We start from the raw sequence: 115,343 nt of genomic DNA, 5'->3' as shown, positions 1-115,343 counted from the left end.
TCTTATGTTTAATCTGCAAAATAAAGTGGTCGTTATTATTGGTGGAGGTAAAATCGCATATCGAAAAGCGTCTGGATTAAAAGATACAGGCGCTTTCATCACCGTTGTCAGCCCAGAAATTTGCAAGGCAATGAAAGAACTTCCTTATATTACTTGGAAGCAAAAAACTTTTAGTAATGATGATATTAAAGATGCTCATCTTATTTATGCAGCTACAAATCAACATGCAATAAATATGACGGTCAAACAGGCCGCCCATGATTTCCAGTGGGTTAACGTCGTAAGTGATGGTACAAAATCATCGTTTCACACACCTGGTGTCATCCGACATGATGAATATGTTGTCACTATTTCAACTTCAGGTAAAGATCCATCGTTTACGAAGCGTTTGAAGCAGGAACTAACATCTATATTTCCTAAATTTATAAAAAAACTTTCTCGTACTCACAAATAATAATCTATTTCTTAGCTAAAATAGTAATTACCTTTGGACAAACGTTTTTTAGAAACGTTTGTCCTTTTTGTTTTGGTTCCTTTTTTGAAATTCCACAGGTAATCTGCGCAGAAAATGAATGGTGTTGGCAACTTGTAAACAAGTAAATTTTATGACAAGTACAACATTACGAGCAACTCGTTCAATTCAGTTTTTATATTGGGTATTCATTCAACCAAATTAGCGCTTGTTCATAATCATCAAAAAATCTCACAGATTCTTTCGTATTGGATTGTTGCAAATAATTTAGTATCTCTCCTTCTTCTAGAAGAAATGCAATTGCTTTACTATGATTCAAAATGGTTTCATTGAAGAACTTATCTTTCCATACTTTTTGAACAGAAAAATGATTTGGCGTGTATCCTTTTCTATCTACCAATAATTTGTATTTCCGTCCCTCGGAAATAAATTGCTGACAAACCTGCTCAAAGCTATTAAACCATTCATACACATCGTCTGTTTTAATCTGGCCAATTAGATGGGTAACAATCAAATCTCCTGAAACATTTGTGCTAATATTCTGTTTACTCAACTTAGAATCATCCCCCTTAGTTACAATTATGCGGAAAAACCGCATAAAATCAATAAAGATAAAATTCTTACTTGACACTCCCACCCCATCGCTATCAACCTAAGCTCATGTAACGTCAATTATAAGCGAGATTGTGTCTTTTTTCGCAACTCTATATGTAGATGATTTAAAGATTTGCATACAAAATAACCCCTACCCCTAATGAGGTTCCTTTTTTGAATTAAGCCGCTTGATTATCAGACATGGTACCTTTGGAAACGACACCCAATATATGAAAGACTGTTTTCTTCTCATATCGATGGGATTTCCGTCCATCATTTACCGCCTTAAATCTATTCGTTTTGCACGTATATTCAAAACAAAATATATGACAAATAAATAACGACAGTTACTGTAATAATGCTAAAAAGTGTTGAAAATAAAACGATTTGTGCATGTAATTCAGGCTCTATTTGATACTCCATAGCAATGGTTGATGTATTTCTTGAAGTAGGAAAAGAACTTGCAATAAATAATGATTGTGCAACAATACCATCAATGTTTAGTAGGTAGATCATGGCAAGTGCTAATAATGGTCCCATCAGTAATCTTCCAATTAAAGCCCATGTTATGACTCGATGGAAAAAATTAAGCTTAATGTTGGATAATTGCGCTCCTAGCAATATGAGTGCTATTGCAACAAAACTATTCGCAAGCTGATTAAGAGGTAGAAAGATAGAATTAGGTATTTTAATTGTAAAAGATTGAAAGAGAATCCCTAATATGAGTGCATGAAATACAGGCAGTCTTAGAAATGATTGAATAATACTTCCTATTGTTTTTGTTGCTGATAGTAAGTTATATATCCCATATGAATAAGTTAAAAGATTCTGGAAAATTACAATAAAAATCTGAATGGAAACTCCCACTGGATTATGACTGAAAATCAATTGACTTACTGGTAATCCATAATTACCGGAATTCATTAACGAAATACTATTTTTTAAAGCTGCACTTTCTCCTTTTTCTAACTTTAATGTTTTTGAAATGAAATGACTTACTATCATCACACTCAGACTGTAAAGCATTAAATAGTATATTATCTGGAGCAACAAACCTGTTTCTATACGAATATTATATATATTCAAAAATACAGCCGCTGGCATCAAGCAATAAGTAATAAGTGTAGATAGCTGCTTTAAGTTAAATTGAAACTTTCTTTGTAAGATTGCACCAATTAGCATCAATATTAATATTGGTATTATCACGTCTAATATAATAAAAACAAACATTGAAAACCTCATTCTAAATATATTTTAGTTGGATTAAACGCTTTACTACATATGGATCACATTTAATTCAAATGTAGACCCTGACGCTACCCAAAATACCATTTAAAAGCATTCGTATACAGGATGTTATCGGTAGCTTGTTCATCAAATAGCTGTTGAATCAATTTGATATCTCCATACTTAAAAGGTCTTTTTGCTCTTGTAGATGGTAAATCTGTTCCAAACATAAGTGCATATGGGTTAACTTCATAAATCGACTTTAAGGCATTCTCAACATCTAATTCGACACGACCAAATCAATAGCTTTCACAATTTCCCTCCCCTCTCTTTTCTTTAACATAACAAATATGACTCATAAAGAAAATTATGGATTATTTATAGAAATTTATAATTTTATCTTATCGACCTAAACTGTATTATTTATTTTAAGTGTACTATTTTACAATATTCATTAGCCTTACTAAAGAATCTGTTCCTAAAAAATATGAAGTTTTTCTTGTTATAAATACAGTCATATGTTGTTAAAACTTTGTAATGTTAATATATATTATATTTTTATATAGATTAATAGATAACCTTTAGAAAGGAGCGACTATTTATTGATTCGTTAGTGATCAATAGTCATCGTTTCATTCAAAAGTTATTATTTTCGTTCTCAATATATTCCGAATGTTTTATGAGGATTTTTCGTTTGTTCATTTCAGCCTATAACAATCGTACTGTTGATTTTACTTTGGAAACTTTCAATAGACAAAAAACAGAGTTCTCGATTGTGGAATTAGATTTAAGTTCATACATTTATCTCTTAATATCTTTATCTGTAGGCAAAACAATTGCAGCTATTATATAAAGTAACACTGTAAATCCGCTAGAAAAAAAGGCTGATAATGCAGTTACTATGCGAAGGATACTTACATCAATTCCATACTTATCACTTAAGCCACCTAGTACACCTGAAACTTGTTTATCTTGAGTAGACTTATATAATTTTTTCATCTAAACACCCCGATCCGATTAAATATTTGTATGCTAAAAATTAGCTCAATCTTTGGAATAGATTTAACATCCCTTTAACTAACTTGCCCTTTAATTGAATACTATCTGATATCTTTATTTTAACATAAAATTCCATAAAACTTCTGTTTTTCATTTTTAAACCACATTATTTTAGAATACAAGTGTTTGTTAAGCTAGCAATAAAAAACATATCGAAGCCTATTACTAAAAGAACCATCCCAAAATACTTTGGGACGGTTCTTTTTCCTGATTAATGATTTTTTAACATCACTAACAGTTTCTCTTGGCTATACATCCATACTGTAATGATTAAACAAGCAAGTGCGACTTCTGATAATGCCATAAATCCAATCGCATAATGACCTGTTAATTGGAATAGTAATGTTAAAATTAATGGCGGGAAGAACCCTCCTAGTCCACCTAAAGCTGAAACGAGTCCATTTACAATACCAGCTTGTTCTGAGAAGTACATAGGAACGAGTTTGAAGATTGTACCATTACCAATCCCTGCACAAAATGCGACTAGTAGGCAACCAAATGTATACACGTTCATACTTGGCATAAATGATAAAATAATACCTGAAAGTGTTAAACCGATAAATACGAAGATTAATATTTTAAATGGATTAAATTTATCACCAAGCCAACCACCAATCGGACGCATAATTGTTGCTAATACGATGAACCCGGCTGTCCGCATACCTGCATCAACTTTCTCTAATCCGAAGTGAGATACTAAAAAGTTTGGTAAGTATACGGTAAATGCGACAAATGATCCGAAAGTTAAAAAGTAAAAGATACATAGAAACCCAAGTTTTTCATTTTTATATACACCTTTTATTTGTTCCATTAATGGTGTATTCACCTTTTTCTCTTTACGATCACCTAATAAAAAGTTCATAAGTGCAAACGCTGCAAGTAAAACTAAATAACATTGTACTGTCGTTCTCCAGCCAACTGAAGTTGCAATAACAGGTGCTAAAAATGAAGTAATTGCTGTTCCAGCGTTACCCACTCCATAAATACCATTTACAAAACCATGGCTCTCTTTTGGAAAGTACTTTGGTAAAGAAGTTACTCCTACAGAGAATACAGCACCACCTATTCCTACAAATAATCCACCAATAATTAAATCCATCATAGAATTGGCAACACTAATATAAAAGACAGGAAATAATAATAGAATAAAACTAATAAAGAATAATTTTCTTGCTCCGAAACGATTTGTCCAATAACCAATTGGAATGCGAAGAACAGAACCTAAAATAACCGGTACTGCTGTTACCATAGAAATTTGTCCCGCAGTTAATGGGATATCCACTTTAATATAGGGCATTAATGATGATAAAATAACCCATACCATAAAACCGATAACTAGATTGGAAGTTTGTAAACTTAATTGAAAATTAGGACTTTTCATCTTGTTCCCTCCTATGTATGCATAGTTATATTCATTCCCTCCAGCCTAATCACGTCCTTACATGATTAGGCTGAAAAGAATCAACCACCACTTACTGGCGGAATCATCGCTACGACATCACCAGTTTGAATGATGTCATTCTCATTTGCATATTCTTCATTTATCGCGACCATAATCTCGTTTGAAATTGCTACATCATATTCCTTAACCAGAACTTCCTTCAGCTTCGCGACTGTAATGTTTTCACAATCTATGTGTAATGCTGGCTTACTTACTTCTTCTTGCAAATGTGCAAATAATAGTACTTCAATCATATTCTCATCTCCTTTCCAGGCTCGCCATTACCATATGCTGTTTTCTCTAACTGATCGCCTATCCACGACTCACCATCTTCCCAAAACTCTTTTTTCCAAATCGGAACAATTTTTTTTATACGCTCCATAATATATTCATTTGCTTCATAGGCCGCTTTCCGATGTGGTGTAGCAACAGCGACGACAACAGCAAAATCAGAAATTTGTAATGTACCAATGCGATGTGTAATTGCCACATATGTTCCAGGCCATTTCTCTCCTACTTCGGTACCAATTCTCTCAAGCTGTTTCTCCGCCATTGTCTTATAAGCTACATACTCTAAATAAAGCGTACGACGGCCTTTCGTAAATTCTCTAACAGTGCCAATAAAAGTAGTAACCGCACCACACTCACGACGAATTACTTTGCTTGTAACTTCTTCAATTGAAATAGGTGTATCAATTACTTCATAATACGTATGTGTCATTTTGCACCTCTTATCTTTGTATAAGTTAGCAATCTATTTTCTATTATTTATATGATCGAAGCGGTTCATCCCACGGCCATTCACTTCCCGCGTTTGATTCTAATAACAGTACCGAAACAGTTATTCCTGCTTCAAACCCTCTCGTTCCTCCTGGCAGGACGATAAATGCATTTGCTTCTGTAAGTGAAGAAATTGCGCTAGATTTATCTAAACCGACTGGTGTAACTTGCAATTGGCCATCTACAATTTTCACTCTTCCTCTTACAAAACGAGTAAACGGATTTGCTTTCGGAAAGTCTTTTTGTAAAATTGCTTCTGCACGATATACGTGCGGATTTTTCCTATGCAAGTATGTTCCAATGACTGGTCGAACATATAATTCACATCCGACATAACAAGCTGAAGGATTACCAGATAGACCAAATAATAGTTTCCCTCCTAACTCAGCTACAGTTGTCACACTTCCTGGTCGCATCGCTATTTTGTTGAAAAGTACATTCGCTCGTAATCTCTCATAAATAGCGGGTAAATAGTCATAGTCTCCTACTGAAACACCACCAGTTGTAATTAAAATATCGACTTCTTTTATCGCTTTTTTCACAGTGTTATAACACGTCTCAAAATCGTCAGCGAATTGTCCATAATACTGTACAACTCCGCCCGCTCGTTCAATTTGAGCAGCTATCATATAGGAATTACTATTTCGAATCTTCCCTGGCTTTAATTGTTCATGTACTTCAAGCAGTTCGCTTCCTGTCGTTACAATTCCAATAACCGGCTGTTTTACAACATGTACTGCACTATAACCAAACGTAGCAAGAAGTGCTGCCACTCCAGGATTAATAACAGTCCCTTTTTTCACAAGGATGGTCTTTTGTTTTACATCTTCTCCTTTAAAAGAAATGTTATCACCGGCGGCGAAGGAGCGTTTTAATTTCATATACGTCTTTTCTTTTTCTTCAAATCCTTCCGTTAGCTCTAACATAACAACCGCATTACACCCTTTCGGAATTGCGGCTCCTGTCATAATACGGACAGCTTGAAATGCTTTCACTTCTTCTGTAAAAACAAAACCTGCTCCAATTTCACCAATCACTTCAAACAGAATGGGATTACTGCTACTTGCTTCTTTTGTATCTTCTGCTCGAATCGCAAATCCGTCGTACGGAGAGCGATCAAAATGCGGAACATCATGATCTGCAACAACATCTTCTCCGAGGATTCTTCCGTAACTTTCTATAAGAGAAACCGCTTCTATTTCACCTTGATGAGCGTATTTCATTACTCGTGCAACTGCTTCTGCCACTGAAACTGGTATACGTGTTTGTAACATTCCTTTTTCACCTCGTTTTAATAAGGGGACTCTTTCTCTATATTCATCCTATATATTTTGCATATAATCGTTTTGCTATTTTCACATCATTTGTTCCATGAATAAATACCCTACCGTCTGCAAATAAAACGAAACGATATTCATCAATTAGAAACGTTAATAAATACGGCGTTTTTTGGACATGTACACTTTTTTGTAATCGTTTTTGAATTTCGTTTAAATTTAGAACTCCCTTTATTCCTGGACGGATTTGAACTGTATTTCTTCCGCATAACACTTCAGTTTTCATCTGCGCTTCAAATGCTAGACTTGGATACGTTCGTGATTTCCCACAAGATAGACATGTACTCTTCTTCTGCCTATTTACTTTTAATGAGAGATATTGATTGTTCCAAATATCAAATGATAACATCGTTCCTCTTAGCGACTCATAATCATCCACCAATATTTTCATTGCTTCTGTCACTTGGTGAGCAACAACCATCTGTACCGCCGGCTGAATGATCCCTGCTGTATCACATGTTGCACCGCCCATAGGATGATCCATTAGACAGCGAAAACATGGTGTTTTCCCAGGAAGAATTGTATACGTTACACCGTAACTTCCAATGCATCCACCGTATATCCAAGGTATATTTTCTTTTTGTGAGATGTCATTTATTAGTAGGCGCGTATCAAAATTGTCAGTCGCATCTAATATGAGATCCACTTCTTTTGTTAACTCTTCTATTTCTTTCATTGTGACATCCGTTACAATTGGTTCAATTTCCACTTCAGAATTAATCTTTCTTAAATGTTCTGCCGCTGCAATTGCTTTCGGTTTACAATGCTTTGCATCTTCTTCTGTATATAACTGTTGCCGCTGTAAATTACTCCATTCGACGTAGTCACGATCGGCAATTGTCAATTTCCCAATTCCCATCCTAACGAGCGCTTCCGCATTTGCAGCCCCTAATGCTCCCGCACCAATTAGGAGCACATGCTTTTCTCTTATTTTCCTTTGTCCCATTTCACCAATTCCAGAAAACAACACTTGCCTTGAATATCGCTCTTGCATAGAGAATCCTCCTTTCATTATCCACCAATGTAAGACATTTCAACTTTTGGACGTTTATTTGTACTTTCAGCAGTTCTTTCATCTGAATATCGATCTGTTCTAAACTCCCATGTATGTTGGAGAATATTTAGTAGTGAGGCATCCGAAATATTTTCTCGAAGAAGCGTTCGCAAATCCGTTCCTTTTTCTCCAAATAAGCACGTATAAAACTTGCCGTCTGCCGAAATACGAGCTCTCGTACAAGAAGAACAAAATGACTCAGAAACAGAAGTAATAAAGCCAACTTCTGCATTGCTCCCTACATATCGATACACTTTAGCTACTTCTCCAAAGTAACGGGGCTGGGCGGGCTCAATCGGATATACACGATTAATTTTCTCTATTAATTGTTCCTTCGTAATGACTTGTTCAAAGTTCCAGCCGTTCGTACTGCCCACATCCATAAACTCAATGAAACGTAACTGAATTTCTTGTTCTTTAAAATACTGAGCCATAGGAAGAATTTGACTATCATTCATTCCTTTTTTTACGACCATATTTACCTTTACTTCTAATCCAGCTGCCTTCGCTGCTTCAATTCCTTTCAGTACAGGTTTTGTACTTACATTTCTTCCGTTAATTTTTTGGAAGACGTGATCCTCTATCGCATCTAAACTAATATTTACACGCTTTAATCCCGCGTCTTTTAGCGCCTTAGCTTGTTTTGCTAAATGAATACCGTTTGTTGTGAGTCCAATATCCGTTAAGCCTTCTAGCTTTGCAAGCCTTGCAATTAACTTTGGTAAATCTTTACGCAATAAAGGTTCACCGCCAGTAAGTCTAATTTTATTGACTCCCATACTTATAAATAATCGTGCTAATCTTTCTATTTCATCGAATGTTAATAAAAACTCTTCCTGTAAAAAAGCATAATCAGATCCGAACACTTCGGCTGGCATACAGTATGTACACCTAAAATTACAACGATCAATAACTGAAATACGTAAATCTTGAAGTGGCCGCTTTAAAGAATCTTTCATTTTCTCGTGCATCTATATCCCTTCTTTTCTGCTGCAATCCTTAGTAAGTTTTCAATTTTTCATTTGCCTTTATTATAAAAAAGAAGCTACATATTCAATGTGACTTTTCTCACATCACTTTCCCCATTCAAAAATTCTTCACAAATCCGTTCGAATTTTGTTCACATCTTCAGTGTCTACTCCTTACGGTCATTGAAATTTCACTATATTTTTAAAATAGCTCTTGCATTTCCAGCATACTTACACTCAAAATAGGAAATGGATTGCTTATAAGAAGAAAGGTGATTGCTGTGACAAACAGTATGAAATTATCTCAAGATTTAAAGGAATTACTTGCATCTGTTGAATATAAAATGCAGATAAAAAAAGGTAGTTTTATTTTTCAAGAAGGTATGGAGGCAACCGAACTCTATATTATCCACTCAGGAAAAGTACAAATTAGTAAACTTAGTGCTGACGGACAAGAATTAACACTTCGAATTTGTTCAGCATATGACATTATTGGAGAATTAACATTGTTCACGGACGATGCGAAGTATTTATTAAATTCAAAATGTCTTGAAGATGTTGAAGTAGGCGTTATAAAGCGTGAAGCGTTAGAAAGAGAATTACTCCAAAAGCCCGCACTTGTATTTGAATTTATGAAATGGATTAGTGAACATTTAAGAAGAATGCAAACGAAGTTCCGAGATTTAGTATTACACGGCAAAAAAGGTGCCCTTTATTCTACTCTCATTCGAATGACAAATAGTTACGGTGTATTAAAAGAAAATGGTATTCTCATCGATTTACCGTTAACGAATCAAGAACTTGCTAATTTCTGTGCAACTTCACGCGAAAGTGTAAATCGAATGTTAAATGAATTAAAAAAGCAAGGTACAATTTCTATTCATAAAGGAAAGATTACAATTCACGATTTACAATTTTTAAAACGTGAAATTGCTTGTGAAGATTGCTCTGCTTCTGTTTGTAGTATTGATTAGCGTCTTATTTAGATACTTATACCTATAAAGAAAGCCGAGGTCTCCAATTAGATCTTGGCTTTCTTTATAAGTTACTAAACATATAAAACAACATTATTTTTTCAATTCATTTGGAATACGTCTTCTGTAAATTACATAACTACGGCTTATATATTTAATTGGGGCACTAAATACATGTACTAGTCTTGTAAATGGCCATACTGCGAAAAGCCCCATTCCTGCAAGAATATGAATTTTAAACCATACAGGTACTTCCATCATATATTCAACTTTCGGTTGGAAAATGAAGAGGCTTCGGAACCACGGACCGATCGTTGTACGATAATCAAACCCTTTTGAGTCGATGTTTAAAAACGTTGAGGAAAGCCCTGCTAGCATTACGATAAGTAATAAAATAAGCGCAATATAATCTCCCTTTGTACTCGTTGCAATGATACGTTTTACTGTTACACGGCGGTACGTTAATATAATTAAACCGATGATAGAAGCAACACCTGCTGGAAGCCCGAAACTAATTGCTACTACATGGTACATATGCTCTGAAATACCTATTGAGCGGTATACAGCCTCTGGAATTAAAATCCCCATAACATGACCGCCAATTACGAACATGATCCCAAAGTGGAATAATAGACTTCCGATTCGGAGCATTTTCTTTTCTAATAGTTCACTAGATTTTGATGTCCATCCAAATTGATCATAGTTGTATCTAAAAATATGTCCACCGATAAAGATTGCAAAAATGATATAGGGAAACAATACCCATAGAAATTGATCCATCATTTTGAAAACTCTCCTTTCTAATTTGTCTGTACACCCCATGTATCAATAGCGAGTAGAACAGCCGCAAGGATTGGTTCATACATACTATCTGCTTCTTTTAACTGAACGTGTAATGCTTGTATGTTTTCCTTGTATTTACTCATAATTTCTTCACTGTCTTGCTCATTTGCATTGGCAAAAAACTCGAGTAATAACGGTAAATAATCAGGTAGTTCTTTATCTGTTACTTCAAAACCAGATTTTTTATAATGCTGTTTTAACTCTAATAACTCAATACCTCTTTCTCTTTGTTCGCCGGTGTTCATATAAGTAAGATACATATTTGTCTTTTTACCAAAATCGAATGTATATACGTAAACATCAATTAATTGATCGTTCGTTTTATCTAGCGCTTGTTTTATAAATGCTGTAAGTGATGCTTTAACGTCTTCCTGTTCAATCGCTTCAATCTCTTCTTGCAATTCAGTTAAAGCTTCTCTCCACCCGAGTTCCGGATAGGAAAGAAGGAATGAAGAACATGAAAAAGCAGTTTGTAAACTTTGTTTCATATTTTTCTGCCCCCTTTATTTAAGAAATTGTCATACAAGAACCTGGACCACCTGCGAATGATAAACCACAGCTTCCTTGTTCACTATATAAATCTGCAACTTGTTCACGGTGAGACGTTGGGATGACAAAGCGATCTTTATATTTTGCGATGGCAAGAAGACGATACATATCTTCTACATCCTGTTTCGTTAAGCCAAGTTCTTTTAATACAGCTTCATTTGGTTCTTTATTAATTTGCAATGCTCTCATATGTGTTCGCATAACAGCCATTTTTTTCAATGTAAGTCGAATATGTGATTCATCTCCTGCAGTGAGTAAATTCGCTAAATATTGAATTGGAATACGCATATTATCAATAGCAGGGAAAATCTCTTCTGCTTGCCAGTTACTTCCTTTCCCCTCCACCATGTTCATAATTGGGCTAAGCGGCGGTATATACCAAACCATTGGCATTGTACGATACTCTGGATGAAGAGGTAGGGCAATTTTCCAATCGATAATCATTTTATAGATTGGCGACTGTTGTGCCGCTTTAATCCATTCTTCAGGAATCCCTTGTTTTTTCGCTTCAGCTGCTACTTCAGGATCATTTGGATCTAGGAAAACAGTAAGCTGAGATTCATATAAATCTTTTTCATCTTCAACAGAAGCTGCTTCTTTTACTTTATCAGCATCATATAGCATTACCCCAATATATCTGATACGTCCTACACATGTTTCCGAACAAATTGTTGGCATACCAGCTTCAATACGCGGGAAACACATTGTACATTTCTCAGCTTTATTCGTTTGCCAGTTAAAGTACACTTTTTTATATGGACAAGATGATACGCAGAATCTCCATGCCCGACATGCGTTTTGATCCACAAGAACAATCCCATCTTCTTCACGTTTATACATCGCACCAGATGGACAAGATGATACGCAAGATGGATTCATACAATGTTCGCATATGCGTGGTAAATACATCATAAAGACATTCTCAAAATCTGTTTTAATTTCTTCTTCCATTTTCTTTACGTTCGGATCTTGCAATCCTGTTATATGTCCACCAGCTAAATCATCTTCCCAGTTTGGACCCCATTCAATTTTGTCAATAAATTCACCTGTAATTGCTGATTTCGGACGAGCAACTGGTTGATGCTTACGCTGCGGACTATTTGTTAACGTTTCATAATCATAGTTCCAAGGTTCAAAGTAATCATCGATTGTTGGTTGATCTGGATTGTGGAAAATATTCATAAGGCGTTTCATTTTCGAACCGGATTTCAGCTGAATTTCACCATTTTTCAATTCCCAGCCGCCTTTATATTTCTCTTGATCTTCCCATTGCTTAGGATAACCAATACCGGGTTTCGTTTCTACGTTATTGAAGTACATATATTCAGCACCTGGACGATTTGTCCAGGTGTTTTTGCATGTTACGCTACAAGTATGGCAGCCGATGCATTTATCTAGGTTCATTACCATTCCGACTTGTGCTTTAATCTTCAAGCCAATCTACCTCCTTCAGTTTACGGATTACAACATTTAAGTCACGCTGATTCCCAGTCGGACCATAGTAGTTAAATCCATAGCTTAATTGGCCATATCCACCAATCATATGTGTTGGTTTAACATGAATACGGGTTGGACTATTATGTGTTCCCCCGCGGGTGCTTGTTAATTTCGTACCAGGCACGTTAATGTGGCGATCTTGTGCATGGTGCATAAATGCCATCCCTCTCGGTATACGGTGCGTTACGACAGCACGTGCTACAACAACACCGTTACGGTTAAAGCACTCGATCCAATCATTATCTGCAACACCAGCTTCTGCAGCGTCCTCTTTATTCATCCAAACAGTTGGACCACCTCTAAACAGAGTTAACATCGGTAATGAATCGAAGTACATACTATGAATTGACCACTTATTATGCGGTGTTAAATAGTTTAGTGTAATCTCTTTCCCTTCTACTTCAGGCCGTGATTTACGAAACGGTTTATGTTGCAGAATTGGTTTAAATGTTGCCATCGTTTCACCAAATTCTTTCATCATGTCATGATCTAAATAGAAAGATTGTCGACCAGTTATCGTTCTCCAAGGAATGAGACGTTCCACATTTGTAGTAAATGGTGAATAACGTCGTCCACCTTTTTCTGAACCTGTAAATGCCGGAGAAGTAATTACTGTTTTCGGCTGCGCTGTAATTCGTTCAAATGTGAAGCATTCTTCTTCACGTTCTTCTGCTAAATCACGTAGTTTTAAATCCGTTTGTTTTTCAAGTGCTTCCCATGCTTTTACAGCCATGTGACCGTTTGTTGTAGAAGAAAGTGTTAATACCGCTTCAGCAGCATTAATTGCTTCTTTTATGTCAGGGCAACCTTTCGCAATAGAATCCGTTCGAACGACCCCTAATCGACTCTTTAATTGCTCATATTCTTTTTCCGCAGACCAAGAAATCCCTTTCGTACCAATCGGTTGTTTTCCGGCATTTGGTCCTAGCGCAGTCATTTTGTCATAAATCGTTTTATAATCCCTTTCGACAACATGAATTTGTGGCATCGTTTTACCTGGGATCGGTTCACACTCGCCTTTACTCCAGTCCTTAATTTTGCCAAGTGGTTGCGCTAATTCTTGTGGTGTATCGTGAAGAAGTGGTGTTGCAACAACTTCTTTCATTGGTTCAAGATCGATTTTCTTCGCTAAATCAGACACAGCTTTAGAAAGAGAAGTGAAAGTGTCCCAGTCAGAGCGTGCTTCCCACGGTGAACCGATTGCTGGATTAAATGGATGTACAAATGGATGCATATCTGTACTACTTAAATCATGCTTTTCATACCAAGTTGAAGCAGGTAAGACGATATCAGAATAAAGCGCTGTTCCAGCCATACGGAAATCTAAATTAATGAGTAAATCTAACTTCCCTTCTGGTGCTTCTTCATGCCACTTAATTTCTTCGGGTCGTAACGAATCACTATCGTCATTCATTAATCCGTTTGTCGTACCTAATAAATGTTTTAAGAAATATTCGTGTCCTTTACCAGAACTTGAAATTAAGTTCGCACGCCATACGAATAAGTTGCGCGGGAAGTTATTTTTATTATCAGGATCTTCAATCGCAAATTTCAGTTCTTTATCTTTTAATTTTTGTGCAACGTATTTTCCGATTTCTTCTTGCGTTGTTGCACCAGCAGCAACAGCTTCTTTATATAATTCAATCCCATTTTTCTCGAATGTCGGATACGAAGGCAACCAGCCAAGTCGTGCCGCTAATACGTTGTAATCACCGTGATGTTGATAACGAGAGTTGCCTTCCACTGGTGATGCTAAATGTCCCACTGGTGTATCTTCATAGCGCCATTGATCTGTTACGAAATAGAAGAAAGATGTACCGTTTTGTAATTTTGGTGGCCCTTGCCAATCTTTTGCCATCGCGATTGTTTGCCATCCTTCCGCTGGTCGTAATTTTTCTTGACCAACGTAATGCGCCCAACCACCGCCGTTTACACCTTGTGCCCCAACAAGAAGAACAAGATTTAAAACGGCGCGATAAATCGTATCAGAGTTAAACCAATGGTTAATACCTGCTCCGACAATAATCATTGAGCGACCATTCGTATCAACAGCATTTTGTGCGAACTCACGAGCGATTTGAATAATAAGCTCACGTTTTACTCCTGTCATTTTCTCTTGCCATGCAGGTGTAAACGGTACGTCATCATTGAAGTCTTTCGGCTCTTGTCCGCCAAGTCCTCGGTTCACACCGTAATTTGCTAACGTTAAGTCGTATACAGTTGTAACGAACACTTCGCCTTCTTCTGTCATAACCTTTTTCACTGGAATTGTACGTTCTAATACTTTGTTTCCATCATCAGAGAAGTACGGAATTTGTACAGTTTGAACACTATCCTCCATTCCAAGTAAAGAAAGACGTGGATCGATCTTTTCACCTGTTTCTTCATCTTCTAAACGTAAGTTCCATTTCTTTTCATTATCCCAACGTGACCCCATTGTGCCGTGAGGTGTTGCAAAATCGTTCGTATTCTCGTTCCAAAGTACAGGTTTCCATTCTCCTAACTTCGTTTCGCGTCCAATATCAGAAGCATTTAAGAAACGATCAGCAACGAATTGATCCCCTTTTTGTTTCAATGTGACGAAGAAAGGAAAATCAGTATATTGTTTCGCATACTTTGTGAAGTATTCCACTTGATTATCTACGTAAAATTCTTGTAAGATTACGTGCCCCATTGCCATCGCAAGCGCACCATCTGTACCTTGTTTCACACTAATCCAATCATCCGCAAACTTTGTAGATTCAGCGAAGTCAGGACTGACAGAAACGACTTTCGTTCCTTTATATCGAACCTCTGCTAAAAAGTGAGCATCTGGTGTTCTCGTCATCGGTACATTTGAACCCCATGTCATAATGTATCCAGAGTTATACCAATCACTACTCTCTGGTACATCTGTTTGATCACCCCAAATTTGCGGAGAAGCTGGTGGCAAATCTGCATACCAATCATAGAAGCTAAGCATTGGTCCGCCCATAAGTTGCATAAAGCGGCTACCTGCAGCATGACTTAACATCGACATAGCTGGAATTGGTGAAAAACCAACATTTCGGTCTGGACCGTATTTCATTACTGTATATAATAATGAAGCTGAAACGAGTTGTAACACTTCATCCCAATTCGCACGAATGAATCCCCCTTTACCACGTGCCTGCTTATACTTTCGTGCTTTTTCAGGGTTTTCCACAATGCTTTTCCAAGCATCTAGTGGTGATTCGTTATTTTGTAGTTCTTCTTGCCACATACTCCAAAGAACACCACGTACATACGGATATTTCACACGAAGTGGACTATAAATGTACCAGGAAAAACTCGCTCCACGCGGACATCCTCGTGGTTCAAAGTCAGGCATATCTGGACCTGTTGTTGGATAGTTAAGCTCCTGCCCTTCCCAAGTTACAATTCCATCTTTCACATAAATGTTCCAACTACATGAACCAGTACAGTTCACGCCATGTGTAGAACGAATTACTTTATCATGTTGCCAACGCTTTCTGTACACATTCTCCCATTCGCGATCTTCATATGTTTCTTGTGTGTGATTATCGTTATAACGATCTATTGGCGAAAAATATTTTAAACGTCTCATTAGTGCTGAAGGTTTCTTCTTCATACTGTTCACTCCTTTAATACGTCTCTCTTACATACCCTTACTATAAGAGAGGTTGTAAAATACAGATGTGACATTTCGCACAGTTCAAGAGATTGTCAAAAATTCCGAAAAAAATATAAAAAAGTGAAAATCTAATCATTGTGGAGGGTTCATATCCTTCACTGACTGTTAAATTACTTCCTTGCTTCTAGCAAAGGTTAAGATGAAGTACAGATATGCAAAAAATTTCTTATATAATAGAGGAAGTAATTTGGGAGTAGTTAAATTTGATATGCCTAAATCGTTAGATGAATTAACAAATGAAAATATAATACTTTAAATCCACCATACTAAGGGTAACTATCCTGAAAATAGTTGAACAAAAAACGCCAGGAAATCTATATGAATTGTCAGCAACTTGGATTGAATGAAGAGAAGAATACACCAGAATGGCAGGATTTTAAGATAATAATAAAAGGAGGATATTATGATATTAGAACCGCTTTATGCAGAAAACATTATAGTAGCCGTCATATATAAAAATGAGTTTAGATGGTATGTAACAGATAAAGAACTATGGTTTTTAGATTATAATAAATTAGATAATGCATATAAAAATTTAGGTGTAAGCATTGAAGACAATGAGGAACCAGGAGAAAGAAATGGAATACAAGTATTAAATAATGAAAATGCAAAAGTATTTTTACTAAGGATTAATAAATATAACGTAACTAAAGAGGAATTAACTCATTTATTACTTGAAAATATTAAAATGAAAAATGCAGGAGAAGATCTATTAGATTATAGTCCAGTCTTATTAATTAACTTTGATAATAAAATACTATATTCAATGTTTCCAGAACCGGCCTCATATGAAAACTATGTACCAAAAGATTGGAGTGGTACATATGAAGATTTCACTGAATTCATACCTACATCAGAGAAATATTGGATAGATAAGTTTAATAATAATCTACTTTTACTATAATTTAAGTAAGACAAGAGTAATGATAGTATAAGAATTTATTACCTTAATAGAGCTTATGAGATTAATAGAGAAGTAAATAGAGTTACTAAGGCCAGAAATAAAGGAGTGTAATACTTTAAATAGCTGGCCTCTTAATGTGAAATCAACTTTATTTTTTATTCATATACATTTTAATCACAAGGCGTATTAATATATGTTCCAAACTTTACGCGTAGGGTTTCCTACGCTATTTATTTTGCTCATTGAGGTCAATCTTTCCTGTCCTTCCCCTCTTCTACTTTTACCGACGATACTATTCTATATCAAAACGTATTTCACATAAAACGAGAAATCATTATTTACCATATTGCCCTTAGTTACGGAAACAATTATACTAGATGTAATCAGAATAAATAATCTGAATATTCTTAGAATTAAAGATGAAATCTTTAATTCCCGCAATTAGATGGATACATACTATTTCCCACTAAATAGATTAGCAAACGATAATAACATTAGGAGGATTACGATGCACCAGCTTGATTCATTACATCCCATTATAGAAAAAATAATTAACAATATTGAAAAGTTAATGGTCGGAAAACGAAAAGAAACGATCTTAGCTTTGACAGCGCTCTTAGCTGAAGGTCATGTAATATTAGAAGATGTGCCTGGCGTTGGGAAAACAATGTTAGTACGTGCTCTTTCTAAATCAATTGATGCTGATTACAAGCGCATTCAATTTACACCTGATTTACTGCCGTCAGATGTAACTGGAGTTTCTATTTATAATCCGAAAGAGCTCCAATTTGAGTTCAAGCCTGGACCAATCATGGGGAATTTTATACTTGCTGATGAAATTAATCGTACATCTCCAAAAACACAATCTGCCTTACTTGAAAGTATGGAAGAAGGCAATATTACAATAGATGGCATGACAAGACCGTTACCAAAACCGTTCTTTGTAATGGCTACACAAAATCCGGTCGAATATGAGGGAACATATCCTTTACCAGAAGCACAGCTCGACCGTTTCTTATTGAAACTAAAAATGGGATATCCTACACCAGAAGAAGAGTTTGAAATTTTAAACAGGATGGAAAAAACAAATCCCCTCTCCCATTTACAAGCTATTACAACAATAGAAGAATTACTTTATTTACAACAGAGCGTACGGGAAATAAGCATGGACAAAGCAATCAAGCATTACATTGTAAAGCTTGTTAGTCAGACCCGTTCTTATAGTTCTATACAGCTTGGTGCAAGTCCGCGTGGCTCAATTGCTTTAATGAAAGCTTCACAAGCTTATGCATTTATCCATGGTAGAAACTATGTTATTCCAGACGATGTTAAATTTTTAGCTCCTTACGTGTTAGCTCACAGACTCATTCTAAAGATGGAAGCAAAATTTGAAGGAATTACAGGAGAACAAGTTATCGCAAAAATAGTTGCGCGAACTACCGTACCTACTCAAAGGAAGATGAACCTTTGATGAAACGGATATTACGAGCACTCTATCATTTTACTAGGTTATCACTCATTCCGTTATGCCTAGTCTTAACATTTGTATACGCTATGCTTCAAGGAGGATTTGTAAGTTGGTTTTTGTTTTACAGTATGATTCCTATTGGCCTTTATTCACTACTGCTTCCCTTCTATGCTTTACGGAACGCTGAGGTAAAACGGACAACAAATCAAGAAGAATATGTAGCAGGAGAACCATTTTTAAGTACGATTACAATAAATAGAAGTTTTCCTTTTCCCTTACTTTATTTAATTATAGAAGATGTGCTGCCATCACAATTTACAAATTGTAAACAAACGAAGATGAATAAAGTAATACTTTTTCCAGGGTTGAAACGAAATATTTCGTTTCAATATGCAATTGACACAATACCTAGAGGAGAGCACGCTTTTTCAAGCGTACGTGTCAAAACTGGTGATTTATTCGGTATGATGGAGAAAGAAATAACTTTTTCAGTTCCAGATACATTTTTAGTCTATCCTCAGTATGTAGATATAACATATCGACAAATGGAAAATCATTTCGAACAAGGAGCACCTTCAGCAAATATAAATTTAGTAAAAGACTCTACCATTTCTGTCGGTGTGAGAGACTATAAACCTGGTGACCGCTTTTCATGGATTGATTGGAAAGCAACTGCACGAACAAACAACATTATGACGAAAGAGTTTGAACAACAGTGCAACCATAATATTATGATATTCATGGACAGAACTGAGTCCCCTCTATTCGAATCAGTCGTCACATTTACTGCCTCTATTGTCAGGTCTGTCTTGAAGCAAAATTCACCGGCGTCATTCGTATCTGTCGGAAAAGAACGAACTTTTTTCCCTTTAGACAATGGAGATAGTCAGTTGCATCAAATCTTTTGTCATTTAGCGAAAGTACAAGCAGATAGTGTATTCCCGCTCTCTCAGAGTGTAGAAATGGAATTAAGAAAAATTTATGAGCCCGTCACAATTATACTCGTGACAAGCGATCTCTCTCCCGATATTCAAAAGGCAGCTGACTATGCTGCTATTAAAAATAGAAAATTAATGGTGTTTGTCGTAAAAGAAAAAGCAAATCAACTCTCACATCGAGAACTCAGTATTCTAGAAACTCTACAAAAACGAAAAATATTTGTAAAAACGGTTTATGAAAACCGCTTTACAAACGTATTTTTTGAGGTGAGCAAATGATAACATTACAAACAAAAATACAATGGGATATGAACAGATTTTTCATGCATGCATGCGCATTTCTACTTTTACTAGAATGGCTAAGGCCCCTCATAGGTATTACAAACGTAGGTAGATTAGATGTTTTCGTAATATTTATAGGGATTTGCTTCACTCTCTCTTTTTTTCAAACAAAGTGGCAAATTCCAATAAAGATCATCACGGTTTTATTCATCATTCATTTCCTATATTATAAAAATACTTTTATAAATCCATCTTGGCTAACGAAATTTTTCACTGATATTTCTCGAAATTCCTCCTTGTTATTTCAGGGGAATTTGCTAGATATTTCTCCAGTTTTTCCAACACTTTTATTTTTTTTATCCTTTTGGTTTTTGAGTGCTTTCATCTCTTTTTGGATGATTCATAAAAAACGTGGGTTGTTATTTCTTATATTGACTATTATTTATATCACCATTTTTCATAACTTACATTTATACAATGCAAACTACGCTATTATTCGTACTTTTGTCATCGGCTTTTTTATGCTTAGTCTTCTTCGCATAGAACGAATAAAAGAGATGGAACACCTACAAAATTTTGCTAGAGAAATCTCAAAATTACTTAGACCTCTTACAATATTTATTGTATTGTCAGCAACCATCGCATACTTTGCTCCAAAATTTGGCCCTCAATGGCCAAACCCAATGAATTTTTTAAAATTCAATACATCCGAAGCTAGTAAAAAGCAAGAAGTTTCTAAAATTGGGTATGGTTTAGATGACTCGCGATTAGGCGGTCCTTTTAAGGCAGATCCGACAATTGTTTTCACAGCACAAACGCAAAACAAACAATATTGGAGAGTCGAAACGAAAGATTTTTATACAGGAAAAGGCTGGGAAGTTTCTGAAAATCAAAAAAAGATTTCTTTTAAAAATAAAAACGACGTCGTGAGCTGGTACGAACAACATACAAAAACGGAGGCAACTGAGGCAACAATCACCATGCAAAAAAGTTATCCTCATCTTACCTATCCAGCAGGATTAGTATCTGTCGAGGCTTCTTCTAATGTATCCTACAGTGTTGACCCCTTTTCAGAAAAAATCTATACGATGGATGGAGACTCTTCTACTACTTTAAATTCATATAAAGTAACATATGAGATCCCGGAGTTTTCCATAGAAAACTTGAAAGCTGTAAACACGAATGAAGGTCATGAAACAAGTCCTTATTTTATGACAAAGTACACGCAACTTCCCGAATCATTACCGCAGCGAGTAAGAGACTTAGCTATTAATCTAACAAATGATAAAGACAACCGATATGATAAAGTACTGGCTATTGAAAACTACTTCACCGACCATTCTTTCGTATATGAAACAATGAATGTCTCGTTCCCTACCAAAAACCAAGATTATGTTGATCAATTCCTTTTCGATACAAAAAGCGGCTACTGTAATAATTTTTCGACATCTATGATTGTGTTACTTCGTTCTGCTGGGATTCCTGCTCGTTGGGTAAAAGGTTATACAGAAGGAACTTTAGATAATACACTTGTGGGTGCAGAAGGTGAGGATGTTTATAAAATCGCGAACGATAACGCACACTCTTGGGTCGAAGTATATTTCCCAGGATACGGATGGATTCCATTCGAACCAACAAAAGGATTTACTAATCCCTATACTTTTACAAATAATACTCCTGCTCCTACTTTACAAAATAGCGAAGAAACTAATTCTCAAAACACGCAAATGCACCAAAGAAACAATGAAGCAAAGCTCAAAAGTTTAATAGAAGATACAGAGGAATCTTCTACTAAAAAGATTCCAAATTCGAAAAATGGATTTTCTTGGTGGTACGTATTCATCTCTACGATACCGATTAGTATTATAGGATACATTCTCTTCACCACTAGAATGAAGTGGATTACATTTTTTATTATTCTTTTCTATAAATATCGAAAAGACGATGCTGTTTATACAAAAGCTTACGATGCACTTTTAAAACAATTTGCGAGAATTGGTATACGACGAGGAGAAAGTCAAACATTCCGAGAATATGCTCTCCACATTGATACACTTTACAACTCGGCTCATATGCAACAACTTACTTTCAGTTATGAGAACGCTATGTATCAAAAGGGACAGTCCGCAGCGGAATGGAAGAAATCCGTACACTTATGGGAAATTCTTATGAAAAAAGCAGCCTCTCCGCCTAAATCAAATGACTTCCATTCAGCGATTTAATCTCGATAATGTGAGTTGAAAGAAAACGCCTCAAAGAACTACATTGTTCTTTGAGGCGTTTTTTAATAAAGTGAAACTTCTAGTTATTCTCCAAGTACCTTCTCAATCTCAACCTCTAAATCCACCGGCTTCGTCTGCGGTGCAAAACGCCCTACTACTTTCCCATCTTTTCCGATTAGAAACTTAGTAAAGTTCCATTTCACTGCTTTCATACCGAGTAAACCTGGTGCTTGTTCTGTCATGTATGCATACAGAGGATGAGCCTTATCACCTTTCACATCAACCTTTGCAAACATCGGGAAATTTACACCGTAGTTTAACTCACAAAAACTAGTAATATCTGCTTCTGTACCTGGTTCTTGTCCTCCGAATTGGTTACAAGGGAAACCGAGTATTTCTAGTCCTTGGTCTTTATATTTATCATATACTTCTTGTAATCCTTTATATTGCGGTGTAAAACCACATTTGCTAGCTACATTTACAATAAGAAGTGCTTTTCCTTCGTAATCTTTTAACGATTTATCTTCTCCTGTTATCGTTTTAGCTGAAAAATCATAAACTGTCATTGTCCTTGCCCCTCTCTTCACTATCATTCTATGTTTATACTATACTACATTCATGAATATACAGCTCTTATTACGTACTTACACCCCAATATGATAACGCTTTATTTCTGTTCAAAAATTCGACACAGACTACTAGACTTTTATGATGGAAAGTTTTACAATTGAATTGTGAACAAAATGTGACAGTTTGTATTCCATTATAAAAGAAAAGGATGGTGTTCATTATGAAAACTGCACAACATGAAACGATTTCAAATCGCGAGTTTTATTTCGTACTATATATGATGTTATTGTATGTTACTGGCTGGGTAATCGATGTAAATCGTTTATTTTTAAGCTCCTACTTTAATTTAGCAGGAGAGATTATGCTTCCAATCGTTGGTGGCATAGTTGGACTGTTCGTTATGTCTATAAATAGAGAACAAACGAAATAACAACACTTTAAAAAGGCAGAAGACGAGCTTTCGTTTTCTGCCTTTTTCTATTTTAGCGTATAATAGAAACATACAGTAACAAAGGAGTGGTAACGATGAAAAAAGTAGAGCAATTATCTTCACACCTATATCTTATTGATGATTTTGATTTACAACATAATGAACGAACTGGTACGTACGTTTTATTAGGTGACGATATTACTTTAATTGAAACTTGTGCAGCCCCTTCTCTTCCGTATATTTTAGATGGCTTACAACAATTACATATTGATTTATACGATGTAAAAAACATTATCGTTACACATGTTCATTTAGATCACGCCGGGGCTGCTGGTTTAATGATGGAAAAGTGTCCAAACGCTACTTTATATGTGCATTCTCGCGGTGCTCGTCATATGATTGACCCAACAAAACTCATTTTAGGCGCAAAAGCTGTATACAAAGAAGATTTCGATAAACTATTTGATCCAATTCTTCCTATAGAAAAAGAACGTGTTCGTATTGTACAACATGGTGATACGTTAAAAATTGCCGAAGGCCGTACACTTACATTTTACGATACACCGGGACATGCTAAGCACCATATTAGCATTCACGATTCATTAACAAACGGCATTTTTACTGGCGATACAATCGGAATTTATTATAGAGAACTCGCAGACCTTGGTGTAGAACTATATTTACCATCAACGTCCCCTTCACAATTCCAACCAGATGCGATGATTGCTTCTAAAAATCATATTCAAAGTATGAATGTAGATACTATTTATTTCGGTCATTACGGTGCATCATCCAATGTTACAGAAGTATATAACCAGCTTGAACATTGGTTACCTATTTTCGTTCATACTGGTAAAGAGGTCTTTGAAAAATATAATGATTTCGATGAAGCGACTAAAGCTTTACAAACTGTATTAATGGATAAGATCTCTGCTCACCTTACAAAGTTAAACGTTCCATCAGATCATTCCGTTTATAACATTTTACATCTAGATATAGAAATTAGTGCGATGGGCATTATAGATTATTTCACGAAGCAAGAAAAAGCAAACTCCACTATTAACTAACAGTATAAGAAGAGATATACAACAGTAGTTATTGTATATCTCTTCTTTTTTTGAATATATTTTGAGTAAAGGATGGTGGAATGCAATGCAAAAAGTAATGCTATACCTCTGCTTCACATTGTTTATTGTCTTATTATTATTTGTTGGAGTGAAGATTCAATTTTATTTAGATACAGATGCGCAGGTGAACTTTAACGTTTATCCAAGATTATTCTACTTTACACTCTTCCCTCTTATAGTCGGCATTTTATTACGATTCCTTCAATCTATTAATCGCGAAACGAGTAAACAAAACTGGCACTTTCAACCGGATAAATTTATCGCTATTACTGTACCTATGCTTTTCATTTCCTTTTCACCAGCTCTACTCTTTTCGCCAGTTGGCCAATACCTACCTTATTTAGCTAATATTATTCTTATAAATACAACTTTTGTTACTATAATAAGTTTAATAGCTGGCTATTCTCTTTTAGATTGTTTTATACAAAAAGATATTGCAAATATGAAAAAGTATAATTGAACACTCTTTTTTGTTTCAATAAAAAAAGCTCACAGCTAAAGCTATGAGCTTTTCTAATTATTGCACCTTTTCGTTTACATATTCCATAAACTGCTCTGCTTTAATAAATCTTTCTTTGTACGCTTCAGGTACTTCTTCTATTGTTATCCCCCCACTCGATTTCGTTTTTACTAAAACGGTTTGATATGACATTAATGCTTCCATATATTGTTCATACTCTTCAGGAGTTAATACCTCTTTACTAGACTTATGGCCATTTAATTTATCAAAATACGGATGAAGCTCCATTACCACCTTTTTCAATTCCTCTTTTTTAGCCGGTAATAATTGATCATAATCAATATTACCGTTCGAATCTCCGTACGTAAGTTTTGCATTTGTTAATTTTTTTAGTTCTTTTGTAAACTCTTCATATTCCTTCGTACCCATTTCATCTTTCGCCTCTGATAATTTTGCACTAAAACGCATATACGCCTCTAATGTCATCGTTCCGGCATGTTTTTTTAAATTCTCGAAAGATCCGTATATACCATCCGCCATAATAGATTGATACGCAAAACCAGTCGTCGGGATTAAAAGAGCTGCTGCAAGTACTCCTGCGATAAGGCGTTTCTTCCTCTTACTCCGCCCGTGCTTCATTTTTATTTGTACGATTACTTTTTCTTTTAAATCCGGCGGGGCAACAATACCCTTTGCTTCTTCTTGTATAGATTCCCTAACTCTACAATCTAAACTCATTTCACATTCCCTACCTCTCCTAAAAAGATTTCTTCTACTTGCTCTTTTTGACGTAGTTTCTTTAATGCCGAATGAATTCTAGATTTCACAGTACCAATTGGAATATGTAATATTTGTGCTACTTCTTCTTGTGAATAATCATGTAAGTATCTTAAGATAATAACTTGTTTCAATTTATACGGTAATTTATGAATGAGTTCAATTAGTTTTTGGTTTGATATTTTACTTACAACATCGTTAGAAAAATCAATTTGCACTGACTTTCTTTGCTCATCTGCTTTTTTTATAATTCGTAGTCGCATCCACCTCTTTCTTCTATAAGAATGAATTTGTTTAATCGCAATCCCAATTAGCCAAGGGCGAAATGGCTTCTCGCTATCATATTTACGAAGCGATTCATATAGCTGTATGTATACTTCTTGAACGACATCATCTACATCCGTTTTATCTTCAATTAAAAAATGTGCTGTTTTATATACTTCTTGAATCGTTACATCATACAATTCGCTATATGCTTCTTTATTGCCTGATAAAGTTAATTGAATTAAATGTACGTAATCTATTTCACTCTTCATATACCAGCCCTCCTTTGTCTTACACAATATATTGGCAAGTAATTTATATTTCGTTCGATTTTTTAAAAAAGTTTTTTTATATAAATTAATATAATGATTCAATTAGTTCATAAGCTTCACTTATAACCTTGCATAACTATTATATAATTTTCCAATTTCTAATAAAGACTTAAAATGATTCATATAGTCAAATTTAGGAGGATATATAATGAAAGCTATCGTTGTAACGTCATTCGGTGGTCCTGAAGTGATGAAATATATAGATGTGGATGTGCCAGTTATTTCAGACAATCAAGTTTTGATTCGTGTTGTTGCTACTAGTGTAAATTTCGCTGATATTAAATCACGTTATGGCAAAAAAGGAAATAAAGCACTACCTTTTATTCCAGGAATAGATGCTGCAGGTATTGTAGAACGTGTCGGTTCTCATGTGAAAAATATTCACCCTGGACAGCGTGTCATTGCTTTTCCTCAAAATGGATCATACGCAGAATACGTTGTTGCAAATGAAAACCTTACTTTCGTTTTACCCCATGAAGTCGACTTTCAAACTGCAGCTGCTTGTCCGATCGTATCTTTTACAAGCTATAATTTACTCGCAAATGTTGCAAGACTACAAGAAGATGAAACGGTTCTAATCCATGCAGCTGCTGGTGGAATTGGTACTACAGCGATTCAACTTGCAAAACTATTAGGGGCTGGAACAGTTATCGGTACTGTCGGAAGTGAAGCAAAAAAAGAAATTGCTTTAGATGTTGGGGCTGAATATGTTATTTGTCATCAAGATGAAGATTTTGTAGAAAAAGTCAATGAGCTGACAAACGGTGAAGGGGTTGATGTAATTTTAGATTCTATTTCTGGAACGGTTTCGGAAAAAAGTTTAAAATGCCTTGCTTATTACGGTCGCCTCGTTCATTTCGGAAATGCAAGCGGTGAAATTGGTTACTTTCAAACGAAAGATTTACACGCAAGTTGCCGCTCTATACTCGGTTTTAGCTTTGGTACTACACGAAAAAAACGTCCTGAACTACTCCAAGAAACTGCAAATGAAGTTTTCCGTTATTTACGTGATGGCCGTCTGAAAATGAAAGCTGTGAAATCTTTTCCACTTCAAGATGCAGGGAAAGCACATGAATGGGTCGAAAGTAGAAAAAGTACAGGGAAAGTAATACTAACTGTTCAGTCCCCTTCCTGAAATGAATACTTGAAACCGAGGTGTCATTCATGGGATCACGAATTATGCATGCTATTATCGCTAACAGGATTGCCGAGAAATTATCTATTCAAGATAAAACTTCTTTTATACTTGGAGGTGTGGCCCCTGATGCTGTGCATTCAAAGATAGAAAAAGTCACCTCACATTTTTACGCCGGCTCAACGAAAGACTATACGAGACGAATTGATTATGGATCATTTATTCATAAATATAAAGATTATATGGATTCCCCTTTTCTCCTAGGCTATTGCACCCACCTCATTGCCGATGATAATTGGCTAAGCGGCTTTTTTCTACCTTGGTTAAAAAATAGAATAGAAAACGACGAAACTATCGCACCCCTGTACTATAACGATTTTAAATTGTTAAATGCAAAGTTACTTCATCATTACGATAAAGAACAACAGCTCTTCTCTCTTCTCAATCAAGAGGATCACATTGTGGATATTGAAGAGGTTTCTAAAGAAAACGTTTTAGCTTTTCGAAAGTATCTTTTTGAAGATATGCTATATCCCGAGCAACATTTGCATGAAGACTTACAAGTATTTACGTTTAACCAAATCGTTGGTTATATTGAAACCGCTATTGAAAAAGGGACATTTTTTATTAAACAACTCTCTAATGAAAAATCCACTTCAAACATGTAATCCCCCTCAATATATTTGAGGGGGATTTTCACATAGCAATATTATTATTTGTTCTTTTCCATAACCGCAAAATAATTCCCTTCACTATCAGCAAAGTTAAATACTTTACCAGAAGGCATAGTGACCATTTCGCCAACAGTAACATTTTTATTTGTTAAATCTGTATATAATTGATCAAGATTTTCTGAGAAGAACATTAGGGACGGTGTACCAAGATTTAATTCTGGGCTCATCTTAGAAATAACTTCTTTATTATGTAATATAATGCTCGTTTCTGCACCGCTTTTCGGAGCGATTTCAATCCATCTCATTCCTTGCTTATTATCTTCCTCTGCAACTACATGAAACCCTACCTTTTCCGTCCAAAAATGTACTGCCTCATCTTGATTATTTACATATAACATAATTTGTCCGACTTTATGAATCATTGTTTTTCCCCCTAATGGTTTTTATATTCTATGTAGGTTTCTACAGATGTTATTATTATTCCTTTTTCATTCAATTACAAACATAAAAGACGCAACTACAAGTAGCTACGCCTTCTCCATTATTTATCTAGGCTTTTTCTTCCCAGTAAATGCTGGTTTCTTTTTCTTTGGTGCTTTCGGTTTCGTTTCTACAAATGATCCGTTGAACATTTCTTGCTTCGTAAATACGATGCCTAGTTTTTTTGCAAATTGAAGTAATTTACGCTCTTCTTGTTGTGTTACAAGAGAAACGACAGTTCCTTCTTTACCCATACGTCCTGTACGTCCTGAGCGGTGAATATATTGGTCTACTGTGTCTGGTAACTCCAAGTGGATTACATGTGTTAAATCATCGATATCAATACCGCGTGCTGCAATATCAGTAGCAAGTAAAATTTCTAATTTCCCGCCGCGGAAAGCACGCATCGTTGCTTCACGCTCTTGCTTACTTGCCTCTGCATGAAGAGCTGCTGCTTTCATTTTACGGAATTGCAATTTCTGTGTAATTTCATCTAAACGGAATGGGTCATTTAAGAAAGCAACTGCTTTTACATCGCCCATATGCATAATTCTTCTTACGTAATCATTTTTTTCGCGTCGCTCACAAATGATATACGTATGCTCAACTAAGCTTTTTGACTCTGCACGTGTTATACGTACTAATTGTGGTTCAACTGCTAAATCACGTGCAGCATCTTCTGCCGCTTTTGTAATTGTCGCCGAGAAGAATACTAATTGACGATCTCGCATTGTAGATTTAATTACATCTTGTACTGCGCCCATCATCTTTTGTTTTACAATTTGATCAAACTCATCAAATACAATCGTTTTCACTTCATGCATCTTTAGCTTTTTCATTCGAATTAATTCTAAAATACGTCCTGGTGAACCGACAATTACTCTCGGATGTTTCTTTAATTTTTCAACTTGGCGCTTAATATCTGCACCACCAATTAAAGATGCCCCTGAAATTTCAGTCCCTGCTGTAAACTTTTGAACCTCTTCGTGAATTTGCATTACAAGCTCACGTGTCGGCGCTAAAACAACAACTTGTGGTTGTTTTACTTCAGGATTAATTTTATGTAAAAGGGGTAATAAGTACGCTAATGTTTTTCCTGTTCCAGTTGGAGATTCAGCTATAACGTCTTGTCCTTCTAAAATAGTTGGAATCGCTTGTTTTTGAATTTCAGTTAATTCTTTAAAACCAGCCTTCTCCCAAGCTTGTTGTAAAAATGGTTGCATATCTTTTATCATTTGTTTTTCTCCTTTATCTCTATTTTTGAAGAAAATGTTGTATTGTTCGCACCGTTTCTATCATGTGTGAAATAACAGCTATTAAATCATCAACATGGTCTTCTGTAATCGCTTTTTGAAATAGAACCTCTACCTTATTATGATATGAAATCGCTTGCTTATTATATTCGTATGAAATTTTCTGCGTAATCATTCTTTCTTTTCCCCATATAGAATGCATGAAAGTTTCAATTTCTTCACACACTACCTCTGGCTTTTCTATCGGGAATGAAAATGCTAACTTCATTTCACAACCTGGTGTAAATTGTGGTACTTCCAATATTTCACCAGACAAGTTCTTTGCATCTACAGATAGTGAAAATGTTGCTTTTACTACCGGTTCGAACGGTTCTGTTAATTGAAATGAAATATGGTATATACGACTTAATGAGGCAAGGTCCATCATATCTTTTCGATCTGTTACAAGAATATCTCCATGTAAATCAAAATCATAAACAGCACCTTCTACGATTACTTTTAAATTATCAAAAGCAGTTGGATCAAACATAATTTCCTCCAAAAAACAGGCGCCTTTCGATGGAAAGGCGCCACTTGATGTATATATAGTGTACAGATAAACGAGATGAATTACAACCTTTTAGAATAAACCTACTGCTTTTCCATCTTCATTTACATCCATTTGTAGTGCTGCTGGCTGTTTTGGAAGGCCTGGCATTGTTAACATTGTTCCTGTTAGCGCAACGATAAACCCTGCACCAATAGATGGTTTTAGCTCACGAATTGTAACGATGAAGTCAGATGGACGACCTAATTTTGTTGCATCGTCAGAAAGAGAGTATTGTGTTTTCGCCATACAAATTGGTAGGTTACTCCAACCTTCTCCTTCATATTGAGCTAATTGCTTACGTGCTTTCGGAGCAAATTCAATATCTTTTGCACCATACACCTTTTGAGCAATTGTACGAATTTTTTCTTCTAATGGTAATTCTAATTCATAAAGTGGTGCGTAGTTGTTCTCACCTTTTTCGATTTCTTTTAATACTTTTTCAGCAAGGTCAACTCCGCCTTGGCCACCCTTCTCCCAAACTTCCGTTAAGGATACTGCATAGCCACGCTCATTGCACCACTCTTGTAAGTATGCAACTTCTGCATCTGTATCTGTAATAAATTTATTAATTGCAATTACGAAAGGTACACCGAAGCTTTGAATTGTTTCAACATGCTTCTGTAAGTTTTCCATACCTTTTGCTAATGCATCTACATTTTCTTCTTTTAATTGATCTTTTGCTACGCCACCATGCATTTTAAGCGCACGAATAGTCGCAACAATAACAACTGCTTCTGGTTTAATGCCAGCTGCACGAGCTTTAATATCTAAAAACTTCTCTGCACCTAAATCAGCACCGAATCCAGCTTCTGTAATAACATAATCACCTAATTTTGCTGCCATTGTTGTAGCGATAACACTGTTACAACCGTGAGCGATATTCGCAAATGGTCCGCCGTGAATGATAGCTGGTGTATTTTCTAACGTTTGTACTAAGTTTGGTTTTAATGCGTCTTTTAATAATAATGTTAACGCACCTTCTACACCTAAATCTTTAACCGTTACAGGTTGATTTGCAAAGTTATAAGCAACTACAATGCGAGATAGACGCGCTTTTAAATCTTGAATATCTGTTGCAAGGCAGAATACGGCCATAATTTCAGATGCTACTGTAATATCGAAACCGTCTTCACGTGGTACACCTTGAACTGGTCCACCAAGACCAATTACTACGTTACGTAGGGCACGATCATTTAAGTCAACACAGCGTTTCCAAACGATTTTACGCGTATCAATTCCAAGTGTGTTTCCTTGTTGGATATGATTATCAATAAACGCCGCTAACGCGTTATTGGCAGTTGTGATCGCATGAATATCTCCAGTAAAGTGAAGGTTAATGTCTTCCATAGGTACAACCTGTGAAAAACCACCACCTGCTGCCCCGCCTTTTAGCCCCATCGTTGGTCCAAGAGATGGTTCGCGAAGTGCAATTACTGTTTTCTTACCAATTTTATTAAAAGCTTGACCTAAACCAACTGTTACTGTTGATTTACCTTCTCCAGCTGGAGTTGGGTTAATCGCTGTTACTAAAACAACTTTACCGTCTTTCTCATCCTGTAAGCGCTTAAAAATGTCAAGAGATAACTTACCTTTATAATGCCCGTATGGCTCTAATTCATCTTCTAAAATATTTAATTCAGCTGCAATTTCTTGAATTTTCTTCATACTCGCTTCTTGCGCGATTTCAATATCGGATTTAACTGTTGTAGTAGTTGTCATATACCCTAGTCCCCCTTTAATTGGTTCTGATGATATTGTATCAGTTTTTTGTATTTTCTGCACTTATTTACCTCCTAAAAATTCTTTCATTTCTTTATGCGTTTTTTAACATAAATACCCATAAGAATGTTAACGATTGTTGTAACTCGATAGGTAGTTGACCTAGCATCTTCTCATTTACTCCGCGCTTATATACACCGATCCCATCTACAACTTCAAAACCTTGTTCTTTCGCTAACCGTTCAAACTCCCAAGGCATCATCGTATTACAAACAACGTCTTTGCCATATAAACGAGGATAACTGTTCTCTCGAGGCTTTGCTGTCGGTCCTAAAATTGCAATACATGCATACCCATCTCTTTTTAAAACGCGCTTTATCTCATTTAATGCTCGTAATGGCTCCTCGGTCCATTCTAAAGAATTAATTGCCATGATTGATTCAAATTGCTCATTTTCAAATGGTAAGGAAGAAAGATCCCCTTTTATAAAAGATAAATTCGGTCCTTCTCCGCGCTCCTTCCCTTTTTGAATCATCACTTCTGATAAGTCTACTCCAACTGCTTTGTAGCCCGCGCGACTTAATTTATATGTACCGTATCCATCCCCACAACCAACATCGAGCACTTGAGCTTCTTTCTTCACATACTGTTCAAAAAATGGAATAATTGTACTCCTACTCCCGCTGTCCCACATCTCCTGACTATTTTGAGTCCAAAATTCTGCACTACTATCCCATTTTTTCTCTGCTGATTCATGCCAATTAAATTTCGTCATACATTCCCCTGCCTTCACGTTTTATCACTCATTTCATTCTACATCATTTTCCAAAATTCCTGTTTATCTTCACTAGGAGATGTACAAGCTAATGATGGAATCTTTATTCTCCAATTTTTGCTTTACTTGGGTTTAACTCATACTCATGTTCTTCTCTTTATGAAAGATACTATAGGTACACCCAATTGAAAGAGAGGGATGTACATGCGAAGAAAGAGAAATCATCATTTTAAAAGTGGTGAAAAAAACGAAGAGTATGCAGCTGAAATATCACCAGCTGGCATTCCAATTAGACATAAGCGTAAAGAAATTGCAAATGAAATAGAAGGTACAAATACCGGTGCAATGGTAGGCTATGTCGCTTTATTTCTTTCGCTTTTCTCAATTGCATTTTATCCGGTTACACTTGGCTCTCTTGCGATTTTAGTCGGCTTATTAGCTGTCAATTTCGGAGCAAGAACACTTGGATATACAGCAATTGGTTTTGGTAGTTTTTCTGTTTTATTTACTTTACTCTATCCGCTTGCTTTGTCAGCGTTTTAAAAAAAACACACCAAGTTATACTTGGTGTGTTCATTCGTGATACAACATAATATGACCGCATCCACAGCAATGTTTCGCTGTAATTTCTTGAAACACTGGGTAATTTTCTTCATCCCGATGCTCAATAAACACCTTTTCAAATCGATACATATTTGGTGCATATGCCCAATCTTGTTTCGTGCGTGCATACAAAGTTGAGGAAAAAAACTCCTCACCACCGCAAACGATACATGTACTCTTCATCACTACCCCTCCTATGCTTGTCTTACTTCATCTATATGAACATAAGCATAAGAAAAAGACCTTCTATTACTAGAAAGTCTTCTCTGAAACAAAAAGAAATGTACCAAACATTCCTACTCCGCTATATTCTTTCGTAACACCAGCTTCTGTTTTAAATGTTTGCTTTACAGTCATAAAGAATACACCATTTCGTGCATCTATACTTTCAAATTGTAGTTTTTCTTTTTTACCATCTACATTTTGTGTGCATTCAAAACTACTCTCATTACATTTCAATGCATACTTATCCTCTACATACACTTTAAAATCTGATTCTTTCGGACAAGTAATAAGTAAAATCGCCACGAGAATAATACTTATAATACCCACAATTGTATAATATTTCTTCATTTGTACTCCTTTCAAATGACAAGAAAACTTGACTACATACGCCAAGTTTTCTTAGTCCACAACCCATTGCCATTCTTGTTCTTTCTTATCAAAAATGAGCCAACCTGTCTCTGTTGCTTCTTCTTTCAATTCATCAATATTATCTAGTACCTCATCCGTACTTTCATACGAACCAACTACATATACCGGAATTTCAAGACCTCTTCTTGACTCAATTTTCCCTGCTAGATCAATATAAAGACCATCTTCCATTAATGGAAGAAGCCCCATGATCACTTCTTTCGAAATGGCTGGGAAAATTTTTGATTTTTGGAACAAAGAAAAACGTTTCTTACCGAAAGCACCGAGTTTATAAGGAATGACTTTACTTAACATTCCTACAAAGTCAGCAATTCTACGATAATACACTTTGTTGTACCATCCGTCATCATGTGAAAAATAAACAAATCTATTTTTCAATAGCGGAAAGAATGTTCTTGCAAGTGGTTCTTTTTTGTGAGCCAAATATAAAAGCTCTGCAATTTCTTTTGGCTCTAATTCATCTAAATCGCTTGCATCATCAAAATCTACCCAACAAAATTCATCAAATTCATCAATCTCTGCTTGAATTAGCTTATGTATATTTTCTTCCTCAACATATTCAAATAAAGTATGATAATGAAAATCTGTCCATTCAAAGTTATGCTTCAAAAGCAACACTTGATGAAGCGGTGAAGGGATGTTACTTGCAAACTCTTTAAACGTAATTCCTGATGTAATAAAACAATGACCCCGACGATTACCATTAATATATATCATATTCTTTACTTGGTCAGATCCTCCAGACAAAGCACCTAGCCACCTTCGTTTTATATGTTTCAATTCTATAGCATATTTTAACATGAAAAATTTTAGAAACATAGAAAAAAATTCAAAAACTATTTACAATTTCATGTGTTTTATTACATAGTGATTACAAGAAAAAACACCTGCTCGTGAGCAGGTGTTTTTAAAGGATTTCATCTGGGTTTTGAGGATGATGATTTCCCTCTTTCTTTTCATCTTTTTGGAACATCGATTGAATTTTATCAATTGTTTGTGGAGCTAACTCAATCATTTTTTCTGCTAAATGTGTCGCATTTTGTAGATGCAGAATATTTACTCCATCTTTATTCACTACAAGAAATGCTACTGGTGTAATAGAAACACCACCCGCGCTACCGCCACCAAATGCAGGGTTACCGTTTGCTCTTTGTCCATCATTCGTTTGGAAATCAGAACCTCCTGCTCCAAAACCGAACGCTACTTTAGAAACCGTTAACACTACACCACCGTCAGCCGTTTGAACAGGCTCTCCAACAATCGTATTTACATCGACCATTTCCTTCAAATTTTCCATTGCCGCTTTCATTAATCCTTGAATTGGATGATCCACCGTTCATAACCTCCTTTGTCATATCTTTCCTAGTTTTTCCGAAAGTTTGTGAACTAAACATAAAATTTTATATTGATTTCAAAAAACTTAAGTTGTAATATTTAGAAAAATAAAAAAAGAGGTAGATTCGTTATGATGCGAAAATTAACAAAGAAAGATCATAAACAAGTATTCGCTTTCCTAAAAGAAGAAGCAGCCCTTAACTTGTTTATTATTGGGGATTTAGAAGCTTTCGGTTATGAAACAGACTTCCAAGAATTATGGGGAGTATTTGAAGAGAACGGAACATTAAAATCGATTTTACTTCGCTTTCACGATACATTTATACCGTATAGTAAAGAAGAGTTTGTGGTTACTGACTATGAGGCACTTCTTTCCACATATAAGCCGCTTAAACTCTCTGGTAAGTCAACTATTGTAGAACGATTTGAAACTGCTTCAAATATACAACTAGGTACTAAAAATGAAATGTATTTTTGCGAATGCCTAGATGACAACAACTTACCTAGCACGCCTATCCAAGAAACAATTAAACTTGCCACACTAGATGACTTAGAGCGAATTATGCAATTACGAGGTAACATTGTTGAATTCCCGACTACTAATGAATCAGAAAAAATTTTAAGGCAAGCTATTGAAACAAATACAGGACGTACATATTATATTGAAAAAGACGGTGCAATCATCGCATCCGCCTCTACTTCCGCTGAAAATTCATTATCCGCAATGGTTAAACAGGCGAGTTGAAGCTACCGAGGCAGGACAAGCCTCACAAGGTGTTGCTGAATGGTTATCTATGACAGAAACAATATTCTCACAAGAAACCACTTTCTAGGTTACTCACAAGTAGCCTATGGAGGTGGTCTTTTTTGTGTGTACTCAAGGGGGAAAGTAAATGGCACTGCTTAGATTTATGATTAAGGATTACCTAGAAGATAAAGAACTCAGTGGGCTAGCTCCTAGGACAATACAGAGCTATGGAGATACACTCAATGAGTTTTCTCACTGGCTCACTACCGAGAAGGAAATCATTAACATCGAGGATATTACTCCACAGGTTATAAAGAGCTACCTCCTCTACTGTTCCAAGGAGAGAGGAAACGCTGTAGTTACTCGTAATGGTAAGCTCCAGCACTTGAAGACATTCTTTAGGTACCTAGAGGATGAGGACGTTATAGATATCCGTAGCAACCCCACTAACAAGATTAAGCCTGCTAAGACGGACAAGACAATCAAGGTGTACTCCGACGAACAGATAAAGCAGATGCTTAGATACTACAGGAGGATGCGCTCTCGGGAAAACACGTTGTATAGCTACCGAGGTCATACCGTGATAGTCGTCCTCGCGGGTACAGGCATAAGACTAGGCGAGCTGGTATCCATGAGGTGGGATTCCGTGGATCTACTCAATAAGACTATCACTATCTTTGGGAAGAATCGCAAGAGTCTGTCTACTCCGTTAACGGATAAGGTGGCTCGGGAGTTGTACGAGTGGAGATTATTCTGTGAGAAGTACTACATTAAGTTGCCTGCTCATGTGTTTAATGACCACAAAGGTAACCCACTCACAGTGAACGCTGTCAAGTTAATGTTCACCAGGCTTTCAGTTCGTATGGGATTCAAAACTACAGCTCACATGTTTAGACATACCTATGCGAGTAACTGCTTGAGAGCTGGAATGGACATATACACCTTGAGTAAGCTGATGCATCACTCCCAGATAAGAACTACTGAGGTTTACCTACATGCTTTCGGTAACTCGTTAGCTGAATCCAACGATAAGTATAACCCTCTCAATAGGTTCGACCTATAAGTAAACACAAAAGAGCCCTGCTCTAGTTTGGCGGCCAGACAGGACTCTTTCACAAAATAACTATGGAGCTATTTGCTTATATTGTACTACCCTAAGATACACTCTGCAAGTAGCTCCTATTAAGGAGAATATACAATATGAAGGAACTACGAAAATATCAATCTTTTAATTCAATTAATGAGATGGACAATTCTATTAGTGAATACCTGTCAGTGTACAAACTTAAAGAGTCAGAATACACAGTACTATGGAAGCTTGCTTGTTACTCATGCAAATTCATAGGAGTCAGCTACCTTAAAGTAGACTCTTTAGCTGACCTCACAGGATACTCTAAACGCACTATACAGCGTGCTCTTAAGGGTTTATCTGAGCTAGGAATCATTACTCGCATCAACCAATTTAAGCCTATTAAAGGTGGCTATAGCGCTTCAATAACAGTAATCAATCCCTATGAGAGTCACCTCGCTAAGTCACCTTGCGAGGAAGCTGTAGTGCCTACTCCTGAGTGCACTGAGAAGTCTCCATCTCATACAGATACAATTACTTACAAAACTAAAATCTCTAAAGATAATACATACGTAGACGAGTTAGACATAGATCACTTAGTAGCTGCTGGTGTTCCTACTGAGTTCGCTAGCTTGGCTATCTCCTACTTTGATGCAACTAAGGTGTACAAACTGTGGGGTCGTGTTCAATTGGCTGCTCGAAAGTATGCACCTGATTTAGTTGATACTGCAGAGGTGGCCATCTCAGGTTTACTAGCTAGTGTGCTTGCTAGCAAGGCTAAACGTGTACGTGATTTCAATGGTTACTTCTATGGAGTTCTGGCTCAGAAATTATCTACTGCTCAGCGATCTCTTAAGTGCAAACTTTTCAACTTTCTTCAGTAGCATTACTGTAGATAATAATCCCTCCTATCTGGTTGTTGTCCTATAGCTCTTTAACACAGGAGGTATCTCTATTTAGCTATGCCCGATTGGTTACTAGGGTGGCATTGCATCTGGTTCTTGTACGATTATCCAATTTAGGATAGTCCTGAGTAGGTTGTACCTGCAGAGCAGGCAACTGATTAGGTATATGCTCGATTGAATGCCATATGATGTAAAATAACATCTCCATTTTCGAATCACTCCATAAAAAAAGCTCCAGATTCTCCTGTGCGGAGTTTTATTAGTACCCTTATTACGTTTGCACCTAAACAAGTTATACCATTTGTAATGAGCTTGTACGAACTCTAAAGAGTTTTACACTTATTCGAGCTTTCTTTGGTAACCAAAAAGAGGTAGCTAACATAATTGGCTGCAAGGATAAACTGTGAGGCAAAGAAAGGGATTTAAAAAAAGTTTTAAAAAAGCATTGACGGTTCTAGAACTTTTAATTAATATGTAATTAAGCCACTCAGGGAATGGGGTGAACATGGCAATTGGAAAGTAAGCAACAAAAGTTTTACGGTAAAGTCAAAGACTTTTACGAGCTGGAGTCCATCGAGGATGCTAAGAGGTTTTATACAGCTTTTAATCAACTCAACAAGATCAACACTGTAGATAAAGCTAATAAGATCGATAAAATGTTAACTCGTATGTATGCTGGTAAGAAGTTAACTGACTAACCTAAAACTACACAAAACAAAATAGCCCTACTCGGTAGTTATACTTTGGCGAGTATACCGAACAAGGCTACGCAATTCAGTCGAACCTATAAGGCTCTTTCCTCCTTATAGTATCACGAGCAGGAATAGCTGTAAAGGTTCGACTCACAGGAGGCGAATAAGTTGAAACTCAAAGACTGGGTTAAGCCAACCTTGGTAGCTGGCGGCAGCATAAGCTTTCTTTACGCAGCTGGTTACATCGTTTCACTCATGATTGTACACCTGTAAGTATTACCTATCTCGTATAAACAAATAAAAACTAAAGGGAGAGATTTTTTATGACAACAAATACTATTCAACCAACTAATTTAGATATCGCTATGGAGGAAATCGATACTTTAGTATCCAACTTCCAAGACTCACTGTCTCGTATCACTAATAAAGTTTGCAAAGTAGATACATTCCAACTAGGCCTTACGTATGTAGTTATCTTACGAGCTGGCAAAATCTCTAAAACTCTTAGTTTTAATTTAAACGAAATAACTGAGGAGGAATGTCAATGAAAAAGCGAATAGTTGTTTTCCTGTCCAGTATTATCCTGCTGAGCGCCTGCAACAGTTCTACGATCTCCGAAGAAGAATACAACTCCCTAGAGGAAGGGATGACACTCTCAGAGGTTGCAGACCTTGTAGGAGGAAAAGGAGAACGTACCAGCTCTAACGGCTACATAGACGTAACCTACGATGGCGACGGAGAGGAAACTGGGGAAATCGACTTTGCAGTAATGATATTCGAGAAGGGTAAACTAATGGGTTGGGATCGAGAAGATAATAACTAAGGGGAAGAAACGAAATTCTCTAGGACACTCCCCCTCGAGCTGACTCTCATTGAGTCGGCTCTTTTGTTTTCTTCCTCAGAGTTACCATTACGGTAATTGAAATTATAGTTTGCGCTCATGTGAATACCCTATGCGAGATTGGTCTACCGGGGCAATACCCTGATGTTACAAATATGCGTTTTCTGCGCAAGAACACACCCCGCAGAAACCCCTCCCCTATGGACATAAAAAAATGAGACAACCTAAAGCGGCTATCTCATTGATATTCCTATTTTGAACAGTATCGGAAACAATAATATTAAACTCTGTAAACCAAACCATATAGATCCAGCTAACACTAGGTACATTAGAGCTATAAACAAGTATAATCTCCACCTATGAGATCGACTCTCTAGATCTAATCTTCTTAGCGCTGACTTCCTCTGCGGTGCACTCATTAGCTTCTGCCTTCCTTTCTGTTTATTATTATGACTATCTAGATGACCTATAAGGCAGCCACCTCATGGATACATATATATCCTCGGACTTCATATAAGGAACTCAACAGCCCTATGCATGCTAGCTTCTCGCTCCTTCGAATATCTGTAAGTGTTTATTAGCTTCATAGTACTTCTTTGTTACTCTCTTAGTCTTAACCTCTTCGAGTTCGCCACCTACAGAGGTGATTGCCTCCTCAGTGTACTTCTTGATTAGCCGCTTGAACCTCATTTGCGCTACGATAGGTTTCCCCTCCATAGGTAAACACTGTTGCGTAGTAAATTCTTGTCCGTTATCTAGGTAGGTTACATTTACTTGGTAGTAGTTCATATTAGTTTCTCCCTCTCTTCTGCATGTTTAACTCTCTTTTACCTTCCTCTGTGAGAGCATGTCTTTTGTATTCGAACTCACTAACTTCTCTGGAAGTCACGCTGATTAGTTCTCCTTTAGTAATTGCCATTGCTTTTTCGTAAGCCCTTCTAGTTGTTTCTGTGTATACTACCATCGCTTTTTGTACATCATCCTCAACGTCAAACCAATAGTTAACCTCGAATAGCTCACTGTTTTGTTCGTAACATGATACTACTACAAAGTAATTTCTCACCTGTCATCTCTCCCCTTTATTTATGCCATTAGGCAACCTAGAGGTAGAACAAGCTACCTCATTAGTTATCCTGTGGGGTGTACCTTAAAGCTTTCTGATTGACTGCTGAAGGCCCCCATAGTCGAATCTTGATCCAGTCTGTGCAGAATCAACTACCTCGCGAGATACTTGGTTGATACTAGCTTTCAAGTCCTCTCCATTGATATCTACCTCGCCTTTGTGAATATGCTCTACTACTATTTTGCTACGTCCTCCAGTGAATGCCTCCAAGCCTGTGCCTGCTAGGGCAACATCCGCCTGATTAGCTACTCCTCCGAAGGCTCTACCCATAGATCTCTCCATAGCTCCTACCTGAGTTAGTGCTGCGTTGTACCAAGTAGGGAAGAATGCTTCACCTGACTTGTCTAAGTCTGACAGAGGGCCTTTCTTCGCAGGGGAGAATGGTAAGTATGCTCGGATGTTTGACATACCTCTAGAGACAGCATTCACTGCGTCTCCGAATCCTGATGCGATACCACTAACAAACTCGCTTAGTAACCCTTTACCAGATGTATAGAATGTGCGGAAGAATCCTGTGAACTTATCAACCATTCCATTTACACCTTCTATTACTTTGTACTTAGCTTCTATGAAGCCATTTTTAACTCCACTACCAAACTCCTTAAGCATATCTCCAGCAGCTTTACCCCAGTCGCTAACTTTATCTTTAGCAGCCTGTACCATCTCATCAAACTTACGTTTAGTATCATTTACTATCTCTTTGAGCTTGTTTTCTGCATCAGTCTTCATTTGATTGTATTTGTCTATAACAGCTTGCTTCATTTCTTGAGCTTTGTTAGAAGCTTTTTGTTTTAGGTCTTCCCACTTCTGAGCGTTGTCTGTTAGGATTTCAGTAAGCTTAGCTATAGCAGCTGCCTTTAATTCCTCATACTTAGCGGTTACCTTGTCTTTCATTTCTTGAGCCTTTGTTTTGGCATCCGTTACAGTGTCGTTCCATTTTTGCTTCGTATCAGCCCACCATTTTTTAGCCCCGTCAACCATCTCGTCGTAGGCTTTGATAATCTTAGCTTTTCCGTCGTCCCACTGTTTTTTCATCACATCCCACATCTGCTTGCAGAACTTAACAACCTCATCCCAGTTTTTATAGAGCAGGACACCTGCAGCGATTAACCCTACAATGAGAGCAACTATCCAAGTTATTGGGTTAGCCCACAGAGCAGCATTGAATAGTAACATTGCAGTTCTACATAAAGTTAAAACTGCTTGAGAGTTCTTAAGGAACGTAATTAAGTTTTTCAGTGAACCTACTACACTACTGATTATCCCTACGAGAGCGGAAATCCCCATGAACGCTTTAAAGCCTACCCACACCGCTGCTATTATAGGTATTAACCAATTAGCATTATCTGCTACGAACTTAATAGCTGCTGATACTAGACCTAAAACGGTATCTAAAGCACCCGACTCTCTCGCCCACTGTAAGAAGTCTGCTGTTAATTGTAAGACTTGCAACGATACAGGATATAACGCTTGGACAATATCCCATAGAGTTAACACTAATTGTCCGATTAGATTCATAATGATAGGTGTACTTTCTTGTACTTGCTTAACGAAGTTCTGAAAAGCTGGATTACTCTGTAGACCAGCAGCCCACTTGGCGAACTTATCAGTCAAACTAACCATTCCATCCCCTAGCTGCATCCCTAGTGGAGTGAAGGCTATCATGATATCCCCTAATCCTTTAAGGATGTTACCTGCTGATATCATTACCTTTTCAAACATAGGTACTGCAAATGTGTTCATATGCTCGAAGAACTTATCAGCTTTACCTTGAGTAATTCCTTCATTCATTTTGCCGATCATATTAGAGAAGGACTGTCCGACTCCTTGGAAGGCAGGGAACAATTTAGCCATAGTCAAACGGAGGAAATCTGTGGAGTTAGCCACGAGGCTTAACGTAGTAGGAGCCATCTTGTTTTCCATATCTCGCCAAGCATCACTAAGTTGGTTGATAGCTACTACAGCTTTCTTTTCCTCCTCAGTTAAGTCTTCCATGATAGCCTGCACGAGGGCCATCTGCTTAGCGTATCCTTTAGTGTCCCCAGCGATCAAAGCTGCATTAGCCTTGAGCTGGGCTTCTTCCAGTTGTTTGGCGGTCTCCACAGTCTTTCCTATCGTAGTAAACGCTAGAGCACCAAACCCAGCGGCAGCTACCCCAGCAGTACCAAACAGGGAAGCAACTGCACCGAGTCCTCCTAATAGAGCAGGAGTCATTGCAGAAGCACCTATCGTGATACCGCCAATAATAGCTTGCATCTTTCTAGCCTCTGCTGAGGTGTTCCTGAAAGTATTACTAGCTCTGTCTTGAGCTTGTATCATAATATCTATGACTGAAGCCATTTAATTCACATCCTTTTAGTTATGAGAACACACCAAATAACCCACCTGCAAAGTAGGCTAGAGAGTTGTCGTCCTCACTAGTTATTAATTATCAAACAACTGATTGTAGATATTTACGTTAGATGGATTACCAGCGTTCTCCTTAGACTTACGGAACTTACGAGACAACCCTAAATCGTCTAACAGTTTGACAGCCCTATTCTCAAAGTCAACCATACTAACTTTCTCGTTAACCGCATACTTCATAGATGTACCATTCTTTCTCCAGCTCTTAATGAAGTTAATGAGAGCTAGGTCTAACTTGGTAATGTCTAGTGGGTCTAAGTCATAATTCTCCTGGTACCACTCTAGGTTGTCGCTATACCAGTTCTTTTCGTCCTCGGTTAAGTTGGCTAGGAAATCCTTTTGGTACAATCCATGAATAGGTGCTCGTCCTTTTTCTAGGTTTTCTTTCATCTTCTTTTTTCCCTCCTCAGTTTTAGCTCCTGTAGATTTCCCTCCATGCCAGTTACAGCGGAGGTTGATCTCATTAGATGGCTTAGTAGTACATACCTTGTTCTTCATGATCGCTCCACAGATACTCGTTTCCTTCTGTAGCTTCTCCTTGATAGCTGTCATTTCCTCAGATTCTCTGTTGAGGTCACCACTCATGAGCCTGTCTCTTATCTCATTGGTATACTCCCTCAATCCTTCTGGAAGAGGTTTAAGTTGTGAAGGTAATCTACCCATACTACTACCCCCTCTGTCCTAACCCTAGGCTAGCCATGTAGTTATCATAGTAGGCTTGGTCTTCCTTGCTCATCTCGATAGGACGTTCTTTCTTGCCGATACTAATTAGGTACTCATCGTATTCCTTTTGGAACTTCGCTTCCTCATTAGCCTTCTTCTGTTCAGCAAATGCTCGCTTGTCTTCCTCAAGTTGTTTATTCATTCGATCAATCTTCTCGTTAAACTCTTTGAATCGTCTCTCTAGTTTCATTTGTGCTACTCGTTGATTCGGGTTCATGTTTGTTTCCTCCTCGTCTGTTTGTTTATATTAGAAAGCCACCTTCTGAGCTATGGCTGTTCGTCTGTTGTGTAGCTTTCTAGTGGAGCCGATCTACCAAGTTAGCAACCTCCACCTATGTAGTCTGGTTTCAGCGATTACTAACTCAGCATCCAACTCTAGGGTAATGCTATATGATATCCTGCCTCACTTAGATACGAGATAGGTTAATCAATGTTTGGTGATGTAACTCAATACCATTATTTTTGAATACATTCTTGATAGCTTCTTCAATCTCTCGAGCGATAGCCTCAGATTGTTCGCTTGCTTGTTTGTGGTCTTCATTGTTCATTTGTACTATTGTCTTAAAGTCTTCATTTTGGTCTTCCTCCCTAGAACTAACAGGCTGAAGGCTTTGTGTATCTACGAAGCCATATTCTGTAGCTAAGTCTTTAGACTCTACCGGTACTGATTTAAACTTAAAGACATCTTCCTCTATTCCTAATGCTTTGTTGATGCGAGCTGGAGCGATCACTGATAGGTGAGCCTTTACGTTTCGCTTACGAGCTAAGTCCCCACGAGAACGGAACACTTCTCTTGTAGCTTCTCGCTTCTCCTCAGCTACCTCCACTAACTTCTCTTGTGTAGACTCAATCTCCTTAGATAACTCTTCTAACTTACCTTGAGCTTTCTTTTGTTGAGCTAGAGCTTGTTTGTCGTTCTCATCAATTACTAAGCTAGCCTCCACTACAGTTAATGCCTGTTGGATTTTAGACTGATTAGATTGCGCTTTAGATAATTGACTTTGTAGATCCGACTCTTGAGCTAATACTTTGTCTAACTCCTTTTGTGCTGTCTCCTGTTGTTTAACTTTACCGCCTGCAATAATTCCTTTTAGTCTGTTCATCATTTGTCATCTTCTCCTTTTGGTTTGGGTTTAGTTTGTATTGAGTCGGCTAAGGGGTAGCCTGTGAAGCAATAAGGTTAGGGGGTTATTCAGTAATACCAATTAATCTAGCTATCTCTTGTGTACCTTTCTGGCTAACTAACATCTGTAACTTACCTTTCTCTAGAGGCTTGTAACCGATGTAGCCTTCATCCTTCAAGTATGAATAGTTAGCTGTATGAACCCACGAGCCTTTCTTCGTGTAGTAGATTACCTTGAGCCGTCTCAGCAGGTTGTTCAATTGTTGAGCGCTTCTGAGACCAAGCTGTTTAGCTGTACTCTCTATAGTTGTAAAGCCTTGAATGTCTAGCACCTTTTCATGGTAAGCTATGGCAGGCGCTTGCTCATCTAGTTTAGCTTGTAGTTTCTCTGTAGCCTCCACCTGTTCGACCAACTGCAATAACGCTTCTTTGTAGCTGGTCGGTAGAGCTGGCTGCTGTACGACCTTTTCCATTTCGTGAAAGCGATCAATGTAGGCTACTGTGAAGAGAATACCCTTCTCACCTGTCATCTTGTTAGCTACCAATTCACACCCCTTACGAGTAAGAAGATACTTCCTTCTCGGTTCACCTTTGAGATCTAAGTAAGTTGCTTTCTGAAAATAATCTAACGTCCCCAAATTTGGGTTGGTTAAAAATATATCCATGTAATTATCAATATCTCTTAATAGGTGATCGTGTCTTTTCCCTGTCATACTCGCGACCTCTAAGCTATCAATAAAGTTTACCTCTTGGTTATTTACCTGTAAGTTATTTGTCATTCTCTCCATCTCTCCCTTTTAGTTGTTTACTAGCTCACCTTTTTCACATTATTACCATGTTGATAAAGACAGCCTACCTCTCTCATAAACTGAGAAGTTCTCTCCAGCATCTCCTCAATGTTATACATCGTTACGCGAATCTCACCAATATCATCCTTGATAGTAACCTCTCCAGTAACTTCCTCGATCCCGTTAGCCCACTCAAAAGTATCTACGAAGCGGATGCTTTTCTTAGGCTTGTTGGTCACTCTCATATCATTGCCAATGTAATACGAGTTAACATGCACCCCTCGTTTGATATGAAGGTAACCCTTCGAGACCAATTCTTCTACGTGGCGCTTTACAGTTCTCAGGTTGTACCCTGTTAGGTTTGCCATATCAGTATAAGTAATCTCTCCTCCTACAGTAGCAATCATCTTGATGGCATCAAACGTCACTTGTACGTTCTCCTTGACAGTTACATCCTCGAACAGTTCTTCCAGCTTCTTAGCTTCGATTCTAGATAGCTTTTCATTCACTGTAGGCTCTCCTGTCTCAGCTAAGTATTCATTGTATTGCTCGTCTGTACTTAACCCTGTATAGCCGCTCTCTGTACGCCAAACTAAGTAGTCGCTCCATTGCTTGTCCATTAGATCACCTCCATATGTTTTTGTTTGAGTAGAGTGTACTCTCTCTCGCTTACTTCTTTATAGTCGATACTAATTAGGTAAGTAATACCTGAGTCATATACTTGTCTGTAAGTATCCTTTATGAGCCGGATATGCTCATCTTGTTTATCGACTCCGCAAGCTGCAATGTGATGGCCTATGAGGATGCTATCAGTATTCTTGAAGCGCCATCTCACAGTGTAATGCAAGTACGTTTTCTTCATTAGCTCTTAACCTCCATTAGTTGTTTCATTGATTCAAAGTGTTTCTCCATTCTAGCCTGTCTCACTTGGATGTTATGTTCAGCTTCCGTCCTCATTAGTTTTAACTCTAGCTCACTTTGTCTCTTAAGTATTTTCATCTCAAATGTCTCTCTCATTATCACCATCTCCCTTGATTTAGTTGTGTAGCTGGCTCCTTGGTACCTTAACCCTTCATGACTTTGATTAACTTAGCTGGCTCATCAATATTTAGCGCTGTAGCTATTTTGCTGATCGTCTCTAGCGTTCCTGACCCTGTAGCCTTTACCCGAGATAGCGTGGCTCTTGTGACTCCTGACTCCTCGGCTAACAATGTGAGCGTCTTATTTCGTTGCTTACATAGTTCATCTAAATCAATGTAGAACATGACTGTCATATCGGCGTCCTCCTCATTAGTTTTAATCTATATTGTCAAAGTTTAATGTATAAGCATATTGGCAGTTCATCCAAAAAGGAGCCAGCTCAGTGGTTAGACCAAGCTGGGATATCAATCATCTGGAGAGATGAAAATGACCTAAATGGATGTTTCCCCGTATCATTCTACAGAAGTCCTACATAGGAGGTGTAAGGGTACTTCCTCGCTAGCTACCTCTAAAGGGGAAAGAGATAACCACCAAGCAAATACACTTGTTTAATTGCTTCATATACATAGTAGGCGGCTCCGGACATTATCGTGTTCTACTAATGTAGTAGGCGACTGGTAGTCCTGTCTCATTTGTCCCTTCATATATTTAGTACAGTTAGCGCAACCTCTCTTTGCCGTCCCATATATGTCCTACCGTATACATCCTCTCGAGACAGCTCTCTCATTAATTGCTTCATATACATAGTAGTGTCTACTTGCTAGTATCTCATCTCAAAATGTTAACTTATCCTATTGAATTACGTTTCAAAATAAGACACAAGATATATCTGTAAAGAACGAACAAAAGAGCTACCTCCTCAGGTAACTCAACTTCCTTTTTCCACTGCTTCGTGATAGGTTTTCTAGATACCATTAGTAATTCGTAAATACCGTATTCCGTAAGAAACCATTGTTTATGCTTACTCCCATCCACTCTATATATTGTATATAGTGCCTTTTCATCTTCATCTACTACGTTTAACATCTGACTTGCTTTCTTAACATCAAGCCAGTTAGCAACATCCTTCGCTAGGAATAATGGATTCTCTAAAGTCGAAAAACAACCTTAAAGCCTTGCCCTAAAACTTCCTGCTCATAGTCGATCTCATAAGTCTTAACCTCGGTAGCTGTATGTTCCTCGACATTCAACAACTGAGTTCGGACTTCCTTGGCTACTTCCGAGTCACGAAGTAACATTCCTACTCGGAGGATTGCTCTCTTGGGGAAAAGCGCATTCGCTTTGTACCCTATCTTGTTTCCATCTAGTAAAAAGTACCCTCTCATATTCTGTATTTTAGTAGGATTCTTTAAACGTCCTACTAACTCTTTTCCGGTTACATTCTCATATCCGTCTATTTCTAACTCTTGTCTGTGGTCAGATAGTAAACTGGATAATGTTTTATATGTTACCCCGTAGAAGTCTGCAACCTGCTGAGTAGTAGCCATTTCCAACTCAGGTAACAGCAACAAGCTTTTCACTTTCTCCAGAACTTCCACTCGTTCTACTAAGTTGTCACGCTCCACCTTATTATCAATTACCTCGATAGTTACTATCTTTATATAACAACACTTCCCTTATCCACTCCTCAGAAACCTTTCCGAAAGTTGTGCCTTTTCTGTCACTCTGGTGCTATTTCCGCTTGCTCTAAACAGCTTCATCCCTTGGTATAACTAGGTTTACCTAGGAGTCAGACTAATTCAACTAGCTCTATGCACACATACTCTAGAGACTAACCTAGAGAGAAGTACCTAGAGAGGTAAAGCTATATAGAGAAAACTAATCAGAATACCTGTTAGTAAAGATTTAAATATTTAAAAGGACTACTAGAGGTAGATACTCTAGAGAATAATCTATAAAGGCTTGTCTATCTCTGTAACGAGAAGGTAAATCTTTATAGACCTTACTCTAGAGAATTACCTAATTAGTTCCCAGCTCATATAGTTCTTGTTTTAATTTCTTAAATAATTAAAGGACTATAGAGAAGGATCTAATTAGAATACTCTAAGGTATTACTAACTAGGCTATCTCATATAGTCCTTTGTTTTTAATTCTTTAAATAACTAAATACTTATAGAGATGGGAACGGATTAGAATTACTAATAGGTATTCTAATTAGGTTAACCTATAGAGTTCTTTTATTTCTTTCTCTAGAAGTTACTCCGACTAGTTAACTATCAGATATATCCCAAAAGCTAAACTCATTAGTTTATTAGCAATATCGCTCTCATGAGATGGCAAACTAATAGAGAGCACTGTACGAGTAATTTGTTGGAATTAAGGGAGATCGTTGAGCTTCACTGTTAGAGCTGGTACTTGTAAGGAACTTGTAGAGTACGTCTAACGAGTGATATTGATAGGACAACTATGGGAACGAATAGAATGAACCAAGGGGGATGTTATATGGTTAAACACTTTGGATTAGGAGCCTTATTTATAAGTATCGGCTTATTAGCTGCCTGCTCACAGGAAGAAGAAGTTACCACGAAGGCACCATTTGAGGACTATAAGCCATCTCAGGGGTACATAAATGAGGGAGAGTTTGAAGCTCTTGAAGATGATATGACTCACGAGGAAGTAGCTCAGTTGGTTGGCGGTGTAGGTGAACTCTACAAAAAGGAGGGCTATATAGAAACCATAATCTACAAAGGTGAAGGCAATATAGATTTTGCTATACTGAGATTCGAAGATGGCAAGTTGGACATGTGGAACAAACACGATAAAGAATAATTACTTTATAGATAGTTAGATATAAGGAGTTAGACTGAGGAGGTCTACTCCTTTATTACATTCTTACAGGTACCTCTCTTACCTACTCATGAGATACCCTATACAAGTGTAACCTTAAGTGCAATAACTATATCCCTTGTCTGACCTGTTCTGGATTAGAAAATGGCTTCATTAGTAGTAAATTCAACGATAATCCACACAGAACTAATCCATTTACATATAATTGAACTGCGCTCTCCTCAGTATTAAATAGTTGAGCACGAACCTTTTTAGCAACTTCAGAATCACGTAGTAACATCCCTACTCGGAGGATTGCTCTCTTAGGAAATAAGTAGTTATTATAGCTAGAGTATGTATATTCCTTTCCATTTATCGATGTTACCGTATATGATCCTCTTCTTTTCTTTTCTTGAAAGAAGGAGCTTATTTTGTTTCCCGTCATAAGCATGTACCCATCTGAAACAAATTCATCCTGGTGAGATTTAAGTAGAGTATTTATCATTTCCTTTGATACATTGTAAAAATCTGCGACCTGCTGAAGAGTAGCCATTTCTAACTCAGGTGGCAACAATAATTCTTTTATTTCGCTAAGTAACTCCACCCTGTGAACTAAACTATCGCGCTTATCTTTCGGGCTGATTACCTCATTAGTTAATTTTACGTCACTCATGAATATTCCCCCTTTGTTTATTTTAATTATATGTCACCCTCATCAACATCATACTAACAGCCATCCCATAGAGAACACATCCATTTAGGTACAACTGCATAGCATCCTCTCCCCTATCCTTCTCTCTAGTAAACCACCACTCTCTCATGATGCTAAACTGTAACTTGGTAGAGTTCGTCCTCTCAAAGAACTGTTGCAGCCCTCTATCTGTCAACACTCGTAACTTGTACCCAGCAGGCATTTGTATGTATCCCTGCTCAGTGTCGTCTACTTTGACCAACAGATCAGTCATACTCCTGTAGCCTATCGTACTCATGAGAACATCCTTAGCTACATACCAATCCTCGTGAGTACGGATACTGCCTAGCGGTGACTCTATGGTCGTGAACATACTATCCCCTCCTCTATGGTTATCATTATAGGTGAGGACTAGGGAGGTAGCCAATAGTAATTCTATATATTGCATATAAGTAATACTGTGGTAAGACTAGAGAGGTGGCGGTCTCTGTAGGTGAAGATGGAAAGGTCTTAAACAATGTTTATACCCTTGGAGACGGACTGACGAGGTTACCTCGATGTCCCGACTCCAAATTTTATTTTTTTCCAATAGGTGCATAATGCACTAAGTAGAAAACTGGTGAGGTGGATGTCTCTGTAGGGAAATACTAGAGGAGCCGATTTTCCTATATGATTTCTCCTACGTTTGGCCACTACCGTACATACGCACCCCCCTATGCTTCCGGAAAGTACGGGTACCCTTGGTAGGTGGTGGCTGATGAGGACGGTGGCTACTGAGCTTGCTGACTCATAGTACTGCTCCTTAGTCTACACTGTGGAGGCGCATACCCTTAGACACACCAAGATAGCTCACACTAAGGAGGCAAGGCACTAGTAGCACACAAAACATAAGGCGCCCTCTTAGCCACACTATATAGCAACGTATACTGTCTCGCGTGTAGCCTAGTAGGCAAGGCCATACAAGTATACACTCTGTAGGCATACACTGATGAGGTAGCAACACTGTAGCTGTAAACTGTGGAGGCAGTGTTATACTGTACCTATGAGTGATGGGACTCTCCTCTCTTGCTGTCTCATAGTGCTCTCACTTTCAGAAGTGCCTTACTTTCAGAGTGTGTACTTTCGGAGGGTGTGTCCAGTGAGGCGGTGTACTTTCGTGACAGTGGACTGTATAGGATAGTGCCTTACTTTCATTGGTTGATTCAAGAACAATAGGAGTTGGCATCTATTGAGGTTCGTCCTCTGTAGCTACACTGGAGAGATGATAACATTACTTATATAGCTACCGTCTCATACAGGTCAATCTGGAGTGTTTAACAAGTATGTCTGTATGAGTACCACTGTAAGTTGTACTGGTGAAGTAAGCTAGGTGGATCTACCTTAAGAGTTCGGCTACCGTTACTATATGTTCAGCAAGGCTAAGAGCTCAGTCTAGTTAGCTACCTCCATTAGCCCTCGTACTTTCATTCATTAATCAAAGGTCTATATGAGGACGAGGACTACACAGTATACACTCTATGCCTGCCTCGCTAGACCTAACACACAGGCCATACACACAAGTGTACTCCATAGGTATACGCACAGCTAATAGTGGTACACACAGCAGCAGGGTTACACAAGGTGCACTCTGCAGGTAGGACGCATATCCACCTCAACAGTACACACTGCACAGCGTACCGTTCAAGGCGTCTAGAGCTCATACAGAGGCGCACCTATATAAAGCAGTTAGCATCACCTCTCTGTAGGTATGCACAGAAGCAGGTTCATGAGTTCACTCTGTAGAGTTCAGCTACCTCACTTTCATATAGTTGTAACCAAAATAGTTACTACCCATAAGATTGATTATGTAAACTACAGGTACAGCTCCGTAGATATACTCTAGGGTATCTGCCTCCTTGGTATATCTACACTGATTGTGCTTTCATTAGTCCATTGAATAAATTACTGTATGAGGTAGCGGTCTCCACAGGTATTCACCTAGTGTATATCTACTCAGTCGTATTCACTGCGAGGTAGCGCTAACTAGCATAGCTATAGGATTGATATCTCCGTCGGTTATGCACTTCCCTATAGGTTCACCTCTGTAGTCGTACTCTGTGGATAGTGGTGAGGAGGTATACTCTGGAGGGGTACTAGTAGACTGACTCAAGGGTGATCACTTTCAGGTTCATATGACCTTATAGTTCCTAACTTGGATATCCCAACAGGTACCGCATCGAGGTGGGGGTTTTACCTCTAGAGTTAAACTAAGATGCCCTCCATCAGCTTTCTTCTCCCTCATCCTCTTCTTCGCAATGGGGTGCTATAAGTAATACGTTCCACCTCACAAGTTTCCATACATTAGAATTACAAACAAAGTTGCTTCTCTTTAAGAAAATCCTCAACTATTATAAATATCTGTCTCATTAACTCCAGTAGGTCTCTCGCAATATTCAGTATCTCCTTAGATGGTACGTATTTAACTATTACCGTCTCAGTGCCACCTGGGCTTTTTACTTTTTCGTTTCGCATCTCATAAGGTGGCTGGTTATGTATTATGTCATTTCTCACTTTAGAAGCTTTTTGAAACTCCAAAGAATCCCTAATTTTGTCTAATTTATTATATAATTCTCTATCTAGTTTCTTAATCTGAAACATCGCATTATTAAAGCTTTTATTAATATTTTTTGTTTTACCTTTTACTTTCTTCTCAGTTTTTAAGCCTAAGCAAGCAAACAACAAATGAGCTAGCAAATCTAAAGCTGTAAAAGCTTTTGAAAACAAGATATCAACATAGTTCTCAAAGTGAATCTTATTCGTCCATTCTTCTTCTGGCATTTTTTTTAAATACGGATATTCTCCATCTGAGATACCTCGTTTTGAATAATATAAGAGATATGAGTAACTCAAATCCAACTGAAAGATTCTATTATTCAATGAACGGGATAAATCCTGAGCAGCAATATGATGATCAATCATATCAAATCCAGCAAGTTCCTCCCTAGTCCAACAAAATAAGTCTCCCTTAATTCTATAACTATAAAGTGGGCTTTCTTTTAAAAGAGGTGCCATCTCTTCTTTTGTTGGGAATTCAAACAAATCAATTTTAATAGTCATTCTTCTCCTCCTTATCTAGTCATATTGTATAGCAATATCATCAGTCTGTTAATAAGATTTCACAAGAACAATCTATGAGCTTCTTCTTCCTCATCATTACCTATAATCAAATTATTACGTCCAACGGTCTGGCTTAAGGCTTTACCTCCCCAGCTTATCAACAGAGTGTCAATTACTTACCAAGTCACTAACTCTATAGAAAAAACACTGCTTAGATCCAAACAGTGTTTAGGTGATACCTATTTATTTTCTTCCCCCTGAGCTGGAGCCTTTGGTGAAATACCATTAATCTTTAAGGCTAGCTCAACAAGTGCATCTTCTCTCTTGTCTTCATTCTGAATCTTAGATAATAAGAAGTTACTAAAGTAGAAATGATGCGTGTTTACAAATCGATTATGAAATTCTGTTAATGCTTTTACTGTCTCAGAATGCATCTTCAAATAAATTACAGCAATAAAGTTAGAAAGTATAGCTCCTATTGCACCTACTGAGGCTACAATTATCTTATTTTCTAGCTCGTTGGAACTGTTAGCAATTAGAAAATATAAAGTAACTCCAATTATTACAAATCCCACTCCTATGCATGCTATACCAACAACAAATATCCAAGAGCTTTGTTTTAAGTTTTCATCATAGTATCTCTTCAATTCAAGATGATGATGCTTAAAAAGTTTCTCTGATCTCTCTTCTAATGATGAATGAGAAATACTTAATAAATCTAACTCATTCTCTATATCTTGAAGTTCTACTATTTGTTCACTCATAGTTCTAGTTAAAGGAATTGCTATTAGTACAATTCCGTAAGAAATAAGAATTATGTACAGCATAGGAGTTGGTATATCAAACTGCTCTTTAGTATAGTCAGGAGAAATATACGCCAAAAAAAATAGTATCACAAAGCAAGCAATACCTAAAATTGTAGAAAGATTATAAGTACTTTTTTTCCGAGCCATTCTGCGATTTAGCTCGTTTTTTCTTTCTTGAAGTAATAATTTACGATTTAACGGTTTATCACTTATTTTAAACCCCTTCTCTCCTCTTAATATCTTTCTATTATATTATAACATAAAAGCCATACCAACTAGCACTATACTGGAGTGCCTTATCTCAAGAGTGTGACTGTGAGTCAATCTTCTCAGAATAAAGCAAAAGAGATCGACTATATAGTTATCCTCCTCAGATTAACTACATAATCCATCTCTCTAGTTACCAGTTCATACACGAATGAGCTAAGTAAAGCCATTAGTTCAGCTTTCTTGCCTACCTCACAAGTGTCCCCTGAATAATTTACCTCTGATAGTTATTGACTCACAAGTCTGTAACCTCTATAATTTTCCTAAATGAATAACTAAAAGAGTGGTCACTCATAGATAAAACCTCATCAGGCTTAACATCCGCCTCTACTTCCGCTGAAAATTCATTATCCGCAATGGTAGTTGGTGTATGTACACACCCGAATTACCGCGGAAATGGATATGCTTCACTCATATTGCAAAAAATGTTTCAAGACTTTACGAAAGAAGGCCGAACACTTTGTTTATTTTATAACAATCCAGCTGCTGGACGAATTTATAAACGACTAGGATTTAAAGACATTGGGATGTGGACGATGTATCGATAATAAGCAATACTTTATAAGAGGAAATAGTTGTAACTTAGCAATAAAACAGATTATACAAAAACTTCGCACCGTTATGATGAAGATGGAGAAACTACTTGCGGAGCAATACTCTAACTAAAACATGTTATGTATTCAAGCTAAATTTAGACAGATTAATGGCCCCAATTGTTGCATTTACTCTAGCAATTGGGGCTACATATTTATACTCAAATTCTTTCCACTACAAATCGAAACATTTATCACACTTATGTCGCTATTATCTTTACGTGCAAATGCCCTTCTTAATATTACTGCTTCTTATTATACTGTGCTTTAAAATCAATATATTCCTGTCTCGCATCCTGATTATTGCCTTGGTGACTATCAAAAGATGTATGTATTTGTGATATGTGTTCTACTAACTTACCTTCATCATTTCGCTTCTTATAATTTATTACAATACTTACCTCCAATATCTGCTTTGAACCATCTTTAGAATCTATATGCAGTACAATCGATCCACCATCATATTCATCATATTGTATTTTCAACTTATCATTAACAATACTCTGAAACTCTGATTCATTTAGTTTATATCCAACTGTACTAGGTTGATCAAACTTTTTTATATCATCTCCGGACTTCATCCTTAGTTTCCCTATTCCTTTTAAACGATCTACAATTAAGTTCACGTATGAAACATCCAGATTTAAATCCGGACTTTTTACCTGTCCATTTTCATAACTAATATTGGTACGATAAACACCTTCTTTTTTATTATCTTTGCTGTCTACTGCTGAAGTAACTGCTTGTGTTGTACTTCCATATAAACTTTTATCTTTCGTATTATATATACCTTCCAAAGTTTGATAGATTGTTTTTCTATGCTCTCCATCTTCTTTTTGTTCATATGTACTATATATGCCTCTTTGTTCCACACAAGCATACCCATCATCACTCGCAGACATAACCTTTTTCATGTCACCTTCATCCAATGCCTTAACAAATGGCTCATACTCTATCTTTTCTTCAAAAAAACTACATGCTTGTAATAGGCTGATTGCTATTATGATACTAATCATTTTAGAAACCCTTTTTTTGTTCATTTCATCATCACACTACCCACTCTATATTTTCAATTAGATAACCTACTAATCACTTTTATCACCTTACATAATTAAATTTTCTTTTAGAAGTTAAAATACTCTCCTGTAAATTATTACTTTTCTATCATCAAAACTTACAATACACACTTTCTTTATGCCTTACGTTTCGATTTACTTTTTTTATTTTTCTTTTTCTTTTGATATCTTGGAGTCTCTCTTTTATGTTGCTCCCATGAAATGTTAAATGACGGAAATTTAAACCTGCAATATGCTAATAGCTGAAATTCAGCTGCACCTATGGCTATCGTATACATTAAAAAGGTCCCTACTACATACATGAATAGATCATCAAACCCATAATTATTATGAAAATATATCAAAATAAGAATAATTACTGCGTATAGTGTAGCCCACTTCATCATCTTTCCTTTTGTTTCACTAAAGAAAGAAGCAGACCTTTCATCCATACTAAACGCACCTTCACTCGCTTGTTTAAACGTATCAATTGTTGTCAGAATATGAAAAATTACTGCTCCTAAAAATAATAATCCTGCATACAGTAATGTAATCTGATCAATTGAATTATTAGCCATTTTAGTACCAATCAAAACTACGAGTAATATTATTGCCATTTGAAATGCATTTAATAATACAACAATTGTTTGTAGCTTTTGAAATTTAAATTGAGCTTTTGGAAATAAATATAGAATGAAAAAAATTACTTGCAGAGCATATAACAACACTTCCAGCTTAACAATTCCTATATTAAGGAGAACCATACAGTAATCCCAATCACCTGATACAATAATAGAAAAAACGGCTATTGAACTATAAAGTATTCCTCCAAACATAAATCCTGTAGCACCCTCAGGACTTAAACGATCATTACATGTCATCCTAAACTTATCTAAATCTTCCTCTTCTATATTCCACATCTTGGCTCTTCACCTTCTATTCGTTTCAATTATTTTTCGAACACTAAAATTCTATTAATATATTATTTATTTTTCGTTTTGAATTTCTTATTTTGTTTTCGAATTCTTCCACACTTTATCTCATTCTCTTCCCACGTCATATTAAATGACTTGAATTTGAATCTACAGTACGCCAATAGTTGAAATTCTGCCGCTCCTATTGCTACTGCATACATTAAAATGCTCCCAACCACATACATTAGTAAAGCATCAAACCCATAGTCGTTACAAAAATAAATTAAAATCAGAAGGAGTGGTACGTATATCATTACTCCCTTCAGTACATTCATCTTTGTATTACTAAAAAATGATTTAGATCTCTCATCCATACTAAAAGCACCTTTACTCGCTTGTTTAAACGTATCAATTGTTGTCACAATATGAAAAATTACTGCTCCTAGAAATAATAAACTTGCAAGCGTCAATGTAAAAACATCAATCGAATTATTAGCTATTTCAGAAACAATTAAAGCTGTGAGCCCAATCGTTCCTAATTGAAATGCGTATAATAACACAACAATTGTTTGTAATTTTTGAAATTTATAACGAGCTTTTGGAAACGAATATAGTATTAAAAAAATGATTTGCGCACTGTATAAAAACAGCTCAAACTTTACAATTCCCATTCCAACGAGAACCTTACAATACTCCCAACCACCTGATAAAACGATAGAAAATATAATTATTGAACTAAAGAGTATGCCCCCCATCATAAATCCTGTAGCTCCCTCAGGACTTAACCGTACTCTACATGTCATTCGAAACTCATCCAAATCTTCTTCTTTTATATTCCACATTCAGTTTTTCACCTTCTATACGTTTCAATTATTTTTCGAACACTAAAATTCTATTAATATATTATTTATTTTTCGTTTTGGATTTCTTATTTTGTTTTCGAATTCTTCCACACTTTCTCTCATTCTCTTCCCATGACATATTAAATGACTTGAATTTAAATCTGCAATACACTAAGAGCTGGAATTCTGCCGCTCCAATGGCTACTGCATACATAACAACATTACACATAACATAACCAAACATTGTGTTTAATGAGTAATTATTATTTATATAAATTAAAACAAGAAGAATTAACACATAAATTACAGCACCTTGTATAACATGTCCCTTTGTTTTACTAAAAAACGAATCTGATTTGTCCCCACTACTAAATGCACCTTCGCTTGCTTGTTTAAATGTATCAACTGTTGTCACAATATGAACAATAATTCCACCTAATACTAATAGACCTACATAAACACGTGTATTGAGATCAATTGAATTCTCAATCATTCCAGAAAGAACAAATAACGTGCATCCGATAGTTCCAAGTTGAAATGCATATAATAATATAACGAGCGTTTGTAATTTTTGAAATTTATAACGAGGTTTAGGGAATAAATATAGAATCAAAAACATTACTTGCAAACCATATAACACTAATTCAATCCTAACAATTACCTTATCAAACAAGGTAGTATAATAATCTATTCCTCCTATAAAAATAATAACCATAAATAATGAAGTATAAAATATCGTTCCGAGTATAAATCCCGTCGCACCTTCAGGACTTAAACGCCCTTGACATGTCATTCGAAACTTGCCTAAATCTTCTTTTTTTATATTCCACACCTTGACATTTCACCTTCTATACAGTTTAAATAAATTCCATTCACTTCAATTCTATTTCACTCTTATTTACTTTTCGATTTGGATTTTGTATTTCGCTTTCGAATTCTCCCACGCATTCTCTCATTCTCTTCCCATGACATATTAAATGACTTGAATTTAAATCTACAGTACACCAATAGTTGAAATTCTGCCGCTCCAATGGCTACTGTATACAGTAAAACAATACCTACCGCATAAAGAACTAAAACATCAATTCCATAACCATTATGAAAATATATCAAAATAAACAGGATTAGCGCATATATTGTAGCCCACTTCATCACATCTCCTTTTCTTTTACTAAAAAATGAGATGGATCTTTCATCCTTACTAAACGCACCTTCACTCGCTTGTTTAAATGTATCAATTGTTGTCACAATATGAACGATAACTGCTCCTATAAATAATAACCCTACACAAATTAAAGTCATTCGATCAATTGAATAATCAGATATTCCAGGAAGAACTAACGCTGTAAATGTTATTGTACCTAATTGAAATGCATATAATAATACAACGAGCGTTTGTAACTTTTGAAATTTATAACGTGCTTTTGGAAATGAATATAGAATTAAAAAGATGAATTGTAAGCTATATAAAACAATTTCAGTTTTAACAATTGTTTTATCAAAATAAGTATGATAATAATCCAATCCCCCCATAAAAATAAAAAACATAAATACTGAAGTATAAACTATCCCTCCAATAAAGAAAACCATAGCACCCTCAGGACTTAAACGATCATTACATGTCATCCTAAACTTATATAAATCTTCTTCTTTTATATCCCACATCCTGGCTCTTCACCTTCTATACAGTTTAAATAATTTTCATTCACTTCAATTCTATTTCCCTCTTATTTACTTTTCGATTTGGATTTTGTATTTCGCTTTCGAATTCTCCCACGCATTCTCTCATTCTCTTCCCATGACATATTAAATGACTTGAATTTAAATCTACAGTACGCCAATAATTGGAATTCTGCCGCTCCGATTGCAACCGCATACATTAAAACAGTTCCTACTCCATACATAACAAAAAAATCAATTGAATAATCATTTTGAAAATACATCAGAAGAAGTAGTATTAATATATATATTATAGCCCTCTTTATCACAGCTCCTTTTGTCTTACTAAAAAACGAGGTGGATCTTTCATCACTACTAAATGCACCTTCACTTGCTTGTTTAAATGTATCTAGCGTTGCTGCAATATGGATAATAACTGCTCCTACAACTAGTAGCCCGGTATACATCCTACCAATTGCATTATCAGCCATTTCAGAAACAATCGAAACTACAAATAATATCGTTCCAAGTTGAAACGCATATAGTAATACGATTAGCGTTTGTAACTTTTGAAATTTAAAACATGCTTTCGGAAATAGATATATAATTAAAAATATAATTTGAATACTAAATAACAAAATTTCAGTTTTAACAATTGTTCTATCAAAAAAATTGTTGTAGTAATTCAAATCACCTACAAAAATAATAAACATAAATATTGAAATATAAAATATTGTTCCAAGCATAAAACCCGTAGCACCTTCAGGACTTAAACGTCCTTGACATGTTATTCGAAATTTATCTAAATCTTCTTCTTTTATATTCCACACCCTGACATTTCCCCTTCTATACAGTTTAAATAATTTTCGTGCACTAAAATTCTATTACATTCTTAATATTTTTAAGTACATAGATCTTTGTACAACTAAATTCAGATAATCTTTTAGGTATATCATTACCATATTAATTACCATAATCATCTAACCAGAATGCCTTTTGATGGTTCAAGTAGTATTCTTTTTCCTCAAAAGTTCCAAATATTCTTCTTTCAATTAAGTATAACCGTCTTCTTGTCACCTTCATCCAATGCCTTTATTAGACTCTCATACTCTATTTTGATTTACCAAAACTATACGCGCTCAGTAAAACATAACTGTTATCACAATAACTATTTTTTACTACCCCTTTACTCATATCTTCACAACATTTATCGTTCTCAAAATTCAATCAAAATATATTATTTTTAATTTATATACTCTTTTTCATAATTTACATATTCTTTTTTGGCACTTTGATTATTATCTTCTCTGGTATGATAATATGTTGAAATTTCTTGATTGCGTTTTATAAGCTTATCTTCTTTTCTTTCTTCATAATTTACCGATATTGTTATTTGTATTATTCTCATTTGATTTTCTTTTGTATTATTAGGCGTATTAAATTCAATCATCAATATTGCAGAATCAAATTTATCATATTTTAAATTTAACTTGTCATTTATTATGCTTTTAAACTGTAATTCAGTTAAATCATAGCTTATTATGCTCGGTTCACTAGATCTTTTTTTATCTTCACTCGGTTTCAATTTACTAAGTTCATTTAATCCTCTAAACATTAATTTTACATATGAAACATCTATGCCTTGATTCTGGGCTATTGAACGGGATTTTTCATTTTTTAAATTTGTACTATAGACCGTTTCTTTTTTGTAATTTTGATTACTACCAACGTTTTTATCATTTTTTATATCAGTAACAATCTTTTGAGTTGTTTTCCCATATAAGTCGTTTTCTTTCACATTATATATTCCATGGGTTGTTTGATATATTATCCTGCTATGTTCACCATCTTCTTTTTCTTCATAAGTACTGTCGCTAGTCTCTTCTTTCACATATGCATATCCATCATCACTCGCAGACATAACCGTTTTCATATCACCTTCATCCAATGCCTTTACTAATCTCTCATACTCTATTTTTGTTTCCCCGAAACTGCACGCGCTTAGTAAAAACGTTACTGTCATTACAATAACTATTTTTTTAACTAACCTTTTACTCATGCCATAACTACACCTTTCCCCTTATTTTATACATTACTTATTATTCAAATATTGTTTTTCATACTCCTCATATCGGGTTTTAGAAGCTTTATCGTTATCTTCTTTAGTATTTAAATAGATTGCTATTTTTTGATCATGCCTTATTAATCGGCCTTCTTTATTCTTTTTTTCATATCCCATTGTGATGCTTATTGTAGTGAATTCCATTGGATTTTCTTTTGAATCTTTCGCCGAACTAAATTCCATTAATAATATTGCTTCATCAAATTTATCGTAGTCCACCTTTAACTTATTATTAATTATTTTTTGAAATTCCGATTCAGTTAAGTAATATGTTACCTTGGGTGGTTCATTAAATCTTTTTTTATCTTTTTTTGGCCTTAAACTATCTATTCCCTTCAATCTATCAAATATGAAATAAACATTCGAAACATCCAAATTTTGATCTGGACTTTTTAATTGATTATCTTCATATTTAATACTAGTTCTATATACAATCTCTTCTTTTTTTTGCTCACTATTTAATGAACTAGCAATTTCTTGCCAAGTTGTTCCATAGAACTTTTTTTCTTTAATATTGTATACTCCTCCTGTTGTTTGATATATATGTTACCTTGGGTGGTTCATTAAATCTTTTTTTATCTTTTTTTGGCCTTAAACTATCTATTCCCTTCAATCTATCAAATATGAAATAAACATTCGAAACATCCAAATTTTGATCTGGACTTTTTAATTGATTATCTTCATATTTAATACTAGTTCTATATACAATCTCTTCTTTTTTTTGCTCACTATTTAATGAACTAGCAATTTCTTGCCAAGTTGTTCCATAGAACTTTTTTTCTTTAATATTGTATACTCCTCCTGTTGTTTGATATACGACGCTAATGCGATTATCATTTTCCGCCCAAAACGTGCTATCCCTAACCTCTTCTTTCACATAAGCATACCCATCATCACTCGCAGACATAACCGTCATCATATCCCCTTCATCCAATGCCTTTACTAATCTCTCATACTCTATATTCGTCTCTCCAAAACCACATCCACTTAATAAACTTGCTATTATTGACAGAACTATCATCATCATCTTAGATTTCTTCTTTAACTTCATACTGACACCCCATTGATTTCCCTAAGCATTTTTTTAAGTTCATTATGTTCCTTTTTGGAAAGTAATACATTTCCCCTTTACTTACTGCTATTTATTTACTCATACAGATTATATTGAAGATGCTTTAATTTTTAATAGCATTGATTTATATACAATCCTTAATTGCTTATATACTCTGTTCGAATTTTCAGAAACCAAAACTTATTTTATTTCTTTCGCTTTCTTTTCCTCTCTCTCTTTATAACGCTTTAAGAATTCCTGACGTTCCCTTTCATGTTCCTCCCATGAAATATAAAATGATGGAAATTTAAATCTGCAATAGGCTAATAATTGGAACTCTGCTGCACCTATGGCTACTGCGTACATTACAAGGGTTCCTGCCATATACCCCACTAAAACCCCTGTTTCATAATTATTATGAAAATAAATTAAAATAAGAAGGGTTAGTACATATATCGTAACACCAATCATTGCATTGCCTTTTGTTTTACTAAAAAATGAAGTTGCTCTTTCATCCATACTAAATGCTCCACTCTCTGCTTGTTTAAAGGTATCAATCGTTGTCACCAGATGAACAAAAACTGCTCCTAGAAACAATAAACCCACATACAATAATGTAATTTGATCAATTGAATAATTCGAAATTGCTGGAAGTATAAATAATCTGAATCCTATAGTTCCTAGCTGAAATGCAAATAATAATATCACAAATGCTTGCAACTTTTGATATTTGAAACGAGCTTTTGGAATTAGATATAGAATGAAAAAGATTACTTGCAAACCATATAACACTAATTCAATACTAACAATTATTTTGTCAAAGAGAGTTGGATAGTAACCCCAGCCAATCTTAATTAATGCTACCAAAATAAAAAGCATGAATAATGAACTATAAACTATTCCTCCAAACATAAACACCATAGAATCTTCTGGGCTTAAGCGATTTCTACATGTAATTTTAAATTCATCTAAATCTTTTTCTTTTATATTCCACATATAATTACACCATCTTTTCTAAAATCATGTAATAACTCTATTTTTGTAGACAAACTGGGAGTAAATAAATGTTTTTGGTATTTCATATTAAACTAGCCTTTTTTACTTTGTTTAACAAACACAAAATACATCAACATACAACTTAACCTCAGTTTGTACAACTATCTTTTCAAAAGGAGTTAGAGAAATCTTGTCACCGTTCAACAAAAAATCTAAAAACATAATAAGCATGGGTATAGAAGTATATGCAAAAACTCCCCCATAAAAGATTCTTATATAATCCGGACTTAATCGATTTTTATTTGCAATTTCGAAAAAACCTAAATCTTCTTCCTTTATTTTAAGCATTCATCTTTCCTCATTTCGACACAAAACTTATTTTATTTCTTTAGTTTTCTTTTTTTCCTTCTCTTCATAAAGCTTTAGTCTTTTCTGACGTTCCTTTTCGTGCTCCTCCCACGAAATATAAAATGACGGAAACTTAAATCTACAATAGGCTAATAATTGGAACTCAGCTGCGCCTATGGCTATCGCGTACATGATGAACGTAAATATAAAGTAACCAAACATTATGCTCAATGAGTAATTATTTTGTACATAAATTAAAACAAGAAGAATTAGTACATAAATTGCCACACCAAACATTACATTTTTCTTTGCCTTATTAAAAAATGAAGTAGATCTTTCTCCCATACTAAATGCACCTTTACTTGCTTGTTTAAAAGTATCAACTGTTGTTACACCATGAACAAGTATTGCTCCTAATACTAGTAAACCTACATAAATAAGCGTAATAAAATTAATAGAATAATTACTCATCCCTGGAAGAACAAATGCCGTAAGACCTATAGTACCTAACTGAAACGCATATAATAATATCACCAATGTCTGGAGCTTTTGAAATTTAAAACGTACCTTAGGGATCAGATATATAATAAAAAAGATTACTTGTAGGCTATATAACAACAATTCCATCCTGACTATTACTGTGTCAAAAAGAGTCGGATAGTAATCCCAGCCAAATCTAATTAATGCTCCAAAAATAAAGAGCATCAATAACGAACTATAAAGCATTCCACCAAACATAAACAACATAGCTCCTTCAGGGCTTAAACGATTTCTACATGTAATTCTAAATTCATCTAAATCTTCTTCTTTTATGTTCCACATTTGTTAACTCCACCTTTCCCCGAACTATAGTATATTACCAAAATAAAGATGCAATTTTCTTAGTCACTAATTTCACACCTTTTTATTTTCATCGCCACTCTTAACCATCTCTTTTGTTGTACTGCGCCTTATATTTTAAATATTCCTGCCTCGCATCTTGGTTATTATCCTGTTTTCTATTAAAATACGTTATTATTTGGAACATATTTTCTACTAATCTTCCATCCTCATTCTTTTCTTTAAAGTCTAGATCTATCCTCATTTGCAAAATTTGTTTTGGATTTTTTGGGGCATCCAGGTGCAATACGATTGTTGCTCCATCAAATTCATCGTATTGTATCTTTAATTTATTATTAATAATATCTTTAAATTCAGATTCAGTTAGTCGATATCCCACTGAATTAGGCTGATCAAACTTTTTTATATCATCCTCGGGCTTCATCTTTAGTTTCCCTATCCCATTTAAACAATCTACAATTAAGTTCACGTATGAAACATCTAGATTTGAATCCGGACTTTTCACCTGTCCATTTTCATACTTAACATGAGTACTATAAATAGTTTCTTTTTTATAATTTTCATTTGTCCTTTTTCCCTTGTCTTTTTCTATATCAGTCGCAACTGTTTGTATCGCCTCTCCGTATAAACTTTTATCTTTTGTATTATATACACCTTCCGTAGTTTGACGAATTGTTTTACTGTGCTCCCCATCTTCTTTTTGCTCAAACGTACTATAAATACCTCTTTGGGTCACATAAGCATAACCATCGTCACTCGCAGACATAACTGTCTTCATATCCCCTTCATCCAACGCCTTTACTAATCTCTCATACTCTATCTTTGTCTCTCCAAAACCACATCCACCTAATAAACTTGATACTATTGACAGAACTATCATCATCTTAGCTTTCTTCTTTAACTTCATACTGACACCCCGTTGATTTCTCTAGGCATTTTTAAGTTCATTATGTTCCTTTTTGGAAAGTAATACATTTCACCTTTACTTACTGCTATTTATTTACTCATACAGATTATATTGAAGATACTTTAATTTTTAATAGCATTGATTTATATACAATCCTTAATTGCATATATATTATATTTGAATTTTCAGAAACCAAAACTTATTTTATTTCTTTCGCTTTCTTTTCCTCCCTCTCTTTATAACGCTTTAAGAATTCCTGACGTTCCCTTTCATGTTCCTCCCATGAAATATAAAATGACGGAAATTTAAATCTGCAATAGACTAATAATTGGAACTCTGCTGCACCTATGGCTACCGCGTACATTATTAAAGTTCCTCCCGCATACAATCCTAAAATATTTAGTGTATAATCATTATGCACATAAATTAAAATGAGAAGAATTAACACATAAATTACAGCACACTTTATTACAGTCCTCTTTGTTTTACTAAAAAATGAAGAGGATTCTTCTTCCTTATTAAATGCCCCTTTACTTGCCTGTCTAAAAGTATCAATAGTCGCTAAAATATGTAAAATGACTGCACCTAAAAATAATAACCCAACATACATTAATGTAATTTGATCAATTGAATAATTTGACATTCCTGGAATTATCAACATTGTAAATGTTATAGTGCCTAGCTGAAATGCATATAATAGTACCACAAGTGTTTGTAGTTTCTGTAATTTAAATGGCATCTTAGGAAACAGATAAATAATTAAAAAAATGACTTGAAGACTATAAAACACTAACTCAAGACTAACAATTATTTTATCAAAGAGAGTCGGGTAATAACTCCAACCAAACCTTATTAACCCTCCAATAAGAAAAAACATTATTAATGAAATAAAAAACATCGTTCCAAACATAAACCCTGTCGCCCAATCGGGACTTAAGCGATTCTTGCAAGTACTTTTAAATTCATTTAAATCTTCTTCTTTTATATTCCACATATAATTACACCATCTTTTCTAAAATCATGTAATAACTCTATTTTTGTAGACAAACTGAAAGTAAATAAATGTTTTTAGTATTTCATATTAAACTAGCCTTTTTTACTTTTTCTAATAAACATAAAATATAACAATAACATCGATATTAACCCTATCCCACCGCCCAACACTCCTCCATATTCTTCTAGATATATGCAAAGAAATATACTACCAATAAAAAATATTATTCCAAAGATAACAATCCACTTCCCTAGAAACTCTGCTACTTTATATAGAATTAAAAAGATAAACATAATCCCAACGATAATAGGTGCTATTACACTTTCAAATAAACCTTTTTCTATTTTTACAGTTTTGGGATCTTTATTCAAGATATTACATCCCTCCCTTTACTAGTTAACTTATGAATAATGCATTTATTCTATATAAGTTTACGAGTATCATTTACAACTTTCATTTCAGTTTTTATTTCTCTTTTGTTCTTTCTCTCTTATTCTTTTTCTATTTGCTATAAATTCTTGGCGTTCCTTTTCATGTTGTTCCCACGTAATATTAAATGATGGAAATTTAAAGCGACAATACACCAATAGGACGAATTCTGCTGATACTACAGCGAATATATATAATATTATTGTTTGTACAACATAAATTGCCATTTGGCTAAATGTATAATTAAGATTTAGAAAAATTAATATAAGTAGAACAATTACACTAATTGTCATTCCAATCGATAAATATAATTTTGCGTTAGTAAAAAATGAGACAGCTGGTCCTTCCGATTTATATCCTCCATGTTTTGCCTTTTTAAAAACATCAATTGTAGTTACAATGTGAGTACAAAGCGCCCCTAACATTATTAAACCAATATAAACTAACGTTTTATTATTACTTGGAAAATCAAACATTCCTTCAACCATCATAACGATAAATGGTAATGTTGCTAATTGAAAAGAATAAAATAAAGTCACGATGGCTTGGAGTTTCTGTAATTTAAAAGCAACCTTTAAAGACATGAAAATTATTAAAAAAATCAACTCCAAAATGTATAACTTTACCTCAGATCGTACCAAAAATGTTTCAAATGGTGTTAAAGAAACCTTATCACTGTTCAGCAAAATACCTAAAAACATGATGAGCATTGGTATAGAAGTATATACAAAAACTCCCCCATAAAAGATTCTTATATAATCCGGACTTAATCGATTTTTATTTACAATTTTGAAAAACCCTAAATCTTCTTCCTTTAGCATTCATCTTTCCTCATTTCGACGCAAAACTTATTTTTTTTCTTTGGTTTGCTTCTTTTCCTTCTCTTCATACATCTTTAGTCTTTTCTGACGTTCTCTTTCATGTTCCTCCCACGAAATATAAAATGACGGAAACTTAAATCTACAATAGACTAATAATTGGAACTCTGCTGCACCTATGGCCACCGCGTACAGTATAAGGGGCAATACAGAATACCAACCTATTTGCTCCATCGTATAATCATTATTAATATAAATTAAGATTAGGAGAGTTAATACATATAATATAGAAGCAATCATAAAAAAATCTTTTGTCTTACTAAAAAATGAAACTGAATTTTCCGACTTACTAAATACGGCTTCGCTAGCTTGCTTAAAGGTATTAATTGTTGTAAAAATATGAATAATAAAGGCTCCTAACAATAATAAGACTACATAAGTCAATGTAACACGATCATTTGAATAACTGAAAATACTCGAAACAACTACTGTTACAAATCCTATAGTCGCAAGTTGAAGTGCATATAGCAATATAACTATAGCTTGTAACTTTTGAAATTTAAAACGGGCTTTGGGAAATAAATATACAATAAGAAAAATGATTTGTAAGCTATACAAAAATAACTCTATTTTAATAATTGTTTCCTCTAGTAAACTAGGATATACTGACCAACCAAATTTCACCAAACCATAAATTAAACCTAACATTATTAATGAGGTGTATATGATTGAACCTAACATAAAACCTACAGCAGCCTCAGGACTTAAACGATTTCTACATGTTATTTTAAATTCATCTAAATCTTTTTCTTTTATATTCCACATCCAATTGTCCCACCTTTAACTACCTTTACTTAAATCATGTAGATTAAAAATAAAAACCTTCTCATTTTAACGAAAAGAGAAGGTTTTCTTGCTATTATACATTCATGCCATATTTAAAGCTTTCCCTCTTCAAATAACGTATTATAGTTAATCTTTGAAATTTTATTTCCGCTATTAATTTAGGCATTTTTACTTTTCTTAAAAAACACCAAATATGCAAATAATGACGAGATTAAGAGGAATACACCTGCCCCTATACCCTCATATATTTTAAAATAAACAGCAGCAATTATCACAAATATTGACATTATTATTATTAGAATCATTGTATATTTCATTATAAATTCTAACGCTTTATATATAGATACTATTGTCCTTTCAAAACAACTTTTCTCTGTTTTCAAAACATTCTGATCCTTATTCAAAGTAACACCTTCCTCTCTTTACAAATTGACTTTTGAATAAACTTTCCCCTTCAAAATAGCAACAAAGTGAACTATAGAACGTAACTACTACCAATACAGAATGAGCCCGTTGAAAATCACATGTCGAAATATTAAGTTAATTACATATAGATTTGAGAACGAAAAACCTCCTCATTCTAACAAGAAGAGAAGGTTTTATTTATGTCATTTCCCCAAACCCTATTCAAAACTATCTCTTTTATGATATTTCATGATGTTTCCATATTTTAAAAGTCACAAGCTTAAAATATTATTCTTCATTAAATACAGCAATCTTCACTTCAACATACTGTAAAGACTCATCACCGCTAAACACATGATAAATTGGCGAGGCTAAATTCAGATTATTATCCTCCATATACAGAAGCATTTCACCATATACTTGCTCTGTTAATTTTTCATAATCTCCCGTATATCGTTTCATGAGCATCTCATCAACATAATAATAGCTCCTAAATTGAAGTGTTTCTGATGCTGGAATTTTATCTTCATTCACTGGCATGAATAATTCAACGAACATATTTTCATCAGATGGTATATTTTTCAAAGCATAAAACATCGGACCTTTTACTGTTAAATTCGCTGTTGCAATTTCTGACATAAAATGTTCAATTGCTTCTTCCATATCTTCGTAATGAAAATAGTACTCTTTCGAAACAACATTTGTATATGCAATACTTTGTCCTTCAATTATCATTTTATTGTTTCACCTACTTCTATAATAGGAGCATAAATATCTAGCCACATGTCACCGTATACATCTAAACATACGTGATAAAAACCGTTATCTAATTTAATATGATGCTGTTCTGCAAACTCATGTATTAAATTATAAGCCTCCTCAATATCACCATCTTCATCAGTAAATCGAACACTTAATGCCTCTTCAATAATTAATCCATCAACGTATTCATATGCAGAATTCTCTCCTAATTTAACACGCTCATTTACTGGAACAGAATACGTATATTCACCGTACTCTGGTTCATTTTCCAATGGCTGATATTTAAAAAGAACAGGACCTACTGCATATATTCCATTATGAACAACTTGATTTCTCAGTGCGATAGCAGGTAATAACCAATCTTCTTTTTTTACAATTTGAGTAATACTAATTAAATTTAAAAGTGATAATGCTTTATATTGAATTTTCATAATAACTACTCCTTTTACTATACTTTCTCTTGGCTATATTTTTTATGTTTCTTCAAATGTCACTTACGCTCTCCTTCATATTCCTTCCACATTATAGTAAATGACGAACATTTAAATCTACTATACTCATTTCCTTTACGCCTTACGTTTTGATTTACCTTTTTTATTTTTCTTTTGATATCTTGGAGACTCTCGTTTATGTTGCTCCCATGATATGTTAAATGACGAAAATTTAAATCTACAATAAGCTAATAATTGAAATTCCGCTGCACCAATAGCCACTGCATACATTAAAATATTCCCTACTACCCCCCCCATTATAAAATCGTCTAAAGCAAAATCATTACGAAAATAACTCAAAATAAGTAGAATTAGTACGTATATTGTGGCCACCTTCATCATAGTTCCTTTTGTATTACTAAAAAATGAAGTGGATCTCTCATCCGTACTAAATGCACCTTTACTCGCTTGTTTAAATGTATCGATTGTTGCCATAATATGGACAATAACTGCTCCTATAAATAATAACCCTGCATATATTAATGCAATCTGGTCAATTGAAGAATTAGCTATTTCAAAAACAATAAAAACAGTGAACCCTATAGTCCCTAATTGAAATGCATATAATAATACGACAAATGTTTGTAACTTTTGAAATTTAAATTGAGCTTTTGGAAATAAATATAGAATAAAAAAGATTATTTGCAGAGCATATAACAACACTTCTAGCTTAACAATTTCAATATCATTGAAAAGAGCTATGCAGTAATCCCAACCAGCTGATAAAACAATAGAAAAAATAGCTATTGAACTATACAGTATTCCTCCAAACATAAACACCATTGCACCCTCAGGACTTAAACGATCTTTACATGTCATTCTAAACTTATCTAAATCTTCTTCTTTTATATTCCCCATCATCTATAAGCACCTTTCGTGTAGTCTAATTACCAAAATACAGATTTTAGTTTTTCTCCTATTTTTAATTTTTCATTAATCTTTTCAGTTACATTTTTCACTCCTTTTTTAACATAATCTATCGCATTGTCTTCCCCATTCCATTTTTTATTTAATAGCCATGTACCAACTACCGCCGTACCAGCTCCTACCACAGTACCAAGCGGCGGAAGGAAAAACGATCCTGCTACAGCTCCAGCTGCCATCGCTCCAGCATTCGCTCCAATATCTACAGCTGAATCTGTTGCTATATCCACTACATCTTTTAACTGCCAACCACCTTTTCTATCATCTACACCTTGCTTAGCGTCTACAATATTACCTCCAACTGACACAACCGCTCCAAAAATACCTGCTCCTTTCAATATTCCTCCTGCTTTACCTAGGCCTTTAAAAGCTTCTTTCCATTTCATAGGATTAATATCCTTTAAGCCGTCTGCCCAAGCAGCTTTAAATGAACTCAGTCCTTTTTTCCCAATCGCGGTAGGCCATCCTTTGTTCACCCGATCCATCTGAAAATCTGCGTAATTTTGAAACTCTGGTAATTTATAAATATTTCTGCGTGCCTTTTTTATTTGTTCCTTTGTTGTTTTCAAACCTTCGAATTTAAATTCTAATTTATCCTTTAAATATTTGAATAAAACGTCATCTTTATTATCCATTTTAAGTATTCTTTCTGCTAAAACCATATCTTCTTTCTTAGAAGTCGATAATGTATATACCCCTTTACCTTTTCGGCCTTTAGGATCAAAAAGAACTTCCAAACCCAATTTCTTTTTAACATAATGCATGCGTATGTAAGCATTTAAAGTAGCCTTAGCTCCCTTATTCCCAATATCAAACTTAGTCATGGCATCTGCCAATCCCTTAATGATATTTCCAATTGATGTGTCAGCTAATAACTTCCCTATTGAGGCGCTAGACAAATTCCCATTATTCACTTTTATTTGTTTCATTCCCTCATCTATTTTACGCATTAATTCATCAAACTCTTGCAGGTCACTTTGCTTACTGTTATAAGTCTCTAATTTTTCTAATGTATCACTGATTTCTTTTTGGCTTTTGACAGCGCCTTCAGTGATGCTTGATGATGATGGATATTGAATTGCGACGATGTCACTAATCGTACCTACTGTTTTTTTCGCCTCTTCATTAGAGTGGCTAAATCCCTCACTATATCCATTAACTTTTTTCTTTACATCATCCAAATAACTTCCATGAATTTTTGCATCTGCATCACTTTCAACCTCACTGTTAAACTCCTCTATTGCTTTTTGAAATTGACTTTTTAACACTTCGGCTGTAGCTGTAAATCCAGTGATAATAGTTCCATGAACTGTCGATAAATATTCCTTAATATCCGCAGCAGCTTTCCCTTGAAAAGAGTTAATTTGTGTAAAGTCCTCTATTTTTTGCTGCAATGTTTCCAAATATTGATTTAATTCTTCAGCATTTGAATTAAATCGCTCTTGCAGTTCTTTTACTTCTTGTAACTCTATGATTTTGCTCATATTTTCTCCCCCCTCTCCCTTTACATAGCACGGTGCGCTGAACTGTCTTTCAAATCTTTTCCAAGCTTTTCATCTTGCTGAACTATTTCTTGTCCTGTTTGCTGAATTCTACTAATATCTTTTTGTAGTATTTGTTCATATTGCTGCACTTTTTTCGATAACTTTTCAATCGCTTCACAATATTTTTTCAGTTTACTTAAATTCGTACGACTCAACTGCATACCATTAAATTTAGTCTTACCTAAATCACTAGCGCCACTTTTCAATTCACTTACTTTCGCATCAAATACCCCTTTATTTAATTTAATTTCCCCCATTTATCATTTCCCCGCTTTCTGTACTTCTACTTGAATACTAGCGTCAACCATTGAAACACTTCTACTTAGAGAAAGAATACTAGACTCACATGTAGCGATTTCTCTTTCAAGCCGCCGTATGGCTTGATCGATGTCTTCTTGCACTCTCCCTAGTTCTCCAATAAACCTCCCTAAATTAGAAATGACTTGTTGTTCATACGTTTCTTTAAAAGCAGTTGCTCTTTGCCCTTTCCAACTACTCTCGTTTATTTCTAAAGACTTAAACTGCTCTTGATTTTGTTTAATTGCTTCAAGATTATTTACAAATTTCCCCTTAGCAGTTATTAGCCTTCGTAGTTTCATTTGTAATTCAGCCAATTGCCCTTGTTGATGACTTATACTACTTAATAAACCAGATTTTTGACTATTTAATTCCTCTATCCCCATGCAAATCCCCCCTTAAATAGTTGGCACTTTAATTCTAGTAGCAAAACGATTTTCAACAAAATACCCTTCAAATGGATTTAATTTTGTACTACTTAAATCTTTATTAGATACATCGAAGACCATTTGGCCTGATGATTTTCTAAGTAAAATAACATGAGATTGTGTTTTTATTGTTTTTGAAACTAAGTCGTATCGACTGTCAATTGAATCAACATCACAGCCAATTACGAAGTGGATGCCCATAAATGCACCATTTGTTATTAATTCCGCTAAACTATATATATCGCTATCTTCTAAATTACTTAAAATATCATTTACATCTGCAATTACAATTACAATCGGCTTAAATTTCTTAATAAATTCAGCTGGATTCACTGCTTCACTTGATGCTTCCTGTTCCTCTTTAAACGCCGCTTCTCTCGATTTATAAGCATTTGTAACTTGTTTAATCGTTTTCTCAATTCCTGTTTTTTCAGCTACATATAAAGCAGCACTCTCTCTATAGTTTGAGAAATTGCGTGTTCTTGTATCAATTAAACCTAGGTCAAAGTGTCCACTACCAGCTAATTGTTGAAGGAATTGATGAACTACATTTTCAACTTCATCTTTCTTGATTCCCCCTACAACAATATTAGCCGCTTCCGCTAAATCTAATTCGAGAGGCGTAACGCTTTCTGTTTCTACACCAAATGTTAGTTTGCCTGCTTCAATAATTTTTCTTGTTTCTGGCCATGCAATGAATTCTTTGTATTCCAGAACTTCAGGTACCATAGGAATTGCTTTCGGTCTTTCTCCATCCCAGAAGGAATCCATCTCTTTTCCTTCAGCTTGTATATTTTCAATTCGAGTAAGGACATCTTCTCCATTTGTCGGTAAAGCTGTTTGGAAGATTGTTGGTTCGTCAATTTTAACTAAACCACGGCCTGCTAATTCTTCAATTTTTAACTCTGTTCTTCCTACAATAGCTCTAGATTCTGCCTCATCTATCATATATAGAGCAATTTGTAGTTTAATATTTGTATTTACTTGTACTCTCAATGCATTTTGACGTGTAGCCGTAAGCATTAAATGAATTCCTACTGCTGCCCCTTCACGTACAATTTGTGCAACAATGCGTTCAAAGTCTTCGACAAATCCAGCTTCTCTAACAGCATCATAGTTATCTAACGTAATTAATACTGTTGGTAATACTTCCTTACTAGCTCTCTCATACATTTCAAGACTCGCAACTCCATATTTACTTAGCAATTGCTTTCTATCTTTTAATAAGTCTTCTATGCGACGAAGAAACTTCTCGCATTTTTCAACTTGGTCTAATGTAATGATGTCCGCCACATGTGGTAATGATTTTAATGGCATTAAGCCATTTGTTCCGAAGTCTAATAAATACACATGCAAATGCTCCGGACTATGCTGACGAGCTACATCCATAATGACTGATTGTAAGAATGTTGATTTTCCGTAGCCTGGGCTTGAGAAGACCGCTACGTGTCCGTCTTTACTAATATCTAGTGTTAATGGTGTTTGTGATTGTAATTCAGGCTGATCTAGTAGACCAACTGTTGCTTTTAATGGTTTCTTTTCTTTCGTCCATGCTTCTTTGAACTGAATAGCGTGTAAGTCTTGTAAATATACGCTTTCTGGAAGTGGCGGTAACCACGGTCTAGCTAACGCTTCAATTTCATTTATTTCTGCGTAATCGTGAATGTAGTCAATAACAGCATCCAGTTCAGATGGTACGCTTATTACTTCTTTACTGCTACCAAGTCCACTTAAGTCTTCACTTAATATTTCATATTGTCCTAGATCATTTATTGCATAGATTGTTGCGTCTAAATGTTCTTTATCCTCTTTGTTTTCTACATAGTCTGCTCCGCTCCAAGCTGATTGGAATAGTTCATAAATTTCATTATTCCCAACTTGTAAGTACGCACGTCCTGGTAATGTAATTTCAGCAGCATCTGGTGTTTTTAAAATTTCATTACTATCTGACGTATTTTGAACTTTTAATGCTAGTTTGAATTTCGAGTTACTCCAAATTTGATCATCTACAACACCACTCGGTTTTTGCGTAGCTAATATTAAATGGATTCCGAGTGAACGACCGATACGCGCTGTTGAAACTAACTCTTTCATAAATTCTGGTTGTTCTGACTTCAGTTCCGCGAATTCATCACTAATTAAAAATAGATGTGGCATCGGTTCACTTACTAAGCCTTCTTTATACAATTTTTGATACTGATTAATATGGTTTACATCATTTTCCCCAAATAAGCGTTGTCTTTTTTGCAATTCAGCTTTAATTGATGCGAGCGCTCTCATACTTTGTGCTCCATCTAAGTTCGTAATTGTTCCTAATAAATGCGGTAAGTTTTTGAATAAATTCGCCATACCGCCGCCTTTATAGTCAATTAGTAGAAAGGCTACTTCGTAAGGATGGAAATTGACCGCTAGAGATAATATATACGATTGTATAATTTCCGACTTACCTGAACCTGTTGTACCTGCTATTAACCCGTGTGGTCCGTGTGCTTTTTCGTGTAAGTTTAAGTTTACGATATCTTCTTTACCACGTAATCCAAGTGGTACAGCTAAAGATTTATGCGCTGCATTTTTCTCCCAACGACTTGTGATATCCAGTTCTTTTACTTTCTCAACACCATACATTTCTAAAAATGTTACACTTTCTGGGATACTATTTTTTAAGTTTTGCAAATGATTTAACGGTGCTAATGCTCGTGAAACATCTTCTAAATTGAACCCTTTCGGTACGTGATTTAGTTTAAATTGACGGTTAACAAGCTCTCCTTGTTCTAAGATGATGTTCCCTTGTTTTGCATCTCTTATATCAATTACCGTTTTCACGTGCTCCGGTAAACTTTGCATAACATCTTGTACAAATACAAGTGATACACCTAATTGACTCGGATCATCATTAAAGAATTCCATAACAACATGGTCTAGTATTAGTTTTTCATCTGTAATGAGAACGACATAGTGCGGTGCAAAGTACATTTTTTCATTCGTTGAACTTTTTTCATCTAGTTTTAATTTTCGTTCTTTCAATATTTGATACAAACTATTTAACACTTGATCACGGCTACGATCATGGTACACAAATCCACGTACATTTATATCGCGAACACTTCCATGAGGTAACCAGCGCATCCAATCCCATTTTTCTTTTTCTTCTTCAGGAAAAATAGTAATAAACTGCAAGTCATAATAACTATGGAATAATGCGGTTTGTACAACTAATAATTGTAATTGTTCTAACACTAAAGAGCGTTGTCCAATATAGCCAACCGGTCCATTTATCAAATCTGTTACAACAGGTACATCTTCCAATGATAGATAACGCTGTCTTAGTTCACGTGCTATATCAATTAATTCATCTTTCGTTTGACTAAATTCTTCTTCATTAAATTGGATTTCAAAACTTGTATTAGCTTGTCCTGTCCCAACGCTAAATGTTAAGAAATCATGATGTAGCATTGTTTTTTCATATATACGTGGATTTACTTGCACAGCCATATTACGTATCACTTCAACATTTGGATTATGATATTGTAATGCATGACGTTGCTTTTCACTTTCTGCATGTAAATCTTTCGTTTTTTGTTTTATATACTCTCTATAACTTTTATCACGTTCCACAATGTCAATTTTATATTGCTTTAAATTTTTTATATAAGATGTGACAGAAACAATAATCGTTACTAACGTCATCGCAATCGATGCAATAATAAACATTCCATATTTCATAAAGATAGCAAGTAATACTGTTACGACAATCATGACAAGAGATGGTGCAATGATTCTTGCCAAATGCTCAGTCGGTTTTGACGGCATACTTGAAGGTTTTGCAATTGTCATTTTCTCTTCTGGTTCACGGTAAATAATACGTGGTGAACGATGATAGTCTGGATAACCACTTTGATAATTTGTTTCTGATTCTACTAAAATAGGTAATGTAGATTTAACGTTCTCTTCTGAAGACAATACTTGAATATCTTCACTGCCTATCTCTACTAAAACACCATCAAAATATAATACGTCTCCTGCTTCTAACATAACGCTACCTTTTAACTTCGTATAATTATGAAATACATCCCCGTCATATACGTTCACTTTAAAAGAATCGTACAACGTTTCACGAGATAACATTAAATCCACGTTCGTTCCGGTAATAGAAATATCATCATAACTGTTTTGACTCAATGTAAGAGAATGTTTCGTTCCGATATCAAACACTTTATTTGTACCAATAATAGATATAAAGATTTTCAAGCTCACATCTTTAGTTTTTCCAATCTCAAATTCCTTATTGAACTCTATTAATTGATTTTGTACCATCCAAGCATTTACTTCATTATTCCACTTTAACTCTACTTCTTGTTCTAAACTTGGATTCGTAATATCATTTGTCCACTCTTTTCCAATCGACACTATTGATTGCTCATTTGGATGTAATGTGCACTTATATATTTTGTCTCCATAAGTCAATACTAATAGTTGCTCCATCCGTGTTCACTGCTCCTTTTCAACTGTCTCATCAAGTGCTTCTTTACTCTTTTTTCTCTGTGTTCGACGAGTCTTTATCGTTTGATGCATCGCCATATTTCTTTTTATACTCATTTAATTGTTGCTCATATGTTTTTAACTTTTGATCACGCTCTTCACCTGATAAATCCGGATTATTTTTCAGTGATTCAATTTGTTTAACAAGGCCGTACATAATAAGCTGAGGATCATCAAGAGTTTTAGCTAAATCTAATGATTTATCAAAATCACCTTTTCCGTTATACATCCAATACAACAAATACTTTTCATCACTTTTCAAACTAATATTTTTCATAATTGATTTCTTTTGATCTTCGCCTAGTTTTTCAGCTGTAATGTATGCAAATGCTAACTCATATTTAGATGCAATCGGTAATGATTCAAATTCCTCTTCATTTAATTGCGTAATTACTTTGTCATAATCAGTTGCTATGAAACTCACATTTGCTTCTAATAATTTATTTTGATAAGGAAATTTTATAAAAGTGAAATATATTAAAGGAGCAGCTAAAATAACTGTCGCCGCTATGAAGGAAAAAGCTAAGTATTTAAATGATTTATAGCTCTTTTTAGGTACTAACTGCATATTTTTTTCTGTTTTTGTTTGTTCCTTCTCAAAGCTGTCATCAAGAAACTGCAGTAATGCATCTAAGCTTTCCATTTGAGCAACTGTCTGTTCAAATGTTGTTTCTTTTGCATCTTTTAGTAACCCAGCATATAAATCATCAAAATTGTGCTTTTCGGAGAATAAAGCAATAATTAGACACTTGTATTGCGTTAAAAATTGCTCTTCTAACAACGGGGTTGGTGGAACAATATCTCGAATTCCTCTATGTATAATACTTGGCATTAAATTCGCATTAAAAACTATATTGTCTGGATGTAAAAAGAACGTAATTCGTTTATTTAAATATTTACGAAATTGCGCAACATTTCGAAGCAGTCTCAATTTCTCATTTCTTCCAAAACGGCCAAGGTCGTCCCACTTATATAATTTTTTGTCGACTTGAAATAGAAACGTAAACATATCATCCATTTCTTCTATCGTTAATGGTACAAAGTCAGATGATGCGCCCGTAATTATATCGAATTGACGGAAGTCTTTTATACGTGTTTGAGATTTTGTCATCTCCAATTTCCAATTTTCTTTTTCTATTTGAAATTGATAGTTCATTGCATCAATTTGAATTGTTTTTTCCGTCATGTTTATCCTCTTCTCCTTTTCTTTATAACCAGTAATAACTTATTTTCAAAAAACTACAAGTAAGAAATATTCTTTATAAAACTTGTAAAATATCTCCGTCTGTTATTTGGTGATCAATTAAACGATCATTATCTGTTAAAATAATTGACTTATTTTTCACTTTCATTACAAAATGTGAACCTTCATGACTATCAATCTTTAACGTATCTAATAAGTTTTTCAATAAATATTTAATAGATTGATGATTCGGAATACGCAAATCATATGTATTTCCATTCCATTTACTAAAATCTACCGTTACATTAATATGCGTTTGTATTGCCATTACTTTACCTCCAACTTTTCCGAAGAACCGTATAAATACCGATGCAAATAAGTAAAACACTGCCGCCTAACAATATGATTATTGTTGTACTGATTGGCTTTTCATTCATTGTTTGATTACTTGCTACTTCATCAGCGCTTTTTCTTACAACGTATTCACTGCTAAACAAACTGTTTTTCGTATCTTTAACACGATTATTTTCTTTTTGTTTTATAAAAAGAGAATCTCTTAAGGATTCCATCTCTTTTTGTTCTTTCTTTTTCTTTTTTTGAATTTCTTCTTCTATATCTTTATTAAATAACTCAATTGATGCTTTATCTAATTCTGTTTCCTTATGTTCCTTTTTATTTTTTTCTTGGTCTTTATCTTCAAAGCGGTCTACTTTAAACTGAATCTTTCCATCATCACCAAGATAACTGTCCGCCGCGCTCCTAATCGGTAGCGCGACAAACAGTAAAAGGAAACAAATAAATGATAACTTAACCACTATGCTCCATTGTTTGATCATTTACTTCTTTTTCCTCCCATTTCTTGTGCCATACAAATAGATTACTAACTAATCCTATAATGGCAATTACAAACAATACGATAAAAATAACTTTTCCTGTATCTTTACCGCTAATAAAATCATTTAGAAAACTTTCTATATATTGAAGCGGTGAAAATTGACGCAATTTACCTACAGAAGACATTTGGTCTACTTTACTTCCAACTGCTTCAGTTAAAAATAGATACATACTTAAAAATACTAATAAGATAAACATTCCTACCATTTTTATTTGTCGTAGTAAGTATGTTGAAACTAATACGAACGCCATCATAATGATTGTAATAAACGCAATCCATAGTAAACTTTGATCCTGACCGAATTTTAAAAGACGGCCTGAGATGACTCCTATACTGATTCCTTCCACAATCGATATTCCAAATGCTACTACTGTAGTTGGTACATTCATATCAATTAAAGAGAATCTCTCTTCAAAATGATCTGATTGTGTTCGTTTCTTTTCTTGATTCGCAATTGCATATGCCGTAAATAACGCAACAATGAAACAAGTTAATACGATTAAGTATGGTGTAAAAGCATTACCAGCTACAATTACCCCATCATTTTGTTTCTGAACTGGACTAGATAAAAACTCATATAGCATCTCATTTTGACGATCTCCAATACGACTATTCGCCAAAATCTTCGTAAAGTTTTTCGAGAATGCTTTATCATCTTCCATTTTCTTCGTAAAATCATTTAATAAAGAATCTGCTTTCGAAACAATTGTCGTTCCGCTGTCTTGAATTTCTTTTGCTTGTCCATTAATTTGGTCAAATGTTTTATACACATCATCTGATGTCGCTAAACTATGCTTTGAACTCTCTACTAATGACTGAGTTTGCATCGTTAAAGATTTAATACCAGAGTCTAACGATAATACAGCTGTTTGTTCACCTGCATTATTAGTCGTTAATACTTGTTGCTCTTCCACTAACTTTAAGCTACTCTCACGCCATTTCGCTAAACCTTTTACATACTCTCCTAAATTTTGATTCATACTAGTTGCTTGCTGCATCGTTTCATTTAACTTCTCTGCTAATAGCATTGAATTTTGATCTGCACTAGTAATGAGTTGTTGGTAAGAGTCCATTTTTTGTTTTAAACCTGTCATATCTTGCTTTATTTCACTCGTAATACTAGCTGAAACAAGATTTGAAATTAAGTCAATTAAGCTTTGTTTATTTAATACGTAATACAAAGATTGTTCAGTTGCAATTGCATCTAAACTTCCCTCTTCTAGCTTAGGACCTACATCTTTCGTTCTTAAATCAATCCCATAATACATTTCGTAAAGGCTCATTAAACCTTGATAACTTTCAACTGTATCTACTGCTTCTTTTATTAATACATTAGATATATTTTTTGTTAATACTTCTGTTTTTTGATGTACAACTTGATTCGTTGTACTTTCAATAACTTTACCGTTATCTGTTCCCGTTTCGCCTCCTGGATTTCCTCCGGTTCCGTTATCTGTCCCCGTTCCGCCTCCTGGGTTTCCTCCAGTTCCGTTGTCTGTTCCCGTTCCGCCTCCTGGGTTTCCTCCAGTTCCGTTGTCTGTTCCCGTTCCGCCTCCTGGGTTTCCTCCAGTTCCGTTGTCTGTTCCCGTTCCGCCTCCTGGGTTTCCTCCAGTTCCGTTGTCTGTTCCCGTTCCGCCTCCTGGGTTTCCTCCAGTTCCGTTGTCTGTTCCCGTTCCGCCTCCTGGGTTTCCTCCAGTTCCGTTATCTGTTCCCGTTCCGCCTCCTGGGTTTCCTCCAGTTCCGTTATCTGTTCCCGTTCCGCCTCCTGGGTTTCCTCCAGTTCCGTTATCTTTCCCTGTTCCGCCTCCTGGGTTTCCTCCAGTTCCGTTATCTGTTCCCGTTCCGCCTCCTGGGTTTCCTCCAGTTCCGTTATCTGTTCCCGTTCCGCCTCCTGGATTTCCTCCAGTTCCGTTATCTTTCCCTGTTCCGCCTCCTTGGCTTCCTTCATTATTGCCTGTTGTGTTTTCCATTTTTTTGATAATATGCGTTTTAGCATTGTGTACTAACGGCATTATGCCATACTGTGATTTATGAACCACATTTTCCACCTTGCTATTTTCCGTTTGTGTTCCTTTATCCTCTTTATTAGGTTCTTCTTTTTCAGAACTAGTTTCTTTTTTATGAGTCCCGCTCAATTCCCACTGCCACGTTACAGGAGAGAAAACATCTATATTGATGTTTGGATCTTTTAACTTTACATGCAAGCTAATCTTTATATCCCCTTCATTACGAGGAGCTATTGTAATTTCTCCTGCTTCGCTTTGAAGAAAGTCACTTGTACGATCCACACCATCAATATGTAACGCTTCTGTACTTCCATCTAGTTTAAATTCTTCTGGAATATTTATCTTCAAAGTTTGTGAAGATTCCATTTTAATTACTTTCGCAGTATCACTAAATGTAATTCCCTCTGTATAAAGTTTATCCTTTACTTCTTTAATAGCGCTTCCTAAAGATATTTTATTTACAGGATCATAATAAAAATTATTTTCTTTATTATATTTTTTTGTAAGTTGAATTACATTTTGCAGTTGTAATTTCGTTGTATCTGGCAAATCACTTTGACCGATTTCTTCCATGTTTAAACTAGGTAATTTCGCAATTAAATTTTCGATTTGTTTCTTTATTCGAACATCTGGTTGCTTCATTAATGTATTTATAAAGATTTCTTGCTTTCCATCATTCGACATAGATTGCTTTAACTTTTTAATTACCGTCTCTTGAATATCACTTTCTAACTTTCCTGCAAGTTCTGTATCATATTCTGACACTTGTTTTTTTACATCTGTTAAATACTTTTGAATTGTTGAAGCATCAGCTAAAATATTAGGATCTTTCTCTGAAAGCGTAAACTGATTTGCGATAATTTTATTCGCAGATTCTAATGCACTTAACTGTTTTAAAACATCGCCTGAATTCATATCACTCATATACTGATTAAATTGATTTGTAAAATTATTCGCTAACAGATTATTATCCGTTTGTATTTTTTGAAAGTTATTAAATCCTTCTAAATACGTATTATTAGATTTATTCCCTTCATCTAAAGCTTGTCCAAACCCTTTTAAAACATCTTGGAATCCTTTAAAACTATTAACAGAAATACCAGTGTAATCTTGTACCGTTTTAAATTGGTTTGTGTAATTTGCCAACGGGCTATGTACATCTTTTTTATACATAGTCGTTTGATTGGTTCCTTTTTCAATTATTTTACCTATATTATCTTGTGCACCTTGCAACTTACCGATAACACTTGCAAAATAAACATCGATGATTTGCTTATTAAAATCTTCTAAAATAGCAGAAGCTGTATTTTCTGCCTCAGCTTTCAAATCTTTATTCCCAGTTGCATTTACTTTGTAATTTAAAGTTAATTTCTCCGGAAGTTCTGAATCAATTGCAACAGCCTTTCTAGAAAAATCGTTAGGTATTACAATCATCATATTGTAATTATTATTTTTCAAACCACTTTCTGCTACACCACGACTTACTACGTACCATTCTTGTTTCGTATTTTTATTTACATTTTTAACAAATTGATCTCCAAACGCTATTTTATTACCTTCAAATACAGTACCTTGATCTTCATTTACCAATGCAACTGTCATTTTTTGCGTAGTATTCTCATTTGCTTTCTTAACATTTTGATTTAACGCTAAATAGGAGACCCCTGTTGATAACACAAGAGCTAAAATAATAAACAACAAGATGCTCCACTTGAACTTTTTCACTACTTATCACTCCTGCGACTGCGAGTCTATTAAGTTAAAGACTTCGTATCTTACTCTAGTTTTAAAGTAATTTAGCCATACAACGTATGGTTGCATGGCTAAATTATATAGTTCTTTTTATCTGTCTTATTGTAGACCGAAATTACGAGAAAGATCTTCGTCATGTCTTGCAACAGCTTCTGCAGTTTTATTAAGCTGCATATTAATTTCTTGTAATAACTCTGCGAAGTTTTGTACTTTTGGCTTTAATTGATTGAACTGTTGATCAAAACCTTCGAAAGCACGACCTTCCCATTCTCCTCTTAATTCATTTTGTAAGTTTTGTAGTTGACGTAAAATGTCCTCAATTTGATTTGCACCTTGTCCATATCGAGTCGCTTTCGATTTAAGCTCCTCTGGTGACATGCGAATTTGTCCTGCCATGAATAAATCCCCCTTAAAATTTAAAAATAGTAAAATTAACCAAAAATCAATTCTACAAATTGATTATATCAATAATTTAAAAATTTCTAAACAAAAAAATGATATTTTTCCAAATTTTATCTTTTACTATAATAACATTATATTATATAATACTAATTTAATATTTTTTAGGCATACCCTATAAATCTACTATAAATTTAAAGAAAACCTTTTATTTTATGTATCTTTAAGAACTTATCCATTTTTAATTCCAGCAATAAAATGTTCACTAAATCATTATTTTGTCCTATTTCATTTATGTAAGCTGATTCTATTTGTAATGCAGGATACACCATTTGAAGATACGCAACATATTCTCTTCTCCCACTCGCAATATTTTTCTCATTTCAAAGTCATAATTACCTGTCTTTCAACAAAACCAAACTCTTCGTACATCTCTTTCGCAAAATTCCCAGCAAATACATTCAAACGAATTTCTGAATAATTTTTTTGTAATTCCTTAATACCAGCCCCCATTAACTTTCTTGACAACCCTTTCCCGCGGTACTCTGGAAAAACATACAATTCGTATATAAACCCTAGTTTTTCATGAGAAAAATAGTCCGTATTTTCCCCTATTAATATCCACCCAATTACATTGTTTTCTTCTTTAACGACTACATAATATGCTCCCTTTTCTACAATCGGCCTTGTAATTTCAATTGCTTTCTCTGTACTTAACTGACAATTCCCCCTCGTTCCTTCAAAAAGCGATTGAGCTGCATATTGTATTATTTCGTCCGTTTCTTCCCGATTTGCCTTTTCTATCATTTTTCACAACTCTCCTCTTTAATAGGCATTAATATTGCTCGTTCAAGTTCCTCCGACTCAATTACAATTGCCATCAATCCCTTTTCCGTACTCGTTTCATGAAGCTCTCCCTTCTCCCAAAACACAGCTTGTCCCGCTTCCACCTTCACTTTTTCTTTATCTGCTCCGCATACATATCCTTCTCCGTCCACAATAAGAAGCAGCTGTGATACAACTGCTTCATGATATCCAATTATTCCATTCTCTCGTAAACGCATAGCACCGATATGTACATTTCCTTTATAGTTTAATATTTTTGACATTATGAAATTAGATTGAAATGCTGAGATTTTCTTTCCCACTTTTTCACTAAAATCAAAAATTTTCATTACTAATCCTCCCTATACGTATAAAACCATCCTTACTGTCTGCATCATATGTCCTTCAAAATCTTCTTCAAATTCCTCTAATTGTGCAAAACCTTTCGCTTCATAAAAACGTTTTCCTTTTTCATTCGCTGCTTCTACATGAATGTATAGTTTCCGAATTCCTTTTAATTCCGTTAACCCTTTTTGTAATAAAGCACTTCCTACCCCTTTCCCTTGCTGATCTGGCAACAAATAAATCGCTCCTAATTCTGCTTCGTTTTGCAATCTAACAGGTGAAAAATTTGCAAAGCCAATTACTTCTCCCTCTTCTTCCGCAACGAATAAATGTGTATTTTCAAGACGATATTTCATTTTTTCATCAGAATAGGCCTCGTCTAAAAATCTGTCTTGAATCTCTCTCGGAATAATGCTTTCGTATGTATCATGCCAAGCAACTTTCGCTACTGATTGTACCGCATGGATATCTTCTTGCTTCATTTCTCTAATTACATATGTCATCTCGTTGTCTCCATTCTCTTAAAATTATATTCTGCTAATATACTAGAAGAAATGGCAAAACCTTTTTCATAATTCACCTTAATTAATTTTAATTTCTCAATTGAAGCTGTTGCATAATCAAATTTTTCATAAATATATTCCATTGCAATTAAAAACTGATTTGCATGTAACTTATTTGCAATCGTACAATGCGGAACCCATTTTCCTGGCACATAATATGAATTTAAATTATCATGAAAAGTTTTAAAATTATCATGATAAGAATGATGAAGTTTTAACAATTCATCTGTAATGGTCGGTGCTAGAAAGATTGTTCCATTAGTAGAAAAAACTCCAACAGAAGGAAAATTTATTGCAGCCATATTTTCTTGAACAGCTACAAACTCCTCTAGTTTCTTAGTATATAAGTTAACATCTACCTCATTGTAATCAGCTAATGTAATATGAGGTTCTACTCCTGCTAATTGATTTGTGCCAATGATATTTGTTATTTCATTTTGCAATTCTATAATTTTATTAGTAAACACACGATCAAATGTAGCAATAATAGCGTACATACTTCCTCACCCCTTCGTTACATATAACGCTTCCCATTCTTCACGAATCATTCCCATTCGAATAGAATCATAGTACGTCCCGTTATAATAACGACATTTTCGCATTCTACCTTCTAAGCTCATTCCTATTTTCTCCGCTACTTTCATCATTCGTTCATTGCCAGACCAAGTCGTGATTCCTACTCTACCAATCTCCATCTCTTCAAATAGTAAATCTCGATATAATGTTAACGCCTCTGTACCATAACCACCATTCCAGTAATTTGGATTATAAATAACAAGCCCCATCTCTAACCAACGCGTCGGTTTATATTCCCAATAAAACCCGATTGTCCCTATAATTTGACCGTTATTTTCTATAATTAAATTGGATAGAGGTTCCTCTTTTAAACGAGTTTTCATCTTCTCTTTATAAGACGAGTATTCTTGCATTGAAAACGGAAAATACGGTGCATCCCATTTTTTCCATTCTGGATTTTCTTCTTTAAATACGAGATCCCATAATGTTTTTATATCTGATTCTTCAATTGCACGAATTGTAACTTTATCCCCTTTTACTCTTACGTTTTGCATAATTTCCTCCTACACTCCTCTTTATTTCATATATAATTATAATATTTTTTCAGAAAAATCAAAACAAATATCGTTTATTATATTGTATAATTTTGTTATAAGATACCAATTATTCATGTGGAAAGCTGGTGATTCAATGAATAATCGATTTAGTATTACTTTATTTCTCACTATTATTACAACAAATATTATTCTCTATTTCTTCTTACCATTACGTATTGTTACGAAATGGGACTTCAATGGAACGCCTACATCAACAATGGATAAAAGCACTTTTGTTATCGTAAATATAATTATATGTACCTTCTTATTCTTATTCTTATTCTTTTTATTTTTAGCTTTATCTAAAGCAGCGAGTAACCAGAAATTTCTCCTTTGGATTGGCAACACAATTTTACTATTTTTATTTTTTGTCGATATTGTCATTGCTCTCATCGCTCTTGGCTTCACTCTTCCTCTTGATCATTTAATATTTTTAGCATTAGGGCTTTTATTTATAGTAATAGGCTATTTCAGTTCCAAAATTGATACGAGTAAATCAACGGTTTCATTGGAATGGAATGATAAACACCTTGAAAAAAGAGCTTCAAATATTTGTAGTATTTCAATGATAATAGCAGGTATTTTCCTAGCCGGGCTTCCATTTATCGTTCCTGTTCCGTATAGAGGTTATGCTATAATCGCAATTATTTTAGGAATGACGCTTGCCATTTTACCGAGTACGATTTACTTACTTATGAAAGACAGCAAGCAATCTACTCATTTAAAAAGGTAATAAAAAAATAGGTTCTATATATTATGTCATATAGAACCTATCCTTCTTTATAATTCTTTATAAAAAGAAAAACTTACCTTATCATAACCTTCTCTTTCATAAAAGCGGTGAGCGTCTAATCTAGGAAATGCTGATGTAAGAGCGATGGACTCACATTCGTTTTCTTTTCCCCAGTTCTCTATATATGATAGTAATACATTCCCATACCCTTTTGAACGATGTGCTTCTGCTGTTACAAGGTCATATACGAAAACGTGCTTCTTATTATAAAAATTCGTACAAATCGCTACACCGGCTAGACTCACAACTTCATCCCCTTCATTACGTAGCAAAAACAGTTTATAATTTTCTTCTTTCATTTTTTGAAATAAAGAACTTACTTCTTCTTTTGAAAGTTTTGTTCTTAACTGTTGTAATACAGGAAATACGTCATGTAAATCCGCTTCTGTTACTACTTCTCTAATATTCATTTTGATTCTCCCCTTACTATTTATAAAATTTTCTAAATGTTATATCATCATTATAGAAAGCCACTGCCCTTAGCTTAAGTGACAGTTTTATTCTTTTTTATAAGGCCAGTATGAAAAGGAGCGTCTACGAATGGATCTGACTATCCCATTAGTATTACAAAGTAAAACCCCCCTTTACCTACAAATTTATGAATATATGAAACTTGAAATCTCTCATGGGTCACTACGTGCCGGTACACGCCTTCCTTCTCACAGAAATTTAGCATTACAACTTAATGTGAGCCGTATTACAGTGGAATCTGCTTATCAACAATTACTAGCTGAAGGGTATGTAGAAAGCAAACCGAAACGTGGGATTTTTGTTGCAGAAGTTGATATTGATGTCATTCAAAAGAAACAGCAAATTGCGTCAAACAGTGCTAACAATAAAGAAAACGAACAATATGATTATGATTGTAGTCAAGGACTTATTGATCAAAAAGCTTTTCCGATAACAAACTGGAAAAGAGCAATACACGAAACTTTATTTCAGTATGAAAATGAATTATTTGCTAAGGAAGATCCACAAGGTGAGCTCGTTCTACGGGAACATATTTCAAAGTATTTATATCATGCTCGCGGGGTACATTCTTCACCTGATCAAATTATTATCGGAGCAGGTACGCAGCCTCTTCTTTGGCTACTACTTCAGCTGCTTGGTTCAAAAAAGGAATTTGGAATCGAAAACCCTGGATTTCACCGTATTCCTGCTATGATTCAAAGTTCTGGTCTTACCGTTCACCCTATCCCTTTAGATGATAAAGGGATTCATATTTCCGCTTTACGTGAATCGGGTTGCAATGTAGCGTATGTCACTCCATCTCACCAATTTCCACTTGGAATCATTATGCCGTTATCTAGAAGACTCGAGTTATTAAAATGGGCGAATGATTGTAAGGGCTATATTATTGAAGATGATTACGACGGGGAATTCCGTTATATAGGAAAACCTATTCCTTCTTTACAAGGACTAGATGCAAATGAACGTGTTATTTATATGGGAACTTTCTCGAAATCTTTTTTACCTTCTTTACGAATGGGATATATTGTTTTACCACCTCATCTGTTAAGAGCCTATGATGAGCTTGGTGGTATGTTTAAACAAACTGTTTCTACGCTGCAGCAACTTACCTTTGCCACGTTTATTCAAAATGGTGATTGGGAACGTCATATTAACCGAAGTCGGACGTTATATAAAAGAAAACATATTTCTTTAATTACATCTATTACAAACGAGATGGGAAATAACGTTCATATACTCGGTGAACAATCCGGACTTCATATTGTACTTCACGTTCATAACGGGATGAATGAACAAGAACTTATTCATGCAGCCGCAAAAGAACGTATTAAGTTATACCCTCTCTCCACATACGATTCTGTTCATAATGTAATGGATGAGTCGTATGTATTGCTCGGTTTTGGCAGTATTCCAGAGGATCGTATCGAAACCGTTGTCCAATTACTGAAAAAGGCCTGGTTCGCTAAATAAAAATAGCTCCACGCAAGTTATACTTACGTGGAGCTATTTTCATTCACTATTTTTCTGATCTCGCAGTCCTTCCCGGACGCTTAACACCAGTTGTTTCTGTTGAATAGGAAGCTTCAATGATAGCAGTTGGATCTACAGAGAGAACGAGATCTTTCATTTTCGGATAAATGAAACGGTTTGTAATACAATAAATGATTCTCTTATGTTCTCCTAAAAAACCACCTTCTCCATGTAGATACGTAACGGATAATTGCAATTCTTTCATAAGTAGATCGCCTATTTCTTTATTTTTACCAGAAATAATCATAACGCTCTTTCCTTGATTAATACCATCTAATATGAAATCAATCATCTTCGTAACAATATAGAAAATTGCTAATGAGAACATCGCTTGTTCAATTGAAAATAAAATCGCTACAAATATGAAAATAACTGCATTTACAGCAAGTAAAAATGTACTAATCGGTACTTTAAAGTGTTTGTTCATCCAAACCGCTAACATTTCTGATCCATCTATTGCGCCACCCATTTTAACAACAATCCCAACGCCAATTCCAAACAGTACTCCGCCATAAAGTACAATTAATAGTTCAGAAGTTGTAATCGCCGGAAATGGTTTTAAATAGATTAATCCGAGTGTTGTAACTACATTTGCATAAGATGTACGGATGAAGAACTTCTTCCCCATTACTTTTGCAGTAAATAATAAAATCGGGATATTAATTCCTAAGAACACTCCATAAAGCGGCAATCCTGCAACTTTATTCGCCATAATAGCAATGGCCGTTACCCCGCCATCTACTAATCCATTAGGTGCTAAAATAAGTTCTAATGAACCCGCTACAATAATTGACCCAATTGTTAATAATACGTATTCAAATACTCTTTTCATTCATTACCCCCAAAACTTATATATTTTCTTAGTATTATTTTAACGTAATTTTACTACTAATTCAAAGATATGAGTTTATATACACAAAAGTTTCACCTTTACAGTGATTTTTTATGTAATTTATTTAAAAAACACACTTACGTATTACAGTAAGTGTGCTCCAAACATTTATTTAAGTTTTAAATATGAATTCATCTTCATTTTAAATATTTCATCAACTGCCCTATTATACCCACCAGCATTTCGAAGTGACTCTCCAACTTTACGACTATTTTCCTTAAACGTCACATCATCTATAACTTTTTCTACAGTCTCACGTAACAATTCAGAAGTTAATTCTTTACGATTAAGCCTTATTCCAGCCCCTACTTCGGTCACTCGTTTCGCAACTAAAGGCTGATCTCCTGTTACCGGAATTACAACTAACGGGACACCATAATATAACGCTTCACTCGAACTATTCATACCACCATGTGTCACGAATACATCAGCATACTGTAATACTTCTAATTGCGGCACATAATTATACAACTTAAAATTATTCGGAATGTTTTCAAATTGATTTATATTTATTTTCTTACCAACAACTAATACGACTGTCGCTTCTACATCTTTAAACGCTTCAAAACATTTTTCATATAGTTCAGGTTGTTCATTAAAAACTGTTCCCATAGAAATGAAAATCAATTTTTCATCTTTTAAATCTTCCATAGAAAAGCTGTCTACTTCTTTTCGAGTAGCAATTGATGGGCCGACAAACTTATACGATTCATCGAATACATCTGAACGCGGCTGGTATTCTTTTGAAGTATATACAATAGTAATATCACCAGGATGATTCATAATATCATACATACTATTACATTTCATTCCATACTGCCTATTCCATTTTTCCATTCCCGCTAAACAAGATTGATATAATGGATTCGTTTCATCTACTTGTCTTGATTCTTGTTCATCATTAAAAGTAATGTACTGATTAAAAGCAAATGTTGTACAAGAAGAAACGCTAGGTAATTTTAAAACATTGGCTATAATACGTCCTACGGGAAAATGATTATCGTATATCAAGTAATCGTACTTTTCCCCTTTTGTTTCTTCTACAATTTGAGTCACAATACGCTCTGATGCCTCAATCATATGAGATAGCATCGTCAAAGGACTCCCACCTTCATTTACTCGTTCCATAATATTAATTTGAGAGAGGAAATTCTCAAACACTCGGAATTCTGCACCTGTTGCTTCAATCTTCTTTCTATAATCTTCAATACAATACGAAACAACTGTCTCCCCTCGCCGAATTAACTGACTTACAATAGCTAAAGTCGGGTTTATATGACCTTCTCCAGGAAAATTTATTACGAGTACATTTGCCATCATATTCTCTCCTATCTAACAATATTAATAGTTAATTATATTAATTAATTTAAAACTATTATAAAGGAATCTATTCTACTTCTTCATATTTTTCACTTCATTTTATTATTGAGAAATATTTTTCATAACCTACATTATAACTCTTATAAAAGTATGCTTAACCTTTCATTTATTGAAAAATACGGGATTTACATTCAGGCATTTTTACAGATTTATCATCAGAAACATTATTTTGATAATTCATACAAAACTAGAAAAATATAATTTCCACACTGATTTCTCACTATAAATTTATTTAAGTTCTATGTTGTCCTTATCTTTATCCATTTGGAACACATTTTGTTATATAATGAATTTATAGAATTTACAGAAAAAAGGAGCAACTTCATGCTACAACAACTATTCACTTCACCTATTTTATCTATTCAAGCTTTACACCCAGGTTATGAAGACCATGCAAGCGATGTGTTTCTCGTCCGAACAGAAGATGCAGAAGTCATCGTTCGTTCTTCTAAAATGAATGAAGAGCCAAATAATGATTTTTGGTGGGGATGTAAAAACCTATTTGGAATTAATCCAAGGAACGTACATCATTTAAAAACTGTACATACATTGCTGCAAGAACATACTAATCTTCCTATCCCAGCAATATTAGAAAAACATATTTTAAATGGCCGTGAATTCGTTGTAGCCGAAAAGTTAGTAGGTAACACAGTTCAATCTTTTATCGGGCAACCAGATTCTATTTTATTCAGTCTAGGAAAAGGGCTTGCAGAAATACATACATTTAAAGCCGATTACATAGGAAATGTATTAGGTTCCTTCCAAATTACACTAGATGAATTCCAATCACACATTTTAAATGTGAGTAAAGAGCTTGTGAATATGTTTTATTCCAATAATGAAAGCATACAAAATGCATTTCCTACTTTTGAATCACAACTTTCTTCCTTACCAGCACCAAAGGAATCAACGCTCGTTTTAATTGATATGGACCCTACTCAGTTTTTATCAGATGGTACAACTATTACGGGATTAGTAGATACAGAAGCCTATGCCGTTGCTCCCCGGGAGTTTGACTTTATCGGCTTAGAATATGTGTTTACAGAAAAAGAGGCACATGCTTTTAAACAAGGTTACGAAACCATTATGCCCCTTCCTCATCTTGCAGAATGTAGACCTCCCTATCGATATTTGTACCGGTTATTATCTGTTCAGGGCAGCGTGGAGTTAAAAAAGTGGCTTAGTCATCCATCCTATTTTTAAATACGAATGAGAGGGGTTATGAAATGAATATTGAACAAAAGAAATCTTTAATAACAAACGAAATTCAGCGAATGAAAGATTTAGCTCATATTTGTGGGCAACACGATCAAATTAATTACTCATCAGATTTACATATAAACTTTTTAAGTGCTCGTACTAATGAAGAGATAAATGATTTCCTATTTTATGATAATACTCAATTAATCGGTGCATTAAGTATGTATGATTTTGAAAGACCGACAAAACTGGAGTTAATAGGGTTTGTTCATCCGAACTATAGGAAACAACATATAGGCACTACTCTTTTACAAACCGCAATGAAAGAAATACGAATACGAAAGGCAGATGAAGCTCTTCTTATTATGAATGGGGATTCTGCTTCTGGGAAAGAATTTGCAAGACATATGAAGTTACCTTATTTATATAGTGAATATAGTATGGAGTTCAAAGCAAAAGAAGTGCAAAAATCAACAAAGAATACTATACAGCTCACTCTTGCATCTTCAGGGTCACTTCTTGATCTTATTGAAATTTCCAGTAAAGCTTTTGGAGATTCAGCAAAAAATACCGCTACATGGTTACAAAAAATGATGAATTCCCCTTCCTATCAAGTTTACTGTGCTCTTATCGACGAAAAAGTAATAGGAACGATTACAGTTTCTGAGCAAGAACAATCTACTACACTATCAGGATTCGCTGTTCATCCTTCTTATCAAGGTAAAGGATACGGAAAAGATATTCTTAGTTATATGGTACATACCCTTATTACAAAAGGAATTTCAACAATTGAATTAGACGTCGAAACAAAAAATAACCACGCTTTAAAACTATATACACAATGTGGTTTTGAAATGAAAAAGAAGCATGACTATTATAATGTAATGAATCTTGAGGTGAATACATATGTGTAAAAAACTAATTTATTCTGATTATGATATTTTTGCAGACATCTATAATAAACATTGGGGGCATTATGCTGAACACTCCTATCTACTTTTGGAAAAACTCGTTTTACAATATGCACCACCACATTCTCATATTTTAGATCTTTGCTGCGGGACTGGTCACCTTACTAAGAAATTAATTGATAATACTTTTTTAGTAACTGGTATAGATGGTTCTGCCCAAATGATTGAATACGCACGTCAAAACGCGCCAGACGCAACCTTTATCGTCGATGATGCTCGTTATTTCAATATAAATGAGCAATTTCACTATGTTATCTCTACTGGCGATAGCTTAAACCATATTTTAAAATTAGATGAATTAAAAAATGTTTTTCATAATGTTTACTCCGTATTACATAGCGAAGGTACATTCGTATTTGATATGAATATGGAGAAAGGTTTTCTTGAAAATTGGATTGCTTCATTTCATATTTCAGCGGAAGAATATGTATGTACAATTGATTCTACATATGATAACGAAAATAAAAAAGCAGAAATGAACTTTATACTATTTCAACATGACATAGATAATAATTGGAAAAGAAGTGACTTTTCTTTTGAGGAAGCTTGTTATTCCAATGAAGAAATAATTTCTTCATTGGAATCTGTAGGTTTTAAGAACATTCAATTACACGGTACAAACAGAACATTTTTCATTTGTCAAAAATAAAAAAACTGAATCATAACGATTCAGTTTTTTCTTAGTATATTTACGACAGCAGCCGTTTCATTATTTTCTTTATAAACTCGTGGAATTCTTCTGTCTAACATACATGTAACTTCATAGTTAATTGTACCTAACATATCCGCTACTTCTTCTACCGCAATTTCTTCTTCACCTTGTTTACCGTAGAATACTACTTCATCCCCAACTTGTACTGGCATTGCTTTTGAAACGTCTAACATAAGTTGATCCATACAAACACGGCCAATAACAGGTACTCGAACTCCATTTATTAATGCATGCCCTTTATTAGATAACTGACGATTATATCCATCAGCATAGCCAATCGGTACAGTTGCAATCCATTCTTCACCAGTCGTTACATACGTATTCCCATAACTTACACCGCGATTCTTCTTCGCATGTTTAATATGAGCTACTTTTGATTTTAACGACAACGCAGGCTGTAAAGAAACGACTGCATGATCTACCTCTTTTGAAGGATACATTCCATATATTCCAATACCTACACGAACCATATTTTGAAATGTATTGCTAAGCTCCATTGAACCTGCACTATTTGAACTATGAATATATGGAATATGAATTCCTAATTCTTTTGTTGCATTGACAGCTTTCTCAAATAAACTTGTTTGCATATTCGTATATGATTTATCAATTTCATCTGCCGTAGAGTAATGTGTAAACATTCCTACTACCTCTACATACTCCATACGGTTTAATTCTTCTAAAAATGGTTTAACCTCTTCTTCTTGTAAACCGATACGACTCATTCCTGTATCAATTTTCACTTGAATTTGCGCTTTCTTTTGAAGACGGTTTGCGATTTCATTTATACCTTGTAAATCTTCACTTCTATAAACAGTCATCATAACGTCATATTGAATTGCCTCTTCCGCAGCTGCTACTGATGTATAACCTAAAATTAAAATCGGCACGTTAATTCCTGCTTCTCTTAACTCTATCGCTTCATCTACAAATGCAACTGCAAGCTGATCTATTCCTACTTCAATAGCAGCTTTCGCAACTTCAACCGCTCCGTGACCATACCCATTTGCTTTTACAGCAGCCATCATTGCAATATTTTCATCATTCACACGCTTTTTAAATTCTTTTACATTATGTTTTACTGCATTTAAGTCAACTTCAATAATTGTATCTCTTCCATATTTCAAACTCATTGGTCTAACTCCTAACTCAATAATTGCATTCCATTCTATTTCACGTTTCATATGACCTTTTACAATATAATACTTTTCAATATGCTAGTCAAACTACTAGAATTTTCGGAATTTTGAGTATGATATAATACTCTTAAGAAACTATTATATACGGAGAAGAGGAGAATTACAATGTTTGTTCAACCTGCCTTGCATCAACTACAAGTTGCTGTTGATACTTCTATTCAAATGCTTAACCAATATAATGAAACCGATTTAAAAATACAGCCCATTCACGCAAAGCGATCTCTATTTGAAATGTGTGCACATCTTTCTCTTATTTGCCATGCGGATTTACTCATTTTTAATGGTAGTACTGAAAAACAACTACACACTTTCTATAAAGAACAAACACCCGAAACAATTACGCAAATGCAAAAAACGATGATACAGGGCTACGATTTACTTTCTAAAACTTTTTTATTCTATTCCAATGAAGAATTAGCGGAAATTAAGACTGCTTATTGGGGTATTTCTTATTCCCGTTTTGAATGGTTGCTTGAAATTGTTGCACACTTTTATCATCATCGTGGGCAAATTCATATTTTATTGTGCGAGCACATTAAAGATCCTAACATACCTTTATTCCAATAAAGGTATGTTAGACGACATGAAACTTCTCTAAAGCAAATAAAATACCACCTTCACTCGCCTTCTTTGTAACGAAATCAGCTTTTGTTTTTAGTACTTCTCCGCCATTCCCCATCGCAATACCTAATCCTACATACTGCAACATCTCAATATCGTTTCCACCGTCACCAAAAGCAATTGCTTCTGATTTACAAATGTTTAAGTGATCCAATACTTTTTGAATTGCGGTGAGCTTCGATACTTTATTATCTTCCAATACATTTATGACATAACCATGAAAACGGTCGAATGTAAGCATTGGGTATTTTTCAATAAATTTTTGAGATTCTATTTCATCCGCATACAGACATAAACAATAGATTTCTTCAGACAAATCCTTGCTTTTTTCAGGGTACTCCCCTAAATTTAACGTCTCGCTAAGCGCTTGCATTACACGCTCATTATCTGAGGCTATTCCGTTCATTGTAAAACCCTCAGTAAAATAAGAAACGCCGTGACCATGTAATTCTGCAAACTCTGAGATATCATGAACGATTTCACTTGAAAGTACCGATTTATGTAGAACTGTTTCCCCACACTTAATATGTGCACCATTTGCAGAAATAATTGTATGTATGCCCAGCTCTTTAAATTGCGAACATAAGCTATATGGTCTCCCTGTTGTAACAACTACGTGAATTCCTTTATCTATTAATCTTTGTATCGCTTCTTTTGTACTTTCGTGCATACTTCTATCAATCTCACTTAAAAGCGTACCGTCAACATCAAAAAACACTACTTTGTACACGGGTCTTTACATCCCGTCCAAATGATTCGTATCATTAATGAAATGCACCGTTTTTTGTTCGCCATCAATTTCAATTAAGCTTATTCCCGTATCTCCCATTTTAAAATAATAGTCCATTGAAATGGGCATTTTGAAAAACGCACGTAATAGACTATTTATTACACCACCGTGTGCAACGATTGCTATCCGTTCATAAGTATTCTCTGTCACGATTTTAGAAAAGATTCCTTCTATTCTCATTCTAAATTCAATAAATGATTCCCCATTTTCAAAACGGTCATGAAGAAACTTTGGCTCTGGATATTTCTTTGCTTCTTCAAAAGATAAGCCTGCTTGCACTCCGTTATTAAACTCCATTAATTCCTCTTCTAGTTGAATTGGGCATCCAATTCCTTCAGCTAGCGTTTCACCAGTTTCACGAGCACGCTTTAATGTACTTGCCCAAATGAAATCTGGTGGAAAATCTGCTTTCACTTTCTGTACAAGCCTTTGCACTTGCTGTCTTCCCTTTTCTGTTAATTCAAAGTCAGCTCGTCCTTCATGTACATGTAAAATATCTGCTTCGGATTCACCGTGACGTATTAATAATATTTGCACTTGTTTCCCACTCCCTTGTTTAATATCCACAAAATTCCATTATATCATATTTAAAATTTTCTTTAACAAAAATATATTACTTTGACAGTTTTTTAACCGTCTAGTAAACGTGTTATTCCACTTAACAATTCCAAACACTCTAAACTTATAATTCTTTGAAAAGTGACAAACAAAAAAGCCCTATCCATAATGGCAAATGACTAATATTTTTTATCCTACTCAAAAATATAAAGAGAAATGGCACCCCATTTCTCTTTTTCACTCTTATTGTTCTTTTTGTGTATCTGAAGAAGGCAATTTCTTCGCTTGTTTTTCTTTAAAGATTTCTCCAATTGCCCCGAGAGTACCAAGTGTTTCAATTGCATTAGACGGAATAAAGACTTTATTTGCTGGCCCTTTTGCAACCTCAATCAATGATTCAAATGATTTATAAGCAAGTACGCGTTCATCTAAGTCTGCTGCACGAAGTAATTCAATTCGATTTTGTTCTGCTTTTGCAATTTCCTCAATCGCTCTTGCTTCCCCTTGCGCTTCTAGTTTTTTTGCTTCCTTTATACCTTCAGCTTCTCGAATACGTGCTTCTTTATCACCTTCAGCCATTAAGATTTTACTTTGCTTTTCACCTTCAGCACGAAGAACTTTATCTTGTTTTGCAGCTTCAGCTTCTAAAATGATCGCACGTTTATTACGTTCTGCTTTCATTTGTTTTTCCATCGATGCTTGCACATCTTTTGGCGGATTAATATCAACAACTTCAACACGCTCAATGCGAACGCCCCATTTTTCTGTTGCTTCATCAAGTGCTAAGCGAATTTCTGTTGAAATTTTTTCACGACCAGATAACGTTTCATCCAGTTCCATTTTACCGATAATTTGGCGCATCGTTGCAGAAGTAATGTTACGAACACCATATTCATAGTTCGAAATACCATATGTCGCAAGTTCTGGTTCCACAATTTGATAGAAAATGATTGTATCAATTTCTACTTGTACATTATCTTTCGTAATTACCTTCTGCGGTGGTACATTTGTTTGTTGAATACGTAAGTCATGATATACACGAACGCGGTCTACAATTGGTATTAATAAATTTAACCCTGGCTCCATAATACGCTGAAACTTACCAAATCTTTCAACGACTCCAACTTTTTGCTGTGGAATAATTTTAATTGTTAATGCGATAAATGTAACAACAATTAGTGCTAAAATAATCGTTAATGTTAATGCTACTGCCATATTTATTCACTCTCCTTTTTAACTTGTAATATAGTACTATTCCTCTTTATAACAATAACTTTTTCTCCAACATCAATTGGATCATCTGCAATAGCTGTCCAAGTATCTCCATCCACCTTCACAATACCATTTACTTCATTTGTAATCGCTTGCATAATAATGCCTTTTTTACCGACAAGCAAATCTACTGTATCAGTAAAACCTTTTGCTTCTCGAAAGTTTTTTGAAATTCTTTTCGTAAAGAAAGTCAATGTTAAACTTACAATCGCACCAGCAACAACTTGTAACAGTAGTGCTTCAGGGGCAAACAAAGCAATTAGACCTCCGACAACAGCTCCAATTCCAAGCCAAAGCATATAAAACGTAATCGACAACAGTTCCGCAATAAATAAAATACCAGCTATTATAAACCAAATCACCCAAGCAGCCATATGCAACCCTCACTTTCTTTCTCATTTTCTATATGTATATGAAGAAAAGAATGGTTTATCCGCCCTTTCTTATACCAGGGCATTTACTACAAGCTATTGTACATATTCACTGTTATAAAAAGTATTAATAAAATACTATATTAATATATTCTTCATTATACATGAAAATCCCTTTCAAAAAGCGACAAAAAATGAAATTCTTTCGAAAATTTAATTTTCAATTTATAATTATTTTAACTACTAAAATATTATTTTTTAGGAAGGTGGTGTGCTTGTTGCAAAATCGTTCACTAATTTACTATTTAGGCTCTAAAATATGCATTACTCTCGCTGACATCGTATACATCATGATTATTACAACTCATATGTATATCACAACGAAATCAGCTACATTAACTGCTCTGTTTCCATTACTCCAAGTGATAACTAATCTAATAGCAAATACATCTGCACCACTTATAATGAATCGTTTTTCATCTTATTCCTTACTTTTCACACTACAATGGACAAAAACTGTTCTATTATTTTTATTAATGATATTATTCCCGGCCCTTTCCTCAAACGTTGTAACACTATTCATTTTCATTTTTTTCATTTCTTTATGTAGCGGCTGGAGCGCACCGTTATTATACGGTATCCTTCCTCGCCTTACACGAAAAGAACAATTAGTAAAAGTAAATAGTATTTTTTCCTTTTCCACACAAATTGCGCAAGCCGCTGCTTATTCATTTACAAGTGTTATAGTTCTTCTTATCGGCACCACTTCTACACTCATGATGAATAACATTTTGATGATTTTGGGGTGTGTTGCACTACACCTTTCATTACGTTCCATACATACTGAACGAGTAATTGAACCTTCTTCTTCAAAAGGCGCTGCTTTACTGGAAGGTTGGAAACTCTTATTTCAAAACCCTTCTCTCCGTATCGTTACATGTATGGACTTAATTGAAACTTTCGCAGGGACGATATGGATCGGTGCTATTACAATGGCTTATGTAACAACTGTCCTTCATAAAGGAGAAGAATGGTGGGGATATATTAACACAAGTTATTATGTAGGGACGTTAATTGGCGGGATATTAGCATGGAAAATGAGTACATACATTCAAAACAATTTAATACGCTCCATGGCGATAGGCTCTCTTATGTTTAGTATTCTTACATTTTTATATGGTATGACAAGTAGCGGGTTTATTGCGCTTTTTCTATGCGTTCTAATGGGGCCATGTTATCAAATTAGAGATATTTCTCAAACAACAGTGTTACAATCTAGTGTTCCCCCTACTTTATTATCAAAAATGTATACAGCTCATGGCGCTCTCCTCTCGACAGCTTCTGGTCTTTCTATGCTTAGCGTTGGAATTATTACCGATTTGTTCGGTGTTCGTACGATTTATATTCTCGCTTCAATCCTTATATTATGCTCTGCTTGTTTATCCTTTAACTTATTAAAATATGATAAGACAGAGCAGAAAAATATTTCACTCTAATTAACAAAATAAATAGGACAGGAATCCCTGTCCTATTTATTTTATTCATGATAAGTTAGGGATTTTCCGATGCTTTGTCGCTTGTTCAAAAGCGTATGCTAGTTTAATCAAAGTTCCCTCAGAAAAAGCAGTGCTTGCAAGCGTAATTCCAAACGGTCTGCCGTTATCCATGTATCCCGCAGGTATCGCTATAGACGGATAACCTGCTTTCGCACTTATAGTAGAACCTATATAAGAAGGGAACAGTATCGCATCAAGATTATATTTTTCCAACGCAAAATCAATACCTTTTTCTTGAGAAAAATATATATCTTCTAATCTTGCGTTTAAGTACTCAGGATTTCTTAACGTATTAGGAAAATCTTTTCTTATTTCTAATTTAGTTTGTCCATATTTCAAAGCTCTTTCTGCTATGTTTTTATTAAACTCCATTAATTCCGAAATAGAATGTACCGGAATAGTTGAAGGTAATTTAGAAAGATAGTTATCTAGACTATGCTTTAGTTCATATAGCGATACTCCCCAACTCCATTCCCTATGAAAAGATGGAATATCAATATCTTCTACCACTGTCGCTCCCTCACTACGCAATACTTCAATCGTTTCCTTAAACAATTTTTCATCATACTCACCAGTTTCATAATAATCTTTTGGTGCATTGCTATATACACCAATCTTTGCTCCATTTAAACCATTGTCATCAAGATACTTTGTATAATCATGTTCTGCTTTACCTTCACTTTTATGAGTAGCTACATCCTTCTCGTCTAACCCAGTTAAACTCCCTAGCAAAATAGCCGCATCTGTTACCGTTCTAGCAAATGGTCCCGCTGTATCCTGTGAATAAGTAAGCGGAATAATTCCCCTACGACTAATTAGACCAACAGTCGGTTTAATACCTACTACAGAGTTTTGAACAGCTGGACTCAATATAGAACCATCTGTTTCCGTTCCAACAGATACTACTGTAAAATTAGCGGCAACTGCTATCGCAGACCCTGTACTTGAGCCTCCAACAAACATATCATCCTCACCTGTACCGTATGGATTTATTGTTTGCCCACCTCTTGCACTATATCCAGCCCACATGTCAAAAGACATTCCATTTGCTAATTCTGTCATATTTGTTTTTCCTATTATCACTGCTCCTGCTTCTCGTAGTTTCGTAACGAGAAATGCATCTTCACTACTAATATTTTGTTCCAGGGCAATCGTACCTGCACTTGTATGCATAGAGTCATTCGTTTCAATATTGTCCTTAAGTAAAACAGGTATACCATGTAATGGTCCCCGTCCACCTTTTGTCTTTCTTTCATAATCTAACGCTTCTGCAATAAAAATAGCGTCTGGATTGATTTCTAAAATAGAATTGATTTTTGGTCCTTCTTGATCATATTTCGCAATTCTATGAAGATAATACATAACTAATTCTTTTGAAGTTAATTGCCCAGCTTCCATCGCTACTTGTATATCATGAATTGTTAATTCTTTTTGTAATCGAGCATTGAACTGAATCTCCATCTTCATTCTCCTTCTTTAAAAGCTTTTATTGATAACGTGTATCTATTACTTTTTCATTTTCTCCGCTCCTCGCATATACAACTACAATCCCTTTCAAAGAATTCAACTTACCAATGTAAAAACCTTTTATTTCCTGAAAAATAAAAAAAGTCTGAAACGATTAAATTTCCGCTTCAGACTCTTTTATTACTTTACATATACCTCATCTAACAAATGTAAAAACTCACCTTGTTTCCCAGCTAATGCAGGGCATTTTGCAATATCCATCCATTCGTAGCAAAATACTAATCCTTGATCTTCCTCACCGGCACTTACAATATGTTCCCAATCATCTTTTACACCTGTTAGTAAAGTTACGTGGAAAAAATGGCGCTTTTGATATTCCTTTTGCTCTTTCACAAGTATGATGTAATCGGCTAGGAATCTTTCTATGCATAAATGACGTAATCCAGACTCTTCTTGTACTTCACGTAAAATTGCTGCTTCTAAAGTTTCCCCTTCGTCAACCGTTCCCCCTGGTACTTGTATACCAGCTTCAGGTTTATCACGATGTTTAAAAACAAGCAGTTGCATAACTCCTTCTTTTTCTCTTGTCACATATGCGTGTACTTTTTTCTTATATAACACCGTCATAATCCTTCTCTCCCCTCAATTGTTCACTGCGTTACTTCTTCAAGCGTCAGTTGATTTTCATATAAATATGTAGCTTGTGGGTTACCCACATACCTTACGTGCCATGGTTCATATCGATAGCCCGTAAGCGATTCTTTCTCTTTTGTATATCGAATTACAAACCCAAATTTATGAGCATTTTCAGAAAGCCAATGCCCTTCTTTCGTTTCACCAAAAACTGTCTCTAACTGAAACTTAGCAGCTTGAGATGTAATATCCATAGCAAGCCCTGTTTGATGTTCACTCGTACCAGGAACCGCACTCGACATCGCTGTTTTTACTTCTCCATCTTGCTTTTTATACATCGTATTTAATGCTTTTTGTCGATCAAAAGATCTAAATCCCGATACTGCAAATAAGAAAATATGCTCCTTATCAGCTTGCTGAAACATTTCCTCTAGCGCCCCTGCTGCTTCTTTCCTCATTTTTTTCTTTTCTTGATCACCTTCACTTGAGTAGCGCACTTTCGGAATAACTAAATCTGGCGGTCTGTATCCATCTGGTAAACGTCTACTTTTATTCACAAGTACAAGCATCGAATTCGGATTACTAATTACCGCAATATCACCATCCATATTGGCAATCGTTTCTTTCGCTTTCGGAAATATGTTATTCACATTTACCTCGCGCGCCTGCTTATCCTTATACATTTTATAATTGATTCCTGCTACTCCAACAATGAGTATCATCGCTACGATACCAAGTAGTATCCATCTTTTTTTCATATAACGACCTCTTAGTTTAATAATTTGGCCATTTCATACTCATCGATGTTCTCTCCACCGATAATAAGAGCTGCTCTTTTGACACCTTCTTTCTCAAATCCAACTTTTTTATATAGTGCCTGAGCTCTTGTATTGTGGGCCATTACCGTTAATTCTAAACGCCATACATCATGTAATCTTGCCCACTTCTCAGCCTCTTTAAACAATCTCGTTCCAATACCTCGCCCGCTATACTCTTGCAAAATACCAATTACAATACTTGCTACATGTCTTTTTCTTTGAATATGATTTCCATTCACTAAAATAAACCCTACTATACTTTCTTCGTCAACTGCTACGAATATTGTTGCATATTCATTTTCTATAAAGCGATGAATCATTTGTTCTTGTTGCTCGGCTGTAAATTTTCTTTCTCCTGGTTCATATAGCATAAATTTCGTTTCTTCATCTAGTTGCTTACTTAATTGCAAAAATGGTGCTGCATCTTCTATTTTGATCTCCCTAATCACTTTTATCACCCTACCAGTTTTATAATAAAAAGTTTTCCTTGTAAAAAGATTTTCTCTAATTTTCCGGAAATTCCTTTGTAAATCTCCCAGTATAATTTGACAAATTTCGATATTACCATAACAACGGCAAATTATGTCTATTCTGTGACACCTCATCATTACAAAGAAAAAACGCAAGCTTTACACTCACGTTTTTTCAGACTCTCCCACTAATTTATATTTCATTTTATCCATTCACCTTTTCCGCCTGCCAGAAATATTCACCAAACGCTTTAGCAAGTACATCAATTGATCGATTTAGTTCTTCCTCCGTATTATCTACGCCACCAACTTCAATTAATATCGCTTGTCCTGATAAGTCTTGATTGTAGACACCATTTCCTGTTTGGAATCCTTTTTGAATGACACCACGACTCACTCCTGGATATTTCTTATTAATTTCCTCATGAAGAGCTGTTGCTAATTGTAAGTTCTTTTCATAATTTTTATTGCCTTTCCCTATTACGAAAGCAAGCTTTGCATATGATTTATCTCCAATTGCTTTTGTCGTGACATTTTTTCGAGCACTATCACGATGCAAGTCAAAGAAGTACTGCAGTTCTTTATTGCCTGTCATTGCTTCTTGTACAATTTCCCGTGACACTTTGTAAGAACTATTACTATTTAACCCTTTACTAATCAACTTTTGGCCGACATCAGTCTTGTCGTTAGTAGCTCCTATCCCTTCACTTTCTAATTGTTCACGAAATCGATCGCCCACTATTGAAATATTAGTGACGGAACTTGTTGCTTTATTCGGATTTGGATCGTTTGCTAAATTTAGTAACGGCAAATAAGATTCCCAACTATGCGAATGATAAATAAGCGCAACTTGTCTTTTTCCTGTTGTTTGAGCCGGTTGCTTTTTCTCTTTGTTCGTATTCGGATTTTGAGCCTGTCCACCTTCACCAGTCCGTTCTTTTACCACTTCTTCAAGCGGAACGCTCGACTCTATCGGTAAGTTAGAATAATTTGTCCCTTCGCCCGCGATAACAATTTCTGTATCGTACTTTCCAAAACCAGGTAGCTCTTTTCCGACAAAACTGCGTACATCATTAAAACGAATATTCGTAGCCATAGAAAAGAGAAACGAAGAAATTGAAAAATCTTGATTTAAATTTCGATACTCCTGTGTAAAATAATGATTCTCTTTCCCAAGAACGTACATGTAACCATTCATCGATAACTCATTTAACCAATTATATAAATACGTTGACTTTGTCTCTTTCATAGAGGTTACCATCATACTAATAAGAAAAAAAGTCGCTAGTACTGTAGTAATAATAAATAAAACTAACTTACGTACACTTGTGAACTTCACATAAAAAAAGCCTCGATTCATACTATCACCCTCTCTATTTCAAGTTATGTACAAGCTCTAGAGAATAGACCGTCTAAATTCCGGCTATATTGTTAATGAGGTGAAATGAATTGAAGCTACTAATAGGAACATTACCCATTGTACTATCATTTATTTTTTATTGGCTTGCTAAGCATCCTACAATCCGTGTCGCGTTACATATTTCAGCGTACTTAGCACTTTATGTACTCGGTACAATTATTTCTATTAATATATATGATGTTTTAATACAAGATTTAGTTTTCATGACAAGCATTCATGGAATTTTACTAAATCCATTTTTTCTTATATCAGGAGCATATATATGGATATACACCTTATACCTACTTTTGTCTTACATTATTACAAGTATAAAAAATGGAGCGTAATAAAATGCAACCACCATTCATTTGTCATACATGCAAAAAAAGAATTGTGCGAAAGAAAGATCTTATTATTGCCACATCGTACTTCCGCTTTTATTTATTTCACAGTGATTGCTTTAAACGACAGCAAGCGTTCATCTCACGATTTATCCCTGTAAATACGCTTTTTAATTTCTTTCTTATTATATATGGACTTATTTTCGGCAGCATCCTTATGTTTACGGAACCATCTATCATTTGGCTTATTTTTTTGTTTCCTATTCTATATCGGTTTCTCTCCTATTATTATGTTGAACGTTTTTTCTCTACATAACGTGCAGACTGTCCTCTAGGAATACTTAAACATTCCCACTCGTTTTCTTTTAACATTTTACCGATGTAAATAATTTGCCCTATATGCAAAGCATAATGAGAAATTTGTCTTTCAATTGCTTGCATGACAGTATGTGCTTCACCGCGAATATATACCGTCTGTAATAAATCTTCTGGCGTTAGCACATGCATCGTTTTCAAAACATATTCCCATCCTTCATTCCATGCTGCGAGAACCTCTTCCTTAGAATGATAACCATCTTCAAATTCAGCGTCTCGGTTACGATCTATTTTTTCACCATCAGATGTTAAAAAATCCGTCCATCTAGAACGCATATTACCTTGCAGATGCTTTATAATAACCGCTATACTATTTGTTGCTTCATGAGAAGACCATTCAATCTGTTCATATGATAATTGAGAAAGCACTCGTTCCCCTTGTTTCTTTGTTGCTTCAAAATTCGAAATCGCACATTGTAAATATTCTCGTCCAATATCCATGTTCCCCCGCCTTTACACTAACTAATTTTCGTTCCATTTGGTAATTCCATATTGGGCTGAAGTAATACGACATCACCGGCTTCAGGTACTCCCCCTAAAACAAGCACTTCTGATTTAAATCCAGCTACACGTTTTGGCGGAAAATTTACAACAGCAACGATTTGCTGACCGATTAAATCTTCTGGGGTATATCTCTTCGTAATTTGAGCACTTGACTGCTTAATTCCAAGCTCTCCAAAATCAATTTCTAGTTTAATCGCTGGAACTCTTGCTTCTTTAAATTCCTCTGCATGTGTTACAGTTCCAATTCGTAAATCCAAAGCTAAAAAATCTTCAAAATTAGCCATTTTATCATTCCTCCCATTTATTACTTAGACAAAACAATAAAATCCCCTTTAAAAAAAGAAAGGCGCCTAAGCACCTTTCTTTTGTAGTTCACTTGATTCATTTGATTTATAGAAGAAGAAACCAAGAATCCCGCCAATACATGATGGGATTAACCATCCTATTCCTTCATTATATAATGGTAACATTTGTAGTACGTTAGAAATCGCGTCAATTTTAATGTTCGCACTTTCTAAACCGTTAAAGAAACTAATTAACAATGCGCCTAAAATAGCTCCAATATAAATGGTATTACGCTTCCCAATCCATTTATGGAAGTAAGAAAGTACGATTAATACGATTGCAACTGGATAAATGATCATTAACACTGGTAAAGTAACTGTGATTAATTGTGTTAAACCTAGGTTAGATACAAGTAAACTAAACACACATACCATTGTTACAATCGCTTTATGCGAAAGTTTAGGGAATAAGTTTGTAAAGAAGCCAGCACAAGCTGATGTTAATCCAACAGAAGTTGTTAAACAAGCGAGTATAATAACGAGCCCTAATAAAATTTTACCACTTGTTCCATATAACTCATTTACAACATTCGTTAAAATAAGTCCACCATTCTCTGATACACCAAGTGATGTACTTGTTGAACCAAGATAAGCAAGTGATAAATAAATTAACGTTAAACCAAGTACTGCAATAATACCTGATACTACTGTTATTTTTGCAACTTGACTACTTTCTTTTATTCCTTTAGAACGGATAACTTGTACAACGACAATTCCAAATACAAGCGCACTAATTGCATCCATCGTTAAATATCCTTGTATAAATCCACCAAAGAAAGCATTTTCTTTGTATGCTGCTAGCGGCGCAGCTGGTTCTCCAATTGGATCAATAATTGCCTTTCCGACAATAACAGCAACAATCAATACTAATACTGGTGTAAGAAATTTCCCGAACCAATCCACTAATTTAGATGGATTTAAAGATAAATACCACGTTATTCCGAAGAAAATTATCGTGAAAAGAAATAGCATGTACCATTCGGAAACCAATGCCTCTGATAAAAATGGCTTCATACCCATTTCAAATGAAACGGCTCCAGTACGCGGAATCGCGAAAAATGGTCCAATTGCTAAATAACTAATCAATGGGAAAATAAACGCGAATATTGGGTGAACTCTAGAAGATAGCGCTTTCAAGTCCCCCTCTACAAACGCGACAGCTGTTACAGCTAATAGGGGTAATCCGACTCCCGTCACAAGGAATCCAATTGTAGCAATCCAAACATTCTCTCCAGCTTGTTGCCCTAAAACTGGTGGGAAAATTAAATTTCCTGCTCCTAAAAATAGTGCAAATAACATTAAACCGATTGCTACCGTATCACCTGGCCTTAAACGTCCCTTCATACTTTTCATTTGCATAGCACTTTTTCATTGTTTATCTCTATTTTCACAATATGCTATGCATCCTCCTCTCTGCTCAAGCTGATAAAATATGCCCCTTACAAAGCAGTGTCTTTCTCCATAATTTCTCCATTCCCCTTATTTTTACTCTAATTATTAATTTTTGATTTTTTTGAATTTTCAACTCATTAGAGTGGTATTGCGTGGAGTATAGTTGTCAGACCTCTTTGTTTTTATCACACATATAGTAACATATTTAGTTGAAAAATAAAAACATATTTTCAAATTGATTTTTTTGAAAATCAAAATTATCTACATTTTTCATTCTTTCACACAAATATTGTTATAATCTCAACTTTTATCCTATCGTTATTTTCAAATAATTTTATACTCGTAACATAGTAAAAGCCATCCAACATAATTAGATGGCTTTTGTATGTTATTCTATTGTTTCAACTTCACGTGGATTTTTCATCTCTTCCACATACACAACTCTAAATCCGTGATCTTCTAAATCTTTCAGTAACGTCTCTAATTCACCGTCGTTAAACTCTTCTCCTAATGTAAACATAATTCTCCGAACTAATAAGGCGTCATTATCAAAAGTCATTAAACTTTGGATACCTGTATATTTTTTTAATACTGTCGATAATTTTTGAATGGCCCCATTATAATCTTGTGTCCCAATCATGACAGAATATTTACTAGAATGAACGCCCCAAGCATCTTCTAATAACTCGAAAACCTTTTTATGCGTTAAAATTCCAAGAAAGACTCCATTTTCATCAACTACTGATAAATAAGGTAATTTTTTTATTGTAAAAAATACTTTAAAGAACGAAGAATCTTCTCTAACATAACCTTCTTTATCGTTTAATAATTGTACTACACTCTCTTCCAGCGAACCTTTATATTCTAAAATATCTACTTTGTATACATTCCCTAAATATTTCTCTTTTTTTTCATCTAAAACTGGTACACAACGATACCCAGTTTTATTTAAATGCTCCAGTGCTTCCCCTATCGTAATTGAACTTGAGCAAAATAAAACTTCCCTTTTCGGCACATAATTCCCTTTAATCCTCATAAACAGCCTCCTTATGTTAAAATACTTTCTGTGCCATAACTATATTATATTTTCAGAAAAAAATAAATAATTTATTTCACTTTTCTGAAAATTATTCATTTTCTTGTCATAATTTATTCACGTTTCATTCACTTATATCCCCTACAATACTAAATTTCTTTAAGAAAAATATATTGTAACTTACGCCAAAAAAAGCTAAAATAAGAATAAGAATTTTCTGAATATTCTAAGAGTAGGTGGTTACATGTCTTTATTGCGCTCACATATATGTAAATTTATCGTTGGTGTTCTCATTATATTTATCATTAGTCCTATTCCTGCATTATTCATTACACATAAATACTCATACATAACTGGCTTTATAAGCATTTTTCATAACTTCGCACAACTTTCTTCTATGACAATTCCAAAGATTGATTGGATGCACGAATCTATCTTTTTCTCAGCAAATCAAATGGTTCATACTTCTAATCATTCAACACCGTTATTCCCTTACATATGGGAAATATATTTTTTATCGATTGTTCGTTTTACCTTTACTCTTGCGATTGGATTCTTTATCAGCTTAGGGATCGGCCATTTATTTTTTAAAGCACCTCAATCGGTTAAGAAGTTCACTTCTTTATTAAAATGGATACCGTACTCTTTTTGTACTGCATTATTACAATGTTCAGTCTTATTACTACTCCTATACATCGCAAAATTGATAAAGCTTCCTTACTACTCATCTTTTATCATCGTTTGTAGTACTTCCATGATTATCGTTATGCAAGCAATAAAAAAGTGGGTTCCTTTCTTAAGTAACACCAATGAATATGAAATAAAACAATCTTCTTTCCTTGTAGATACATTGTTTTTAGCGCTTACTTCGAATCATAAATCTATTCTAGGTTCCATTATTCTTTCATTCGTTATTATGGAATGCGTTTTTCATGCAAGCGGACTATTGCAATTTATCGTTCAATTCGGCGGAAATGCACCTGTTATTGTTACAATTAGCTTATTACTTTTGTATATCCCGTATTGCATACTCTCTTTCCTTCAAACACTATGGACGACAAATCACGTTAAACAACAATCATACGCTTTAACGAGAAGTATTCCAAAACCTTAATTTGAAATAACCCTCTATAATCTGAAAGTAGGGGGTTATTCCTTTTGTATAGCGGACAAAATAACAGCAAATTCAAAAACTATTGCAGAAACATACCAATATTTGCTCTTTTTCTTTGACTATTCTTTTCGTTTGGATTTATTATAAAAGTATAACATAATCGCAGGAGGTGACATCTTTATTCCAAACTACGGAATAGAGAACACACTTGGACATATTAAATATTTTTCTCATCTTTGTGCTCATCCTTATTTCCGGCTTTTTCGTTGCATCAGAATTCGCTGTTGTAAAAGTACGAAAAAGTCGCATTGACCAACTTGCAAATGAAGGCAATAAACAAGCTTTAGCTGCAAGAAGTGTCCTATCTAATTTAGATGTTTATTTATCAGCTTGTCAGCTCGGGATTACGATTACTTCTTTAGGGCTTGGTTGGCTTGGTGAACCGACTGTGGAACATTTACTACGACCGCTCTTTGAAAAGATTAATATTACTGGAACAATGGCGAATACTTTATCCTTTATTATTGCTTTTAGTGTTATTACATTTTTCCATGTTGTATTAGGTGAATTAGTTCCAAAGTCTTTCGCCATTCAAAAAGCTGAAGCAATCACACTTAAGTTTGCACGACCACTTATTTTATTTGATAAAATTATGTATCCATTCATTTGGCTACTTAATAGTACGGCAATCTTTTTCACAAAACTACTCGGTTTAGAGCCTGCGAAAGAAAATGAACTTGCCCATTCTGAAGAGGAACTACGACTCATTTTAGGTGAAAGTTTCAAAAGCGGCGAAATAAACCAAACCGAATATAAATATGTAAATAATATTTTTGAATTTGACGACCGGGTCGCGAAAGAAATTATGGTTCCTCGTACAGAAATGATTTGCTTATCTACTGAAAATACGTTAGAAGAGAATATGGATATCGTCGCAACTGAAAAGTATACACGCTATCCGATCATCGAAAAAGATAAAGATGATATTATCGGTATGATCAATACGAAAGAAGTATTTCACGATCAAACGAAAGGCATTCATAAACCACTTGAATCTTACATACATCCAGTACTAACTGTATTTGAAACTGTTCCAATTCGCAAAACATTAGTACATCTACAAAAGAATCGCGTTCAGATGGCAATCATTATGGATGAATATGGTGGTACTGCTGGACTTTTAACAATGGAAGATATTCTTGAAGAAATCATTGGAGAAATTCAAGATGAGTTTGATGCGGATGAATCACCTATGATTGAAAAACGTACGCCGAAGCTTACTGTTTTAGATGGGAAGGTGCTCATTTCTGAAGTAAATGATATGTTTGGCCTGCATATTGATGATAGCGATTTAGATACAATTGGAGGCTGGCTCCTCTCTCAAGCAGTTGATTTAAATATTGAAGCTGGTTATTCCATTGAATTTGCCGGTTTTCAATTTAAAGCACTAGAACTTGATGGACATCAAGTGAAAAAAATTGCGGTACATAAATTAGACACGAAGAAGGAGTTATAAAGTGACAGTATTATTAACAATCTGTATCATTGCCTGTTTCATTGTTTCATTTCTCGCCTTTATTTATCCTATCATTCCAGGCATCCTTGTTGTCTGGGCTGGATATTTAATTTACCATTTTGGTATAAATGGCGGAGAACTAACAACTTCCTTTTGGATTATTCAAGTCATTTTCACACTATTTATTTTCATTGCTGATTTTATTGCAAATGGATATTTCTTAAAGAAATATGGGAGTTCTAAATGGGGAGAGCGTGTCGGTATGATTTCTATTATTGTCGGATCTTTCTTCTTCCCACCATTCGGTTTAATTATCATACCGTTCTTATCGGTATTTATTACAGAACTAATGCATAAAAAAGCGCCAAAAGACGCCTTTCTAGTAGGAGTTGCTACTGTAGTTGGTTTTTTAAGCAGCACAGTAGCGAAAGCTATTCTCCAAATCATTATGATTCTCATATTTGTATGTTATATCATCTTTTAACCATCCCAATTTCGGGATGGTTTTTTTAATATGAAATACCTACTCGACTATTCTCATATTTGTTTTCACTACACAGATTCCACGTAAATTGTGCTGTATCACCAACTGTTATTTTCGCTCCCCCTTCTGGTAATACATCTTTTTCAGTTCGATACACTCCTGTCACATCACCGTCTATTAAATGCGTCGGACAAACGACCGTCCAACATAAATTACTACTACTAAGTATCTTATATGCAGCTAAATGATCTTCTGCTGCTGTTGTCATTTTCCTTTTTGATTCAGCTGATTGAAAACGATATAAATTTAGATTTGTTCTTGCTTGTAAAATACCTGCTGTTCCTATTGTAATGATTTTATGTACCCCTTCTTCTTCCATTTGCTTTATAATTTGTGGCATACTCTTCGCTAACGTTCCATTTCGATCCGTACCAAGTGCACTTATTACTATATCGCTTCCTTCTATCGCTTTCTTTATATCATTTTCATTTAGTACATTACCTTCTATTACTCGTAACCTTTCATGTTGTATTTCTATTCTATTTAAATCACGTGCTAATGCAGTTACTTCAGCTGCATCCTTTAATGCTAATTTTATTATATTTGAACCTACTCGACCTGTTGCTCCTAATATACATACTTTCATTTGTTTGCCCCCTTTTTCATTCTTTCTCTATTTTTCAATAATTTCAATCAATTTTCAACAAAAAAGCTTCCTCATATATAAGAGGAAGCTTTATTATTATTTTACCCCGCCTTAACGGGCAGTAAGACCCCACCTCAAAATTTAGTAAAACCAAAGAAGTTAGGTGGGGATCAACTGCCCGTAAAAGCCCGATTGGTTCAACTAATAATCAGTGGGGGATGCCCCCCACTGATTAAAGTTTCACTTTATTTCTTTTCTTTAGAATCGGTAGACTTCTCAGTTCCACTTGTTTCTTTATCCTTTTTGTCCTCTTGTTGTGTTGTTGTATCGTCTTCTTTCTTCTTGTCCTCACCTTTACTACAACCTACCATTAATAAAGAACTTGCAAGTGCCATAGCAGTTAATGATTTAACCCATTTGTTCATTTGCGTTTCCTCCTTTAGATAGAATATGTACAACCCCCATATTACTCTCCATTTTTAAAGGAAAGATTGAAAAATAGTAAATAAACGGTAAATATTTGTAAATTTTCTAATAATAGATATGTACACCTAGTCTATTTTTCTCCATGAAAAGTAAAAAACTAAGGCGCCTATCTTTCCGCCTTAGTTTCTTATGCAAACTTCTCATTTTCATATACATGTTTAATCTTATACTCTTTCTTCACAACATATTGCCATACACTATAGGCATAACGATTCATTTTCAGGAAGCAATTTTCTAAAAACGAGCGGAATTCTGGATTCGCAACTTCAACTGCCACTTGAGCGAACTTTAGTGCTAACCGTTTTAAATGCGAAATATAACAAGTTGCAATAAGGATATCCCCTGTATATTTACTATCAGTTTCCTTTTCCATTTCATGAAAATGAGATGAAATTGGTTCACAAGTTATATGCTGTACATTCTCTCCTTCTTGAAAATTCACTTGTTCATTATACGCTTGCAACATATATGGTAAATGATGCTGTAATAGCTCTTTTAATTCTTCGTCTCTTACCTCTCCTGTATACTCCCCAACCTTATAAATAAGCATATAACTATACCTCATTAATTCTTTCATACAATCCATGAAAATACCTCCCTTCTCTTTTGTCTATATGTTATAAATATGATGCTA

General features: G+C 35.0%; 122 protein-coding genes and 7 pseudogenes (2 of these 129 cut by a window edge). 32 read left to right on the top strand and 97 right to left on the bottom strand.

The window, feature by feature from the left end; translation table 11 throughout:
* Positions 1-454 carry the 3' portion of a precorrin-2 dehydrogenase gene (locus QCI41_RS00960; RefSeq protein ID WP_353838673.1) on the top strand. Its footprint begins 17 nt before the window's first position, so 454 of the gene's 471 nt are visible here — the last part of the coding sequence; its start codon lies off the left edge, out of view; its stop codon occupies positions 452-454.
* 193 nt (positions 455-647) lie between these two features.
* On the opposite strand, the gene QCI41_RS00955 is transcribed toward QCI41_RS00960, so the two are convergent.
* From QCI41_RS00955 to moaA, 10 genes and pseudogenes are all read right to left on the bottom strand, one after another.
* Positions 648-1,070 carry an STAS/SEC14 domain-containing protein gene (locus QCI41_RS00955; protein WP_353838889.1) on the bottom strand — a complete coding sequence of 141 codons (423 nt, stop codon included), beginning with the start codon at positions 1,068-1,070 and terminating at the stop codon, positions 648-650.
* A gap of 308 nt (positions 1,071-1,378) precedes the next feature.
* Positions 1,379-2,296: an AEC family transporter gene (locus tag QCI41_RS00950; protein WP_353838675.1), complete on the bottom strand. Its 918-nt coding sequence runs from the start codon at positions 2,294-2,296 to the stop codon at positions 1,379-1,381.
* Between the two features lie 86 nt (positions 2,297-2,382).
* Positions 2,383-2,592 (bottom strand): annotated as a pseudogene (locus QCI41_RS00945) (amidohydrolase family protein); the annotation flags it as partial.
* Positions 2,593-3,094: 502 nt separating this feature from the next.
* On the bottom strand, positions 3,095-3,292 hold the full coding sequence (locus tag QCI41_RS00940) for a PspC domain-containing protein (RefSeq protein ID WP_000737851.1): 198 nt from the start codon (positions 3,290-3,292) through the stop codon (positions 3,095-3,097).
* A 271-nt stretch (positions 3,293-3,563) separates the two neighbouring features.
* Positions 3,564-4,733, bottom strand: coding sequence for a nitrate transporter NarK (narK, locus tag QCI41_RS00935; RefSeq protein WP_353838677.1), 1,170 nt, complete (start codon positions 4,731-4,733; stop codon positions 3,564-3,566).
* 80 nt (positions 4,734-4,813) lie between these two features.
* Positions 4,814-5,047, bottom strand: a complete 234-nt coding sequence (gene moaD / locus QCI41_RS00930) for a molybdopterin converting factor subunit 1 (protein WP_283885548.1) — start codon at positions 5,045-5,047, stop codon at positions 4,814-4,816.
* A complete protein-coding gene (locus tag QCI41_RS00925; RefSeq protein WP_353838678.1) occupies positions 5,044-5,514 on the bottom strand; it encodes a molybdenum cofactor biosynthesis protein MoaE in 471 nt (156 codons plus the stop codon). The genes moaD and QCI41_RS00925 overlap by 4 nt, the downstream gene beginning before the upstream one ends.
* 43 nt (positions 5,515-5,557) lie before the next feature.
* On the bottom strand, positions 5,558-6,847 hold the full coding sequence (locus QCI41_RS00920) for a molybdopterin molybdotransferase MoeA (protein ID WP_353838679.1): 1,290 nt from the start codon (positions 6,845-6,847) through the stop codon (positions 5,558-5,560).
* Positions 6,848-6,890: 43 nt separating this feature from the next.
* A complete protein-coding gene (locus tag QCI41_RS00915; RefSeq protein ID WP_353838680.1) occupies positions 6,891-7,904 on the bottom strand; it encodes a molybdopterin-synthase adenylyltransferase MoeB in 1,014 nt (337 codons plus the stop codon).
* A gap of 17 nt (positions 7,905-7,921) precedes the next feature.
* Positions 7,922-8,935, bottom strand: a complete 1,014-nt coding sequence (moaA, locus tag QCI41_RS00910; protein WP_353838681.1) for a GTP 3',8-cyclase MoaA — start codon at positions 8,933-8,935, stop codon at positions 7,922-7,924.
* Positions 8,936-9,213: 278 nt separating this feature from the next.
* On the opposite strand from moaA, the gene QCI41_RS00905 reads away from it, so the two are divergent.
* Positions 9,214-9,906 carry a Crp/Fnr family transcriptional regulator gene (locus tag QCI41_RS00905; RefSeq protein ID WP_000185186.1) on the top strand — a complete coding sequence of 231 codons (693 nt, stop codon included), beginning with the start codon at positions 9,214-9,216 and terminating at the stop codon, positions 9,904-9,906.
* 93 nt (positions 9,907-9,999) lie between these two features.
* Here the strand turns inward: QCI41_RS00905 and narI are convergent, their stop codons facing one another.
* Genes narI through QCI41_RS00885 form a run of 4 tightly spaced genes read right to left on the bottom strand, consistent with a single transcriptional unit; the run spans position 10,000 to position 16,405 of the window.
* A complete protein-coding gene (gene narI / locus QCI41_RS00900; RefSeq protein ID WP_000969212.1) occupies positions 10,000-10,689 on the bottom strand; it encodes a respiratory nitrate reductase subunit gamma in 690 nt (229 codons plus the stop codon).
* A gap of 17 nt (positions 10,690-10,706) precedes the next feature.
* Complete coding sequence (gene narJ / locus QCI41_RS00895) at positions 10,707-11,237, bottom strand: nitrate reductase molybdenum cofactor assembly chaperone (protein WP_060488583.1); 531 nt, start codon at positions 11,235-11,237, stop codon at positions 10,707-10,709.
* Positions 11,238-11,256: 19 nt separating this feature from the next.
* Positions 11,257-12,732, bottom strand: coding sequence for a nitrate reductase subunit beta (narH, locus tag QCI41_RS00890; RefSeq protein WP_242251724.1), 1,476 nt, complete (start codon positions 12,730-12,732; stop codon positions 11,257-11,259).
* Positions 12,722-16,405: a nitrate reductase subunit alpha gene (locus QCI41_RS00885; protein ID WP_353838682.1), complete on the bottom strand. Its 3,684-nt coding sequence runs from the start codon at positions 16,403-16,405 to the stop codon at positions 12,722-12,724. Before QCI41_RS00885 ends, narH begins: the two co-directional genes overlap by 11 nt.
* Before the next feature lie 466 nt (positions 16,406-16,871).
* On the opposite strand from QCI41_RS00885, the gene QCI41_RS00880 reads away from it, so the two are divergent.
* From QCI41_RS00880 to QCI41_RS00865, 4 genes are all read left to right on the top strand, one after another.
* Positions 16,872-17,372 (top strand): hypothetical protein, encoded by a 501-nt coding sequence (locus tag QCI41_RS00880; RefSeq protein ID WP_353838683.1) that lies wholly within the window; start codon positions 16,872-16,874, stop codon positions 17,370-17,372.
* 508 nt (positions 17,373-17,880) lie between these two features.
* The gene (locus QCI41_RS00875) at positions 17,881-18,843 is read left to right on the top strand and encodes an AAA family ATPase (protein ID WP_353838684.1); all 963 of its coding nucleotides are present in this window, start codon (positions 17,881-17,883) and stop codon (positions 18,841-18,843) included.
* Positions 18,843-20,057, top strand: a complete 1,215-nt coding sequence (locus tag QCI41_RS00870) for a DUF58 domain-containing protein (protein ID WP_353838890.1) — start codon at positions 18,843-18,845, stop codon at positions 20,055-20,057. The genes QCI41_RS00875 and QCI41_RS00870 overlap by 1 nt, the downstream gene beginning before the upstream one ends.
* Complete coding sequence (locus QCI41_RS00865; RefSeq protein ID WP_353838685.1) at positions 20,054-22,282, top strand: transglutaminase TgpA family protein; 2,229 nt, start codon at positions 20,054-20,056, stop codon at positions 22,280-22,282. The genes QCI41_RS00870 and QCI41_RS00865 overlap by 4 nt, the downstream gene beginning before the upstream one ends.
* An 83-nt stretch (positions 22,283-22,365) precedes the next feature.
* Here QCI41_RS00865 and bsaA read toward each other — a convergent pair whose 3' ends face one another.
* The gene (gene bsaA / locus QCI41_RS00860; RefSeq protein ID WP_353838686.1) at positions 22,366-22,848 is read right to left on the bottom strand and encodes a glutathione peroxidase; all 483 of its coding nucleotides are present in this window, start codon (positions 22,846-22,848) and stop codon (positions 22,366-22,368) included.
* 224 nt (positions 22,849-23,072) lie between these two features.
* On the opposite strand from bsaA, the gene QCI41_RS00855 reads away from it, so the two are divergent.
* The 3 genes from QCI41_RS00855 to QCI41_RS00845 all read left to right on the top strand — a co-directional run bounded on the left by QCI41_RS00855 (position 23,073) and on the right by QCI41_RS00845 (position 24,869).
* Positions 23,073-23,282: a DUF3925 family protein gene (locus QCI41_RS00855; protein WP_353838687.1), complete on the top strand. Its 210-nt coding sequence runs from the start codon at positions 23,073-23,075 to the stop codon at positions 23,280-23,282.
* A gap of 95 nt (positions 23,283-23,377) precedes the next feature.
* On the top strand, positions 23,378-24,349 hold the full coding sequence (locus QCI41_RS00850; protein WP_353838688.1) for an MBL fold metallo-hydrolase: 972 nt from the start codon (positions 23,378-23,380) through the stop codon (positions 24,347-24,349).
* An 85-nt stretch (positions 24,350-24,434) separates the two neighbouring features.
* On the top strand, positions 24,435-24,869 hold the full coding sequence (locus tag QCI41_RS00845; RefSeq protein WP_353838690.1) for a hypothetical protein: 435 nt from the start codon (positions 24,435-24,437) through the stop codon (positions 24,867-24,869).
* A gap of 57 nt (positions 24,870-24,926) precedes the next feature.
* Here QCI41_RS00845 and QCI41_RS00840 read toward each other — a convergent pair whose 3' ends face one another.
* Positions 24,927-25,607: a DUF3600 domain-containing protein gene (locus tag QCI41_RS00840; protein WP_000050675.1), complete on the bottom strand. Its 681-nt coding sequence runs from the start codon at positions 25,605-25,607 to the stop codon at positions 24,927-24,929.
* Positions 25,604-26,182 carry a sigma-70 family RNA polymerase sigma factor gene (locus QCI41_RS00835; RefSeq protein ID WP_353838692.1) on the bottom strand — a complete coding sequence of 193 codons (579 nt, stop codon included), beginning with the start codon at positions 26,180-26,182 and terminating at the stop codon, positions 25,604-25,606. The genes QCI41_RS00840 and QCI41_RS00835 overlap by 4 nt, the downstream gene beginning before the upstream one ends.
* 208 nt (positions 26,183-26,390) lie before the next feature.
* Between QCI41_RS00835 and QCI41_RS00830 the strand changes: the two genes are divergently transcribed.
* Both QCI41_RS00830 and QCI41_RS00825 read left to right on the top strand, forming a co-directional pair.
* The gene (locus tag QCI41_RS00830) at positions 26,391-27,377 is read left to right on the top strand and encodes a quinone oxidoreductase family protein (protein ID WP_353838693.1); all 987 of its coding nucleotides are present in this window, start codon (positions 26,391-26,393) and stop codon (positions 27,375-27,377) included.
* Positions 27,378-27,406: 29 nt separating this feature from the next.
* Positions 27,407-28,045 carry a zinc dependent phospholipase C family protein gene (locus QCI41_RS00825; RefSeq protein ID WP_353838694.1) on the top strand — a complete coding sequence of 213 codons (639 nt, stop codon included), beginning with the start codon at positions 27,407-27,409 and terminating at the stop codon, positions 28,043-28,045.
* Between the two features lie 44 nt (positions 28,046-28,089).
* Here QCI41_RS00825 and QCI41_RS00820 read toward each other — a convergent pair whose 3' ends face one another.
* From QCI41_RS00820 to QCI41_RS00800, 5 genes are all read right to left on the bottom strand, one after another.
* Positions 28,090-28,473 carry a VOC family protein gene (locus QCI41_RS00820; protein ID WP_166689490.1) on the bottom strand — a complete coding sequence of 128 codons (384 nt, stop codon included), beginning with the start codon at positions 28,471-28,473 and terminating at the stop codon, positions 28,090-28,092.
* Positions 28,474-28,596: 123 nt separating this feature from the next.
* Positions 28,597-29,766 (bottom strand): DEAD/DEAH box helicase, encoded by a 1,170-nt coding sequence (locus QCI41_RS00815; protein WP_000588608.1) that lies wholly within the window; start codon positions 29,764-29,766, stop codon positions 28,597-28,599.
* Positions 29,767-29,785: 19 nt separating this feature from the next.
* The gene (locus QCI41_RS00810; protein WP_000460226.1) at positions 29,786-30,313 is read right to left on the bottom strand and encodes a hypothetical protein; all 528 of its coding nucleotides are present in this window, start codon (positions 30,311-30,313) and stop codon (positions 29,786-29,788) included.
* 90 nt (positions 30,314-30,403) lie between these two features.
* Complete coding sequence (locus QCI41_RS00805; RefSeq protein ID WP_046953671.1) at positions 30,404-32,092, bottom strand: formate--tetrahydrofolate ligase; 1,689 nt, start codon at positions 32,090-32,092, stop codon at positions 30,404-30,406.
* 94 nt (positions 32,093-32,186) lie between these two features.
* Positions 32,187-32,867 carry a class I SAM-dependent methyltransferase gene (locus tag QCI41_RS00800; protein ID WP_353838695.1) on the bottom strand — a complete coding sequence of 227 codons (681 nt, stop codon included), beginning with the start codon at positions 32,865-32,867 and terminating at the stop codon, positions 32,187-32,189.
* 204 nt (positions 32,868-33,071) lie between these two features.
* On the opposite strand from QCI41_RS00800, the gene QCI41_RS00795 reads away from it, so the two are divergent.
* Positions 33,072-33,410: a hypothetical protein gene (locus tag QCI41_RS00795; RefSeq protein WP_001253201.1), complete on the top strand. Its 339-nt coding sequence runs from the start codon at positions 33,072-33,074 to the stop codon at positions 33,408-33,410.
* A gap of 30 nt (positions 33,411-33,440) precedes the next feature.
* Here QCI41_RS00795 and QCI41_RS00790 read toward each other — a convergent pair whose 3' ends face one another.
* The 4 genes from QCI41_RS00790 to ytfJ all read right to left on the bottom strand — a co-directional run bounded on the left by QCI41_RS00790 (position 33,441) and on the right by ytfJ (position 35,457).
* Positions 33,441-33,653 carry a hypothetical protein gene (locus tag QCI41_RS00790; protein WP_000842867.1) on the bottom strand — a complete coding sequence of 71 codons (213 nt, stop codon included), beginning with the start codon at positions 33,651-33,653 and terminating at the stop codon, positions 33,441-33,443.
* 69 nt (positions 33,654-33,722) lie between these two features.
* A complete protein-coding gene (locus tag QCI41_RS00785) occupies positions 33,723-34,043 on the bottom strand; it encodes a hypothetical protein (RefSeq protein WP_098109649.1) in 321 nt (106 codons plus the stop codon).
* A gap of 51 nt (positions 34,044-34,094) precedes the next feature.
* The gene (locus QCI41_RS00780; RefSeq protein WP_000014094.1) at positions 34,095-34,871 is read right to left on the bottom strand and encodes an oxalate:formate antiporter; all 777 of its coding nucleotides are present in this window, start codon (positions 34,869-34,871) and stop codon (positions 34,095-34,097) included.
* A 160-nt stretch (positions 34,872-35,031) separates the two neighbouring features.
* Positions 35,032-35,457, bottom strand: a complete 426-nt coding sequence (gene ytfJ, locus QCI41_RS00775; protein WP_000349987.1) for a GerW family sporulation protein — start codon at positions 35,455-35,457, stop codon at positions 35,032-35,034.
* Between the two features lie 132 nt (positions 35,458-35,589).
* Here ytfJ and QCI41_RS00770 point away from each other — a divergent pair.
* The 6 genes and pseudogenes from QCI41_RS00770 to QCI41_RS00745 form a co-directional block, all read left to right on the top strand.
* Positions 35,590-36,189, top strand: a pseudogene (locus QCI41_RS00770) (GNAT family N-acetyltransferase); the annotation flags it as partial.
* A 163-nt stretch (positions 36,190-36,352) separates the two neighbouring features.
* Complete coding sequence (locus QCI41_RS00765) at positions 36,353-37,270, top strand: tyrosine-type recombinase/integrase (protein WP_088093158.1); 918 nt, start codon at positions 36,353-36,355, stop codon at positions 37,268-37,270.
* Between the two features lie 137 nt (positions 37,271-37,407).
* A complete protein-coding gene (locus QCI41_RS00760; RefSeq protein ID WP_353838696.1) occupies positions 37,408-38,160 on the top strand; it encodes a helix-turn-helix domain-containing protein in 753 nt (250 codons plus the stop codon).
* A 533-nt stretch (positions 38,161-38,693) separates the two neighbouring features.
* On the top strand, positions 38,694-38,879 hold the full coding sequence (locus tag QCI41_RS00755) for a hypothetical protein (RefSeq protein ID WP_000444252.1): 186 nt from the start codon (positions 38,694-38,696) through the stop codon (positions 38,877-38,879).
* 317 nt (positions 38,880-39,196) lie between these two features.
* Complete coding sequence (locus tag QCI41_RS00750; RefSeq protein ID WP_087950105.1) at positions 39,197-39,421, top strand: hypothetical protein; 225 nt, start codon at positions 39,197-39,199, stop codon at positions 39,419-39,421.
* Positions 39,418-39,696 carry a hypothetical protein gene (locus QCI41_RS00745; RefSeq protein ID WP_353838698.1) on the top strand — a complete coding sequence of 93 codons (279 nt, stop codon included), beginning with the start codon at positions 39,418-39,420 and terminating at the stop codon, positions 39,694-39,696. Before QCI41_RS00750 ends, QCI41_RS00745 begins: the two co-directional genes overlap by 4 nt.
* Positions 39,697-40,504: 808 nt before the next feature.
* On the opposite strand, the gene QCI41_RS00740 is transcribed toward QCI41_RS00745, so the two are convergent.
* The 11 genes and pseudogenes from QCI41_RS00740 to QCI41_RS00690 form a co-directional block, all read right to left on the bottom strand.
* Positions 40,505-40,777 (bottom strand): hypothetical protein, encoded by a 273-nt coding sequence (locus tag QCI41_RS00740; RefSeq protein ID WP_353838699.1) that lies wholly within the window; start codon positions 40,775-40,777, stop codon positions 40,505-40,507.
* Between the two features lie 84 nt (positions 40,778-40,861).
* Positions 40,862-43,177 (bottom strand): hypothetical protein, encoded by a 2,316-nt coding sequence (locus tag QCI41_RS00735; protein ID WP_353838700.1) that lies wholly within the window; start codon positions 43,175-43,177, stop codon positions 40,862-40,864.
* 84 nt (positions 43,178-43,261) lie between these two features.
* On the bottom strand, positions 43,262-43,906 hold the full coding sequence (locus QCI41_RS00730) for an HGGxSTG domain-containing protein (protein WP_353838702.1): 645 nt from the start codon (positions 43,904-43,906) through the stop codon (positions 43,262-43,264).
* Between the two features lie 4 nt (positions 43,907-43,910).
* Complete coding sequence (locus tag QCI41_RS00725; protein ID WP_098637334.1) at positions 43,911-44,183, bottom strand: hypothetical protein; 273 nt, start codon at positions 44,181-44,183, stop codon at positions 43,911-43,913.
* A 190-nt stretch (positions 44,184-44,373) separates the two neighbouring features.
* Positions 44,374-45,072: a hypothetical protein gene (locus QCI41_RS00720; protein WP_353838703.1), complete on the bottom strand. Its 699-nt coding sequence runs from the start codon at positions 45,070-45,072 to the stop codon at positions 44,374-44,376.
* 82 nt (positions 45,073-45,154) lie between these two features.
* Positions 45,155-45,868, bottom strand: a complete 714-nt coding sequence (locus QCI41_RS00715; RefSeq protein ID WP_353838704.1) for a Rha family transcriptional regulator — start codon at positions 45,866-45,868, stop codon at positions 45,155-45,157.
* 29 nt (positions 45,869-45,897) lie between these two features.
* Positions 45,898-46,497: a winged helix-turn-helix domain-containing protein gene (locus tag QCI41_RS00710; RefSeq protein WP_353838705.1), complete on the bottom strand. Its 600-nt coding sequence runs from the start codon at positions 46,495-46,497 to the stop codon at positions 45,898-45,900.
* 241 nt (positions 46,498-46,738) lie between these two features.
* Positions 46,739-46,894 carry a hypothetical protein gene (locus QCI41_RS00705; RefSeq protein WP_353838707.1) on the bottom strand — a complete coding sequence of 52 codons (156 nt, stop codon included), beginning with the start codon at positions 46,892-46,894 and terminating at the stop codon, positions 46,739-46,741.
* 47 nt (positions 46,895-46,941) lie between these two features.
* Positions 46,942-47,151, bottom strand: coding sequence for a helix-turn-helix domain-containing protein (locus QCI41_RS00700; protein WP_353838708.1), 210 nt, complete (start codon positions 47,149-47,151; stop codon positions 46,942-46,944).
* Positions 47,152-47,644: 493 nt separating this feature from the next.
* Positions 47,645-47,887: pseudogene (locus QCI41_RS00695) on the bottom strand (BRO family protein); the annotation flags it as partial.
* A gap of 59 nt (positions 47,888-47,946) precedes the next feature.
* Positions 47,947-48,423 carry a hypothetical protein gene (locus QCI41_RS00690; RefSeq protein WP_353838709.1) on the bottom strand — a complete coding sequence of 159 codons (477 nt, stop codon included), beginning with the start codon at positions 48,421-48,423 and terminating at the stop codon, positions 47,947-47,949.
* An 877-nt stretch (positions 48,424-49,300) separates the two neighbouring features.
* Between QCI41_RS00690 and QCI41_RS00685 the strand changes: the two genes are divergently transcribed.
* Positions 49,301-49,627: a hypothetical protein gene (locus QCI41_RS00685; RefSeq protein ID WP_353838710.1), complete on the top strand. Its 327-nt coding sequence runs from the start codon at positions 49,301-49,303 to the stop codon at positions 49,625-49,627.
* A gap of 127 nt (positions 49,628-49,754) precedes the next feature.
* Here the strand turns inward: QCI41_RS00685 and QCI41_RS00680 are convergent, their stop codons facing one another.
* The 3 genes from QCI41_RS00680 to QCI41_RS00670 all read right to left on the bottom strand — a co-directional run bounded on the left by QCI41_RS00680 (position 49,755) and on the right by QCI41_RS00670 (position 54,364).
* Positions 49,755-50,297 carry a hypothetical protein gene (locus tag QCI41_RS00680; RefSeq protein ID WP_353838712.1) on the bottom strand — a complete coding sequence of 181 codons (543 nt, stop codon included), beginning with the start codon at positions 50,295-50,297 and terminating at the stop codon, positions 49,755-49,757.
* A 2,364-nt stretch (positions 50,298-52,661) separates the two neighbouring features.
* Positions 52,662-53,411 (bottom strand): Cthe_2314 family HEPN domain-containing protein, encoded by a 750-nt coding sequence (locus tag QCI41_RS00675; protein ID WP_353838713.1) that lies wholly within the window; start codon positions 53,409-53,411, stop codon positions 52,662-52,664.
* Positions 53,412-53,650: 239 nt separating this feature from the next.
* Positions 53,651-54,364: a TRADD-N-associated membrane domain-containing protein gene (locus QCI41_RS00670; RefSeq protein ID WP_253899408.1), complete on the bottom strand. Its 714-nt coding sequence runs from the start codon at positions 54,362-54,364 to the stop codon at positions 53,651-53,653.
* 440 nt (positions 54,365-54,804) lie between these two features.
* On the opposite strand from QCI41_RS00670, the pseudogene QCI41_RS00665 reads away from it, so the two are divergent.
* Positions 54,805-55,032 (top strand): annotated as a pseudogene (locus tag QCI41_RS00665) (GNAT family N-acetyltransferase); the annotation flags it as partial.
* Between the two features lie 287 nt (positions 55,033-55,319).
* Here the strand turns inward: QCI41_RS00665 and QCI41_RS00660 are convergent.
* The 36 genes and pseudogenes from QCI41_RS00660 to QCI41_RS00485 all read right to left on the bottom strand — a co-directional run bounded on the left by QCI41_RS00660 (position 55,320) and on the right by QCI41_RS00485 (position 87,326).
* Positions 55,320-56,117 carry a DUF3952 domain-containing protein gene (locus tag QCI41_RS00660; protein WP_353838714.1) on the bottom strand — a complete coding sequence of 266 codons (798 nt, stop codon included), beginning with the start codon at positions 56,115-56,117 and terminating at the stop codon, positions 55,320-55,322.
* Positions 56,118-56,269: 152 nt separating this feature from the next.
* Positions 56,270-57,052, bottom strand: a complete 783-nt coding sequence (locus QCI41_RS00655; protein WP_353838715.1) for a hypothetical protein — start codon at positions 57,050-57,052, stop codon at positions 56,270-56,272.
* A gap of 62 nt (positions 57,053-57,114) precedes the next feature.
* On the bottom strand, positions 57,115-57,888 hold the full coding sequence (locus tag QCI41_RS00650; protein ID WP_353838716.1) for a hypothetical protein: 774 nt from the start codon (positions 57,886-57,888) through the stop codon (positions 57,115-57,117).
* A 61-nt stretch (positions 57,889-57,949) separates the two neighbouring features.
* Positions 57,950-58,720, bottom strand: a complete 771-nt coding sequence (locus QCI41_RS00645) for a hypothetical protein (RefSeq protein ID WP_353838717.1) — start codon at positions 58,718-58,720, stop codon at positions 57,950-57,952.
* A 62-nt stretch (positions 58,721-58,782) separates the two neighbouring features.
* Positions 58,783-59,553, bottom strand: a complete 771-nt coding sequence (locus tag QCI41_RS00640; RefSeq protein WP_000263485.1) for a hypothetical protein — start codon at positions 59,551-59,553, stop codon at positions 58,783-58,785.
* A gap of 62 nt (positions 59,554-59,615) precedes the next feature.
* Positions 59,616-60,377, bottom strand: a complete 762-nt coding sequence (locus QCI41_RS00635; RefSeq protein ID WP_353838718.1) for a hypothetical protein — start codon at positions 60,375-60,377, stop codon at positions 59,616-59,618.
* 218 nt (positions 60,378-60,595) lie between these two features.
* Positions 60,596-60,643 (bottom strand): hypothetical protein, encoded by a 48-nt coding sequence (locus QCI41_RS00630; RefSeq protein ID WP_229163603.1) that lies wholly within the window; start codon positions 60,641-60,643, stop codon positions 60,596-60,598.
* 147 nt (positions 60,644-60,790) lie between these two features.
* Positions 60,791-61,606 carry a DUF3952 domain-containing protein gene (locus QCI41_RS00625; protein WP_353838720.1) on the bottom strand — a complete coding sequence of 272 codons (816 nt, stop codon included), beginning with the start codon at positions 61,604-61,606 and terminating at the stop codon, positions 60,791-60,793.
* Between the two features lie 33 nt (positions 61,607-61,639).
* Positions 61,640-62,212: pseudogene (locus QCI41_RS00620) on the bottom strand (DUF3952 domain-containing protein); the annotation flags it as partial.
* A gap of 208 nt (positions 62,213-62,420) precedes the next feature.
* Positions 62,421-62,720: pseudogene (locus QCI41_RS30595) on the bottom strand (DUF3952 domain-containing protein); the annotation flags it as partial.
* 201 nt (positions 62,721-62,921) lie between these two features.
* Entirely contained in the window at positions 62,922-63,716 is a 795-nt protein-coding gene (locus QCI41_RS00610; RefSeq protein WP_353838722.1) for a hypothetical protein, read from the bottom strand.
* Between the two features lie 132 nt (positions 63,717-63,848).
* A pseudogene (locus QCI41_RS00605) lies at positions 63,849-64,064 on the bottom strand (hypothetical protein); the annotation flags it as partial.
* Between the two features lie 27 nt (positions 64,065-64,091).
* On the bottom strand, positions 64,092-64,886 hold the full coding sequence (locus tag QCI41_RS00600) for a hypothetical protein (RefSeq protein ID WP_353838723.1): 795 nt from the start codon (positions 64,884-64,886) through the stop codon (positions 64,092-64,094).
* 100 nt (positions 64,887-64,986) lie between these two features.
* A complete protein-coding gene (locus QCI41_RS00595) occupies positions 64,987-65,811 on the bottom strand; it encodes a DUF3952 domain-containing protein (RefSeq protein WP_175361211.1) in 825 nt (274 codons plus the stop codon).
* A 199-nt stretch (positions 65,812-66,010) separates the two neighbouring features.
* Entirely contained in the window at positions 66,011-66,805 is a 795-nt protein-coding gene (locus tag QCI41_RS00590; RefSeq protein ID WP_353838724.1) for a hypothetical protein, read from the bottom strand.
* Positions 66,806-66,897: 92 nt separating this feature from the next.
* A complete protein-coding gene (locus QCI41_RS00585) occupies positions 66,898-67,176 on the bottom strand; it encodes a hypothetical protein (RefSeq protein WP_353838725.1) in 279 nt (92 codons plus the stop codon).
* 87 nt (positions 67,177-67,263) lie between these two features.
* The gene (locus QCI41_RS00580) at positions 67,264-68,055 is read right to left on the bottom strand and encodes a hypothetical protein (RefSeq protein WP_353838726.1); all 792 of its coding nucleotides are present in this window, start codon (positions 68,053-68,055) and stop codon (positions 67,264-67,266) included.
* A 27-nt stretch (positions 68,056-68,082) separates the two neighbouring features.
* Positions 68,083-68,877: a hypothetical protein gene (locus QCI41_RS00575; protein WP_353838727.1), complete on the bottom strand. Its 795-nt coding sequence runs from the start codon at positions 68,875-68,877 to the stop codon at positions 68,083-68,085.
* Between the two features lie 179 nt (positions 68,878-69,056).
* Positions 69,057-69,302 (bottom strand): hypothetical protein, encoded by a 246-nt coding sequence (locus QCI41_RS00570; RefSeq protein ID WP_353838728.1) that lies wholly within the window; start codon positions 69,300-69,302, stop codon positions 69,057-69,059.
* Between the two features lie 289 nt (positions 69,303-69,591).
* A complete protein-coding gene (locus QCI41_RS00565) occupies positions 69,592-70,038 on the bottom strand; it encodes a DUF5085 family protein (protein ID WP_353838729.1) in 447 nt (148 codons plus the stop codon).
* Positions 70,035-70,496, bottom strand: a complete 462-nt coding sequence (locus QCI41_RS00560) for a DUF5085 family protein (RefSeq protein WP_000701784.1) — start codon at positions 70,494-70,496, stop codon at positions 70,035-70,037. Before QCI41_RS00560 ends, QCI41_RS00565 begins: the two co-directional genes overlap by 4 nt.
* A 135-nt stretch (positions 70,497-70,631) precedes the next feature.
* On the bottom strand, positions 70,632-71,414 hold the full coding sequence (locus tag QCI41_RS00555) for a hypothetical protein (protein WP_353838730.1): 783 nt from the start codon (positions 71,412-71,414) through the stop codon (positions 70,632-70,634).
* A 29-nt stretch (positions 71,415-71,443) separates the two neighbouring features.
* Positions 71,444-72,964 (bottom strand): T7SS effector LXG polymorphic toxin, encoded by a 1,521-nt coding sequence (locus QCI41_RS00550; protein WP_353838731.1) that lies wholly within the window; start codon positions 72,962-72,964, stop codon positions 71,444-71,446.
* Between the two features lie 20 nt (positions 72,965-72,984).
* Positions 72,985-73,281: a TIGR04197 family type VII secretion effector gene (locus tag QCI41_RS00545; RefSeq protein WP_353838732.1), complete on the bottom strand. Its 297-nt coding sequence runs from the start codon at positions 73,279-73,281 to the stop codon at positions 72,985-72,987.
* 3 nt (positions 73,282-73,284) lie between these two features.
* Positions 73,285-73,707, bottom strand: coding sequence for a YwqH-like family protein (locus tag QCI41_RS00540; protein WP_088121953.1), 423 nt, complete (start codon positions 73,705-73,707; stop codon positions 73,285-73,287).
* Positions 73,708-73,719: 12 nt separating this feature from the next.
* Entirely contained in the window at positions 73,720-78,231 is a 4,512-nt protein-coding gene (gene essC, locus QCI41_RS00535; protein WP_353838733.1) for a type VII secretion protein EssC, read from the bottom strand.
* 43 nt (positions 78,232-78,274) lie between these two features.
* The gene (essB, locus tag QCI41_RS00530; protein WP_046959240.1) at positions 78,275-79,474 is read right to left on the bottom strand and encodes a type VII secretion protein EssB; all 1,200 of its coding nucleotides are present in this window, start codon (positions 79,472-79,474) and stop codon (positions 78,275-78,277) included.
* Positions 79,475-79,547: 73 nt separating this feature from the next.
* Complete coding sequence (locus tag QCI41_RS00525) at positions 79,548-79,799, bottom strand: EsaB/YukD family protein (RefSeq protein ID WP_353838734.1); 252 nt, start codon at positions 79,797-79,799, stop codon at positions 79,548-79,550.
* 4 nt (positions 79,800-79,803) lie between these two features.
* Positions 79,804-80,307, bottom strand: coding sequence for a type VII secretion protein EssA (essA, locus tag QCI41_RS00520; RefSeq protein WP_002135896.1), 504 nt, complete (start codon positions 80,305-80,307; stop codon positions 79,804-79,806).
* A complete protein-coding gene (gene esaA / locus QCI41_RS00515) occupies positions 80,279-84,097 on the bottom strand; it encodes a type VII secretion protein EsaA (RefSeq protein WP_353838735.1) in 3,819 nt (1,272 codons plus the stop codon). The genes essA and esaA overlap by 29 nt, the downstream gene beginning before the upstream one ends.
* 126 nt (positions 84,098-84,223) lie before the next feature.
* Positions 84,224-84,520 (bottom strand): WXG100 family type VII secretion target, encoded by a 297-nt coding sequence (locus QCI41_RS00510; RefSeq protein ID WP_000918598.1) that lies wholly within the window; start codon positions 84,518-84,520, stop codon positions 84,224-84,226.
* Positions 84,521-84,901: 381 nt separating this feature from the next.
* The gene (locus QCI41_RS00505; RefSeq protein ID WP_353838736.1) at positions 84,902-85,330 is read right to left on the bottom strand and encodes a GNAT family N-acetyltransferase; all 429 of its coding nucleotides are present in this window, start codon (positions 85,328-85,330) and stop codon (positions 84,902-84,904) included.
* A complete protein-coding gene (locus QCI41_RS00500; protein WP_046954930.1) occupies positions 85,327-85,698 on the bottom strand; it encodes a cupin domain-containing protein in 372 nt (123 codons plus the stop codon). Before QCI41_RS00500 ends, QCI41_RS00505 begins: the two co-directional genes overlap by 4 nt.
* Before the next feature lie 12 nt (positions 85,699-85,710).
* The gene (locus QCI41_RS00495) at positions 85,711-86,196 is read right to left on the bottom strand and encodes a GNAT family N-acetyltransferase (protein ID WP_000222830.1); all 486 of its coding nucleotides are present in this window, start codon (positions 86,194-86,196) and stop codon (positions 85,711-85,713) included.
* The gene (locus QCI41_RS00490; protein ID WP_088121949.1) at positions 86,193-86,753 is read right to left on the bottom strand and encodes a 2'-5' RNA ligase family protein; all 561 of its coding nucleotides are present in this window, start codon (positions 86,751-86,753) and stop codon (positions 86,193-86,195) included. The genes QCI41_RS00495 and QCI41_RS00490 overlap by 4 nt, the downstream gene beginning before the upstream one ends.
* A 6-nt stretch (positions 86,754-86,759) precedes the next feature.
* The gene (locus QCI41_RS00485; protein ID WP_098077113.1) at positions 86,760-87,326 is read right to left on the bottom strand and encodes a GNAT family N-acetyltransferase; all 567 of its coding nucleotides are present in this window, start codon (positions 87,324-87,326) and stop codon (positions 86,760-86,762) included.
* A 136-nt stretch (positions 87,327-87,462) separates the two neighbouring features.
* Here QCI41_RS00485 and QCI41_RS00480 point away from each other — a divergent pair, with 136 nt between their 5' ends.
* Positions 87,463-88,101, top strand: a complete 639-nt coding sequence (locus QCI41_RS00480; RefSeq protein WP_353838737.1) for a DUF1648 domain-containing protein — start codon at positions 87,463-87,465, stop codon at positions 88,099-88,101.
* A 47-nt stretch (positions 88,102-88,148) separates the two neighbouring features.
* On the opposite strand, the gene QCI41_RS00475 is transcribed toward QCI41_RS00480, so the two are convergent.
* Positions 88,149-88,571, bottom strand: a complete 423-nt coding sequence (locus QCI41_RS00475) for a GNAT family N-acetyltransferase (protein WP_353838738.1) — start codon at positions 88,569-88,571, stop codon at positions 88,149-88,151.
* A 130-nt stretch (positions 88,572-88,701) separates the two neighbouring features.
* Between QCI41_RS00475 and pdxR the strand changes: the two genes are divergently transcribed.
* Positions 88,702-90,102: a MocR-like pyridoxine biosynthesis transcription factor PdxR gene (pdxR, locus tag QCI41_RS00470; protein ID WP_353838739.1), complete on the top strand. Its 1,401-nt coding sequence runs from the start codon at positions 88,702-88,704 to the stop codon at positions 90,100-90,102.
* Positions 90,103-90,148: 46 nt separating this feature from the next.
* Here pdxR and QCI41_RS00465 read toward each other — a convergent pair whose 3' ends face one another.
* Both QCI41_RS00465 and QCI41_RS00460 read right to left on the bottom strand, forming a co-directional pair.
* Positions 90,149-90,994 carry a YitT family protein gene (locus tag QCI41_RS00465; protein WP_353838740.1) on the bottom strand — a complete coding sequence of 282 codons (846 nt, stop codon included), beginning with the start codon at positions 90,992-90,994 and terminating at the stop codon, positions 90,149-90,151.
* A gap of 168 nt (positions 90,995-91,162) precedes the next feature.
* Positions 91,163-92,371: a macrolide family glycosyltransferase gene (locus tag QCI41_RS00460; RefSeq protein WP_098084167.1), complete on the bottom strand. Its 1,209-nt coding sequence runs from the start codon at positions 92,369-92,371 to the stop codon at positions 91,163-91,165.
* Between the two features lie 387 nt (positions 92,372-92,758).
* On the opposite strand from QCI41_RS00460, the gene QCI41_RS00455 reads away from it, so the two are divergent.
* From QCI41_RS00455 to QCI41_RS00445, 3 genes are read left to right on the top strand one after another with little or no spacing between them, the layout of a single operon-like run.
* Positions 92,759-93,637: a nitrate reductase gene (locus QCI41_RS00455; protein WP_353838741.1), complete on the top strand. Its 879-nt coding sequence runs from the start codon at positions 92,759-92,761 to the stop codon at positions 93,635-93,637.
* 23 nt (positions 93,638-93,660) lie between these two features.
* On the top strand, positions 93,661-94,548 hold the full coding sequence (locus QCI41_RS00450; RefSeq protein ID WP_046959230.1) for a GNAT family N-acetyltransferase: 888 nt from the start codon (positions 93,661-93,663) through the stop codon (positions 94,546-94,548).
* Positions 94,541-95,254 carry a class I SAM-dependent DNA methyltransferase gene (locus QCI41_RS00445; protein ID WP_353838742.1) on the top strand — a complete coding sequence of 238 codons (714 nt, stop codon included), beginning with the start codon at positions 94,541-94,543 and terminating at the stop codon, positions 95,252-95,254. Before QCI41_RS00450 ends, QCI41_RS00445 begins: the two co-directional genes overlap by 8 nt.
* A 20-nt stretch (positions 95,255-95,274) precedes the next feature.
* Here the strand turns inward: QCI41_RS00445 and alr are convergent, their stop codons facing one another.
* The gene (gene alr / locus QCI41_RS00440; protein ID WP_353838744.1) at positions 95,275-96,450 is read right to left on the bottom strand and encodes an alanine racemase; all 1,176 of its coding nucleotides are present in this window, start codon (positions 96,448-96,450) and stop codon (positions 95,275-95,277) included.
* Between the two features lie 171 nt (positions 96,451-96,621).
* Between alr and QCI41_RS00435 the strand changes: the two genes are divergently transcribed.
* On the top strand, positions 96,622-97,083 hold the full coding sequence (locus QCI41_RS00435; RefSeq protein ID WP_353838745.1) for a DinB family protein: 462 nt from the start codon (positions 96,622-96,624) through the stop codon (positions 97,081-97,083).
* Between the two features lie 7 nt (positions 97,084-97,090).
* On the opposite strand, the gene QCI41_RS00430 is transcribed toward QCI41_RS00435, so the two are convergent.
* From QCI41_RS00430 to QCI41_RS00415, 4 genes are all read right to left on the bottom strand, one after another.
* Positions 97,091-97,867 carry a Cof-type HAD-IIB family hydrolase gene (locus QCI41_RS00430; protein WP_000278952.1) on the bottom strand — a complete coding sequence of 259 codons (777 nt, stop codon included), beginning with the start codon at positions 97,865-97,867 and terminating at the stop codon, positions 97,091-97,093.
* A gap of 6 nt (positions 97,868-97,873) precedes the next feature.
* The gene (locus QCI41_RS00425) at positions 97,874-98,464 is read right to left on the bottom strand and encodes a histidine phosphatase family protein (protein ID WP_001166451.1); all 591 of its coding nucleotides are present in this window, start codon (positions 98,462-98,464) and stop codon (positions 97,874-97,876) included.
* Positions 98,465-98,728: 264 nt separating this feature from the next.
* On the bottom strand, positions 98,729-99,700 hold the full coding sequence (locus QCI41_RS00420; RefSeq protein ID WP_353838746.1) for an SPFH domain-containing protein: 972 nt from the start codon (positions 99,698-99,700) through the stop codon (positions 98,729-98,731).
* 2 nt (positions 99,701-99,702) lie between these two features.
* Positions 99,703-100,131 carry an NfeD family protein gene (locus QCI41_RS00415; RefSeq protein ID WP_353838747.1) on the bottom strand — a complete coding sequence of 143 codons (429 nt, stop codon included), beginning with the start codon at positions 100,129-100,131 and terminating at the stop codon, positions 99,703-99,705.
* 275 nt (positions 100,132-100,406) lie between these two features.
* Between QCI41_RS00415 and QCI41_RS00410 the strand changes: the two genes are divergently transcribed.
* The gene (locus tag QCI41_RS00410; RefSeq protein WP_353838749.1) at positions 100,407-101,624 is read left to right on the top strand and encodes an MFS transporter; all 1,218 of its coding nucleotides are present in this window, start codon (positions 100,407-100,409) and stop codon (positions 101,622-101,624) included.
* 45 nt (positions 101,625-101,669) lie between these two features.
* Here QCI41_RS00410 and QCI41_RS00405 read toward each other — a convergent pair whose 3' ends face one another.
* From QCI41_RS00405 to spoIIP, 5 genes are all read right to left on the bottom strand, one after another.
* Positions 101,670-103,145: an amidase family protein gene (locus QCI41_RS00405; RefSeq protein WP_353838750.1), complete on the bottom strand. Its 1,476-nt coding sequence runs from the start codon at positions 103,143-103,145 to the stop codon at positions 101,670-101,672.
* A 186-nt stretch (positions 103,146-103,331) separates the two neighbouring features.
* Positions 103,332-103,778 carry an NUDIX hydrolase gene (locus tag QCI41_RS00400; RefSeq protein ID WP_060488531.1) on the bottom strand — a complete coding sequence of 149 codons (447 nt, stop codon included), beginning with the start codon at positions 103,776-103,778 and terminating at the stop codon, positions 103,332-103,334.
* Positions 103,779-103,801: 23 nt separating this feature from the next.
* Entirely contained in the window at positions 103,802-104,542 is a 741-nt protein-coding gene (locus tag QCI41_RS00395) for a M15 family metallopeptidase (RefSeq protein WP_000747666.1), read from the bottom strand.
* Positions 104,543-104,553: 11 nt separating this feature from the next.
* Positions 104,554-105,051 (bottom strand): GNAT family N-acetyltransferase, encoded by a 498-nt coding sequence (locus QCI41_RS00390; protein ID WP_353838752.1) that lies wholly within the window; start codon positions 105,049-105,051, stop codon positions 104,554-104,556.
* Positions 105,052-105,277: 226 nt separating this feature from the next.
* Positions 105,278-106,432 carry a stage II sporulation protein SpoIIP gene (gene spoIIP / locus QCI41_RS00385; protein WP_001079307.1) on the bottom strand — a complete coding sequence of 385 codons (1,155 nt, stop codon included), beginning with the start codon at positions 106,430-106,432 and terminating at the stop codon, positions 105,278-105,280.
* 89 nt (positions 106,433-106,521) lie between these two features.
* Between spoIIP and QCI41_RS00380 the strand changes: the two genes are divergently transcribed.
* Together QCI41_RS00380 and QCI41_RS00375 are read left to right on the top strand one after the other, a co-directional pair.
* Complete coding sequence (locus QCI41_RS00380; protein WP_353838753.1) at positions 106,522-106,818, top strand: hypothetical protein; 297 nt, start codon at positions 106,522-106,524, stop codon at positions 106,816-106,818.
* A 4-nt stretch (positions 106,819-106,822) separates the two neighbouring features.
* On the top strand, positions 106,823-107,128 hold the full coding sequence (locus tag QCI41_RS00375; protein ID WP_264461301.1) for a permease: 306 nt from the start codon (positions 106,823-106,825) through the stop codon (positions 107,126-107,128).
* On the opposite strand, the gene QCI41_RS00370 is transcribed toward QCI41_RS00375, so the two are convergent.
* The 4 genes from QCI41_RS00370 to cbpA all read right to left on the bottom strand — a co-directional run bounded on the left by QCI41_RS00370 (position 107,101) and on the right by cbpA (position 110,463).
* A complete protein-coding gene (locus QCI41_RS00370; RefSeq protein WP_000351092.1) occupies positions 107,101-107,628 on the bottom strand; it encodes a DUF1572 domain-containing protein in 528 nt (175 codons plus the stop codon). The genes QCI41_RS00375 and QCI41_RS00370 overlap by 28 nt on opposite strands.
* A gap of 17 nt (positions 107,629-107,645) precedes the next feature.
* Positions 107,646-107,975: a chaperone CsaA gene (csaA, locus tag QCI41_RS00365; protein ID WP_046954946.1), complete on the bottom strand. Its 330-nt coding sequence runs from the start codon at positions 107,973-107,975 to the stop codon at positions 107,646-107,648.
* 66 nt (positions 107,976-108,041) lie between these two features.
* Positions 108,042-109,379 (bottom strand): branched-chain amino acid transport system II carrier protein BrnQ4, encoded by a 1,338-nt coding sequence (gene brnQ4, locus QCI41_RS00360; protein WP_404841063.1) that lies wholly within the window; start codon positions 109,377-109,379, stop codon positions 108,042-108,044.
* Positions 109,380-109,815: 436 nt separating this feature from the next.
* Positions 109,816-110,463 (bottom strand): cyclic di-AMP binding protein CbpA, encoded by a 648-nt coding sequence (gene cbpA, locus QCI41_RS00355; protein ID WP_001220512.1) that lies wholly within the window; start codon positions 110,461-110,463, stop codon positions 109,816-109,818.
* 244 nt (positions 110,464-110,707) lie between these two features.
* Between cbpA and QCI41_RS00350 the strand changes: the two genes are divergently transcribed.
* The 3 genes from QCI41_RS00350 to QCI41_RS00340 all read left to right on the top strand — a co-directional run bounded on the left by QCI41_RS00350 (position 110,708) and on the right by QCI41_RS00340 (position 113,577).
* Entirely contained in the window at positions 110,708-111,577 is an 870-nt protein-coding gene (locus tag QCI41_RS00350; protein ID WP_264461300.1) for a hypothetical protein, read from the top strand.
* Between the two features lie 208 nt (positions 111,578-111,785).
* Positions 111,786-113,093, top strand: coding sequence for a hemolysin family protein (locus QCI41_RS00345; RefSeq protein ID WP_000353742.1), 1,308 nt, complete (start codon positions 111,786-111,788; stop codon positions 113,091-113,093).
* Between the two features lies 1 nt (position 113,094).
* The gene (locus QCI41_RS00340; RefSeq protein ID WP_097858502.1) at positions 113,095-113,577 is read left to right on the top strand and encodes a DUF456 domain-containing protein; all 483 of its coding nucleotides are present in this window, start codon (positions 113,095-113,097) and stop codon (positions 113,575-113,577) included.
* A gap of 25 nt (positions 113,578-113,602) precedes the next feature.
* Here QCI41_RS00340 and QCI41_RS00335 read toward each other — a convergent pair whose 3' ends face one another.
* From QCI41_RS00335 to cls, 4 genes are all read right to left on the bottom strand, one after another.
* Positions 113,603-114,223: an NAD(P)-dependent oxidoreductase gene (locus tag QCI41_RS00335; protein WP_000861616.1), complete on the bottom strand. Its 621-nt coding sequence runs from the start codon at positions 114,221-114,223 to the stop codon at positions 113,603-113,605.
* 245 nt (positions 114,224-114,468) lie between these two features.
* Positions 114,469-114,648: a hypothetical protein gene (locus tag QCI41_RS00330; protein WP_001045960.1), complete on the bottom strand. Its 180-nt coding sequence runs from the start codon at positions 114,646-114,648 to the stop codon at positions 114,469-114,471.
* Between the two features lie 188 nt (positions 114,649-114,836).
* Entirely contained in the window at positions 114,837-115,295 is a 459-nt protein-coding gene (locus QCI41_RS00325; protein WP_000340549.1) for a spore coat protein, read from the bottom strand.
* 31 nt (positions 115,296-115,326) lie between these two features.
* Positions 115,327-115,343, bottom strand: partial view of a cardiolipin synthase gene (gene cls / locus QCI41_RS00320; protein ID WP_353838755.1) — the final stretch only. The gene runs 1,168 nt beyond the window's last position; the window shows 17 of its 1,185 coding nt (coding positions 1,169-1,185); the start codon falls outside the window, past its right edge; its stop codon occupies positions 115,327-115,329.

Source organism: Bacillus cereus group sp. MG4 (assembly GCF_040460055.1).
Classification (GTDB): domain Bacteria; phylum Bacillota; class Bacilli; order Bacillales; family Bacillaceae_G; genus Bacillus_A; species Bacillus_A wiedmannii.
This window is presented reverse-complemented; position numbering and strand designations above follow the sequence as displayed.

Bases quoted from the DNA above. Each gene is read 5' to 3' on its own strand.
- QCI41_RS00610 (WP_353838722.1), bottom strand. From the start codon at position 63,716: ATGTGGAATATAAAAGAAAAAGATTTAGATGAATTTAAAATTACATGT.
- QCI41_RS00855 (WP_353838687.1), top strand. From the start codon at position 23,073: ATGAAAACTGCACAACATGAAACGATTTCAAATCGCGAGTTTTATTTC.
- QCI41_RS00485 (WP_098077113.1), bottom strand. From the start codon at position 87,326: ATGCAAAACGTAAGAGTAAAAGGGGATAAAGTTACAATTCGTGCAATT.
- QCI41_RS00395 (WP_000747666.1), bottom strand. From the start codon at position 104,542: ATGAAAAAAAGATGGATACTACTTGGTATCGTAGCGATGATACTCATT.
- essA (WP_002135896.1), bottom strand. From the start codon at position 80,307: ATGATCAAACAATGGAGCATAGTGGTTAAGTTATCATTTATTTGTTTC.
- QCI41_RS00885 (WP_353838682.1), bottom strand. From the start codon at position 16,405: ATGAAGAAGAAACCTTCAGCACTAATGAGACGTTTAAAATATTTTTCG.
- QCI41_RS00670 (WP_253899408.1), bottom strand. From the start codon at position 54,364: ATGGCTCGGAAAAAAAGTACTTATAATCTTTCTACAATTTTAGGTATT.
- csaA (WP_046954946.1), bottom strand. From the start codon at position 107,975: ATGGCTAATTTTGAAGATTTTTTAGCTTTGGATTTACGAATTGGAACT.
- spoIIP (WP_001079307.1), bottom strand. From the start codon at position 106,432: ATGAATCGAGGCTTTTTTTATGTGAAGTTCACAAGTGTACGTAAGTTA.
- QCI41_RS00680 (WP_353838712.1), bottom strand. From the start codon at position 50,297: ATGAGTGACGTAAAATTAACTAATGAGGTAATCAGCCCGAAAGATAAG.
- QCI41_RS00735 (WP_353838700.1), bottom strand. From the start codon at position 43,177: ATGGCTTCAGTCATAGATATTATGATACAAGCTCAAGACAGAGCTAGT.
- essC (WP_353838733.1), bottom strand. From the start codon at position 78,231: ATGGAGCAACTATTAGTATTGACTTATGGAGACAAAATATATAAGTGC.
- QCI41_RS00685 (WP_353838710.1), top strand. From the start codon at position 49,301: ATGGTTAAACACTTTGGATTAGGAGCCTTATTTATAAGTATCGGCTTA.
- QCI41_RS00820 (WP_166689490.1), bottom strand. From the start codon at position 28,473: ATGATTCATAAAGTCGGACAAATTATGTTATATGTAAATAATCAAGAT.
- QCI41_RS00940 (WP_000737851.1), bottom strand. From the start codon at position 3,292: ATGAAAAAATTATATAAGTCTACTCAAGATAAACAAGTTTCAGGTGTA.
- QCI41_RS00845 (WP_353838690.1), top strand. From the start codon at position 24,435: ATGCAAAAAGTAATGCTATACCTCTGCTTCACATTGTTTATTGTCTTA.
- QCI41_RS00575 (WP_353838727.1), bottom strand. From the start codon at position 68,877: ATGTGGAATATAAAAGAAAAAGATTTAGATGAATTTAAAATAACATGT.
- QCI41_RS00800 (WP_353838695.1), bottom strand. From the start codon at position 32,867: ATGACGAAATTTAATTGGCATGAATCAGCAGAGAAAAAATGGGATAGT.
- QCI41_RS00825 (WP_353838694.1), top strand. From the start codon at position 27,407: ATGGGATCACGAATTATGCATGCTATTATCGCTAACAGGATTGCCGAG.
- alr (WP_353838744.1), bottom strand. From the start codon at position 96,450: ATGAGTTTGAAATATGGAAGAGATACAATTATTGAAGTTGACTTAAAT.
- QCI41_RS00370 (WP_000351092.1), bottom strand. From the start codon at position 107,628: ATGGATATTGGACGAGAATATTTACAATGTGCGATTTCGAATTTTGAA.
- QCI41_RS00400 (WP_060488531.1), bottom strand. From the start codon at position 103,778: ATGACGGTGTTATATAAGAAAAAAGTACACGCATATGTGACAAGAGAA.
- QCI41_RS00330 (WP_001045960.1), bottom strand. From the start codon at position 114,648: ATGAACAAATGGGTTAAATCATTAACTGCTATGGCACTTGCAAGTTCT.
- QCI41_RS00730 (WP_353838702.1), bottom strand. From the start codon at position 43,906: ATGGGTAGATTACCTTCACAACTTAAACCTCTTCCAGAAGGATTGAGG.
- brnQ4 (WP_404841063.1), bottom strand. From the start codon at position 109,379: ATGAAGGGACGTTTAAGGCCAGGTGATACGGTAGCAATCGGTTTAATG.
- QCI41_RS00765 (WP_088093158.1), top strand. From the start codon at position 36,353: ATGGCACTGCTTAGATTTATGATTAAGGATTACCTAGAAGATAAAGAA.
- QCI41_RS00465 (WP_353838740.1), bottom strand. From the start codon at position 90,994: ATGAAAAGAGTATTTGAATACGTATTATTAACAATTGGGTCAATTATT.
- QCI41_RS00525 (WP_353838734.1), bottom strand. From the start codon at position 79,799: ATGGCAATACAAACGCATATTAATGTAACGGTAGATTTTAGTAAATGG.
- QCI41_RS00725 (WP_098637334.1), bottom strand. From the start codon at position 44,183: ATGAACCCGAATCAACGAGTAGCACAAATGAAACTAGAGAGACGATTC.
- QCI41_RS00660 (WP_353838714.1), bottom strand. From the start codon at position 56,117: ATGAACAAAAAAAGGGTTTCTAAAATGATTAGTATCATAATAGCAATC.
- QCI41_RS00840 (WP_000050675.1), bottom strand. From the start codon at position 25,607: ATGAGTTTAGATTGTAGAGTTAGGGAATCTATACAAGAAGAAGCAAAG.
- QCI41_RS00420 (WP_353838746.1), bottom strand. From the start codon at position 99,700: ATGGCAGTAGCATTAACATTAACGATTATTTTAGCACTAATTGTTGTT.
- QCI41_RS00480 (WP_353838737.1), top strand. From the start codon at position 87,463: ATGAATAATCGATTTAGTATTACTTTATTTCTCACTATTATTACAACA.
- QCI41_RS00700 (WP_353838708.1), bottom strand. From the start codon at position 47,151: ATGACAGTCATGTTCTACATTGATTTAGATGAACTATGTAAGCAACGA.
- QCI41_RS00790 (WP_000842867.1), bottom strand. From the start codon at position 33,653: ATGAAGAGTACATGTATCGTTTGCGGTGGTGAGGAGTTTTTTTCCTCA.
- QCI41_RS00835 (WP_353838692.1), bottom strand. From the start codon at position 26,182: ATGAAGAGTGAAATAGATTACGTACATTTAATTCAATTAACTTTATCA.
- cbpA (WP_001220512.1), bottom strand. From the start codon at position 110,463: ATGAGGATTAAAGGGAATTATGTGCCGAAAAGGGAAGTTTTATTTTGC.
- essB (WP_046959240.1), bottom strand. From the start codon at position 79,474: ATGACGGAAAAAACAATTCAAATTGATGCAATGAACTATCAATTTCAA.
- QCI41_RS00760 (WP_353838696.1), top strand. From the start codon at position 37,408: ATGAAGGAACTACGAAAATATCAATCTTTTAATTCAATTAATGAGATG.
- QCI41_RS00375 (WP_264461301.1), top strand. From the start codon at position 106,823: ATGCAACCACCATTCATTTGTCATACATGCAAAAAAAGAATTGTGCGA.
- QCI41_RS00785 (WP_098109649.1), bottom strand. From the start codon at position 34,043: ATGAAGAAATATTATACAATTGTGGGTATTATAAGTATTATTCTCGTG.
- QCI41_RS00555 (WP_353838730.1), bottom strand. From the start codon at position 71,414: ATGGGGAATATAAAAGAAGAAGATTTAGATAAGTTTAGAATGACATGT.
- QCI41_RS00600 (WP_353838723.1), bottom strand. From the start codon at position 64,886: ATGTGGAACATAAAAGAAGAAGATTTAGATGAATTTAGAATTACATGT.
- QCI41_RS00875 (WP_353838684.1), top strand. From the start codon at position 17,881: ATGCACCAGCTTGATTCATTACATCCCATTATAGAAAAAATAATTAAC.
- QCI41_RS00830 (WP_353838693.1), top strand. From the start codon at position 26,391: ATGAAAGCTATCGTTGTAACGTCATTCGGTGGTCCTGAAGTGATGAAA.
- QCI41_RS00720 (WP_353838703.1), bottom strand. From the start codon at position 45,072: ATGATGAACAGACTAAAAGGAATTATTGCAGGCGGTAAAGTTAAACAA.
- QCI41_RS00795 (WP_001253201.1), top strand. From the start codon at position 33,072: ATGCGAAGAAAGAGAAATCATCATTTTAAAAGTGGTGAAAAAAACGAA.
- QCI41_RS00565 (WP_353838729.1), bottom strand. From the start codon at position 70,038: ATGATAATTGAAGGACAAAGTATTGCATATACAAATGTTGTTTCGAAA.
- QCI41_RS00750 (WP_087950105.1), top strand. From the start codon at position 39,197: ATGACAACAAATACTATTCAACCAACTAATTTAGATATCGCTATGGAG.
- QCI41_RS00920 (WP_353838679.1), bottom strand. From the start codon at position 6,847: ATGTTACAAACACGTATACCAGTTTCAGTGGCAGAAGCAGTTGCACGA.
- moaA (WP_353838681.1), bottom strand. From the start codon at position 8,935: ATGCACGAGAAAATGAAAGATTCTTTAAAGCGGCCACTTCAAGATTTA.
- QCI41_RS00650 (WP_353838716.1), bottom strand. From the start codon at position 57,888: ATGTGGAATATAAAAGAAGAAGATTTGGATGAGTTTCGAATGACATGT.
- bsaA (WP_353838686.1), bottom strand. From the start codon at position 22,848: ATGACAGTTTATGATTTTTCAGCTAAAACGATAACAGGAGAAGATAAA.
- QCI41_RS00815 (WP_000588608.1), bottom strand. From the start codon at position 29,766: ATGATAAAAGATATGCAACCATTTTTACAACAAGCTTGGGAGAAGGCT.
- QCI41_RS00550 (WP_353838731.1), bottom strand. From the start codon at position 72,964: ATGAGCAAAATCATAGAGTTACAAGAAGTAAAAGAACTGCAAGAGCGA.
- QCI41_RS00545 (WP_353838732.1), bottom strand. From the start codon at position 73,281: ATGGGGGAAATTAAATTAAATAAAGGGGTATTTGATGCGAAAGTAAGT.
- QCI41_RS00450 (WP_046959230.1), top strand. From the start codon at position 93,661: ATGAATATTGAACAAAAGAAATCTTTAATAACAAACGAAATTCAGCGA.
- QCI41_RS00500 (WP_046954930.1), bottom strand. From the start codon at position 85,698: ATGAAAATTTTTGATTTTAGTGAAAAAGTGGGAAAGAAAATCTCAGCA.
- QCI41_RS00490 (WP_088121949.1), bottom strand. From the start codon at position 86,753: ATGTACGCTATTATTGCTACATTTGATCGTGTGTTTACTAATAAAATT.
- QCI41_RS00455 (WP_353838741.1), top strand. From the start codon at position 92,759: ATGCTACAACAACTATTCACTTCACCTATTTTATCTATTCAAGCTTTA.
- QCI41_RS00405 (WP_353838750.1), bottom strand. From the start codon at position 103,145: ATGGAGATTCAGTTCAATGCTCGATTACAAAAAGAATTAACAATTCAT.
- QCI41_RS00580 (WP_353838726.1), bottom strand. From the start codon at position 68,055: ATGCTAAAGGAAGAAGATTTAGGGTTTTTCAAAATTGTAAATAAAAAT.
- QCI41_RS00510 (WP_000918598.1), bottom strand. From the start codon at position 84,520: ATGGCAGGACAAATTCGCATGTCACCAGAGGAGCTTAAATCGAAAGCG.
- pdxR (WP_353838739.1), top strand. From the start codon at position 88,702: ATGGATCTGACTATCCCATTAGTATTACAAAGTAAAACCCCCCTTTAC.
- QCI41_RS00810 (WP_000460226.1), bottom strand. From the start codon at position 30,313: ATGTTTGATCCAACTGCTTTTGATAATTTAAAAGTAATCGTAGAAGGT.
- QCI41_RS00715 (WP_353838704.1), bottom strand. From the start codon at position 45,868: ATGACAAATAACTTACAGGTAAATAACCAAGAGGTAAACTTTATTGAT.
- QCI41_RS00705 (WP_353838707.1), bottom strand. From the start codon at position 46,894: ATGAGAGAGACATTTGAGATGAAAATACTTAAGAGACAAAGTGAGCTA.
- narJ (WP_060488583.1), bottom strand. From the start codon at position 11,237: ATGAAACAAAGTTTACAAACTGCTTTTTCATGTTCTTCATTCCTTCTT.
- QCI41_RS00595 (WP_175361211.1), bottom strand. From the start codon at position 65,811: ATGAAGTTAAAGAAGAAAGCTAAGATGATGATAGTTCTGTCAATAGTA.
- QCI41_RS00925 (WP_353838678.1), bottom strand. From the start codon at position 5,514: ATGACACATACGTATTATGAAGTAATTGATACACCTATTTCAATTGAA.
- QCI41_RS00475 (WP_353838738.1), bottom strand. From the start codon at position 88,571: ATGAATATTAGAGAAGTAGTAACAGAAGCGGATTTACATGACGTATTT.
- QCI41_RS00675 (WP_353838713.1), bottom strand. From the start codon at position 53,411: ATGACTATTAAAATTGATTTGTTTGAATTCCCAACAAAAGAAGAGATG.
- QCI41_RS00325 (WP_000340549.1), bottom strand. From the start codon at position 115,295: ATGGATTGTATGAAAGAATTAATGAGGTATAGTTATATGCTTATTTAT.
- QCI41_RS00950 (WP_353838675.1), bottom strand. From the start codon at position 2,296: ATGTTTGTTTTTATTATATTAGACGTGATAATACCAATATTAATATTG.
- QCI41_RS00335 (WP_000861616.1), bottom strand. From the start codon at position 114,223: ATGAAAGTATGTATATTAGGAGCAACAGGTCGAGTAGGTTCAAATATA.
- QCI41_RS00870 (WP_353838890.1), top strand. From the start codon at position 18,843: ATGAAACGGATATTACGAGCACTCTATCATTTTACTAGGTTATCACTC.
- QCI41_RS00955 (WP_353838889.1), bottom strand. From the start codon at position 1,070: ATGCGGTTTTTCCGCATAATTGTAACTAAGGGGGATGATTCTAAGTTG.
- moaD (WP_283885548.1), bottom strand. From the start codon at position 5,047: ATGATTGAAGTACTATTATTTGCACATTTGCAAGAAGAAGTAAGTAAG.
- QCI41_RS00710 (WP_353838705.1), bottom strand. From the start codon at position 46,497: ATGGACAAGCAATGGAGCGACTACTTAGTTTGGCGTACAGAGAGCGGC.
- QCI41_RS00745 (WP_353838698.1), top strand. From the start codon at position 39,418: ATGAAAAAGCGAATAGTTGTTTTCCTGTCCAGTATTATCCTGCTGAGC.
- QCI41_RS00625 (WP_353838720.1), bottom strand. From the start codon at position 61,606: ATGAGTAAAAGGTTAGTTAAAAAAATAGTTATTGTAATGACAGTAACG.
- QCI41_RS00865 (WP_353838685.1), top strand. From the start codon at position 20,054: ATGATAACATTACAAACAAAAATACAATGGGATATGAACAGATTTTTC.
- QCI41_RS00560 (WP_000701784.1), bottom strand. From the start codon at position 70,496: ATGAAAATTCAATATAAAGCATTATCACTTTTAAATTTAATTAGTATT.
- QCI41_RS00540 (WP_088121953.1), bottom strand. From the start codon at position 73,707: ATGGGGATAGAGGAATTAAATAGTCAAAAATCTGGTTTATTAAGTAGT.
- QCI41_RS00435 (WP_353838745.1), top strand. From the start codon at position 96,622: ATGTTTGTTCAACCTGCCTTGCATCAACTACAAGTTGCTGTTGATACT.
- QCI41_RS00850 (WP_353838688.1), top strand. From the start codon at position 23,378: ATGAAAAAAGTAGAGCAATTATCTTCACACCTATATCTTATTGATGAT.
- QCI41_RS00880 (WP_353838683.1), top strand. From the start codon at position 16,872: ATGATATTAGAACCGCTTTATGCAGAAAACATTATAGTAGCCGTCATA.
- QCI41_RS00915 (WP_353838680.1), bottom strand. From the start codon at position 7,904: ATGCAAGAGCGATATTCAAGGCAAGTGTTGTTTTCTGGAATTGGTGAA.
- narI (WP_000969212.1), bottom strand. From the start codon at position 10,689: ATGATGGATCAATTTCTATGGGTATTGTTTCCCTATATCATTTTTGCA.
- QCI41_RS00460 (WP_098084167.1), bottom strand. From the start codon at position 92,371: ATGGCAAATGTACTCGTAATAAATTTTCCTGGAGAAGGTCATATAAAC.
- QCI41_RS00415 (WP_353838747.1), bottom strand. From the start codon at position 100,131: ATGGCTGCTTGGGTGATTTGGTTTATAATAGCTGGTATTTTATTTATT.
- QCI41_RS00350 (WP_264461300.1), top strand. From the start codon at position 110,708: ATGTCTTTATTGCGCTCACATATATGTAAATTTATCGTTGGTGTTCTC.
- QCI41_RS00590 (WP_353838724.1), bottom strand. From the start codon at position 66,805: ATGTGGAATATAAAAGAAGAAGATTTAAATGAATTTAAAAGTACTTGC.
- QCI41_RS00655 (WP_353838715.1), bottom strand. From the start codon at position 57,052: ATGTGGAATATAGAAGAGGAAGATTTAGATAAGTTTAGGATGACATGT.
- QCI41_RS00495 (WP_000222830.1), bottom strand. From the start codon at position 86,196: ATGACATATGTAATTAGAGAAATGAAGCAAGAAGATATCCATGCGGTA.
- QCI41_RS00445 (WP_353838742.1), top strand. From the start codon at position 94,541: ATGTGTAAAAAACTAATTTATTCTGATTATGATATTTTTGCAGACATC.
- QCI41_RS00505 (WP_353838736.1), bottom strand. From the start codon at position 85,330: ATGATAGAAAAGGCAAATCGGGAAGAAACGGACGAAATAATACAATAT.
- narK (WP_353838677.1), bottom strand. From the start codon at position 4,733: ATGAAAAGTCCTAATTTTCAATTAAGTTTACAAACTTCCAATCTAGTT.
- QCI41_RS00805 (WP_046953671.1), bottom strand. From the start codon at position 32,092: ATGACAACTACTACAACAGTTAAATCCGATATTGAAATCGCGCAAGAA.
- QCI41_RS00640 (WP_000263485.1), bottom strand. From the start codon at position 59,553: ATGTGGGATATAAAAGAAGAAGATTTATATAAGTTTAGGATGACATGT.